At 68.7% G+C, this 111,462-nt stretch carries 113 protein-coding genes (1 of these 113 running past the window's edge); 42 read left to right on the plus strand and 71 right to left on the minus strand.

What is annotated here, in order from left to right; translation table 11 throughout:
- Positions 1 to 90: 90 nt before the first annotated feature.
- Complete coding sequence (glgA, locus tag ABIC25_RS15815; protein ID WP_354562179.1) at positions 91 to 1,257, plus strand: glycogen synthase; 1,167 nt, start codon at positions 91 to 93, stop codon at positions 1,255 to 1,257.
- Here glgA and ABIC25_RS15820 read toward each other — a convergent pair.
- From ABIC25_RS15820 to ABIC25_RS15865, 10 genes are all read right to left on the minus strand, one after another.
- Entirely contained in the window at positions 1,236 to 2,207 is a 972-nt protein-coding gene (locus ABIC25_RS15820) for a putative RNA methyltransferase (RefSeq protein ID WP_354562181.1), read from the minus strand. The genes glgA and ABIC25_RS15820 overlap by 22 nt on opposite strands.
- Before the next feature lie 2 nt (positions 2,208 to 2,209).
- Positions 2,210 to 2,377 (minus strand): DUF3117 domain-containing protein, encoded by a 168-nt coding sequence (locus ABIC25_RS15825; RefSeq protein ID WP_004019232.1) that lies wholly within the window; start codon positions 2,375 to 2,377, stop codon positions 2,210 to 2,212.
- A gap of 103 nt (positions 2,378 to 2,480) precedes the next feature.
- Entirely contained in the window at positions 2,481 to 2,876 is a 396-nt protein-coding gene (locus ABIC25_RS15830) for a DivIVA domain-containing protein (RefSeq protein WP_354562182.1), read from the minus strand.
- 115 nt (positions 2,877 to 2,991) lie between these two features.
- Positions 2,992 to 4,020 (minus strand): glucosyl-3-phosphoglycerate synthase, encoded by a 1,029-nt coding sequence (locus ABIC25_RS15835; protein ID WP_101822781.1) that lies wholly within the window; start codon positions 4,018 to 4,020, stop codon positions 2,992 to 2,994.
- On the minus strand, positions 4,017 to 4,841 hold the full coding sequence (folP, locus tag ABIC25_RS15840; protein ID WP_354562318.1) for a dihydropteroate synthase: 825 nt from the start codon (positions 4,839 to 4,841) through the stop codon (positions 4,017 to 4,019). The genes ABIC25_RS15835 and folP overlap by 4 nt, the downstream gene beginning before the upstream one ends.
- Positions 4,842 to 4,912: 71 nt before the next feature.
- A complete protein-coding gene (locus ABIC25_RS15845; protein ID WP_354562183.1) occupies positions 4,913 to 6,721 on the minus strand; it encodes a long-chain-acyl-CoA synthetase in 1,809 nt (602 codons plus the stop codon).
- Between the two features lie 76 nt (positions 6,722 to 6,797).
- Positions 6,798 to 7,334: an LOG family protein gene (locus tag ABIC25_RS15850; protein ID WP_004019224.1), complete on the minus strand. Its 537-nt coding sequence runs from the start codon at positions 7,332 to 7,334 to the stop codon at positions 6,798 to 6,800.
- Positions 7,335 to 7,377: 43 nt separating this feature from the next.
- Entirely contained in the window at positions 7,378 to 8,157 is a 780-nt protein-coding gene (locus tag ABIC25_RS15855) for an LOG family protein (RefSeq protein WP_354562184.1), read from the minus strand.
- Between the two features lie 44 nt (positions 8,158 to 8,201).
- Positions 8,202 to 9,302: a succinyl-diaminopimelate desuccinylase gene (dapE, locus tag ABIC25_RS15860; RefSeq protein ID WP_354562186.1), complete on the minus strand. Its 1,101-nt coding sequence runs from the start codon at positions 9,300 to 9,302 to the stop codon at positions 8,202 to 8,204.
- Positions 9,303 to 9,306: 4 nt separating this feature from the next.
- The gene (locus ABIC25_RS15865; RefSeq protein WP_354562319.1) at positions 9,307 to 9,822 is read right to left on the minus strand and encodes a DM13 domain-containing protein; all 516 of its coding nucleotides are present in this window, start codon (positions 9,820 to 9,822) and stop codon (positions 9,307 to 9,309) included.
- A 189-nt stretch (positions 9,823 to 10,011) separates the two neighbouring features.
- On the opposite strand from ABIC25_RS15865, the gene dapD reads away from it, so the two are divergent.
- Positions 10,012 to 10,977, plus strand: coding sequence for a 2,3,4,5-tetrahydropyridine-2,6-dicarboxylate N-succinyltransferase (gene dapD / locus ABIC25_RS15870; protein ID WP_081486967.1), 966 nt, complete (start codon positions 10,012 to 10,014; stop codon positions 10,975 to 10,977).
- Positions 10,978 to 11,038: 61 nt separating this feature from the next.
- Positions 11,039 to 11,281, plus strand: coding sequence for a DUF3072 domain-containing protein (locus ABIC25_RS15875; protein ID WP_004019219.1), 243 nt, complete (start codon positions 11,039 to 11,041; stop codon positions 11,279 to 11,281).
- A 42-nt stretch (positions 11,282 to 11,323) separates the two neighbouring features.
- On the opposite strand, the gene dapC is transcribed toward ABIC25_RS15875, so the two are convergent.
- Both dapC and fdxA read right to left on the minus strand, forming a co-directional pair.
- Positions 11,324 to 12,466, minus strand: coding sequence for a succinyldiaminopimelate transaminase (gene dapC / locus ABIC25_RS15880; RefSeq protein ID WP_354562188.1), 1,143 nt, complete (start codon positions 12,464 to 12,466; stop codon positions 11,324 to 11,326).
- A gap of 10 nt (positions 12,467 to 12,476) precedes the next feature.
- Positions 12,477 to 12,806 (minus strand): ferredoxin, encoded by a 330-nt coding sequence (gene fdxA, locus ABIC25_RS15885; protein ID WP_004019217.1) that lies wholly within the window; start codon positions 12,804 to 12,806, stop codon positions 12,477 to 12,479.
- Positions 12,807 to 13,247: 441 nt separating this feature from the next.
- Here fdxA and ABIC25_RS15890 point away from each other — a divergent pair, with 441 nt between their 5' ends.
- Complete coding sequence (locus tag ABIC25_RS15890) at positions 13,248 to 13,838, plus strand: cysteine dioxygenase (RefSeq protein ID WP_354562189.1); 591 nt, start codon at positions 13,248 to 13,250, stop codon at positions 13,836 to 13,838.
- Positions 13,835 to 14,209: a rhodanese-like domain-containing protein gene (locus ABIC25_RS15895; protein WP_354562191.1), complete on the plus strand. Its 375-nt coding sequence runs from the start codon at positions 13,835 to 13,837 to the stop codon at positions 14,207 to 14,209. The genes ABIC25_RS15890 and ABIC25_RS15895 overlap by 4 nt, the downstream gene beginning before the upstream one ends.
- A 3-nt stretch (positions 14,210 to 14,212) precedes the next feature.
- On the opposite strand, the gene cofG is transcribed toward ABIC25_RS15895, so the two are convergent.
- From cofG to typA, 7 genes are all read right to left on the minus strand, one after another.
- Positions 14,213 to 15,460, minus strand: coding sequence for a 7,8-didemethyl-8-hydroxy-5-deazariboflavin synthase CofG (cofG, locus tag ABIC25_RS15900; protein ID WP_354562193.1), 1,248 nt, complete (start codon positions 15,458 to 15,460; stop codon positions 14,213 to 14,215).
- Positions 15,457 to 16,956, minus strand: coding sequence for a flavin-containing monooxygenase (locus tag ABIC25_RS15905; protein ID WP_354562321.1), 1,500 nt, complete (start codon positions 16,954 to 16,956; stop codon positions 15,457 to 15,459). Before ABIC25_RS15905 ends, cofG begins: the two co-directional genes overlap by 4 nt.
- Before the next feature lie 53 nt (positions 16,957 to 17,009).
- Entirely contained in the window at positions 17,010 to 18,149 is a 1,140-nt protein-coding gene (locus ABIC25_RS15910; protein WP_354562194.1) for an FO synthase, read from the minus strand.
- A gap of 59 nt (positions 18,150 to 18,208) precedes the next feature.
- Positions 18,209 to 18,607 (minus strand): hypothetical protein, encoded by a 399-nt coding sequence (locus ABIC25_RS15915; RefSeq protein WP_004019211.1) that lies wholly within the window; start codon positions 18,605 to 18,607, stop codon positions 18,209 to 18,211.
- Positions 18,608 to 18,623: 16 nt separating this feature from the next.
- Positions 18,624 to 19,514: an N-acetyl-1-D-myo-inositol-2-amino-2-deoxy-alpha-D-glucopyranoside deacetylase gene (mshB, locus tag ABIC25_RS15920; RefSeq protein ID WP_354562196.1), complete on the minus strand. Its 891-nt coding sequence runs from the start codon at positions 19,512 to 19,514 to the stop codon at positions 18,624 to 18,626.
- A complete protein-coding gene (locus ABIC25_RS15925; protein ID WP_354562198.1) occupies positions 19,511 to 21,481 on the minus strand; it encodes an ABC transporter family substrate-binding protein in 1,971 nt (656 codons plus the stop codon). Before ABIC25_RS15925 ends, mshB begins: the two co-directional genes overlap by 4 nt.
- 70 nt (positions 21,482 to 21,551) lie before the next feature.
- A complete protein-coding gene (gene typA, locus ABIC25_RS15930; protein ID WP_004019208.1) occupies positions 21,552 to 23,462 on the minus strand; it encodes a translational GTPase TypA in 1,911 nt (636 codons plus the stop codon).
- 209 nt (positions 23,463 to 23,671) lie between these two features.
- Between typA and ABIC25_RS15935 the strand changes: the two genes are divergently transcribed.
- A complete protein-coding gene (locus tag ABIC25_RS15935; RefSeq protein WP_004019207.1) occupies positions 23,672 to 23,848 on the plus strand; it encodes a hypothetical protein in 177 nt (58 codons plus the stop codon).
- Positions 23,849 to 23,855: 7 nt separating this feature from the next.
- Here ABIC25_RS15935 and ABIC25_RS15940 read toward each other — a convergent pair whose 3' ends face one another.
- From ABIC25_RS15940 to ABIC25_RS15955, 4 genes are all read right to left on the minus strand, one after another.
- Entirely contained in the window at positions 23,856 to 24,683 is an 828-nt protein-coding gene (locus ABIC25_RS15940; protein WP_354562322.1) for an EamA family transporter, read from the minus strand.
- A 91-nt stretch (positions 24,684 to 24,774) separates the two neighbouring features.
- Positions 24,775 to 25,818 carry an ABC transporter ATP-binding protein gene (locus ABIC25_RS15945; protein ID WP_354562199.1) on the minus strand — a complete coding sequence of 348 codons (1,044 nt, stop codon included), beginning with the start codon at positions 25,816 to 25,818 and terminating at the stop codon, positions 24,775 to 24,777.
- Entirely contained in the window at positions 25,815 to 27,470 is a 1,656-nt protein-coding gene (locus ABIC25_RS15950) for an ABC transporter permease (RefSeq protein WP_354562200.1), read from the minus strand. The genes ABIC25_RS15945 and ABIC25_RS15950 overlap by 4 nt, the downstream gene beginning before the upstream one ends.
- Before the next feature lie 7 nt (positions 27,471 to 27,477).
- The gene (locus ABIC25_RS15955; RefSeq protein WP_354562202.1) at positions 27,478 to 28,548 is read right to left on the minus strand and encodes a thiamine ABC transporter substrate-binding protein; all 1,071 of its coding nucleotides are present in this window, start codon (positions 28,546 to 28,548) and stop codon (positions 27,478 to 27,480) included.
- A 302-nt stretch (positions 28,549 to 28,850) separates the two neighbouring features.
- Between ABIC25_RS15955 and ABIC25_RS15960 the strand changes: the two genes are divergently transcribed.
- The 4 genes from ABIC25_RS15960 (at position 28,851) to ABIC25_RS15975 (ending at position 32,833) form a co-directional block, all read left to right on the plus strand.
- Positions 28,851 to 29,681, plus strand: coding sequence for an Rv1157c family protein (locus ABIC25_RS15960; protein WP_354562204.1), 831 nt, complete (start codon positions 28,851 to 28,853; stop codon positions 29,679 to 29,681).
- Positions 29,682 to 29,951: 270 nt separating this feature from the next.
- Complete coding sequence (locus ABIC25_RS15965) at positions 29,952 to 30,854, plus strand: hypothetical protein (RefSeq protein ID WP_004022507.1); 903 nt, start codon at positions 29,952 to 29,954, stop codon at positions 30,852 to 30,854.
- A gap of 48 nt (positions 30,855 to 30,902) precedes the next feature.
- On the plus strand, positions 30,903 to 32,174 hold the full coding sequence (locus tag ABIC25_RS15970; RefSeq protein WP_354562205.1) for an alpha/beta hydrolase family protein: 1,272 nt from the start codon (positions 30,903 to 30,905) through the stop codon (positions 32,172 to 32,174).
- Positions 32,171 to 32,833, plus strand: coding sequence for a lysoplasmalogenase (locus tag ABIC25_RS15975; protein WP_101822750.1), 663 nt, complete (start codon positions 32,171 to 32,173; stop codon positions 32,831 to 32,833). The genes ABIC25_RS15970 and ABIC25_RS15975 overlap by 4 nt, the downstream gene beginning before the upstream one ends.
- Position 32,834: 1 nt before the next feature.
- Here the strand turns inward: ABIC25_RS15975 and ABIC25_RS15980 are convergent, their stop codons facing one another.
- The gene (locus ABIC25_RS15980) at positions 32,835 to 33,380 is read right to left on the minus strand and encodes a hypothetical protein (protein ID WP_354562207.1); all 546 of its coding nucleotides are present in this window, start codon (positions 33,378 to 33,380) and stop codon (positions 32,835 to 32,837) included.
- 48 nt (positions 33,381 to 33,428) lie between these two features.
- On the opposite strand from ABIC25_RS15980, the gene ABIC25_RS15985 reads away from it, so the two are divergent.
- Together ABIC25_RS15985 and ABIC25_RS15990 are read left to right on the plus strand one after the other, a co-directional pair.
- A complete protein-coding gene (locus ABIC25_RS15985) occupies positions 33,429 to 34,013 on the plus strand; it encodes an HhH-GPD-type base excision DNA repair protein (RefSeq protein ID WP_064571144.1) in 585 nt (194 codons plus the stop codon).
- 70 nt (positions 34,014 to 34,083) lie between these two features.
- Positions 34,084 to 35,049 carry a hypothetical protein gene (locus tag ABIC25_RS15990; protein ID WP_354562209.1) on the plus strand — a complete coding sequence of 322 codons (966 nt, stop codon included), beginning with the start codon at positions 34,084 to 34,086 and terminating at the stop codon, positions 35,047 to 35,049.
- Positions 35,050 to 35,076: 27 nt separating this feature from the next.
- On the opposite strand, the gene ABIC25_RS15995 is transcribed toward ABIC25_RS15990, so the two are convergent.
- The 3 genes from ABIC25_RS15995 to ABIC25_RS16005 all read right to left on the minus strand — a co-directional run bounded on the left by ABIC25_RS15995 (position 35,077) and on the right by ABIC25_RS16005 (position 39,513).
- Positions 35,077 to 36,747, minus strand: a complete 1,671-nt coding sequence (locus tag ABIC25_RS15995) for an HNH endonuclease signature motif containing protein (protein ID WP_354562210.1) — start codon at positions 36,745 to 36,747, stop codon at positions 35,077 to 35,079.
- A 191-nt stretch (positions 36,748 to 36,938) separates the two neighbouring features.
- A complete protein-coding gene (locus tag ABIC25_RS16000) occupies positions 36,939 to 38,234 on the minus strand; it encodes a WS/DGAT domain-containing protein (protein WP_354562212.1) in 1,296 nt (431 codons plus the stop codon).
- Between the two features lie 28 nt (positions 38,235 to 38,262).
- On the minus strand, positions 38,263 to 39,513 hold the full coding sequence (locus ABIC25_RS16005; protein WP_354562213.1) for an acyl-CoA dehydrogenase family protein: 1,251 nt from the start codon (positions 39,511 to 39,513) through the stop codon (positions 38,263 to 38,265).
- 175 nt (positions 39,514 to 39,688) lie between these two features.
- Between ABIC25_RS16005 and ABIC25_RS16010 the strand changes: the two genes are divergently transcribed.
- The 4 genes from ABIC25_RS16010 to ABIC25_RS16025 all read left to right on the plus strand — a co-directional run bounded on the left by ABIC25_RS16010 (position 39,689) and on the right by ABIC25_RS16025 (position 45,966).
- Positions 39,689 to 42,094 (plus strand): acetyl-CoA acetyltransferase, encoded by a 2,406-nt coding sequence (locus tag ABIC25_RS16010; RefSeq protein ID WP_435529088.1) that lies wholly within the window; start codon positions 39,689 to 39,691, stop codon positions 42,092 to 42,094.
- Between the two features lie 135 nt (positions 42,095 to 42,229).
- The gene (locus tag ABIC25_RS16015; RefSeq protein ID WP_354562215.1) at positions 42,230 to 43,471 is read left to right on the plus strand and encodes an AI-2E family transporter; all 1,242 of its coding nucleotides are present in this window, start codon (positions 42,230 to 42,232) and stop codon (positions 43,469 to 43,471) included.
- A gap of 90 nt (positions 43,472 to 43,561) precedes the next feature.
- On the plus strand, positions 43,562 to 44,794 hold the full coding sequence (locus ABIC25_RS16020) for an acyl-CoA dehydrogenase family protein (RefSeq protein ID WP_004022519.1): 1,233 nt from the start codon (positions 43,562 to 43,564) through the stop codon (positions 44,792 to 44,794).
- A gap of 20 nt (positions 44,795 to 44,814) precedes the next feature.
- Positions 44,815 to 45,966 (plus strand): acyl-CoA dehydrogenase family protein, encoded by a 1,152-nt coding sequence (locus ABIC25_RS16025; RefSeq protein ID WP_354562216.1) that lies wholly within the window; start codon positions 44,815 to 44,817, stop codon positions 45,964 to 45,966.
- Between the two features lie 58 nt (positions 45,967 to 46,024).
- On the opposite strand, the gene ABIC25_RS16030 is transcribed toward ABIC25_RS16025, so the two are convergent.
- Entirely contained in the window at positions 46,025 to 46,813 is a 789-nt protein-coding gene (locus ABIC25_RS16030; RefSeq protein ID WP_354562218.1) for an enoyl-CoA hydratase, read from the minus strand.
- Between the two features lie 43 nt (positions 46,814 to 46,856).
- The gene (locus ABIC25_RS16035; protein WP_354562219.1) at positions 46,857 to 47,222 is read right to left on the minus strand and encodes a DUF1648 domain-containing protein; all 366 of its coding nucleotides are present in this window, start codon (positions 47,220 to 47,222) and stop codon (positions 46,857 to 46,859) included.
- Positions 47,223 to 47,282: 60 nt separating this feature from the next.
- Here ABIC25_RS16035 and ABIC25_RS16040 point away from each other — a divergent pair, with 60 nt between their 5' ends.
- Entirely contained in the window at positions 47,283 to 48,368 is a 1,086-nt protein-coding gene (locus tag ABIC25_RS16040) for an NADH:flavin oxidoreductase/NADH oxidase (protein ID WP_354562221.1), read from the plus strand.
- 101 nt (positions 48,369 to 48,469) lie between these two features.
- Here the strand turns inward: ABIC25_RS16040 and ABIC25_RS16045 are convergent, their stop codons facing one another.
- Positions 48,470 to 49,129 (minus strand): TetR/AcrR family transcriptional regulator, encoded by a 660-nt coding sequence (locus ABIC25_RS16045; RefSeq protein WP_239402590.1) that lies wholly within the window; start codon positions 49,127 to 49,129, stop codon positions 48,470 to 48,472.
- Between the two features lie 98 nt (positions 49,130 to 49,227).
- On the opposite strand from ABIC25_RS16045, the gene ABIC25_RS16050 reads away from it, so the two are divergent.
- Both ABIC25_RS16050 and ABIC25_RS16055 read left to right on the plus strand, forming a co-directional pair.
- Positions 49,228 to 50,535 carry a cytochrome P450 gene (locus tag ABIC25_RS16050; protein ID WP_354562223.1) on the plus strand — a complete coding sequence of 436 codons (1,308 nt, stop codon included), beginning with the start codon at positions 49,228 to 49,230 and terminating at the stop codon, positions 50,533 to 50,535.
- 275 nt (positions 50,536 to 50,810) lie between these two features.
- Positions 50,811 to 51,146 carry a transglycosylase family protein gene (locus ABIC25_RS16055; RefSeq protein ID WP_004022526.1) on the plus strand — a complete coding sequence of 112 codons (336 nt, stop codon included), beginning with the start codon at positions 50,811 to 50,813 and terminating at the stop codon, positions 51,144 to 51,146.
- Positions 51,147 to 51,268: 122 nt separating this feature from the next.
- Here the strand turns inward: ABIC25_RS16055 and ABIC25_RS16060 are convergent, their stop codons facing one another.
- Both ABIC25_RS16060 and ABIC25_RS16065 read right to left on the minus strand, forming a co-directional pair.
- The gene (locus tag ABIC25_RS16060; RefSeq protein ID WP_101821064.1) at positions 51,269 to 51,688 is read right to left on the minus strand and encodes an Rv0313 family protein; all 420 of its coding nucleotides are present in this window, start codon (positions 51,686 to 51,688) and stop codon (positions 51,269 to 51,271) included.
- 56 nt (positions 51,689 to 51,744) lie between these two features.
- Positions 51,745 to 51,924 carry a hypothetical protein gene (locus ABIC25_RS16065; RefSeq protein ID WP_033205713.1) on the minus strand — a complete coding sequence of 60 codons (180 nt, stop codon included), beginning with the start codon at positions 51,922 to 51,924 and terminating at the stop codon, positions 51,745 to 51,747.
- A gap of 47 nt (positions 51,925 to 51,971) precedes the next feature.
- On the opposite strand from ABIC25_RS16065, the gene ABIC25_RS16070 reads away from it, so the two are divergent.
- The gene (locus ABIC25_RS16070) at positions 51,972 to 52,712 is read left to right on the plus strand and encodes a guanylate cyclase (RefSeq protein WP_248643125.1); all 741 of its coding nucleotides are present in this window, start codon (positions 51,972 to 51,974) and stop codon (positions 52,710 to 52,712) included.
- Positions 52,713 to 52,751: 39 nt separating this feature from the next.
- Here ABIC25_RS16070 and ABIC25_RS16075 read toward each other — a convergent pair whose 3' ends face one another.
- Positions 52,752 to 53,354 (minus strand): TetR/AcrR family transcriptional regulator, encoded by a 603-nt coding sequence (locus ABIC25_RS16075; RefSeq protein WP_248643126.1) that lies wholly within the window; start codon positions 53,352 to 53,354, stop codon positions 52,752 to 52,754.
- A gap of 106 nt (positions 53,355 to 53,460) precedes the next feature.
- Here ABIC25_RS16075 and ABIC25_RS16080 point away from each other — a divergent pair, with 106 nt between their 5' ends.
- A complete protein-coding gene (locus ABIC25_RS16080; RefSeq protein ID WP_354562225.1) occupies positions 53,461 to 54,282 on the plus strand; it encodes an SDR family NAD(P)-dependent oxidoreductase in 822 nt (273 codons plus the stop codon).
- 22 nt (positions 54,283 to 54,304) lie between these two features.
- On the opposite strand, the gene urtE is transcribed toward ABIC25_RS16080, so the two are convergent.
- The 6 genes from urtE to ABIC25_RS16110 all read right to left on the minus strand — a co-directional run bounded on the left by urtE (position 54,305) and on the right by ABIC25_RS16110 (position 60,609).
- Positions 54,305 to 54,997, minus strand: a complete 693-nt coding sequence (urtE, locus tag ABIC25_RS16085; protein WP_354562323.1) for an urea ABC transporter ATP-binding subunit UrtE — start codon at positions 54,995 to 54,997, stop codon at positions 54,305 to 54,307.
- 3 nt (positions 54,998 to 55,000) lie between these two features.
- Positions 55,001 to 55,876 carry an urea ABC transporter ATP-binding protein UrtD gene (gene urtD, locus ABIC25_RS16090; RefSeq protein WP_101821069.1) on the minus strand — a complete coding sequence of 292 codons (876 nt, stop codon included), beginning with the start codon at positions 55,874 to 55,876 and terminating at the stop codon, positions 55,001 to 55,003.
- Positions 55,873 to 56,985, minus strand: a complete 1,113-nt coding sequence (urtC, locus tag ABIC25_RS16095) for an urea ABC transporter permease subunit UrtC (RefSeq protein ID WP_101821070.1) — start codon at positions 56,983 to 56,985, stop codon at positions 55,873 to 55,875. The genes urtD and urtC overlap by 4 nt, the downstream gene beginning before the upstream one ends.
- On the minus strand, positions 56,982 to 57,869 hold the full coding sequence (gene urtB / locus ABIC25_RS16100; protein ID WP_004022535.1) for an urea ABC transporter permease subunit UrtB: 888 nt from the start codon (positions 57,867 to 57,869) through the stop codon (positions 56,982 to 56,984). Before urtB ends, urtC begins: the two co-directional genes overlap by 4 nt.
- Positions 57,870 to 57,969: 100 nt before the next feature.
- The gene (gene urtA / locus ABIC25_RS16105) at positions 57,970 to 59,283 is read right to left on the minus strand and encodes an urea ABC transporter substrate-binding protein (protein WP_101821071.1); all 1,314 of its coding nucleotides are present in this window, start codon (positions 59,281 to 59,283) and stop codon (positions 57,970 to 57,972) included.
- 279 nt (positions 59,284 to 59,562) lie between these two features.
- Positions 59,563 to 60,609 (minus strand): oxygenase MpaB family protein, encoded by a 1,047-nt coding sequence (locus ABIC25_RS16110; protein ID WP_354562227.1) that lies wholly within the window; start codon positions 60,607 to 60,609, stop codon positions 59,563 to 59,565.
- 115 nt (positions 60,610 to 60,724) lie between these two features.
- Here ABIC25_RS16110 and ABIC25_RS16115 point away from each other — a divergent pair, with 115 nt between their 5' ends.
- Positions 60,725 to 61,330, plus strand: coding sequence for a TetR/AcrR family transcriptional regulator (locus ABIC25_RS16115; RefSeq protein WP_354562229.1), 606 nt, complete (start codon positions 60,725 to 60,727; stop codon positions 61,328 to 61,330).
- Between the two features lie 29 nt (positions 61,331 to 61,359).
- Here the strand turns inward: ABIC25_RS16115 and ABIC25_RS16120 are convergent, their stop codons facing one another.
- Both ABIC25_RS16120 and ABIC25_RS16125 read right to left on the minus strand, forming a co-directional pair.
- Positions 61,360 to 62,610: an MFS transporter gene (locus ABIC25_RS16120; RefSeq protein ID WP_354562325.1), complete on the minus strand. Its 1,251-nt coding sequence runs from the start codon at positions 62,608 to 62,610 to the stop codon at positions 61,360 to 61,362.
- 81 nt (positions 62,611 to 62,691) lie between these two features.
- A complete protein-coding gene (locus ABIC25_RS16125) occupies positions 62,692 to 63,393 on the minus strand; it encodes a TetR/AcrR family transcriptional regulator (RefSeq protein ID WP_354562230.1) in 702 nt (233 codons plus the stop codon).
- A 105-nt stretch (positions 63,394 to 63,498) separates the two neighbouring features.
- Here ABIC25_RS16125 and ABIC25_RS16130 point away from each other — a divergent pair, with 105 nt between their 5' ends.
- Both ABIC25_RS16130 and ABIC25_RS16135 read left to right on the plus strand, forming a co-directional pair.
- Positions 63,499 to 64,485 (plus strand): ATP-binding cassette domain-containing protein, encoded by a 987-nt coding sequence (locus tag ABIC25_RS16130; RefSeq protein ID WP_354562232.1) that lies wholly within the window; start codon positions 63,499 to 63,501, stop codon positions 64,483 to 64,485.
- Positions 64,482 to 65,324, plus strand: a complete 843-nt coding sequence (locus ABIC25_RS16135) for an ABC transporter permease (protein ID WP_354562233.1) — start codon at positions 64,482 to 64,484, stop codon at positions 65,322 to 65,324. The genes ABIC25_RS16130 and ABIC25_RS16135 overlap by 4 nt, the downstream gene beginning before the upstream one ends.
- A 14-nt stretch (positions 65,325 to 65,338) precedes the next feature.
- Here ABIC25_RS16135 and ABIC25_RS16140 read toward each other — a convergent pair whose 3' ends face one another.
- Together ABIC25_RS16140 and ABIC25_RS16145 are read right to left on the minus strand one after the other, a co-directional pair.
- Positions 65,339 to 65,848, minus strand: a complete 510-nt coding sequence (locus tag ABIC25_RS16140; RefSeq protein ID WP_354562235.1) for a carboxymuconolactone decarboxylase family protein — start codon at positions 65,846 to 65,848, stop codon at positions 65,339 to 65,341.
- A 26-nt stretch (positions 65,849 to 65,874) separates the two neighbouring features.
- Positions 65,875 to 66,207 carry a hypothetical protein gene (locus ABIC25_RS16145; RefSeq protein WP_354562236.1) on the minus strand — a complete coding sequence of 111 codons (333 nt, stop codon included), beginning with the start codon at positions 66,205 to 66,207 and terminating at the stop codon, positions 65,875 to 65,877.
- A gap of 136 nt (positions 66,208 to 66,343) precedes the next feature.
- Here ABIC25_RS16145 and ABIC25_RS16150 point away from each other — a divergent pair, with 136 nt between their 5' ends.
- Entirely contained in the window at positions 66,344 to 68,422 is a 2,079-nt protein-coding gene (locus ABIC25_RS16150) for a DUF2339 domain-containing protein (protein WP_354562237.1), read from the plus strand.
- A gap of 66 nt (positions 68,423 to 68,488) precedes the next feature.
- Here ABIC25_RS16150 and ABIC25_RS16155 read toward each other — a convergent pair whose 3' ends face one another.
- Entirely contained in the window at positions 68,489 to 69,358 is an 870-nt protein-coding gene (locus ABIC25_RS16155; RefSeq protein WP_004022543.1) for a formate/nitrite transporter family protein, read from the minus strand.
- 253 nt (positions 69,359 to 69,611) lie between these two features.
- Here ABIC25_RS16155 and cynS point away from each other — a divergent pair, with 253 nt between their 5' ends.
- Positions 69,612 to 70,064 (plus strand): cyanase, encoded by a 453-nt coding sequence (gene cynS, locus ABIC25_RS16160; RefSeq protein WP_354562239.1) that lies wholly within the window; start codon positions 69,612 to 69,614, stop codon positions 70,062 to 70,064.
- Here cynS and ABIC25_RS16165 read toward each other — a convergent pair.
- Positions 70,052 to 71,632, minus strand: coding sequence for a PucR family transcriptional regulator (locus ABIC25_RS16165; RefSeq protein ID WP_354562240.1), 1,581 nt, complete (start codon positions 71,630 to 71,632; stop codon positions 70,052 to 70,054). The genes cynS and ABIC25_RS16165 overlap by 13 nt on opposite strands.
- 90 nt (positions 71,633 to 71,722) lie before the next feature.
- Between ABIC25_RS16165 and ABIC25_RS16170 the strand changes: the two genes are divergently transcribed.
- Positions 71,723 to 72,223 carry a nucleoside deaminase gene (locus tag ABIC25_RS16170; protein WP_354562241.1) on the plus strand — a complete coding sequence of 167 codons (501 nt, stop codon included), beginning with the start codon at positions 71,723 to 71,725 and terminating at the stop codon, positions 72,221 to 72,223.
- Entirely contained in the window at positions 72,220 to 73,191 is a 972-nt protein-coding gene (locus ABIC25_RS16175) for an isopenicillin N synthase family dioxygenase (RefSeq protein WP_354562242.1), read from the plus strand. Before ABIC25_RS16170 ends, ABIC25_RS16175 begins: the two co-directional genes overlap by 4 nt.
- Positions 73,192 to 73,264: 73 nt before the next feature.
- On the opposite strand, the gene ABIC25_RS16180 is transcribed toward ABIC25_RS16175, so the two are convergent.
- The 5 genes from ABIC25_RS16180 to ABIC25_RS16200 form a co-directional block, all read right to left on the minus strand.
- Positions 73,265 to 74,146: a sulfurtransferase gene (locus ABIC25_RS16180; protein ID WP_354562244.1), complete on the minus strand. Its 882-nt coding sequence runs from the start codon at positions 74,144 to 74,146 to the stop codon at positions 73,265 to 73,267.
- 154 nt (positions 74,147 to 74,300) lie between these two features.
- Entirely contained in the window at positions 74,301 to 75,341 is a 1,041-nt protein-coding gene (locus ABIC25_RS16185; protein WP_354562246.1) for a glycoside hydrolase family protein, read from the minus strand.
- A 94-nt stretch (positions 75,342 to 75,435) separates the two neighbouring features.
- Positions 75,436 to 75,570, minus strand: coding sequence for a hypothetical protein (locus tag ABIC25_RS16190; RefSeq protein WP_257881275.1), 135 nt, complete (start codon positions 75,568 to 75,570; stop codon positions 75,436 to 75,438).
- Positions 75,571 to 75,679: 109 nt separating this feature from the next.
- Positions 75,680 to 76,228 (minus strand): putative immunity protein, encoded by a 549-nt coding sequence (locus ABIC25_RS16195; RefSeq protein WP_354562248.1) that lies wholly within the window; start codon positions 76,226 to 76,228, stop codon positions 75,680 to 75,682.
- A 22-nt stretch (positions 76,229 to 76,250) separates the two neighbouring features.
- Entirely contained in the window at positions 76,251 to 76,703 is a 453-nt protein-coding gene (locus ABIC25_RS16200; RefSeq protein WP_101821083.1) for a GNAT family N-acetyltransferase, read from the minus strand.
- Positions 76,704 to 77,031: 328 nt separating this feature from the next.
- Here ABIC25_RS16200 and ABIC25_RS16205 point away from each other — a divergent pair, with 328 nt between their 5' ends.
- Complete coding sequence (locus tag ABIC25_RS16205; RefSeq protein WP_354562249.1) at positions 77,032 to 78,390, plus strand: S1C family serine protease; 1,359 nt, start codon at positions 77,032 to 77,034, stop codon at positions 78,388 to 78,390.
- Between the two features lies 1 nt (position 78,391).
- On the opposite strand, the gene ABIC25_RS16210 is transcribed toward ABIC25_RS16205, so the two are convergent.
- The 5 genes from ABIC25_RS16210 to ABIC25_RS16230 form a co-directional block, all read right to left on the minus strand.
- Positions 78,392 to 78,829, minus strand: a complete 438-nt coding sequence (locus tag ABIC25_RS16210; protein WP_033205734.1) for a VOC family protein — start codon at positions 78,827 to 78,829, stop codon at positions 78,392 to 78,394.
- Between the two features lie 118 nt (positions 78,830 to 78,947).
- A complete protein-coding gene (locus tag ABIC25_RS16215) occupies positions 78,948 to 79,439 on the minus strand; it encodes a peptide-methionine (S)-S-oxide reductase (RefSeq protein ID WP_354562250.1) in 492 nt (163 codons plus the stop codon).
- 7 nt (positions 79,440 to 79,446) lie between these two features.
- Complete coding sequence (ychF, locus tag ABIC25_RS16220) at positions 79,447 to 80,526, minus strand: redox-regulated ATPase YchF (protein ID WP_101821086.1); 1,080 nt, start codon at positions 80,524 to 80,526, stop codon at positions 79,447 to 79,449.
- Positions 80,527 to 80,583: 57 nt separating this feature from the next.
- Positions 80,584 to 81,882, minus strand: coding sequence for an AI-2E family transporter (locus tag ABIC25_RS16225; protein ID WP_239402617.1), 1,299 nt, complete (start codon positions 81,880 to 81,882; stop codon positions 80,584 to 80,586).
- 126 nt (positions 81,883 to 82,008) lie between these two features.
- Complete coding sequence (locus ABIC25_RS16230; protein WP_354562252.1) at positions 82,009 to 82,353, minus strand: hypothetical protein; 345 nt, start codon at positions 82,351 to 82,353, stop codon at positions 82,009 to 82,011.
- Between the two features lie 119 nt (positions 82,354 to 82,472).
- Here ABIC25_RS16230 and ABIC25_RS16235 point away from each other — a divergent pair, with 119 nt between their 5' ends.
- The 4 genes from ABIC25_RS16235 to ABIC25_RS16250 all read left to right on the plus strand — a co-directional run bounded on the left by ABIC25_RS16235 (position 82,473) and on the right by ABIC25_RS16250 (position 86,975).
- Positions 82,473 to 84,029, plus strand: a complete 1,557-nt coding sequence (locus ABIC25_RS16235) for an AlkA N-terminal domain-containing protein (RefSeq protein ID WP_354562253.1) — start codon at positions 82,473 to 82,475, stop codon at positions 84,027 to 84,029.
- A gap of 77 nt (positions 84,030 to 84,106) precedes the next feature.
- The gene (locus ABIC25_RS16240) at positions 84,107 to 84,748 is read left to right on the plus strand and encodes a methylated-DNA--[protein]-cysteine S-methyltransferase (RefSeq protein WP_435529087.1); all 642 of its coding nucleotides are present in this window, start codon (positions 84,107 to 84,109) and stop codon (positions 84,746 to 84,748) included.
- A gap of 57 nt (positions 84,749 to 84,805) precedes the next feature.
- Positions 84,806 to 86,056, plus strand: a complete 1,251-nt coding sequence (locus ABIC25_RS16245; RefSeq protein ID WP_354562255.1) for a DNA recombination protein RmuC — start codon at positions 84,806 to 84,808, stop codon at positions 86,054 to 86,056.
- 4 nt (positions 86,057 to 86,060) lie between these two features.
- A complete protein-coding gene (locus tag ABIC25_RS16250) occupies positions 86,061 to 86,975 on the plus strand; it encodes a DUF6542 domain-containing protein (RefSeq protein ID WP_354562256.1) in 915 nt (304 codons plus the stop codon).
- Between the two features lie 4 nt (positions 86,976 to 86,979).
- Here ABIC25_RS16250 and ABIC25_RS16255 read toward each other — a convergent pair whose 3' ends face one another.
- The 6 genes from ABIC25_RS16255 to trhO form a co-directional block, all read right to left on the minus strand.
- Positions 86,980 to 87,549: a nucleosidase gene (locus tag ABIC25_RS16255; protein ID WP_033205737.1), complete on the minus strand. Its 570-nt coding sequence runs from the start codon at positions 87,547 to 87,549 to the stop codon at positions 86,980 to 86,982.
- Positions 87,550 to 87,584: 35 nt separating this feature from the next.
- Entirely contained in the window at positions 87,585 to 88,382 is a 798-nt protein-coding gene (locus ABIC25_RS16260) for a fructosamine kinase family protein (RefSeq protein ID WP_354562257.1), read from the minus strand.
- On the minus strand, positions 88,379 to 89,302 hold the full coding sequence (locus tag ABIC25_RS16265) for an SDR family oxidoreductase (protein WP_004022565.1): 924 nt from the start codon (positions 89,300 to 89,302) through the stop codon (positions 88,379 to 88,381). The genes ABIC25_RS16260 and ABIC25_RS16265 overlap by 4 nt, the downstream gene beginning before the upstream one ends.
- 88 nt (positions 89,303 to 89,390) lie before the next feature.
- Positions 89,391 to 90,413, minus strand: coding sequence for an N-acetylmuramoyl-L-alanine amidase (locus ABIC25_RS16270; RefSeq protein WP_354562258.1), 1,023 nt, complete (start codon positions 90,411 to 90,413; stop codon positions 89,391 to 89,393).
- A 212-nt stretch (positions 90,414 to 90,625) separates the two neighbouring features.
- Positions 90,626 to 91,684 (minus strand): CobW family GTP-binding protein, encoded by a 1,059-nt coding sequence (locus tag ABIC25_RS16275; protein ID WP_354562259.1) that lies wholly within the window; start codon positions 91,682 to 91,684, stop codon positions 90,626 to 90,628.
- The gene (gene trhO / locus ABIC25_RS16280; protein WP_239402625.1) at positions 91,681 to 92,541 is read right to left on the minus strand and encodes an oxygen-dependent tRNA uridine(34) hydroxylase TrhO; all 861 of its coding nucleotides are present in this window, start codon (positions 92,539 to 92,541) and stop codon (positions 91,681 to 91,683) included. The genes ABIC25_RS16275 and trhO overlap by 4 nt, the downstream gene beginning before the upstream one ends.
- Before the next feature lie 280 nt (positions 92,542 to 92,821).
- Here trhO and ABIC25_RS16285 point away from each other — a divergent pair, with 280 nt between their 5' ends.
- The 3 genes from ABIC25_RS16285 to ABIC25_RS16295 all read left to right on the plus strand — a co-directional run bounded on the left by ABIC25_RS16285 (position 92,822) and on the right by ABIC25_RS16295 (position 95,111).
- Positions 92,822 to 93,439 carry a hypothetical protein gene (locus ABIC25_RS16285; protein ID WP_354562260.1) on the plus strand — a complete coding sequence of 206 codons (618 nt, stop codon included), beginning with the start codon at positions 92,822 to 92,824 and terminating at the stop codon, positions 93,437 to 93,439.
- A 190-nt stretch (positions 93,440 to 93,629) separates the two neighbouring features.
- Positions 93,630 to 93,974, plus strand: coding sequence for a histone-like nucleoid-structuring protein Lsr2 (locus ABIC25_RS16290; protein WP_004022570.1), 345 nt, complete (start codon positions 93,630 to 93,632; stop codon positions 93,972 to 93,974).
- Positions 93,975 to 94,064: 90 nt separating this feature from the next.
- Positions 94,065 to 95,111 carry a PHP domain-containing protein gene (locus ABIC25_RS16295; protein ID WP_004022571.1) on the plus strand — a complete coding sequence of 349 codons (1,047 nt, stop codon included), beginning with the start codon at positions 94,065 to 94,067 and terminating at the stop codon, positions 95,109 to 95,111.
- Here ABIC25_RS16295 and ABIC25_RS16300 read toward each other — a convergent pair.
- From ABIC25_RS16300 to ABIC25_RS16330, 7 genes are all read right to left on the minus strand, one after another.
- Positions 95,065 to 96,357: a cation:proton antiporter gene (locus tag ABIC25_RS16300; protein WP_354562262.1), complete on the minus strand. Its 1,293-nt coding sequence runs from the start codon at positions 96,355 to 96,357 to the stop codon at positions 95,065 to 95,067. The two genes, ABIC25_RS16295 and ABIC25_RS16300, sit on opposite strands and share 47 nt — an antisense overlap.
- 36 nt (positions 96,358 to 96,393) lie before the next feature.
- Entirely contained in the window at positions 96,394 to 97,488 is a 1,095-nt protein-coding gene (locus ABIC25_RS16305; protein ID WP_239402628.1) for an LLM class flavin-dependent oxidoreductase, read from the minus strand.
- A gap of 32 nt (positions 97,489 to 97,520) precedes the next feature.
- Positions 97,521 to 98,594: an ABC transporter substrate-binding protein gene (locus ABIC25_RS16310; protein WP_354562264.1), complete on the minus strand. Its 1,074-nt coding sequence runs from the start codon at positions 98,592 to 98,594 to the stop codon at positions 97,521 to 97,523.
- 32 nt (positions 98,595 to 98,626) lie between these two features.
- Positions 98,627 to 99,415, minus strand: a complete 789-nt coding sequence (locus tag ABIC25_RS16315) for an ABC transporter ATP-binding protein (RefSeq protein WP_354562265.1) — start codon at positions 99,413 to 99,415, stop codon at positions 98,627 to 98,629.
- Positions 99,416 to 99,455: 40 nt separating this feature from the next.
- Positions 99,456 to 100,307, minus strand: a complete 852-nt coding sequence (locus tag ABIC25_RS16320; protein WP_354562267.1) for an ABC transporter permease — start codon at positions 100,305 to 100,307, stop codon at positions 99,456 to 99,458.
- Positions 100,308 to 100,422: 115 nt separating this feature from the next.
- Entirely contained in the window at positions 100,423 to 101,022 is a 600-nt protein-coding gene (locus tag ABIC25_RS16325) for a DUF1707 SHOCT-like domain-containing protein (protein ID WP_239402630.1), read from the minus strand.
- A gap of 67 nt (positions 101,023 to 101,089) precedes the next feature.
- Positions 101,090 to 102,325 carry a serine hydrolase domain-containing protein gene (locus ABIC25_RS16330; protein WP_239402631.1) on the minus strand — a complete coding sequence of 412 codons (1,236 nt, stop codon included), beginning with the start codon at positions 102,323 to 102,325 and terminating at the stop codon, positions 101,090 to 101,092.
- A gap of 149 nt (positions 102,326 to 102,474) precedes the next feature.
- Between ABIC25_RS16330 and ygiD the strand changes: the two genes are divergently transcribed.
- Positions 102,475 to 103,317, plus strand: a complete 843-nt coding sequence (gene ygiD, locus ABIC25_RS16335; protein ID WP_494337979.1) for a 4,5-DOPA-extradiol-dioxygenase — start codon at positions 102,475 to 102,477, stop codon at positions 103,315 to 103,317.
- Positions 103,318 to 103,320: 3 nt separating this feature from the next.
- On the opposite strand, the gene ABIC25_RS16340 is transcribed toward ygiD, so the two are convergent.
- Both ABIC25_RS16340 and ABIC25_RS16345 read right to left on the minus strand, forming a co-directional pair.
- Positions 103,321 to 103,806 (minus strand): SRPBCC family protein, encoded by a 486-nt coding sequence (locus ABIC25_RS16340; protein WP_004022580.1) that lies wholly within the window; start codon positions 103,804 to 103,806, stop codon positions 103,321 to 103,323.
- 3 nt (positions 103,807 to 103,809) lie between these two features.
- A complete protein-coding gene (locus tag ABIC25_RS16345) occupies positions 103,810 to 104,181 on the minus strand; it encodes an ArsR/SmtB family transcription factor (RefSeq protein ID WP_354562269.1) in 372 nt (123 codons plus the stop codon).
- Positions 104,182 to 104,351: 170 nt separating this feature from the next.
- Between ABIC25_RS16345 and ABIC25_RS16350 the strand changes: the two genes are divergently transcribed.
- On the plus strand, positions 104,352 to 105,722 hold the full coding sequence (locus tag ABIC25_RS16350) for an LLM class flavin-dependent oxidoreductase (RefSeq protein ID WP_064571106.1): 1,371 nt from the start codon (positions 104,352 to 104,354) through the stop codon (positions 105,720 to 105,722).
- 13 nt (positions 105,723 to 105,735) lie between these two features.
- On the opposite strand, the gene abc-f is transcribed toward ABIC25_RS16350, so the two are convergent.
- Positions 105,736 to 107,397: a ribosomal protection-like ABC-F family protein gene (gene abc-f, locus ABIC25_RS16355; protein ID WP_354562270.1), complete on the minus strand. Its 1,662-nt coding sequence runs from the start codon at positions 107,395 to 107,397 to the stop codon at positions 105,736 to 105,738.
- Between the two features lie 100 nt (positions 107,398 to 107,497).
- Here abc-f and ABIC25_RS16360 point away from each other — a divergent pair, with 100 nt between their 5' ends.
- From ABIC25_RS16360 to ABIC25_RS16375, 4 genes are all read left to right on the plus strand, one after another.
- Positions 107,498 to 108,697 (plus strand): NAD(P)/FAD-dependent oxidoreductase, encoded by a 1,200-nt coding sequence (locus tag ABIC25_RS16360; protein ID WP_354562271.1) that lies wholly within the window; start codon positions 107,498 to 107,500, stop codon positions 108,695 to 108,697.
- A gap of 109 nt (positions 108,698 to 108,806) precedes the next feature.
- On the plus strand, positions 108,807 to 109,241 hold the full coding sequence (locus ABIC25_RS16365) for a DUF1801 domain-containing protein (RefSeq protein WP_354562272.1): 435 nt from the start codon (positions 108,807 to 108,809) through the stop codon (positions 109,239 to 109,241).
- Positions 109,242 to 109,373: 132 nt separating this feature from the next.
- Positions 109,374 to 110,759, plus strand: a complete 1,386-nt coding sequence (locus ABIC25_RS16370; protein WP_435529086.1) for a hypothetical protein — start codon at positions 109,374 to 109,376, stop codon at positions 110,757 to 110,759.
- 154 nt (positions 110,760 to 110,913) lie between these two features.
- Positions 110,914 to 111,462, plus strand: the 5' portion of a protein-coding gene (locus tag ABIC25_RS16375) for an AAA family ATPase (protein ID WP_354562326.1). 630 nt of this gene lie beyond the right edge of the window; only the first 549 of its 1,179 coding nucleotides appear in the window; it begins with the start codon at positions 110,914 to 110,916; the stop codon falls past the right edge of the window.

Raw genomic sequence — 111,462 nt, forward strand, 5'->3', positions numbered from 1 at the left:
CCGGGCCGGAAGAATGCCCGCGTCCCGGTCGCGGCGACCGTTTACCGGCACCGATGGCGAACTGCGCGCGATGGCACTAGCGTCGAGATCATGCGGGTGGCGATGATGACACGGGAATATCCACCTGAGGTCTACGGCGGTGCCGGTGTCCACGTCACCGAATTGGTCCGCCATCTCCGCGATCTCATCACCGTCGACGTGCACTGCATGGGCGCCGAACGGGAGACCGCCGCGGTGTACACCCCCGACCCCGGGCTGGCCGGGGCGAACGCGGCGATCACGACCCTCTCGGCCGACCTGCGGATGGCCGTGGGCGCGGCCGACGCCGACGTCGTGCACTCCCACACCTGGTACACCGGTCTCGCCGGGCACCTGGCCGGGCAGCTCTACGACGTGCCCCATGTCCTCACCGCGCATTCGCTCGAACCGTCGCGTCCGTGGAAGGCCGAGCAACTCGGCGGCGGGTATCGGGTGTCGAGCTGGGTCGAACGCAATGCGGTCGAGTACGCCGACGCCGTGATCGCGGTGAGTGCGGGCATGCGAACCGAGATCTGCGACACCTACCCGCGACTGGACCCCGAACGTGTCCACGTGGTGCGCAACGGGATCGACACCTCGCAGTGGTATCCGGTCGCCGACCCGTTCGGACCCGACTCGACACCCACGGCCCTCGGACTCGACCCCGACCGACCCATCGTGGCGTTCGTCGGCCGGATCACGCGGCAGAAGGGCGTCGCGCATCTCGTGGCCGCGGCCCACCGTTTCGACCCGGAGATCCAGCTCGTCCTCTGCGCAGGCGCACCGGACACCCCGGAGATCGGCGCCGAGATCGAGCGGGCGGTCGGCGAACTGTCGGCCTCGCGTCCCGACGTGCACTGGGTCCGCGAGATGCTCCCTCTCCCTCGCATCCGCGAGATACTGACAGCGGCAACGGTCTTCGTGTGCCCCTCGGTGTACGAGCCGCTGGGCATCGTGAACCTCGAGGCGATGGCCTGTGGCACCGCGGTGGTGGCCTCGGAGGTCGGCGGCATCCCCGAGGTGGTGCGCGACAACGTCACCGGCCGCCTCGTCCGCTACGACCCCGCCGATCCGGAGACGTTCGAACACGATCTGGCCGAGACGGTGAACGCGGTCGGTTCCGACACGGCCGCGGCATCGGCGATGGGCGCGGCCGGCCGCGAACGTGCCGACGCCGAGTTCTCCTGGGCATCGATCGCCGAACAGACCCTGGGCGTCTACGAGTCCGTCCGGCGCTGATCAGGGCGCCGTCCGCGGATGGGCCGGCACGTCGTGACCACGACCGACACCGTCACCGGTACGCGACCGTCCCCGGCGAAGTCGTCGGCACGAGAGCGGATGTCGGCCTCCTCGGAATGAAATGCCGAGGGTCCCATCGCGACCAGATCGCCGATGATCCCGGCGCCGACGTCCGCGGTGTACCGCAGTGGAGCCTCCTCGACCAGCTCGAAACCGTCGTCGAGCGCGGCACGAAGCCGTGCGGATTTCGCGGCGTCGACCCGGAGCATCTCCATCGGCTCGATGAGCTCGGAGAGGTGATCGGGCCCCGGGCTCACGATGATCAGTGCGCCATCAGGTGTCAGAACCCGGGCGAACTCGGACGCGTTCCGGGGCGCGAACACCGAGAGCACCACCGAGACAGCGTCATCGACGACCGGTAGCTCGCGCCAGACGTCGCCGACGACTGCGGCGAGCGCGTGCGGCTCCCGGGCGATGGCGCGCGCGCAGTATTTGGACAGGTCGATGCCGATTCCGGCGACCGGGGATTCGACGACACCGTCCGACGTTCCGCTCGCCGCGACCGCGGCGCGAAGATAGTGTCCGCCACCGGCGCCCGCGTCGAGGATCACGGGCCGCGGGACTCCGCTCGCGAACTCGGCGGCGAGTCGGGCGACGGAATCGACCACCGGGGCGAAGAAACCGGCGTCGTGCACACGCGCCCGGGCGGCCACCATGGCCGCGGTGTCGGCGCGCAACGAGCCCGACCGACCGTCGAGCAGTGAGACGTAGCCCTGCCGGGCGATGTCGAATGAATGAGCGTCGGGACAACGCAGAGCAGTGCCGTCGACCGAGAGCGGCCCGGTGCACACCGGGCATCGAAGGATCTCGACGATCGAAGTGAGGCCATGCGCCCGGTGCGGTGTCGGTGTGTCCGCCCGGGCCTCATGGGAACTGCCCTCGTGGGGCATGTTCAGCCGGTGACCCCGCGGAGTTCCTCGCCCAGCGCGGCTGCTTCGTCGGCGGTCAGCTCGACGACGAGTCGACCCCCACCCTCGATCGGAATCCGGACAACGATTCCACGCCCTTCTTTGGCCGCTTCGAGGGGGCCGTCCCCAGTACGTGGCTTCATTGCCGCCATTCTCAAGCTCCCTTCAAGGTCCCTGCTCCGAACATGATACGTGTAGGCGTCTCACACGATTGCCAGTGCGCGACACGCGCGCCGCGCGGAACCCGCTGCGCGCCTACCCCGGGGCCGTCGGCGGGCCCGGCCACCACGCGCCGGCACCACCGTTCTCGTGGTCGGCGGCCGCATCGTCGGGGTGCGTGTCGACCGGCGTCCCGGGCACCGGCTCCCGGTCGCGCAGGCGCGCGATCACCGAGCGCAGATCGTCGACCTCATGGGCGAGACGCGCCAGCGCCCAATCGACTTCGGCCTGCTTGTAGCCCCGCGGTGTCTGCGCGAACCGCAGCGCGCGGACGTCGTCGCCGGTGATCCCCACCGACGGCAGTCTCGTGAGGGTCGTGTCGGGCTCGACCGGCGGAAGATCTTCACCACGTCCGAACACGAACCAGACGATGGCGAACACGACCGCGATGACGAGCCCCATGATCAGCAGGTACAGCAGCAGCGTCTGCATGCGATCCATCCTGACAGAAGCACTCGGACCGGAGTCCGGCACAGCACGAACCCGACAACCGCTCCCGGTGTGGCGCGCGGTCGCCGGGTCCGTGTGGGTGCCGTGCCCGCTGCCCCTAGGAGGCCATCTCCTCGGCCTTGGTGTCCAGCACCCGCACGGTGTTCATCGGCGGACGATCCTCGAGGTAGACCTCGGTGGTGTGCGGTGTGAACGACCCATCGGGCTCGGCGGTGAACTGGGTCAGGCCGACACCCGAGTCCTCGATCCCGCACCGGCGCATGAGGGTTCCGACGATCTGCCGGCTCATGACCCCCAGTTCCACCAGCGGGCGGTTGCGATGGGTCCGGACCCCGAGGTTGACCTGACCGATACCGGCCAGACCGTGGCGGTCGTAGGTGTCGATGAGCAGCCCGATCTCCACCCCGTAGCCGGGCGCGAACGGGACCGACGACAGCAGCTCGCGCGTGCCGGCGTACTCGCCGCCGAGCGGCTGCAGCACTGCGGTGAGGTCGGGCTTCTGGGAGGCCAGGAGCGGCCGGGCGACGAGCTCGGTCACGCGACCGCCGCCGTTGGCGTCGTGGGTGCCGCCCGTGCGCAGCGGCCGCCGGTAGTAGCCCTTCACGAGCTGGATCTCGGGGTTGACGAGCAGCGGACCCAGCATCTTCGGCACGAACATCGGGTCCGGGTCGATGAGGTCGGAGTCGACGAAGGCGATGATGTCGCCGGTGGCCACGGCGATCGAACGCCAGAGCACCTCGCCCTTGCCCTTGACCGGGTCCAGCTCGGGGACCGCCTCCTCGCGGGTGACCACCTGCGCGCCGGCGGCGAGCGCTCGCTCGGCGGTCGCGTCGGTGGAACCGGAGTCCAGGACGATGACCTCGTCGACCAGGCTCCCGTAGAGCGGCATGATCGTCGCGATCACGTCGGCGACTGTCTCCTCCTCGTTCAGCGCGGGGAGCACGACCGAGATCGTCCGGCCGTCCTTCGCCTCGACGAGTTCGTCGATCGTCCAGTCGGGCTGTTCCCAGGTGTGGGTCGACGACCAGCGCTGCTCGGTTCCCGGGGCCTGCGCGACCGTCGGCCACATCGCGGCCTTGTCCCGGCTGATGACGGTGCTGGGCGTACGTCGCTTCTGCTTGGTCATGCGAGTCCCCTGACTGTTCGGGCGGGTGGTCTCGTTCCCGCGATGGCAGCGACCATGTCGACCACACGGCGAGTGGCGGCGACCTCGTGAACGCGGAAGATCCGGGCGCCCTGTGCGGCGGCCAGACTCGTCGCGGCCAGTGTCCCTTCCAATCGTTGCGCTAGGTCTGTACCCAGAGTCTCCCCTACGAAATCCTTGTTGCTCAGCGCCATGAGCACCGGCCAGCCCGTGTTAACAAGATCTTTCACGCCACGTAACAGAGCCAGCCCGTGGTGGGTGTTCTTGCCGAAATCGTGCGTCGGATCGATGACGATCGAGTCCCTCCGGACCCCCGCCGCGAGCGCCCGTTCGGCCGCGGAGGTCACCTCGCGGAGGACATCGGCCACCACTGCGTCCACCGAATCCCCGTATGCGACGCGGTGCGGGCGGGTCCGCACCACCGCTCCACCCGTGTGGGAACAGACGATTCCCGCACCCCGTTCGGCGGCAACGGCCACCACGTCGGGATCGACCCCCGCCCAGGTGTCGTTGATGAGGTCGGCCCCGGCGGCGCAGGCCTGGTCGGCGACCTCGCTGCGCCACGTGTCGACGCTGATCAGCACGTCCGGGTGGCGGTCGCGTATCCACGAGATCATGCCGACGACCCGGGCCGCCTCCGTGGCGGCATCGACCTCGCGACCCGGACCGGCCTTCACCCCGCCGACGTCGATGATGTCGGCGCCCTCGGCCACCACCCGATCGACGTGCGCCTGTGCGGCGGCGTCGTCGAAGCTCGCTCCCCGGTCGTAGAACGAGTCGGGGGTGCGATTGACGATCGCCATGACCAGCGCGCGATCGGTCGGCACCCGACGCCCGCACAGCGTCGGCGACACCGACGCCTCCGGGTTCGAACTCACCCCTTGGGCACCTTGGCCGCGGCGACGTCGTCGGGATAGCCGTCGTAGTACTCGGTGTAGCCCTTCTCCTTGCCGAGCAGTACGTGGAGTCGGTCGGCCTCGGCGTCGGCGTATCCCTCCTTGCGGAGCTCGACCTTGCGGTTCTTGAAGGTCGAGGTCTGCTCGAAGTCGTCGACGATCCGCACGAACAGCGGCACCGCGTACGACGGCAACGCGTCGTAGAGGTGACGGGCGAACTTGCTCGGATCGAGGTCGGCGCCCTCACGCAGCTTGATCGCGATCATCCCGGCGCGACCGTCGGTTCCCGGGACCTCGACGCCGTACGCGACGGACTGGGCGACGGCCTCGTAGGAGTCGACCGCCCCCTCGACCTGGGTCGTGGCGACGTTCTCACCCTTCCAGCGGAAGGTGTCACCGAGCCGGTCGACGAAGGCGATGTGGGCGAAGCCCTGATCGCGGACGAGGTCACCGGAGTTGAAGTAGGAGTCGCCGTCCTTGAAGGCGTCCCGGATGATCTTCTTCTCGGTCTCCTCGGAGTCGGTGTAACCGTCGACGGGCACCCGGTCGCTGATCTGCGCGAGCAGCAGGCCGGTGCCGCCCCGGCCGACCTTCACGAGCCGACCGTCGTCGCCGCGCTTGGGATTCCCCTCCTCGTCGTACTCCACGATCTTGTACGGGAGCGGGCAGAAGCCGGCGGTCTTGTCGACGCTGAACGCGTTGACGAACGCGAGGTTGAGTTCGCTGGCCCCGTAGAACTCGACGACGCGGTCGACGCCGAACCGCTCGCGGAACTCGTCCCAGATGTCCGGGCGCATACCGTTGCCGACCACGGTGTGTACGGAATGCTGGCGATCGGTGGGCTTCTCGGGCTGCGCGAGAAGGTAGCGACACAATTCGCCGATGTAGCAGAAGGCCGTCGCACGGTTGAGGATCACGTCGTCCCAGAACTTCGACGCCGAGAACGACCGCCCGATGGCGATACACGCGCCGGAGGCGAGGACCGACGACAGTGAGACCGACAGCGCGTTGTTGTGGTAGAGCGGCAGCGGCACGTACATAGTGTCGCTGTGGCGCAACCGCACCGCGAGACCACCGATGCCGGACAGGCTCGCCAGCCACCGGTTGTGGCTCATCACGCTCGCCTTCGGCATTCCGGTTGTACCGGAGGTGAAGATGTAGAAGGCCTTGGTCGACGCGGGCAGCTGCTCGGTGACCTCCGGATCGGCCTCGGAGAGCCCCTCGGCGGCGGCGGCGTCGAACTCGGCGAAGTCGTAGACATGTTGCGGCAGAACCGATTCCGGAATCGAGTCGAACGCCTCGGCACACTCGGGATCGTGGATGAGGACCGTGGCCTCCAGCAGTCCGACACTGTGCTCGAGCACCTCACCGCGCTGGTTGTAGTTCAGCATCCCGGCGATGGCACCGAGTTTGACGGTGGCGAGCATCAGCAGCAGGTCGGTCGTGCAGTTCTTGGACAGCAGCGCCACCACGTCGCCCGTGCCGACGCCGTCGGCCGAAAGCGCTGCGGCGTAACGGTTCACCCGGCGGTTGGCCTCACCGTAGGTGGTCGTGCGGCCCTCGAACCGGACGAAGGGGCGGTCGGGGTGCTCGGCCGCGAGCTTCTGGAAGACCGAACCGATGGTCCGCTTGGCCTCGGGTGGGCGACGGATGAGCCCCGGTGCGTGCTTGATCATCCCGGTCGCATGTGGCGCCATCTTCACCACACCACGAAGAAGGTCGGGGATACCGACCGTCTTCTTCACGCTCTGCTGCCGATTGTCCTGCTGCTCGACCTCTGGGGACATCTGCCCTCCGCTCTCCCGCTGGCATATCAGGTGCCCCGCGCACCCACGCGCTACCCTACCGGCCGGTAGCAAGGCCTCACCGTGCCGTCGCCAACTCCACCGCGTCGGACACCGACCGCGAGATGAGCAGTCGGTCCAGCGATCGCCGGGCGACGAACCCGGTTGTCGACAACTCTCGCAGCCAGTCGAGCAACGGCGCGTAGAAATCGGAAGGATCGAGCAGGACGACCGGCTTGTCGTGCATCCCGAGATAGCCACCGGTCCAGGTCTCGAAGAGCTCCTCGAGCGTCCCGATCCCGCCCGGCAGGGTGATGAACCCATCGGCGCGCTCGTCCATGAGCCGCTTGCGTTCGCGCATGGTCTCGGTGACGACGAGTTCCCCCGACCCGAGGTCGGCGACCTCGTGCTTCATCAGCGCGCGGGGGATGATGCCGATCGTGTGACCGCCCGCCTCGCGGGCGGCGTTGACCAGCGCGCCCATCATGGAGATGTTCCCGCCACCGGAGACGACGACATGCCCCTGCTCGGCCAGGGTCCGCCCGACCTCGGCGGCGAGGTCGAGATAGGGCTGGTCGACGGGACCGGACGCGCAATAGACACAGACAGCACTCACCGGGCAATCGTGCCATCGCCGCCCGACCCGGTCATCTCGACCCTCAGGGCGTGGCGGCCTCGATCGCGGCGACCACGTCATCGGGGTCGTCGACGACGGTGAGCAGGTCCAGATCCTCGGGCGAGATCATCCCGCGCGCGGCGAGGACGTCGCGCATCCAGGCCAGGAGCCCGCCCCAGAAGTCGCTGCCCACCAGCACGATCGGGAATCGCACCACCTTCTTGGTCTGCACGAGGGTCAGCGCCTCGAAGAGCTCGTCCAGCGTGCCCATCCCGCCGGGGAGACAGACGAACGCCTGCGCGTATTTGACGAACATCGTCTTGCGGACGAAGAAGTACCGGAAGTTCATCCCGAGATCGACCCACGGGTTGAGGCCCTGCTCGAAGGGCAGCTCGATGTTGAGGCCGATGGACTGGGCACCCGCCTGGCGGGCGCCCTGATTGGCGGCCTCCATCGCTCCGGGCCCACCGCCGGTGATGACCGCATACCCGGCCTCGCCGAGCGCACGTCCGACCCGCACCCCGAGCGCGTATTCGGGCGATTCCGGGGCGAGGCGGGCGGAGCCGAACACGGTGACGGCCTCGGCCACCTCGCTCATGGCGTCGAACCCGGCCACGAACTCCGACTGGATGCGCAGCACGCGCCACGAGTCGCGCATGGTCCGCTCCGAGCGCCGCTCGGCGTCGCGCGGGTCGACCCACTCGAGCAGCCGTCGATCGGTGGTCTTGCCCTGCTGATCCCGGCGGATGCGGATGGGCCCGACGTAGCAGGTGTCGGGATCGGTTCCGTCGGTGTCGGCGGCGGGATCGGGCGTGGTCGACATGGCGGTCACGCTAGCAGCGTGGCCGGGCAACCCGATCCGGCCACTCAGGACAGGTAGTCGCGCAGCAGCTCGGTCACCGCGCGGATCTGCTCCACCGGGACCCGCTCGTCGACGCGGTGCGCGAGGTTGGGGTCGCCGGGACCCAGGTTCACAGCCGGGATGCCCAGCGCCGAGAACCGCGACACATCGGTCCACCCGTATTTCGCGCGGAAGCGGCCACCCGCGGCCTCGACGAGCGCCGCAGCGGCCGGGTGTGTCAGACCCGGCAGGGCGCCGGCGGCCGAATCGGTGACCGCCAGCTCGATGACACCGTCGGCCAGGTCGGCGGCGAACACCTCGCGCACGTGGTCGAGGGCCTGATCGATCGAGCGGTCGGGCGCGAAGCGGAAGTTCACGTCGACGTGTGCGGCGTCGGGGATCACGTTGCCCGCGACCCCGCCCCCGACGGCGACCGCGGACAGACCTTCGCGGTACTCACAGCCGTCGATGTCGACCCGACGGGCCTCGTAGCCCGCCAGCGTGGTCAGGACATTGCCGAGCTTGTGGATGGCGTTGTCGCCCATCCACGACCGGGCCGAGTGCGCCCGGGTCCCCGACGTCGACAGCCGGACCCGGAGTGTTCCTTGGCATCCCGCCTCGATGAGCCCCGCGGTCGGCTCGCCCAGGATCGCCACGTCGCCGGCCAGCCATTCTGGGAGTTCCCGTTCGATGTCGTTGAGGCCGTTGAACTCCGCCGCGATCTCCTCGCAGTCGTAGAAGATCAGCGTCAGGTCGGAGGCCGGCTCGGGCAGCGTTGCCGCCAGGTGGAGGAACACCGCGTCACCGGACTTCATGTCGACGGTGCCGCAGCCGTGCAGGACGTCACCGTCCTCCGGATGGGTCTCACGGCGGTGCGGGAGGTTACCGGCCACCGGCACGGTGTCGAGGTGACCGGCGAGGATGACTCGCCGGGCATGCCCCCGATCGGTACGGGCGAGAACGCGATTGCCGTGGCGGAGGATCTCGAAACCGGTTGTCTGCGCCCGCAGTGCGGCCTCGACCGCGTCGGCGATGGCCGATTCGTTGCGCGACTCGCTCTCGATGTCGACGAGCGCGGCGGTCAGGTCGACGGGATCGGCGGTCAGGTCGAGATCGGGAGTGCTCACCCCTTCACCGTAGTGAGCCCATCTCGGCGGCGCCGAAGGAGACGCTGAACGTCACGCACCAGAGGAACACCGACGGATAGTCGCCCGGGTCGACGCCGGCGGGGATCTCGTAGAGCTGGTCGCCCTTGTTGCCCTTGATCATGCCGAGGTCGACGTGCGGGGCCCCGGCGGCCGTGCGCCAGCCGGCGAATCCCTCGACCACCTCCCCCTGTGACAACCACACGTGGACGTCCGGGCCGGTGGTGGTGTCCAGGTTCTCGATCGCCAACACGCGTGAACCGTCGGGTTGTTCGATGACCGAGACCGTTCCGGAGGTCGAATGCTCATGGCTGATCAGGCTTCCGCGCGAGACCACCACCGGTCCGGCGGGGGGCGCCTGGCCCGCCGCCGAGGTCGTCGGGGTGACCGCCACGGGGATCGCGTCGTCGATCTCGGTGTCGACGAAGATCAGCCACGGCTGGAAGACGACGGCCCCGACCGCCAGCACCGCGACGAGCACGACGCCGAGGCCGCCGAGCACCCACGGCCAGCGACGACGTCGCCGCCGGGGCGGTGCAGGTGGCTGCGGATGACCGGTCATGGTGGCGACCCTACGAGCGCCGCACGGCACGTGACCAGGACTTTGGGCCGAATGGATGACGGCAGAGCGGCGTCGGGGCACCGGTGGCGGCGCGGGACGACGGGCAGCGATCACCTAGACTCACCTGTCGTGACATCTACTGGCGCACACGCAACTGGCATCGCGACCGTGACCGACGGGGGTTCGACTCCCGGCGTCGTCCTCGACGTCTGGTTCCCCGAACCCGAGCTCGACGGTGTCGAGACCGCCGAGACCGTCACCCTCGACGACGAGTCGACGCCGGCCCATCTCCGCGATCTGGTGGGCGTCGACGAGGCCCGCGGGGTGAAGACGATCGCGGTCCGCACCGGCATCGCCGACATCGCGGCCGCACCCATCGACGCCTACGACGTCTACCTCCGGCTCCACCTGCTGTCACATCGCCTCATCACCCCGCACGGCGCCAACCTCGAGGGCATCTTCGGGATGCTCACCAATGTCGTCTGGACCAACCACGGCCCATGCGCGGTCGAGAACTTCGAGTCGGTGCGGGCGAAGCTGCGTGCGCGCGGACCGGTCACCGTCTACTCGATCGACAAGTTCCCGCGCATGGTCGACTACGTCGTGCCCGGCGGCGTGCGGATCGGCGACGCCGACCGCATCCGCCTCGGCGCGCACCTGGCGGCCGGCACCACCGTGATGCACGAGGGCTTCGTGAACTTCAACGCCGGCACCCTCGGGTCGTCGATGGTCGAGGGCCGCATCTCCGCGGGCGTCGTCGTCGGCGACGGCTCCGACATCGGCGGCGGCGCCTCGACGATGGGCACCCTGTCGGGCGGCGGCAAAGAGATCATCGCGCTGGGCAAGCGCTGTCTCCTGGGCGCGAACTCCGGCTGCGGCATCCCGCTGGGTGACGACTGCGTCATCGAGGCCGGCCTCTACGTGACCGCCGGCACCAAGGTCACCGGACCCGACGGCACGCAGATCAAGGCACGCGATCTGTCCGGCCAGTCCAACCTGCTCTTCCGTCGCAACAGCCTGACCGGCGCGGTCGAGGTCGTGCCGTGGAAGGGCGACGGCATCGCCCTCAACGAGGCGCTGCACAAGAACGACTGAGTCCGGCCGACGACACTGTCGCGCACTGGCCGGATCGGTGATCGCGACGTATGGTGGGCTCATGAGCACATCGAACAATCGTTCGACGAACGATTCCGACGACGTCCTCGGCGCAGGCGCCGGAAACACCACCGAGAAGGACCCGGACGACTGGGTGACCGGTGACGAGCCGATGACCGGCGCCCAGCGCAGCTACCTCGACACCCTCGCACGAGAAGCCGGCGAGACGCTCTCGGCCGACCTCACCAAGGCCGAGGCCTCCGAGGAGATCGACCGGTTACAGCAGAAGAGCGGCCGCGGCTGATCCGGTCGGGGCTGATCGGGTCGGGGCTGATCGGGTCGGGGCTCAGGCGGCCAGGCGGGCGACGGCCGCGCTGATCCGTTCATCGGTGGCGGTGAGCGCCATCCGAACGTGGCGTTCACCCGCCGGGCCGTAGAAATCGCCGGGGGCGCAGAGGATTCCACGCGTGGCGAGCCAGTCGACGGTCTCCCGGCACGGTTCGTCCCGGGTTGCCCAGAGGTACAGGCCCGCCTCGGAATGGTCGACCCGGAAGCCCGCACCCTCGACCGCGGCCTTCAACAGTCGACGACGGGCTGCATAGCGTGCACGCTGCTCGTCGACATGCGCGTCGTCGCGCAGCGCGGCGGTCATCGCCCCCTGTATCGGGAACGGCACGATCAGTCCGGCATGCTTGCGGACCGCGAGCAGTTCGCCGATGAGATCGGGGTCGCCGGCGAAGAAGCCGGCACGGTACGACGCGAGGTTCGAGATCTTCGACAGCGAGTGGACGGCGAGCAGCCCGGTGTGGTCGCCGTCGCAGACCCGGGGGTCGAGGATCGACAGCGGCTCGCCCTCCCAGCTCAACCCGAGGTAGCACTCGTCGGACACGACGACGGTCCCCCGCTCGCGTGCCCATCCGACGACCTTGCGCAGATGGTCGAGACCCAGCACCTTGCCGGTCGGATTCGACGGCGAATTGATGAACATCAGCGCCGGGTTCATCGGCCCCAGGGCGACGGTCGAGTCGGCGCGCACCGGCCGGGCACCCGCGAGCAGCGCGCTCACCTCGTAGGTCGGGTACGCGACCTCGGGGATGACCACGTCGTCACCGGGCCCCAGTCCGAAAGTCGAGGCGAGACCCGCGATCGCCTCCTTGGTCCCGATCACCGGGAGGATGCCCGCCTCGTCGAGACCGGAGACCCCGTGCCGCCGGACCAGCGACTCCGCGGCCGCCACGCGCAGCTCGCGCGTCCCGATCGTCGTCGGGTACCCCGGGAACGTCGAGTTGTCGGCGAGCGCGTCACGGATGAGGGCGGGCACCGGGTCGACGGGCGTGCCGACCGAGAGATCGACGATGCCGTCGGCGTGGGCCCCCGCCGTCGCCTTCGCGTCGGCGATCGTGTCCCAGGGAAAGTCGGGCAGGCGCCCGCTCACCCGGGTCGAGGTGACGCGTAGCGGAGCGGCCGCACGGGATACAGGACTGCTCATGCCGAGCCGGTCAGTCCTCTTCGTTCATCGGCGGGAGCCCCTTGATGAACGCCGGATCGGCGTCGGTCTTGCCGACCTTGCTGGCGCCGCCGGGCGAGCCCAGGTCGTCGAAGAAGTCGGCGTTCGCGCTGACGTAGGGCTCCCACTCGTCCGGCACATCATCTTCGTAGAAGATCGCCTCGACCGGGCACACCGGTTCGCACGCACCGCAGTCGACGCACTCATCCGGCTGGATGTAGAGCATGCGTCCACCCTCGTAGATGCAGTCGACGGGGCATTCCTCCACGCAAGCCTTGTCCAACACGTCGACGCAAGGCTCCGCGATGATGTAGGTCACCACTCACTCCTTCGCTAGGGAAGATCCGGGTCGGCGCGACGAGAAGTGCGGGTTCGGCGTCGAACAGCACTCCGGCGTCGGCGCCGGTGCGGCTCGAGGGCTGGTCGAACCGCACCCCACAGTATCCGCCCCGGTGGACGCTGCGACGAAATCGGCCCCCGCCCAGAACCGCCTGGATCGGCCTTCGAGTAACGAGGATCACACTCGGACCGCACGCGAGCGCCTCGGGTTTCGCTCAGCCTGCCGACAAACCTCGACGCCGCGACCATCCGCGGGCAGTGTCGGGCGCATGATCGTCGTCGACGAATCCGTCCTGAGGGGACACCGACCCGCGGGTGCGTGCGCCCGGGTGCCGCACCGACCCACCGCGCGGTCGATGTCGATGTGCTGTCGCTGAACCGATCGGCCTCATCACATCCTCATCGACCCACGCAAGGATTCGCCATGACCTCCACCCTCGCCCGCACCGAATGGGCGTCTCGGTCCTCCGCTGCCCCGCGCACCATCAGCCACCTGCCGACGCGGCTCCGGCCCGCCGACCTCCTCCGTATCACCGATCAGGGCGTCGCCGACGTTCTCGACGGCCGGCACGACGCCGTGCTCCCGAACGTCTGGGACGAGCGGCACCGCTGGTCGACGCGACTGCACGCCGACGACGACGTCGATGTGTGGCTGATCAGCTGGACGCCGGGAGAGGCCACCGAACTCCACGACCACGCCGGCTCACTCGGCGCGCTCACCGTGCTGTCGGGCAGCTTGCGCGAGTACCACTGGACGGGAGACGATCTCGCGGTGCGCATCCTCGACGCCGGCGACCAGGCCGCCTTCCCCCTCGGCTGGGTGCACGACGTCGTGCGGAACCCGGTCGTGTCCGCGCCGGAGCCGTCGACGAGTGAGCAGCCTGTCGCACTGGTGACCCCGACACTGAGCGTGCACGCCTATTCCCCGCCGTTGACCGCCATGTCCTACTACGACATCTCCGAGGGCGGGTACCTGCGCCGCAACCGGACCGTCCTCACCGACGAACCCGAATGAGCGCTCACCGGACCATCGACGACGTGCTCGCCGACGCGCGGTCGCGGATCGCGCGGGTCGAGCCCGTCGACGTCCCCGCGGAGCTGGCCGACGGCGCGGTGCTGGTCGACATCCGGCCCGCGGCCCAGCGCGCCGAGGAAGGCGACGCGCCGGGGGCTCTCGTGATCGAACGCAATGTCCTCGAATGGCGCTGCGATCCGGCGAGCGACGCACGTATCGACCAGGCAGTCGACCACGACGTCCGCTGGATCATCCTGTGTTCGCAGGGTTATACGTCGAGTCTCGCCGCGGCGGCGCTGCAAGAGCTCGGACTCCACCGCGCGACCGACGTCATCGGCGGATACGAGGCTCTGGCACCAGTTCTCGGCTGACTCTCAGGCCACCGCGGGCCAGGGCCGTGGCGCGGGGCGGGTGTCGACGGCGAGGCCGGTGACCGGGTCCGCGAGTGCGGACACATGGTGCGCGAGGGCCGGATCGATCCAGTCGGTACCGTTCAGCACATAAGGCGGCTGCGCGGTGATGCGTTCGGTGAGAACGAAATCGGACTCCGCGGTCCGCGCGGCCAGAGCGTCGAGGTGGGGCCAGGGGCGCTCCGGGTTGACGTGGTCGGGCGTCAGGGGTGACACCCCACCCCAGTCGTCGACGCCGGAGGCGATCAGGGCCGCGCACTCGGCGGGCGACACGAGGTTCGGCGGCGCCTGGATCCGCATGTGCGGGCCGAGGACGATCCGGGCGACCGCGACGGCGGCGAGGAACTCGGTCATCTCCGCATCGGGCGTCGAGCGCATGGCGGTGTCCGGCTTCGCGCGGAAGTTCTGCACGATCACCTCCTGGATGTGCCCGCCCGCGGCGTGCACATCGGCGAGCGCCAGCAGCGATTCGGCTCGCTCGGTGAGGGATTCACCGATCCCGACGAGGATTCCGGTGGTGAACGGAACGCGAGCGGTGCCCGCGTCGCGCAGCACCTGCATGCGGACCAGAGGGTCCTTGTCGGGACTCCCGTAGTGCGCCTGCCCCTTCTCGGTGAACAGGCGTCGCGACGTCGTCTCCAGCATCATCCCCATCGACGGCGCGACCGGCCGCAGGTGGCGGAGCTCGTCGAGGCTCATCACACCGGGATTGAGGTGCGGCAGCAGACCCGTCTCCGACAGCACCGCGACCGCGGCCGCACGCACGTAGTCCAGCGTCGAGGAGTATCCCCGTTCGGCGAGCCACTCGCCGGCCTGGGGCCACCTGTCCTCCGGTCGGTCGCCGAGGGTGAAAAGGGCTTCCTTGCAGCCCAGTTCGGCGCCGCGCCGCGCGAGATCGACGACCTGGTCGAGTTCGAGATACAGGCCCTCCCCCGCTCGGGCGAGCTTCCCGGGGACAGTCACGAAGGTGCAGTAGTGACACCGGTCGCGGCACAGGCGGGTCAGCGGGATGAACACCTTGCGCGAGTAGGTGATCTGACGCGACCTGCCGACCGCCGCGAGGCCTTCGTCGCGGATCGCCCCCGCGATCGACTGGAGTTCGGTGAGGTCCTCGCCCGAACAGGACAGGAGCGCCACGGCGTCGTCGAGACCGATCGGCGCGCGTTCGTGAGCGGCGGCCAGCGCCCCGCGGATGATGGACTTGTCGGTCATTCCTGCCCCTCCTCGGGTGTTCCGGTGCCGGGATGTGGTTCATAGGGTGCGGGGTCGAACGTGCCGTTGCGTTCGCGGAACGACGCCGCGGTGCCCGGCCAGAGCAGGGTCAGGCGACCACTGTCCGGATCGACATACCAACTGTCACAACCGGTCATCCACACGGTCGACTCGGCGCGCGCGTCGATCTCCCGGGTGTAGGCCTCCTCGGCGGCAGGCGACACCGCCAGGGTCCCGATCCCGTTGTCGGCCATGTACTCCAACGCGCCCAGGACGTAGTCGAGCTGCGTCTCGATCATGTAGATCGCCGAGTTGTGTCCGAGTGCGGCGTTCGGTCCGTCCAGGACGAACATGTTGGGGAAACCGCTGACGACGGTCGAGGCGTGGGAAGTCATGCCTGCGGACCAGTGCTCGGACAGCCGACGTCCGGCGCGGCCGGTGATACGCGACGCCGCGGGCGGGCGCGCGGCCTCGAAACCGGTCGCCATCACCAGGACGTCGAGGTCGTAGGTGCGGCCGCTGTGCGCGGTGGCCTTGGACTCCGCGACCGACGTCAGCGCGCTCGGCTCGAACACCACGTTCGACCGCTGCAACGCCGGGTAGAAGTCGTCACTGAGAAGGATGCGCTTGCAACCGATCTCGTAGTCGGGGGTCAGCTGCTCACGGAGGCCGGCGTCTGCCACCTGCCCGTGCAGGTGGTCTCGGGCGCGCGCCCGGATCTGGTCGATGTCCGGATGCAACCCGAGTCGCTGCCGGAACGCCGAGTCGGCCTCGATCAGCAGGTGCTCGCGCACCTCGGCGGCGACGACCGGATCGAGCATCGCGACGCGCTCGTCGGCGGTGTAGCTCCGATCCGCCCGCGGCACGACATACGGCGCGGTACGAGAGAAGACGACGAGGTCCTCGGCGACCTCGGCGAGGTGCGGGACGAGTTGCACGGCCGACGCACCGGTCCCGACGACCCCGACCCGCGCACCGGCCACCGCGACGGCGTTGTGCCAGCCGGCCGTGTGGACGACCTGTCCCGGAAAGGTGTCGAGCCCTTCGATGTCGGGGATGCGCGCCTCCGACAACCGCCCCACGGCCAGGACCAGCGTACGGGCGCGGAACGTCGCGGACCGCCCGTCCGGCGCGGCGGCGGTGATCATCCAGTGTGCACCGCGCTCATCCCAGACGGCTTCGCGCAGTTCCCGATTGAGATGAATCCGATCGGCCAGCCGTTCGTCGACGACGATCTGCTCGAGATAGCTGCGGATCTCGGCGCCGCGCGGGAACCGCGCGGACCAGTCCGCGGGCGGCCGGAACGAGAACGAGTACAGGTGCGCGGGGATGTCACAGGCGATTCCGGGATAGGTGTTGTCGCGCCACGTGCCTCCCACGCCGTCGGCGCGTTCGAGAACGACGAACGACTCCCGGCCTCGGCGCGCGAGTTGCGTCGCCATGCCGAGTCCGGCGAAGCCCGCGCCGATGATGACCACATCGACGTCATCCATCATCAGCGACGACGGTCGCATCTCGTTCGACGGCCCGGCCTCGGACGGTGTCCGGCTCACGCGGACACCGTGGGCAGTGGGAGCAGCCGGCCCGGTCCCGGCACCCCATAGCGGGTGGTGCGCTGACGCGGCGCCCGTCCGGCTCGCGCCGCGATGTCGACGACGGCGGCCGCGTCGAGCACACGACCGGCTTCCGGCCCGGCCGTCGGCATCAGCGTGCCGTCGAGCAGCAGACCGCCCAGATCGTCGGCACCGCCCCGCAACACCCGATCGACGGTGGCGGCGGGAAGCTTCGTCCACGCCACCTGGAGATGGTCGAGAAGGCCCGCGGACATGAGTCGGGCCACGGCGTACACCGCTCGGGTCTCCCGTTCCGACGCCGTCCGGGTCGCGGTCCCGGCGAGGTGCGGCGGCACGTTCTCGGGCAGCAGCGGCATCAGGATGAGTTCGCTGAAACCGCCCGTGCGACGCTGGATCTCGAGCAGGAGCCGCAGGTGGGCGACCTGGTGCGCAGGCGTCTCGACGTGCCCGTAGAGCATCGTCGCGGTGGAGAAGAGGCCCACCCGGTGAGCGGTCTCGATGACATCGACCCAGCTGCCGACCGGCGGTACCGAGCCGGTGGGCGACAGCGTCGCACGCACGGTGTCGTCGAGGATCTGGGCAGCGGTCCCCGGCACCGATCCCAGGCCTGCCGACCGCAACCGCTCGAGATGGTCGGCAACCGACACCCCGGCGCGCTCGGCGCCGTCGACGATCTCCGGTGCCCGGTATGCGTGGAGGTGCAGTCCGTCGGCGGCCCCGGTGATGACTTCCACGAGCCGGACGTACTCGTCGGCCGGGAGCTCCGCGGGCAGTGGTCCCTGCATGCAGATCTCGGTCGCCCCGAGACCGACCGCCTCGGCGACCAGGTCGTCCAACCCGGGATCGTCGGGGCCGAGACAGCTGACGACCCCCGTGTCGAAGTTGCGGTTGACGACGAACGTCAGCACATCCGGATCGGTGACGCGGCGACGCACGGAGTCGGCGAGGTCGCACAACTCGTCGAGCTGCGCACCCGAGGCACCCAGCAGCGCAACCCAGCCGTCATCATCCAGGGCGTCGGCCCCGAGAGTCGGGTCGTCACGAACACGGCTCAGTGCGGCCGTGACGCGCTCGATCGGGGCCAGGATGTCTTCGGCCCACGCGCGCAGAAGCATGTCTCTCACTCTAACTCCGCACCGCGAAGTGCAGCGCAGAGCGCCCCGTCGCCGGGCGGTCACTCGGGTTCGGGCAGCCGACCCGTCCAGGCCAGCGCGACGCACGGCCCGACGCCGAGCACCAGGAGCAGAAGGGTCTGCACCAGGTAACCGCCGCTGATCGACAGCACGACATCACCGCCCGGCCCGGGGAATCCGCCGGCGATGACGACGACGAGCCCCCAGGCCGCGAGCGGGCCGTACCGCCACGGGGTGGCGGTGAAGGCGGACGCGAGCCAGAGCAGGGCCGCGTTGACCGCCCCGGCGACGAGCGCCGCCACGGGTAGCGCGACACCACCGAAGCGCTGGTAGGTGAACGCGACACCGAGGAGTCCGACCGCGAACCCGTCGACGATCAGGAAGCCCAGGAGGAGCCGGTCGAGGACGGAACCCGGTGCGGGGCGAGCCGAACGTGTCATCGTCGCAATCCCGGTCTCAGTCGATCCCGGCGAACAGGTCCGACTCGCGCGTGTCCGCGGCACCGAGGGACTCGTGGCGTTCCGGCTCGGTGAGGATGTAGTGCTCCGCACGGGCGATCGGCTGCAGGATGTTGTTCGACAGGGCGTACTCGGTACCCGACGCGGCGACGGTCACCTGGGTGGCGTGGGCGGCCAGTGCGGCGACCTTGTGGGCGAGGTACGCGCTGATGTCGATCTCGGTGGTGATGTCGGCATCGGGATAGCTGGGGAGCTCACCGTCGTGCGGCATCCGCCAGCCGTCGGGCACGGTGACGGCTCGGGCCAGCCCGGACTCGAGGGCACTGCGTTCGGTCACCGATTCGTAGACCTTGACCGGACCCGACCCGACTTCGCGGGCCCGCGCGACCGCGGCGGCCGTGACCTCGTGGACGAGTTTGTGATCGGGATGCCCGTACGTGCCGGATGCGTCGTAGCTGACGACCACCTGCGGTGCGAACTCGGTGAGCACGTCGACCAGCGCACCGACCGGCTCGTCGAACGCCGCCCGCACGAGCGCGCGCGGGTGGTTCGCGGACGGCGCGCCGGCCATGCCGGAGTCCCGCCAGCGCCCGGCGCCGCCGAGGAACCGCGGCCGCAGCGGCGCGCGGCCGTCGGGAGTGAGCGCGGCCAGTGCCCGCGAGAGCTCGAGAATCCGGAAGCCCCCCAGCTGATCGGCACCGCCGTCGGCGACCAGCTGCGCCCACTCGTCCCCGATCACCTCGCCCTCTTCGCCGAGGGTGAAGGTCAGCACCCGCACGTCGACGCCCTCCGCGAGATACCGGGCGATGGTGCCGCCGGTCATGATCGTCTCGTCGTCGGGATGCGCGTGCACGAGCAGCAACCGACGACCGGCGGGGGTACCGGTCACGACAGCTCCCAGTTCACCGCGGTCCCGAAGATCGAGACCTGGATGGGCCCGGTGAGCGGGACGTCGCGCACGGCCGGCGTGGTTCCCACGACCATCGAGTCCTGGTACAGCGGCAGATAGATCGCCTGGGCGGCCAGGAGCGGTTCGGCCTCGTTCAGGGTCGGGATCGGGTCGTCCTCGGAGAGCGCGGTGCGGGCGAGCTCGATCAGTCGCGGATCACACAGCCCGGAGATGTTGCTGGCGTAGCTGTCCCCGGGATCGCCTCCGCTCGGCGCGATGCTGGTGGGGGTCGGGGGCGTCGCGGGCGACGGTTCGGTACCGGGTTTGGGCTGGTTGCAGTCGACCTGCGAGGCGAGTGAGGCTGCCGGGGGCACCCCGAGGCCGGACCATCCGACGACCAGGTCGACACGTTTGTTCGTGAGTGCCGACCCGTACAACTCGCTGTTGGGGAGCGTGACCACCTGCGCCCGCACACCCGACCCACGGAGCTGGTCGACGATGCTCGACGCCGCCGACGTGGTCCGCGGATCGCCGGCCACCGCACCGACACGGACGATGAGGTCCTGTCCGTCGCGCTGGAAAGGCAGGATGCCCTCGGGCAGCTCCGGCACCTCGACCAGACCCTCGATCGGGGCGTCCGTCGCACCGGGCGTCGTGGACCCACCGGCGGACGGTGACCCGGATGCGGGGGGTGAGGACGGCGGGACCGAGGGTGCCGCCGAGGAGGATTCGGACGACGCCGACGGGACCGGGGATGCGGAACCGACGGGTTCCGGCGCGGCCCGACGGTAGCCCGCAGACCCCAGCAATGCGTCGATCTCGGCCGGCCCGACACGGGGTCGGTCCACCGGTGAATAACCGGGGTCCGACGGCGCGAAGACCGTGTTGGCGAACGGCTCGACGACCCAGTCCCCGGCGCCGGCGAAGGTCGTCAGCCGCGGATCGACCAGTCCGAGGATCGCGCGGCGGACCTCGACCGAGCTCATCGCGTCGGTGCGGGCGTTCACGCTCACCCCGAGTGACCGCGACGTGAGGCTGCGCGCGGTCTCCAGACCGGGCAGAGCGGTCAGTTCGGCGTCGGTGGCCGGCGAGGCGCCCAGGGCCACGACGGCCGAGTCGCCGGAGCGCACGGAGTCGAGCATCTGGGCCGAGGTGCCCGCGCGGCGCAAGACGACCTGATCCAGCCGTGGCGGGGTGACCCAGTACCGGTCGTTGCGGGCGAGCCGCACCTCGTCACGGGTCTTGTCGATGCCGACGATCGCGTACGGACCGGCCGACACCGGCTTGCCGGTGTCCATCCCGGTCTGGAAACCTGCCGGCGCTCCCTTCAGCACGTGACTCGGCAGAAGTCCGGTGAACAGTTCCCGCCAGGCCGGGAACGGCCGCTCGAACCGGACCTCGACGACCTTGCCGCCCTCCCGGGATTGCACCGAGTCGATGAGGCGGTAGCCGGCCGGCGCCACCACGTTGGGTTGCCGGGACATCTGCTGCCACAGGAAGTTGAAGTCGTCGCCGGTCACCGGCAGCCCGTCGGACCACTGGGCGTCGGTGTGGATGCGGTAGGTCACGGTGAACGGCGCCCGCGAGGTGACCTCCGCGGAGGTCACGAACGAACGCTGGAGTTCCCACACCGTCCCGCCCGGTGTCTGGACCGGGGCGAAGGCACTCGGCAGCGTCATCGCCGCGACCGCCGTGGTCACCGGGTTCTGATCCGCCGCGATGTGCGGATTGAACCCGGAGCCGACCGAGTCGGTGGCGATGTAGATCGTCTTCTCCACCGGGTACTCGGTCGGGGTGGGCGGCGGCCCGGTGTCGCGGACCGGTGGCGGCGGATCGGACATGCACGCCGTCAGCACGACGAGCAGGGCGATCCCGCACGAGACCACGCCGAACAGCCGGCCCCGGACGCGATTCGTGGTCTCGCGGCCTGGTCGTGGTCTCGCGCGATTCACCTCGGATACCCCCATGACAAAGAAGCTGCTCGGTCCGTCAGACGTGTCTACCACCGTGCACGGGCGCCGCCGTACCGCCGAACCGTCAGCTGACAGCGGCATCCCGGGACTTGGCACGCGAACGCTCGCGGGCACGGGTGTTCGAGTCCAGGTGGACCTTACGGACGCGGACCACCTCCGGGGTCACCTCGACACACTCGTCGGCGGCGCAGAACTCCATCGCACCCTCGAGATCGAGCTGCATCGGCTTGGCGAGGGTCTCCATCACGTCGGCCGACGACTGACGCATGTTGGTCAGCTTCTTCTCGCGAGTGACGTTGATGTCGAGATCTTCTTGACGCGGGTTGATGCCCACGACGTGTCCCTCGTAGGAGTCCTCGCCCGGGTTGACGAAGAACGTGCCACGGTCGGCGAGTTGGATCATGGCGAACGGGGTGACGGTGCCGGCGCGATCGCTGACGAGCGAGCCGGTGTGGCGGGCGCGGATCTCGCCGGCCCAGGCGTCGTAGCCGTCGAAGACGGCGTTGGCGATGCCGGTGCCGCGGGTCTCGGTGAGGAAGTCGGTGCGGAAACCGATCAGGCCGCGGGACGGCACGATGAACTCCATCCGGACCCAGCCGGTGCCGTGGTTGTTCATCTGCTCCATGCGGCCCTTGCGCGCGGCGAGCAGCTGGGTCACCGCGCCGAGGTACTCCTCCGGCACGTCGACCGTCAGGTGCTCGAAGGGCTCCTGGATCTTGCCGTCGACCTTGCGGGTGACCACCTGCGGCTTGCCGACCGTCAGCTCGAAGCCCTCACGACGCATCTGCTCGACGAGGATGGCGAGCGCGAGCTCACCACGGCCCTGCACCTCCCAGGCGTCGGGGCGGCCGATGTCGAGCACGCGCAGCGACACGTTGCCGATCAGCTCGGTGTCGAGGCGCTGCTTGACCATCCGGGCGGTCAGCTTGTGACCGGACACCCGGCCGGCCAGGGGCGATGAGTTGGTGCCGATGGTCACCGAGATCGCCGGCTCGTCGACCGTGATGCGCGGCAGCGGCTGCGGGTTCTCCAGATCGGCGAGGGTGTCGCCGATCATGATCTCCGGCATTCCGGCGACGGCGACGATGTCACCGGCCGACGCGGACTCGGCGGGGGCGCGATCGACGCCGACCGTGGCGAGGAGCTCGGTGATCTTGGCGCGCTCGACGACGGGTTCACCGTCGACCTCGCGGCACCAGGACACCTGCTGACCCTTGCGGAGGGTGCCGTTGTGGATGCGGACGAGCGCGAGGCGACCCAGGAAGGCCGAGGCGTCCAGGTTCGTGACGTGTGCCTGCAGGGGCGCGTCCGGGTCTCCCTTGGGAGCCGGGACGTGCTCGAGCAGGACGTCGAAGAACGAGTCGAGGTTCTCCCCGGCCGGGATCTCGCCGTCGGCCGGCTGCTCGGTACTGCACACGCCGGCGCGGCCCGAGGCGTAGAGCACCGGCAGCTCCAGGACGAGCTCGGCGGCTTTCGCGGCCTCCTCGTCGAGGTCGGATGCGAGGTCGAGAAGGAGGTCCTGCGTCTCGTCGACGACCTCCTGGATGCGGGCGTCGGGTCGGTCGGTCTTGTTGACGACGACGATCACCGGCAGTTCGGCGGCCAGCGCCTTGCGGAGCACGAAGCGCGTCTGCGGCAGCGGGCCCTCTGAGGCGTCGACGAGGAGGACGACACCGTCGACCATCGACAGACCGCGCTCGACCTCGCCACCGAAGTCGGCGTGGCCGGGGGTGTCGATGACGTTGATGACGACCTCGGTGCCGTCCGGCTGGCGCCGGTGGACCGCGGTGTTCTTGGCGAGGATGGTGATGCCCTTTTCACGTTCGAGGTCACCGGAGTCCATCACCCGGTCGACGACCTCGGCGCGCTCGCCGAAGACGCCGGACTGGCGCAGCATGGCGTCGACGAGTGTGGTCTTTCCGTGGTCGACGTGCGCGACGATCGCGACGTTGCGGAAGGTGGGGGCAGCGCTCACTGGCTCTCTTTCGTGTGGGTGGGGACCTGCGGCGACGGACGGCGCTCGGCTCACTGCGGAACGTCGGCGACGCTCGCATCCGAACGGCTCTGACCGGCGCGGGGAGCAGATCACCTAGGGATTCAATGTGACAGAGTATCGGCTCGGACGGTGAGACCGCGATCACAGCACCCACAAAGGCGATAGTTAGGGTCTGCTAACCTCGCCGTATGGGCAAGGTCGACCCGACCAGAGTGGGCTCGTTGAAGCCCAAGAAGAAGTGTTGCAAGAGTTCCACGCGCTGCGTTCGCTGCCCGGTGGTCATCCATCGGATGCGCAAGCTCGACACCTCCGACATGTCGAAGAAGGAACTCCACAAGGCGTTGAAGAAGGCGCGCGCCGCCTGACCACGGGTCAGCCCGGCGGTGTCTCGCCCTCGCGGTCGACGAGCCGATCGTCCTCGTCGGCCGGTCGGACCGCGACGGCCACCGCGACGAGGGCGATGCCGGCCGCTTCGAGTGGCCGCGGAACCTGTCCGAGTGCGAGCAAGCCGATCACCGACGCCGTCACCGGCAGCAGTGCGAGCAGGATCGCGAACCTCGCCTGTCCGACTCTCCGCAGCACGATCTGGTCCAGGGCATACGGCACCGCGGTCGACGCGATGCCCAGCAGCAGGCCTTGCGCCAGCACGGCCGGCAGGGCGGCACCCGCGCGCACCGCGTCGGCCACCCACCACGCGAGCGGCGCGGTGAGCAGTGCGGCCACCGCGAAGCCGGTGGCCAGATCCTCCACGCCCGCACCCCGCGCCGCGACGCGTTTGCCCAGCACGATGTACCCCGCCCAGCAGGCGGCCGCGGTCAGCGCCAGGACGACGCCGATCGCCGTCCCCGACCACCGGACATCGGCGATCAGGACGACGCCGACCGCCGCCAGCACGAGCGCGGCGACGTCGCGACGCGTTGCAGAACCCAACGCGGCCACCGCGATCGGACCCAGAAACTCCAAGGCGACGGTCGTACCCAGCGGCAGATGTGCGAGGGCCTCGTAGAAGGCGATGTTCATCCCGGCGGTGATCAGCCCGAAGCACGCCGCGAGGCGTAGCCGTTCCCACCGCCAGGCGGTCCGCGGTGGCCGCACCCACAGCAGCAGCACCAACGCGGCCCCGGTGATCCGCAACCAGGCGACCGCGGCCGGGGAGATGACGTCGAACAGGCCGACGGCAACGGCCGCGCCGAGGTACATCGACGTCGCGCCGACGACCACCAGGCCCGGCGGGACGAGCAGGTCGCGTCGCGTCACCGGCACGGCGAGGCCCCCACCACCGCGCGCATCGTCACGGCCCGATGACCGCGACGCGTTCGGGCACCAGACGCATCCGGACCCGGTCGCCGACGGCGACCGATGCGTCTGTCACGGCGTCGATCTCGCCGACCGGGGTGTCGATGCGCACGCGCGGGCCGCCCGGGAGTTCGGCGACGAGCATGATGATCGCTGTCGCTGCCGTTTCCTCGTCCGCCCCCGGCGACGCCGGGCCGATCGAGACCGACTCGGGCCGCAGACCGAGCCTGCGACTGCCGTCGGGGAGGTCGAGTGGCATCTCGCCGAGCACGGTGTCGGCAACACCCGACCGGACCTGCGCGTCGACGACGGTCGTGGCGCCGAGGAATCGTGCGGTCCACTCGTCGACCGGGCGTCGCCACAGCCCCGCCGGGGCGTCGGTCTGGATCATCACGCCGTCACGCATCACCGCGATCTCGTCGGCCATGGTCGCGGCTTCGGCGTGATCGTGGGTGACCACCATCGTCGGGACACCGGCCGCGCGGACGATCTCCGAGATCTCCACCGCCAGTTCGTCTCTCAGACGTCGGTCAAGGGCCGCGAGCGGTTCGTCGAGCAAGAGCAGCCGCGGGCGCGGGGCCAGCGCACGCGCGAGTGCGACGCGCTGCGCCTGGCCGCCCGACAGGGTGTCGACGAGACGTCTGTCGTAGCCGGTGAGGCCGACCACGTCGAGCATCTCGGCGACGCGTTCGGCGATGGCGCGGCGCGACCAGCGCCGCACCCGGAGTCCGTATCCGATGTTCGACGCGACGCTGCGCCCGCCGAAGAGCTGCCCGTCCTGGAAGACCACGCCGAAGTCCCGGCGATGGACCTCTACCCCGGCGAGGTCGACACCGCCGAACCGCACGGTTCCCCGGACCGGCGACTCGAGCCCGGCGATCGCCCGGATGAGGGTCGACTTGCCGCACCCCGACGGGCCGAGGATCGCGGTCACCAGGGAGCCCTCTCCCCCGAGCCGCCAGGACAGGCCGTCGATGACGGTCTCGTCGCCGTACGCAACGGTGAGATCACGGACTTCCAATGAATTCCCGGGGGTCACAGCAGCGGGACCTCCGAGCGGGGACGGAACGCCTCGACCGCGACGACGGCGAGAACCGTCGCGACGACCAGGACCACGGAGGCGGCCATGGCGGTCGCCAGATTGTCGGCACCCGGCCGGTTGAGGGCCGACCCGATCAGCACCGGGAGGGTGGTCGTGTCCGCGCGGGCGAGAAAGCTCGTCGCGCCGAACTCGCCCAGGGCCATGACGAAGGCGAAACCCCCGGCCGCTCCCATCGACCTGCCGATGATCGGCAGGTCGACCGTCGCGAACACCCGAATCGGCCTGGCTCCCAGCGTCGCCGCGGCGTGCCGCAGCCGGGCCGGCACCGATTCGAGCGCGGGCATCATGATCCGGATGACCACCGGTATCGCGATGAGCGCCTGGACGAGCGGGATGACCGCGGGCGACGCGGCGATCTCGTAGGGCAGCGACGCCAACACGATGAGATATCCGAATCCCAGTGTGACGGCGCTGATCCCGAGTGGCACGAGCGACACCGCCGAACCGATCGCCCCGACCACCCCGTGTGCGCGGTGGAGCGCGACCGCGGCGAGTGTCCCCACCACCAACGCGATGGCGGTCGCCGCGGTCGCGGTCACCAGTGAATACCGCAGACTCTCCAGCGGCGTCACCCCGTTGACCGGTTCGGCCAGTGCGCGGTAGCCGGCGAACGTCCAGTCGCCGTGCGCGACCGGCCGGACCGACCGCACCATCAGCACCAGGACCGGCCCGACGAGGAGTACCGCCGTCCATGCCCCGACCGCCCAGACGGCCGGCCGCGTCCACCGGCCGCCGGCGACCCTGCGGTCGCGTTCGGCCCGCCGCGCACCGCCGCCCGATCCGCGGCCGGCCGGATCGGCGAACACCCGTGTCAGCAGCAACGCGGCGAGCACCACCACGATCTGCAGCATCGACAGGGCGACCGCCTCGGGGATGCGGAAGTATCCGATGGCCTGGGTGTAGATCTCGGTCTCCAGGGTGCGCAGCTCGCCCGCGCCGAGGATGATCACGACGCCGAAACTGGTGGAACAGAACAGGAAGATGAGCGCTGCGGCCGACGCGATCGCGGGCACGAGTCGCGGCACGACCACGGTCAGCGTCGCCCGTATCCGGCTGGCGCCCAGCGACCGTGCCGCCTCGAGCAGCCGTGGATCGAGGTTGCGCCAGGCCGCGCCGACGACGCGGACGACGACGGCGATGTTGATGAAGACGTGGGCGGCGAGCACGGCCGGCAGCCCGGACTCGATGTGCAGGAACGCGAGTGGGCCCGACAGCAACGAGCGGAACGCGACGCCCACGACGACGGTGGGCAGCACGAACGGCACGGTCACCACGACGGCGAGGACGACAGCGGTGGCCCCGCGCACCCGGGCGAACAACCACGCGATGGGAGCGGCGGCGGCGAGCGCCAGGACGGTCGAGGCCGCCGCCTGACCGAGGGTGACGCCGAGAAGTCCCAGCGCGTCGGTACGTTCGAGCAGTTCACCCAGGCCCGCCCCCGAGTCGCGGGCGATCGACACGGCCCGCCGGACGAGGGCGACGACCGGCCACGCGAACAGCACCACGATGAACAGTGCCGGGAGGAGCCACAGCGCCACCGGTCCGGCAGCCCGGGACGCCCGGGTCACCGCCGTCGCGGCGCGGGTCACCGAGGCATCACCGGCCGACCGCGGCGCGCCACTGGTCGAGCCACATCTCGCGGTTCTCCGCGATCGTGGCGGGCGGCAGCGACGACATCCAGGCGGGCACCTCCGCGCGCGCCGGCCAGCCCGGGGGCAGCGGCGTGTCGCGCTGCACGGGATAGACGTACATCGACGACGGGAGTTCTTTCTGCACGGTGGGACTGAGCATGAAGTCGACGAGCTTGCGTGCCCCGGTGGAGTTCCGGGTGCCCTTCAGGACGCCGATGTACTCGACTTGCGGGAAGCAGCTGTCCAGCAGCGCGCTCGTCCCGGGCGTGGCCGCCGGCGACGAGGCGTAGGACAGCACGATGGGCTTGTCGCCGCGACCCTCGCCGGCCGTGAAGAGCTGGTTGTAGGCGACCTCCCAGCCCGAGACGACCGTTGCGCCGCCGCCGACGACCTGCTTCCAGTAGTCCTGCCAGCCGTCTCCGAGCGCGCCGACCGTGGTGAGCAGGAACGCCGTGCCCGGTGAGGAGGTGGCGGGGTCGGTCACCGCGGTGAGCGACGCGAACTCCGGGCGGGTCAGATCACGGAAACTCACCGGCGGGGTCAGTCCTCTGGACTCGAACCAGCCGTCGTCGACGTTGAGGCACACATCGCCCCGGTCGACGGCCGTCAGCTGCCCCTCGGCGCCGGGTACCGCATAGTCCGCGGCCCCGTCGACCGCGGCCGGTGACTCGTAGGATTCCAGGGCGCCGGCGTCGATCGGGCGCGACGCAAAGGTGTTGTCGATACCGAAGACCGCGTCACCCTTGGGTGCGCCCGGTGTCAGCGACACCGTCGATGCCAATTGCCCGGCGTCGCCGGACTTCACGATCTTCAGGGTCAGGCCGGTCTCCTGACGGAATGCGTCGAGGACGGACTCGGGCAGTTCGAACGAGTCGTGGGTGAGCAGGGTGACCTCCGCACCCGACGACGAATCGTCTGCGCATGCGACTGCGGTCGACGCAGCCAGTGCAAGGGCGGCCACGGCGACGACGACACGCGTCAGCCGCGATCTCCCGCGTCGACGACCCGGCAAGCCGTCGGTGCGCAGCTCGTTCACATCAGACTCCTGTTCGACATCGGCGAGAGTTCCCCGATTCTCCTCATCCAACCAGGTGGCCGACTGGCCGCACGCCCCGACCGCGTTGACCTCACTTGAGTAACAATTGCATCAATAACCACACAAACCTCACCCGTAACAGGACCTCGGCCTGGACATTGGAACCCGCGAGGGGCTTAGAATGACCCGCGACGACTCGGGTGAGAGGATGGGCTGTCCGCGAGCCGACACCCGGGCGGATGCCACGACCACGAGGCGCAGCACGGCGCACCCGCCTGCGCCACGACCGTTAGGACACACCAGTGCGTTTCTCCCGGCCACCGAGGTTGCGATCCGGCAATGCCCCGCATCGAATCCGGACCCGTCGCCTCCTCGTCGCCGCGTCGGCGCTCGCGGCGGCCACGTCGCTCGCTCTGCCGGTCGCCGCCCAGGCCGCACCGGCGCCGAAGGTCGACCAGCGCGTGCTGGACTCGCTCGGCGCGTTCGCACCCGCGATCATCGGCTCGGTGGCGACCCCCGGACCCGACGGCAAGGTCTCGGTCGATCTGCTCCGTCAGGCCCAGTCGTTCGCCGACACCCCCGGAATGCCCGGTGAGGTCAGCAAGATCTGGCGCTCGATCGCCGACTTCCTGGGCGAACCCGGCCGCAAGCAGGCCGCGCGCGAACTCGCCGCCGAGCGCAAGCCCGGCGATCCGGAGATCCCGCAGGGACCGGACGCTCCGAAGATCCAGGAATTCCTCTACCCGACCTTCGGCCTCGGCTGCATCCCCGGCGGTGGTTCGCTCGGACGCGCCCTGGCCACGGCCGGACCGCAGGAAGCCCCGGCTCCCGGCCCCAAGCGCGGCGAGGCGGGCTACGTCTACACCTCGCTCGGTACCGGCCCGGCCATCGACAACAAGACCGCACCCCTCACGGTGAGCTGGTTCAACGTCGACACCGGCCGCACCGGCACCACGACGCTGAAGCGGAACCCGAAGATCAACGTCCAAGAGGGACCCGGCACCTTCACCGGTATCTCGCGGACCGGCAAGGGCCGTGTCATCTCGGCGATCCACGGCAACGTGACCACGAAGACGAAGGGCAAGATCGTCTCCTGCACGATCGTCCCGGTCATCGGACTCGCGATCATCTGACCGCTTTTCCTCTCACAGACGAAGGCACCTCGGCTCATCGCCGGGGTGCCTTCGTCGTGCCGGGGGGTGGGGCGCTCACTTCGAACACGCAGCTCGACGCGGGTTCGGTCTCTCGCCGATCGCGCCCGTGTCACAGGTCGGACTCGCAACTTGCCGGGGCCGACACCGACATGGTCTCTTTAACTTGAGTCCCACCTGTCACACCCGCCACACGTGGCGGGTGCTCGATCGCCCATCCGGTCGTCAAGGCCGGTTGCCACAAGGAGAGCCATGTCCCTCACGTCTCGGTTCACGCGTTCCGACGCTCCGCGTCGCGTCACTCGCAGCCGCGCGATCCAGCGCTGCGGCGCCGGTCTCATGGGTGTGGCGATGGCGGCGGCCACCCTCACCGCAACGTCGGCACCCGCAGCCGCGGAACCGCTCGTTCCCGCCAACATGCTCGGTGCGCTGTCGATCCCGTTCGACGCGGAGCTGGCCGGAGCGGTCCGCCTGCTGAAGGCCGCGGGCGTCGACCAGATCGCGGTGCAGGCCGCACAGACGATCATGGGCAGCGCCGGCCAGTTGTCGGTCGAGGACATCGCCGGTCGTGCGGGAGCCCTTCCGCTCCCGGCAGCCGCCGAGGGCGCCCCCGCCCCGGGCGCCACGCCCGCCGCCGCGCCGACCGATCCCATCGCCCTGCTCCGCACGCTGGGCATCCAGACGCTCACCCCGTCGGTGTCGCCGTTCTGCACCGCGCCGACCGCCGACAACCCGCTCGGTCTCGTGACCGCCGGGGCGGGAGCCGTGGCAGGTCCGTGGCCGATGAAGACCGATCCGCTGACCCAGCTCAAGCCGCTGCTCGACATGATCCCCGGCGTCAAGCTGCCCGAGAAGTTGAACCTCGTCGACAAGGGCGAGACCGCCTACGCCTTCGTGCCCGCCTCACCGACGGCCGGCAGCGGCGGCAAGATGCAGGTCGCCTGGTTCAACACGAGCACCCTGCAGGGCGGCTTCGCCGATCTCGACCCGATCACCGACCGGACCGCGCTCACCGCGCTGCCCCTGCTGTCCGGGGTCCGGCTCGCACCGGTCAAGACCGGCAGCGGCACCATCCTGTCGGCGGTCTTCGGCAACGCGAGCAACGGCACCCAGAACTGCTGGTTCCTGCCGGCCGTCGGCGTCGTCAACGCCTGAGCGACAACGCCTTCGGTAACCGACCCACCTCACAGAACGAACTGACACATGAACCCCCACGGCAACACTTCGAAACCCCGGAGTGCCCACCTCACCCGCGCCCTCGCGGCCGCAGCGGCTCTCACGATCGTCGTGGCTCCGGCCGTCGCCGGTCTGACGGCCACGGCCGCGGCCGAACCGGCCCCGAGCACCTCGTCACCAGGCACGGCGGAACCGTCGTCGACAGACAACAGTGCCCCCGCCGACGACAACGCGGGCACCGTCGACACGCGTGGTCCCGGACAGGCCCCGGGCGCCGTCTACGCCAATCGTGAACTCCCCCGGGCTCGTACGGTCGCCGGAGCGGCCTCGGGCAACGACTTCACCTACTGGAGCACCGGCGCCGACGGCAAGGCCCACCTGTCCTCCGGCGTGCTCATGGTGCCCGGCGGGCGCGCGCCCGCCGGCGGCTGGCCGATCGTCGCCTGGGCGCACGGTTCGCGCGGTATCGCCGACAAGTGCGCGCCGTCGACGCGGCCCACCGCCGAGGACACCGAGGAACTCAAGCGTTGGCTCGGACGCGGATATGCCGTCGTCAGCACCGATTACGCGGGTGTCGGTACGCCCGGCACCCCGCAGTACTACGACCTGGAGGCCACCGCACGCAACATCGTCGACGCGGTGCGCGCCTCGCGGGACATCGCCGACAACCTGTCGCGCTCGTGGGCGGTCGTCGGCGAGGGACAGGGGGCGGCGGCCGCGATCACGCTCGCCCGGTTGGCGCCGACCATCCAGGGCGGCAAGCTCGACTTCAAGGGTGCCGCGGCGAGCTCGATCCCGGCCCAATTCGGTTCGCTGGTGGCCAATCTCGGCCCGTCCTCGGCGGCGATGCCGTCCGGACTGGCCGCCGACGCGCTGTACACGCTGAGTGCGATCCGCAACGCGCACCCGGACATCGACGTGAACGCCTACCTCACCGACGCCGGCAAGAAGTGGATGACCAGGGCCGCCGCATCATGTGTGACCGAGTTCGTCCGTGAAGTGGATGGTCTCGCAATCGGTTCGCTGTTCACCAAGCCGCTGTCGGGGAACACCGAACTCACCTCCCTGCTCACGAAGGCGACCGACCTGCCGACCCGTGGTTTCGAACGTCCGGTTCTGATGACGCAGACCCTGCAGGACACCTCCGTCGTCGTACCGCTCACGCTCAAGTACCTCAACGACGCACGGGGCGGTGACGCCAAGGTGTCGGCACGCACGTATCTGACCCTCGACGGGGCGCAGTCGAAACGATTCTCCGACACCGACATCCGTGGGTTCGTCGCCCGAATCCTGCAGTGAACCGGGCATTCCGGATCGCCTATGCGGCCACCGCCGCCGCAGCGACGATCAGCGGGTCGGTCGGTGACCGACGCAGCGCCGAGATCACCAAGCCGCTGCCGATCGCGCTGCTCGCGGCACGGGTGGCCGCCGGTTCGCGGCGTCGTCCGGTCGCCGACACCGTCGCACTGGCAGCCGTTCTCGGTTTCTCGGCGGTCGGCGACCGATTCATGCTGCGGGAGGAGTTCGAACACGACGACCCGGTGGCGAAGGATCGTTGTCTGCGCAGAGGTGCAACGTCTTTCGCGGGTGCGCAGCTGAGCTACGCGACTGCGATGTGGCGCGCAGGCGCCCGGCCGTCGGTCCGCACGCTCGCGCCGCGAGTGAGCATCCTGGCCGAGTCGGCGACGGTCCTGGCGCGCCACCGTCCGGCACTGCTGCCGGTGCTCGGTACGTACGGCAACACGCTTGCGACCATGTCGGCGCTGGCGTCGGACGTGCCTGCGCCGCAGCCGCGCCTGCGCGCCGGCGGGTGGTTCTTCCTGCTCTCGGACCTCGCGATCATCAATCGACGGCACCTGGTCACCGATCCACGACTCCGGGTCGCCGGTGAGGCCTGGGTGCTCGCGAGTTACTTCACCGCGCAGTACCTCCTGGTCGGCGGACTCGCCGACCGGTAGGTCATGCGACGGCGCGACCCGAGCACGACGAGTACTTCGGATTGGTCATCGGGAAGAACGCGAGCGCGCCGATCTTCTGACGGATCGTGAAGGCCACGGGACCGCTCCCCGGATGGATGTCGACTTGCCACTTGACGGTGTAACCCCGGCCGGGAACCGTCGTCACACCGGTCCGCCCGGTGCGCAGATTCCGCCACGACACCGACACCTCGTAGGTGTATTCGAGTGCGACGCGCTTGGCGCGGTCGGTGCCGATGAGCGCGATGACCGGACCGGGCAGTCCGTCGGCCGGGTGGCGGATCTGGTTGAACACGTCGACGCGGACCTTGACCGTGCCCGCGGGCCACGGGTTGACGCTGTCGCACCGCAGCGTGGTGACGTAGTTCGCCCCGTCGTCGGCCGGCGCGGCCGTGGCGACACCAACACCGAAGAGCGACACCGCCAGTCCCATCACGGTTCCGACCACCACGGCGATCGTCCCCGCCCCGAAGCCCCCTCGCCGTGGCCTGCTGTTCTCGACGCCGCCCGTGTTCTCCCCGCTGATCATGGAGGCAGTCTAGAGCCGCGCACGGGTGCCGTCTGCCAGAATCGACCCATGCCGAAGATCCAGATCGCCCAGGAGCCCGCGGCCGACGAACTCCTCTCCAGCGATTCGTTCGCCCTCCTGACCGGAATGCTCCTCGACCAGCAGTTCCCGATGGAGCGGGCGTTCGCCGGGCCGGCCAAGATCCGCGACCGGTTCGGCACGATGGACCCGGTCGAGATCGCCGACGCCGATCCCGAGGCGTTTGCCGACCTGTGCGCCACTCCCCCGGCCATCCACCGCTACGGACGCTCGATGGCCGGGCGGGTCCAGGCACTCGCGAAGGTCGTCGCCGACGAATACGGCGGCGACGCCGCGCGCATCTGGACCGAGGCCGCCGACGGTGCCGACCTCATGAAGCGGCTGCGCGCACTGCCCGGTTTCGGCGACCAGAAGGCCAAGATCTTCGTCGCCCTCGTCGCCAAGCAGCTCGACGTCAAGCCGTCGGGCTGGACCAAGGTCGCCGGGGACTACAGCAAGAAGGGGTTCCGTTCGGTCGCCGACGTGACCGGCCCGGATTCGCTGCAGAAGGTCCGCGACTTCAAGAAGGCCGCCAAGGCGGCCAAGGCTGCGCAGGCCTCGGGCGCCGACTCCTAGGGCGACACCGCCCGCCGGATCGCGCAACCCTCGCCCCGAACGCACACCCCTTGGCCTAGGGTCGGACACCATGGAGTCCCTTCCGGATCGGTCGCTGTCCGACCGTCCCGTCCCCGGTCGGCGCGACGTCGAGCGTCGGCAGGCTGCACTCGATCCCGGCCGTGCTCTCGTCGAGATGCCGTTCCGGGTCGGATTCGCCGTCACCGGCGTGGTGCTGAGCGCCGCGGAATCCGCCGTCACCATCGCTCGGATCACCGCCGGCAGCGTCCAGCATGAGCTCGCGCTGGCCGTCGGGGTCGACGCCGACGAGTTGGGCAGCGCCCGCACGCCGCTCGCCCTGCTCAACCAGCTGTCCGAGCTGCTCGGACCCGACCGGCCGTTCGGACGCATCCTCGCCAGCGGGGGTCCGCTGGAACGGTTGCTGAACCCGGGCGGCGTCATCGACCGGCTCACCGCGTCCGACGGCCCGCTCGAGAAGCTCACCGCGAAAGGCGGGCTCCTCGACCAGATGGCTGACGAGCGAGGCATCCTGATCCGCCTCACCGCCAAGGACGGCCCCCTCGACCGGTTGACCCGCCCGGGCGGCGTCGTCGACCAGTTCACCGAGAACGAGGGCATCCTCGAACGTCTCACCTCCGAGGGCGGGATCGTCGACAAGCTCACGGCACCCGACGGTGTGCTGGAGAAAGTGACCGCGGCCGGGGGCATCCTCGACCGACTCGCGGAGGACGACGGCCTGCTCGATCAGCTCCTGGGCGAGAACGGTGCGGTCGAGCGTGCGATCGCACCCGGCGGGCCGCTGGACCGGATCACCGAGCTGACCGAGGTCATCGGGCAACTCGGCCCGACCCTGATCACCATGCAGGAGACGGTCCACGAACTCGCCGAGACCGTGGACCTGCTCAACCAATCGGTCGCACCGCTCGGCGGTCTCGCCGAACGACTTCCCAAACGCCTCACCCGTCCGCCGAAGGGGTCGGGCGGCAATGGACACGGAGACGCCCCGGCCGACACGAACGGGTACCCGCGGGGTTAGCCACCACAGGCCACGCCGAGCGCCGGGTCAGAATGGCGGGGGCTCGTCGTCGTGGGTTGTCGGCTGGTGGTGGGCTGCCTCGGTCCGGGCGCGTCGATTTGCGTCGCGCTGTGTCGTGTTGCGGGCGCGTTCCTCTCGCCGCTTCGCGTGTTTGGCGGCGGTGCGTTCGGTGATCGTGCGGGGTGGTCGGCCGTGGTGGTCGGGCACGATGATGCGCGGTGTCGGGGGGGCTTTCGCGGCTTGCTCGAATCGGATACGACGTAGGTTCGGGAAGAGATCCTCGAGGGTTTCGGCCTCGCCGGGGATCACGAAACCTTCCGGCGTCACGAATTCGGTGACCAGACGGCCCTCGTCGTCGCGGTACTGCACGTCGGTCCAATCCCCGTGCGTCTTGTGTAGATGACCGGCGCGGCATTTGGCGTTGAGGTTCTCACTCGAGGTCGCGCCGCCGCGGGCGGGGCGGGCGTGGTCGTATTCGGCGACGTGATCGACGTCGGCGGTGAACGCCGAACGCGTGCACCCCGGCTCGGTGCAGTAACCGTCGCGCACCCGCACGAACTCCGCACACGCACTCGTCGGCCGATACGGGTCACCGGGCAATGCCCCCGGGAACACGATGACACTCTCGACGTCCTGCCGTGATGCGGCGGCATTCGCGGTCCGCGCGCTCGCACCATCGGCGGCGACGCGGGTGGGTGGTGTCCGCACCGGGGTGACCGGCCGGATCGTCGCGTCAGGCCGGGCGGCGAGATCGCGCACATGCTCATCGCAGATCACCCCGTGCCCGTCGACCCAACCGGGTCCGGACCCGCCGGCGAGGGTGTCGGCGTCGGTGACGACATGGATCACGATCTCGGTACCCGCGGTGGCGCCGGCAGGATCGGGCAGTGTTGCGGTGCAGTCGGAGTGACCGCACGCGCACGTGAACGCCGTTCGGGTGAGCAACGCGCACATGGCGTCGGACTTCCGTTCCCCGAGGGTGCGGCCATCGCGGTCGCAGACGGATGCGGCCAACTCACGTACCGAGGCGTTGGAAGCCCGGATGTTCTCGGCGGCCATCACCGCGGTGATCTCACCGGTCCCGTCACCGTGGTTCTCGGTCCACACGCCACGGTTGTCCAGCGCCTCGCGGCGCCGTTCGCGGACCGCGTCGGCGTCATGGCCGAAGACCAGACGGTCGATCATGTCGCGCAAACCTGACGTCGACCACGACCCGGACCGAGAGCGCAGCAGGTCGGCGATCGATTCGTCGAGCACCTCGATGATCCGGCGGCTGGCGGGGTCGCCGGGATCGAGGAGGTGGTCATCGGCCACCAGGTGGGTGCGGCCGATGATCTCGCGGATCTGGTGCGGCCCGATGATGCCGTCGCGCAACGTCTCCAACACCCGCGGCAACCGGTCACGCAGACACAACGCCTCGTCGACCAGCACCCCGGCGCGGTAGCGGGTGATCCCGGCCTCCCGCGAGACCCGGGCGACGATGTCACCGAAACCATCAGAGATGTAGCTGTTGCCAACCGAATTCAACAACCGGTCGCACAGCACCAAGATCGTCTGATAGCGGCACCACGCCAGATACGACTCCCCGGCACGGATCGATCCCAGGCGTTGCATATGGGCGGCGGTGTCGGCATCGGCCGGGTGGGCAGGATCGACCCCGGCGAGGAACTCGCCCGGCAGATCCGTCCATGCCCCCACAGTGACTACCCCCGAAGTCGTTGCCGCCCGGCCTGGTTGACCGGTCCACCTGATACATCCAAGATAGACCCGACCACCGACAAGAAATCGCGCCCGACGAGCAGTCCTCGACATCTGGCTATGGTCGGCTGCGCAGATCATGTCGAATTCGAAGGGCGCGGGGGCGCCGGTTTGCGGCGGCGGTGAGGACCTTAGCTACCCACCGCCCGGGCGAGCAGCTCCACGTACCGGTCCACGTCATCCATCACGTCGGGGCTCGTGGTCACCGAGATCGCGATCCGATCGCCGATCCCGTGCACGCCGTGGGTCAGGCCCTGAGCGGGCGACAGCGCGGGAAAGCCTGTGGTGAACAGGATCTCGCCGCCATCGAGGTCGAGGTCGGCGGCGCCACGGTTCACCGACGACACCACCGAGACTCCGGTGACCGTCTCGGGCGGGGTGTCGAGGTCGAAAGCGTCGATCCCCCATCGGGCCAGAAGCGCGGGTGTCGATTCGGACGCCCGACGCCGCGCATCCCGCAACGGGTCCTTCTCGGCCGCTCGAGCTGTGGCGATGTCGGCGCCGATGAGTCGCGCGCGCTCGTCGAGATCGTCGACGTCGATGTGCAGGTCCACTCCGGCATTGCGGAAGTGGTTGCGGGACCGCGGTTCACCCGACCGGCCGATCGTCAGCTCGACGCCCATCCGCCGCCCGGTCTCACCCAGGTATTCCGGCAACGCCACCGAGATCGCGGTGAGTACCGCGACCGTGACCGGCTGTCCGCGGGCGGTCAGGCGATCGCGCTCGACGACCAGCACCCGAAGGGTCCGACGCGGGCCGGGCGAGGTGTTCAACGCAGTCGGTGTGTACCCCGGCGTTTCCGGCACGGACGCCGAGGCGAGCCGCGCCGCGCGGAATCCCCGCCGGGCCGTCATGACGAACTCGCCGGGGAATCGGAGGACACCACCGAGTACAGTCCCGGCGTCGACCAGCAGCTCGCGACCCGGCCGGTGTCGCGCGGGCCCGGGATCTCGTTGCGTGGCGGGCGCAGTGAACAATTCACGAGCGATCCGAGAAGCGCGACGTCCGTCACCCAGCGCGTGACAGATCTGCAGTACGACGACGCAGGCCGCGCCCGCGGCGCCCGGGGCGTCGACGACGGGACCGAACAGGTGTACCCGCCACGCCACCGACGTGGGGTCGAGTGGACTGGCGATGAGTGCGGCGATCTGGGCCAGGCACGACGACCACGTCCGGCTCGACCGGTCCACACGGACCTGGTCGTCGGTGGGCCGTACGGATTCCCAATACGGGCGGTCGACCGTGCCGGGAACCTCTCGTATCCGGAGGCACAGATCGTCGACGAACGCGGCACGGAGCCGGAGTCCCGCCGCGCAGTCCTCGATCGGACTACGCGGCGCGGCAAAGCAATACACCACGAACTCGTCGTTCGGGATGTGTTGCGACATCCAGTACGACGCCGCGTCCGCCGCGGCCATCCGGTGCATGGCCGCCAGAGTAGCGGCGCGGCGCGCGCTACTTCTGTCCGGCGCTCCAGGCGTAGGGCAGGTCGGTGCCGTTGAGCACGTGGTCGCCGACCGCCTGCAGCTTGAAGATCAACGGGTTGTGCACCGAGATCACCCGGGCGTTGCGCCAGTGACGGTCGAGGCGCAGACGTTCGGAGGTGATCGACGCACCACCGACCTCGAACAGCTGGGTGGTGGCGTCGAGGACGGCGGGGATGACCGCGGCCTGGGCACGGGCGACGTCGAACTCGACGCGGTCGAGGAGATCGGCGTCCTCCCAGCCGGCGAGTGCGAGCTCGTCGAGTTCGTCGGCGATGTCGAGGACCAGCGTGCGCGCGGTGTAGGCCGCCGCCGACAGCCGGCCGATCACCTGCTGCACGAGCGGATCGTGGCGTGGCAGGTCGGCCGTCGAGTGGGTGAAGGTGCGTGTGCGGTTGCGCACCCACTCCACGACGTCGTCGGTGGCGCGCGCCGCGATGCCCGCCAGCACCGCGAGCTGGACCAGCTGCAAGTACGACGTCGCGTACGTGCGGCCCTCACCGCCGTAGCCAGGACCGAGGACACGCTCGGCCGGGACCTCGACGCCGGCGAACTCGGTGGTGCCACTTGCGGTCAGGCGCTGGCCGAAGCCATCCCAGTCGTCGTGCTGGGTGACACCGTCGGCGTCGGCGTCGACGAGCACCGAGACGCGCTCCCCGTCCTGGTCGGCGGCGACGAGGATGTGATCGGAGTAGAGACTGCCGGTGCTGTAGTACTTGGTGCCGTCGAGCCGGAACCCGCTGCCGTCCGCGCTCGCCGGGTCGGGGGTGAGGCGCGTCTGATAGCGGTCGATGGCACCGACGCCGGGCTCGGTGATGGCGTTGCCGACCAACGTCCCCTCACCGACCTTGCGCAACCACTGCTGCGCGGCCTCATCCGGGAGTGCGGACAGCTGGTCCTCGACGAACGACCAGTGCACGCGCAGGGCCTGCGGCAGATTGGACTCCGCGGCGGCCAGATCGATGAGCAGCCGGAACAACTGCCGGATCGACGCACCGTATCCGCCGAGTTCCACCGGCACGCGCAGCGCGCCGAACTTCGCCTCCCGCAGCCAGGAGACCTCGTCGTGTGCGAGCCTGCGGTCGTCCTCGCGCTGTACCGCGCCCTCGGCGATCCGGGCGAAGATCGGCGCGAACACCTCGTCGAGCCGCTCGTCGGTCGTTCCGGCGGACTCGCCGGTCGCGGGCCCGCCGGCAGGCTTGGTGGACACGGTGGACGTCATCGGTGGTCCTTTCGATCGCAATCTGGTCGGCGACAGTCTGGCCCGATCCGCGGCGCCCGACCACGGTTGGAACCGCGCTGACCGCAACACTGACGTTCCCGGCGAGCCGACCGCACACTGACGCCCCGACGTTCGTGCACCACCTCCGATGAGACCCCGGTCACGCCGTGTGTCAATGTTTGGTATGCCAACAACGCTCGTTGATATCGATCCGAACACCCCCGTCGTCGTCGGCGTGGGCCAGGCCTCGGAACGCCTGACCGATCCCGGCTACGAGGCCCTCGGCGAGGCCGACCTCGCCGCCCGGGCGGTGACCGCCGCGTTCGCCGACTCCGGGGGCGATGTCGCCGCGTCGATCGACACCATCGCCGCGATCCGGTCGTTCGAGATCTCGAGCCCGTTGTCGTCGTCACCGCTGGGCCGTCCGGACAACATGCCGCGGGCGGTCGGCAACCGGATCGGTGTGGACCCCCGCCGCGCGGTGCAGGCGGTGACCGGTGGTCAGACCCCGCAGACGATCCTCACCGAGCTCGCCGGGACGATCGCGGCCGGCAGATCCGAGGGCGCAGTCGTCTTCGGCGCCGAGGTGATGTCGACCGTCCGCCATCTGATGTCCCAGCCGGAGGACCAGCGGCCGAGCTTCGCCGAAGAGGTCGGGGGCCAGCTCGACGACCGCGGCTTCGGGCTGAAGGGGATCATCACCGTTGCCGAGATGCGGCACGGCCTCGCATCGGTGCTGCCGCAGTACGCCCTACTGGAGAACGCGCGCCGGCACTCCTCGGGGCTGGGCCGGGACGCCTACATCGCCACCATGGGTGAGTTGTTCGCCCCCTTCACCGAGGTGGCCGCCGCCAACCCGCACTCGGCGGCACCGACGGCGCGCACCGCCGCCGAACTCGTCGCGGTCACTCCCGAGAACCGGGTCGTGGCGGATCCGTTCACCCGGTACATCGTGGCGCGCGATCAGGTGAACCAGGCAGCCGCGGTGGTCGTGATGTCGGTCCGGGCGGCGCAGGCCGCCGGGATCGATCCAGCGAAATGGGTGTTCCTGCATGGTCACTCGTCGACCGTCGAACGCCCCGTCCTGGCTCGTCCCGACCTCGGCTCCGCCCCCGCAGCCCCGGCTGCGGTGCAGCACGCGCTGCAGGTCGCCGGACTCGGACTCGACGACATCTCGGTCGTCGACATCTACAGCTGCTTCCCGATCGCGGTGTTCAACGTCCTCGACGGAATCGGGATGGCGCCCGACGATCCACGCGGGCTGACCCTCACCGGCGGGTTGCCGTTCTTCGGCGGCCCGGGCAACAACTACTCCCTGCACGCGATCGCCGAGGTGGTCACGCGGGTCCGACGATCACCGGGCGATTTCGGTCTGGTCGTCGCCAACGGCGGGGTGCTGAGCAAGCATGCCGCCGGGGTGTACTCGACGACGCCGGCACCGTGGCGCCCGGACACCAGCGGACCGGTCCAGGCCGAGCTCGACGCGGCGGCAACCGTTCCCACCATCGCCGACGCCGACGGCGCCGCGGTCATCGAGACCTACACGGTCATCCCGCAGAAGAGCGGCCGCCGCACCGGTGTGGTCATCGGCCGGCTGGTCGACGGGACCTCGCCGGACGGGCTCGGCGCCCGGTTCGTCGCCAATCTCGACTCCGACGACGACGAGTTCTTCGACCTTCTCCTGACCTCCGACGACCCCGTCGGCACGCCGATCGTCGTGCGGTCGTTCGACAAGGGCAACCGGGCGGCCCTGACCGCCGCGGCCATGAACTCCCGGCATCCGGTTGTCGCACCGGCATTCCGCGAGTCCTACGAACATGTCGAGGTCCGTCGCGACGGTCGGTTGCTCGAGGTGACCATCAACCGCCCCGACGCACGCAACGCGTTGAACCCCGCGGCCAACGCCGAACTCGACTCGATCTTCGAGGCCTACTTCGCCGATCCCGACCTGTGGGTGGCGATCCTGACCGGTAAAGGCGACAAGGCCTTCTCGGCGGGCAACGACCTCGCCGCGACCGCAGGCCCGGCCGCCCTGTCGGTCCCGAAGAACGGGTTCGCGGGACTGACCTCACGGCGCAGCCTCCCCAAACCGGTCATCGCCGCGGTCAACGGGTTCGCACTCGGCGGTGGCTGTGAGATCGCGATGGCCTGCCACATCGTCGTGGCCGACGAGGACGCCTCCTTCGGCCTGCCCGAGGTGAAGGTCGGACTCGCGGCGGCCGCCGGCGGATTGGTCCGGCTGCCGCGGATGATCCCACCTGCGCTCGCGCGCGACATGATCCTGACCGGCCGCCGGATCTCGGCCGCCGAGGCCGCCGCCGCCGGTCTGGTGAGCCGGATCGCCCCGGCCGGAAAGGTTCTCGAGACCGCGCGCGGAGTGGCCGAGGAGATCCTCGCCGCCTCACCCACGTCGGTGCGGGCGTCGATCGCCACCATGGAGCAGTCCGATGCCATCACCGACACCGTCGATGCCGTCCACGCCAGCACCTCGGTGCTCGACTCGCTGGTCATCAGTGGCGACACCCTCGAGGGGATCATGGCCTTCGTGATGAAGCGTTCACCGAACTGGAAGGGTCACTGAGAACCAACCGGAGACGTAAGCACGCCGAAAGCGCGCGGATGGTCGTCGAATGGTCAACACTTGACGGCGGCCACCCCGCGCGTCGGGGTGGCCGCTGTTCCGACACATCAGTCGTGTCCAGAAAGGCGGCACACCATGTCCGGTCGCAGTGAGGCAAGCGGAACGAAGTCGTCCAAACGCACTCCGCCACAACCCTCGTACCGCGTCGATCCGCCCGATTGGACGCTGCCGCGGGGAACCATCGTGCTCCTCACCATCGCCGGGCTCGTCGTCGCCATCGCCGGGATCAAGTCGGTGGCGTCGCTGGTCGGGCCGATCTTCCTCGCGCTGATGCTCACCGTCGCCGTTCAGCCGATCCCGACCTGGTTGCGCAAGAGAGGATTTCCCCGCTGGGCCGCCTTCGTGACGACGGTGCTCCTCGTCTACGGGATCCTCATCGGATTGTTCGCGGCGCTGGTGTTCTCGGTCGCGCGCCTGGCGTCGATACTCCCCCAGTACGACGACAAGTTCGACGACCTCGTCACCAGCTTCCAGAACTTCCTCACCAGTCACGGCGTGAGCCACGACAAGGTGCAGGACATGATCTCCCACGTCGACACCAGCAAGGTCGTGAGCGCGGTGACCGACGTTCTGGCCAGCACGTTCAGTGTCGCCTCGGCACTGATCCTGGTGCTTGCCCTGCTGCTGTTCATGGCGGCGGACTCGGTCGGCTTCGACGACCGGATGAACATCCTGGACCGGATGCGTCCCGACATCGCATCGGCCTTCCGTTCCTTTTCCCAGGGCACGCGCAGCTACCTCTGGGTGTCGACGGTCTTCGGGCTCATCGTCGCCGTCCTCGACAGCGTGGCCCTCGCCCTGCTCTCCATCCCGCTCCCCATCCTCTGGGGCCTGTTGTCGTTCATCACCAACTACATCCCGAACGTCGGCTTCATCATCGGTCTCGTCCCACCCGCACTGCTGGGTCTGCTCGACGGCGGGGTCAGCAAGATGCTGATCGTCATCGTCGTCTACAGCGCCATCAACGTCGTCATCCAGTCGGTGATCCAGCCGAAGTTCGTCGGCGACGCGGTGGGACTCTCCACCACCCTGACGTTTCTGTCCCTGCTCTTCTGGGCCTGGGCGATCGGACCGTTGGGCGCGATCCTCGCGGTACCGCTGACACTGCTCGGCAAGGCCCTGCTCATCGACATCGATCCCGCGACCCGCTGGGCGGACGTGCTGCTGTCGTCGGGCGGAAAGCCGAACGACACGGACTCGCCCGATGACGAGGCACCCGACGGCGACGGCGCCGAGCCCACGAAGACCCCGGACGCGGAGCGCGAGGATCCACCTCGCGGTTCCACTCCGGACGTCACACTGAAGCCGGAAACGTGAGGCGGGCTACGCACCGCGCCGATCATTGGGTAGATTGCCTTTCGACCCCAATCTGACCACAACCGTTTACAGATAGGTTCCGCACCGCTCATGGACATGAACTGGTCTCCGGACGACGCTGCGTTTCGCGACGAGGTCCGCGCGTTCCTCGACGAGAAACTGACCCCCGACCTACGCGCGGCGGGCACGCTGCGCACCAGCGTCTACTCCGACCACGAGGCCTCGATGGAGTGGCAGGCGATCCTGCACGAGCGTGGCTGGGCCGCTCCCGCGTGGCCGGTGCAGTACGGCGGGTGCGACTGGTCGCAGTCCCAGCACTACATCTTCAGCCGTGAGTCGATCCTCGCCGGCGCACCCTCGCTGTCGCCGATGGGCATCCGCATGGTGTCGCACGCGATCATGGCGTTCGGCACCGACGAACAGAAGAACTTCTTCCTGCCCGGCATCCTCGACGGCAGCGTGTTCTTCTGCCAGGGCTACTCCGAACCCGAGTCCGGCTCCGACCTCGCGTCGCTGTCGATGGCCGCGGTCGACGACGGCGACGACCTCGTCGTCACCGGTTCGAAGATCTGGACCACGCACGCCTCGGAGGCGAACTGGATCTTCTGCCTGGTGCGCACGTCGCGCCAGGAGCGCAAGCAGCAGGGCATCACGTTCGTCCTCATCGACATGAACTCGCCGGGTATCGAGGTACAGAACCTGGTGTTCGCGTCCGGCGAGCAGGTCCAGGCGCAGGTCTTCTTCGACGGTGTGCGCGTCCCCAAGAAGAACGTCCTCGGCAAGATCGACGACGGTTGGACCGTCGCCAAGTACCTGCTCGTCTTCGAGCGCGGAGGCGGCGCGGCCGCACCGGCGCTGCAGGTCATGGCCGAGCAACTGGGGCGGGACGCGGCATCGGTGACCGCACCGAACGGCGGCCCGTTGTCGGAGGATCCGGCGTTCGCGGCCAAGCTCACCGATCTCCAGGTCCGCGCGAAGATCCTCGAGGTCCTCGAATACCGCGCGCTCGCCGCGATGAGTTCGGGCAAGGACCCCGGTTCCATCGCATCGATGCTGAAGATCCTCGGCACCGAGCTGAGCCAGGAGATCACCACCCTGAGCCTGGAGGCCGCCGGCCCCCACGGACGCGTCTTCCAGCCGCACGCCACCAAGCCGGGCGGACCCATCTTCCAGTACACCCCGCCGACCGACGGCTACGTCAGCGGCGAACCGTGGCAGGCCGTCGCGCCGCTGCACTACTTCAACGACCGCGCGGGCTCGATCTACGCCGGCAGCAACGAAATTCAACGCAACATCCTCGCCAAAGCGGCTCTGGGTCTCTGACGGGTCACAGGAGAAAACTGATGGACTTCACACTCACACCCGAACAGCAACTGCTGTCCGACGGTCTCGGCAAGTTCCTCGACGCACGGTACGACCTGCAGGTCAGCCGCGACGCGGCCAAGGTCGGCGAGGGCTGGCAGCCGAAGATCTGGAAGGCCTTCGTCGAGGACCTCGGCGTCGTCGGCGCCTGCCTGCCCGAGGACATCGGCGGATTCGGCGGCGGCCCGGAGGAACTGATGGTCGTCACCGAGGCGCTCGGGCACGCTCTCGTGGTCGAGCCGTTCGTCGACACGGTGGTGCTCGGCGCGGGTCTCCTCCATGCGACCGGCAACCCGACCGCTCTCGAAGCCGCCGGTCGCATCGCCGAGGGCGAGGCCCTGAGCGCGCTGGCCGCACTCGAAGACGGCTCGGGCGGGGTTCTCTCACGGATCGAGACCAGTGCCGACCGCGACGGTGACGCCTGGGTGCTCAACGGCACCAAGGCTGTCGTCACCACTGCGCCGCTCGCCGACTACCTCATCGTCAGCGCCCGCACCGCAGGCGAACCCCACGACCCCGCCGGGGTCTCGCTGTTCCTCGTCGACCTCGCCGATGGTGGCCCGAAGGGTCTCGAGCTGCACAGGCTGCGCACCATCGACGACCGCCAGGCGGCCGACATCACGTTCACCGACGTGCGCCTGCCCGCCGACGCGCTCATCGCCGACGAGAATGCGATCGAGATCCTCGAGAAGGCCTGGGACACCGCGACCGCCGCGGTGGTCTCCGAGGCCGTGGGCCTGATGCGCAAGGTGTTCACCGACACCGTCGAATACTCCAAGCAGCGCGAGCAGTTCGGCGTGCCCATCGGCAGTTTCCAGGTGTTGCAGCACCGCATGGTCGACATGCACCTCGAACTCGAGCAGTCGGTCGCCGCACAGTATTTCGCGATCCTGTCCCTCGACGGCTCCCCGGCCGAGCGTGCGGCGGCGGTCTCGGCCGCCAAAGCCACGATCAGTCGCGCCGCCCGGTTCATCGGCCAGAACGCGGTGCAGTTGCACGGCGGCATGGGCATGACCGAGGAACTGGCGATCGGTCACTACTTCAAGCGACTGACCGCGATCGAGTACGAATTCGGCACCGCCGACGCCCATCTCGCGCGCTTCGCGACCGCCACCGCGCAGATCGACGCCTGACTCCATCGCAGAATCGCCACCTCCCGCTTCCGGTGGGTGGCGATTCTGCGACCGGGCCCTAGCTGTCGGTCCACACCGGCTTCCGCTTCTGCAGGAACGCCGACATCCCCTCCTGCGCATCGCACGTCATCGCATTGGTCGCCATCGTCTCGCCCATCTCGTCATAGGCGGCGGACTCGTCGAGCTCGATCTGCCGGTAGAACGCCTGCTTGCCGATGGACACGGTCCGGGCACTCGATCCGGCGATCTGCAGAGCCAGTTCACGCACCGAGTCCGCCAGCGCCTCGTCGTCGACGACACCGCTCAGGAGTCCCCACTCGGCGGCGGTCTCGGCATCGATCGCCTCGCCGGTGAGCAACATGTGCATCGCGCGCTTGCGTCCGATCGCGCGGGACAGCGCGACCATCGGCGTCGAGCAGAACAACCCGATGCGGACGCCCGGCGTGCTGAATCGCGCGCTGCGACCGGCCACCGCCAGATCACAGGTCGCGACCAGTTGGCACCCCGCCGCGAACGCCATGCCGGCGACCTCGGCGATGACGGGCGGGCGCACGTCGTGGACCGTCTGCATCAGCTCGGTGCACGTCGCGAAGACAGCGCGCTCGTCGTCGAGCGTTCGGTCGACGAGTTCACCGAGGTCATGCCCGGCGGAGAAGGCGGGCCCGAGCGCGCGGATCACGATCACTCGCACGCGCGGGTCGTCGTCGAAGATCCGCAGCGCGGCGGTGATGGCGCGCATGGTGCTCGTGGACAACGGGTTACGACGCCGCGCATCCCCCAACGTGATCACCCCGAGGGGTTCGGCGATCTCCGTCGACACCGCATCGAGCGCGGTCTGATCTGTCATGTTCGGCTGCCTCTCATCCGTTCTCTGCACTGACGCACGTTCGTCACTCGCGCACCCGGTATCGGTCGCCGACCGCGATGTAGACGGTGTAGCCGATCAGCGCCAGGACGTGCGCGGGGCGCATCCAGTACTCCTTGCGGTGCCGGCCGGGGAGGTTGATCGCTCGCGCCGGCAACCGGGCGAGCAACGGACCCGAAGCGCCGAACACCACCACGATCAGAAGGCCGACCGCACCCAGGCCAGTCAGCACGACCCACTTCGAATCCCACCTGGTGACCTCGCCTGCGGCGTCGATGTGCCCCGCGATCCGGGCCGGACCGGCGACGGCGACCGCCACCCACACCGACGCGAACACGGCTGTGGCGAGTACGAACGCCCATCGCTGCGCGCTCCACGGCGAATCGGTCATGCCATGACGATATGGCAGCCGGCAGGGAATACGGCGCCCCGTCGATCGTTGTGTCTCCTCGTGACCAGTACCGCGCTCTTCGAACCGATCACCCTCCGCGACGTCGCCGTCCCGAACCGGATCTGGCTCGCCCCGATGTGCCAGTACAGCTGCTTCGCCGGCGACGGGGTGCCCACCGACTGGCACCTGACGCACCTCGGCGCCCGAGCGGCCGGCGGCTTCGGACTCATCCTCACCGAAGCGGCGGCCGTGGTACCCGAAGGTCGGATCAGCGCCCATGACGCCGGACTGTGGAACGACGACCAGGCGGCGGCGTGGCGGCGCATCGTCGACTTCGTACATTCCCAGGGTTCGGTCATCGGCACCCAGCTCGCCCACGCGGGCCGCAAGGCATCCACCTATGCGCCGTTCGACGACCGCTCCGGGGCGATCCCGCTCGACGACGGCGGCTGGACGACATTCGGCCCGTCCGACGTCGCCTTCGAGGGACTACCCGCCCCCACCGCGATGACCACGGACCAGATCGCCGAGGTGGTGAACGCATTCGCGCAGGCCGCCCGCCGCGCCGACGACGCCGGCTTCGACGTGGTCGAGATCCACGCGGCACACGGCTACCTGCTCCACCAGTTCCTCTCCCCGCTCTCGAACCAGCGCACCGACGCCTACGGCGGCGACTTCGACGGACGCACCCGGCTGACCCTCGAGGTCGCCGACGCGGTCCGCGCGGTGTGGCCGTCGTCGAAGCCGCTCTTCATCCGCGTCTCCGGCACCGAATGGACCGAGGGTGGGTGGGACGTCGAGGAATCGGCGCGTCTCGCCGCTCTCCTCGCCGGCCGCGGCGTCGACCTCGTGGACGTCTCCTCGGGTGGCAACGTCCTCGCCGACATCCCGGTCGGTCCCGGCTATCAGGTCGATCTCGCCCGCTCGATCCACCGGGAGTCGGGCGTTCCGACCGCGGCCGTCGGCCTCATCACCGAACCCGATCAGGCCGAGAAGATCGCCGGCGACGACGACATCACCGCCGTCTTCTTCGGTCGTGTCGCGCTACGCGAACCGTCGTGGCCGCTGCGCGCCGCGCACGAGCTGGGCATCGAGCGTCGCGAGGCGCCGTATCCCCCGCAGTATCAGCGCGGTTCGTGGCACTGAGCCCGGTCCCCGCTCCCTGAGGAGGCCCGTAGCTTTCGGAGCACGGTCCCCGGTCCCTGAGGAGGCCCGGAGCTTGCGGAGGGCCGTCACGAAGGGTCTCGTCACTCCGACCGCGGCATCACCAGCGCGAGGGACGCCGCGGTCGCCGACTCGATGATCGACGCCAGCGGAGTCCCGGATTCGACGGCTCCGGCGGTCAGCTCCCGGAAGCCACCCCACAGGAAGATCGCGCGCTGACGGTCCATCGGCACCACCCCCGCCGCGGCCATCGCCGGGGTCGAGGTGAGGCCGACGAAGAGTTCGATCCACGCTTCCATCGCCTCGTCCTTGACCGACTGGGCGGCGCTGCCGAGCGCGGGCAATTCGCGAATCCAGCTCAACGTGAGACCCGGATACCGGTCACTCGCTGCGACGTATGACGACACCGCTTGTCGCACTTGCTCGTCGATGGGTGCCTCCGCATCGACGCGTCGGGCGATCTCGGCGATCATGAACGTGTTGGTCACCGTCAGCAGCGCGAAGAAGCATGCCTGCTTGTCGGCGAACTCCTGGTAGAACGACCGCCTCGAAGTCCTCGCGACCCGCACGATGTCGGCGACCGTGGTGTCGCGGTACCCCGCATCGGCGATGCACTCGAGCATCGCGGCGAGCAATCGGTCCCGGGTCGACGCGCCGGCCGGCGAGCTCAGCCAGGGCGCCGGGAGCGGAGCGAGCGGGCCCGGCGTCGCGGGCGGGGCGAGCGGGCCCGATCCAGCAGTCACGTCCTCGAGCATAGGCCCTTGCCCCGGCCGGTACGTGAGCGTACCGTCGGCTGGTACGTGGACGTACCAGCTGACTGCGGCGAGAGGACCCGACGCCCGTGAACACACCGACCCGAAGCGGCGAGGCGGTACTCCCGCCCACCACGTCGATCCCGTCCGCCGTCCAGGGCCTCGGTGCGGTCGTCTCGCGGCGACACTTCTTCCGGTATCTCCACGACCGGCACGGATCGGCCTTCACCGTGAACCTGCCCGTCTTCGGTCCGACAGTCGTCATCTCCGACGCCGCGATGGCGCGCGAGTTGTTCACGTCGGGCGACAAGGTCGAGAACGTCCAGCCCAACCTCGGCCGCATCCTGGGCACCGGATCGATGTTCGCACTGGAGGGCGCCCGACACCGCGCCCGACGCAAGCTGCTCACCCCGCCGTTGCACGGCAAGCCGATTCGGTCCTACGAGCAGATCGTGGTCGACGAGGTCCGCGCCGAAACCGCTGACTGGCGCCACGGGGTCGAGTTCGCCTGCATCGAACCGATGATGCGCATCACCCTGAACGTGATCCTTCGCGCCGTCTTCGGCGCTGAGGGGAACGATCTCGACCGGCTCCGCGACATGATCCCCCCGATGGTGACCGTCGGGTCGCGCGCCGCGACGGTACCCCCGCTCCCCCGTCTCCTCCGGCCGGTCGACCCCAATCACCGGTACGCGCGCCGCAATGTCGAATACCGCCACTACGTGGGCGGCCTGATCACCAAGGCGCGCAACGATTCCCGCCTGGACGAACGCACCGACATCCTCGCGATCATGCTCCGCAGCACCTACGACGACGGCAGCCCGATGAGCGACGACGAGATCGCCGAGGAACTGCTCACCATGCTCGCCGCCGGACACGAGACCACGGCCACGACCCTCGCGTGGGCGCTCGAGCGACTGCGGCGCCACCCCGAGGTGTTGCGCCGGCTCGTGGCCGAAGTGGACGCCGGCGGACACGACTACCGCCACGCCACGATCCTGGAGGTCCAGCGAAGCCGACCCGTCATCGACTTCGCCGGCCGGCATGTGGTCGCCGATCATCTCGATCTCGGCGAGTGGCGGATCCCGAAGGGATACAACGTGCTCGTCTCGATCGCCCTCCTCCACGACGACAGCCGCGAATTCGCCCGGCCCGAGCGCTTCGACCCGACCCGCTTCCTGGGCACCAAGCCCTCGTCGGCGTGGCTGCCGTTCGGCGGCGGGACCCGGCGGTGCATCGGGGCGGCGTTCGCCACCATGGAGATGGACGTGACGCTGCGGACGCTGCTGGAGGACCACGAGCTGCTGCCGACCGCCGAACGGTCCGAACGCTGGTTCTCGCGCGGAGTGGCCTATGCCCCGTCTCGCGGCGGGCGGATCGCGGTCTTACCACGCTGAGCCCCGCCTGACGCCGTCTCGAACGTGACGGGTCCCACTTTCTCCCTGTGACCTTCGTCATCGAACGCGGCCGAACACGCGTGCTCGAGAACCCCCACGGAATTGCGGGATGCGCTGGGAATTCGCCGCAAAGCTAACAGCGTTATCCGGACGTTATCCGAACCCCGCAGGTCACGGCGTCGACGTGACCCAGCCGTTACCGAACCCGTATGGTCGCCCACGGTCCGAGATCAACTGTCCTGCCAACCCCGGGGCAGTGAGGAGGAACGAAGACCATGCGTATGACCAAGACCCACATGACCAAGCTCGTCGCCCGCGCCGCGATCGTCGGTGCACTGACCGCCGCCCCCTTCGGGATGCTGGCGTCCACCGCACATGCGGCAGGCGGCAACTGGGACGCGGTCGCTCAGTGCGAGAGCGGCGGCAACTGGGCCACCAACACCGGCAACGGATACTACGGCGGCCTCCAGTTCTCGATGAGCACCTGGCAGGCCAACGGCGGAACCGGCAACCCGGCAGACGCCTCCCGTGAGGAGCAGATCCGCGTCGCGGAGAACGTGCTCGCTTCGCAGGGCGCCGGAGCCTGGCCGACGTGCGGCGCCAACCTCTGACGCACGCACCGGCGCAGCATGCGCCGTGAGGCCGTGCAGTCGTTGACACGACGAGGCCGGCGGGTCCATCCAGGACTCGCCGGCCTCGTTGCGTCTGACGCCGCCTACGGTTCTGACGCTGCCTACGGCGTGGGTGCGGCGTCGTCCCCGCTGTCCCCGACAGTCGTGTCCAGCGCGCTCACCGCGATGCCATACGGCAGGAATCGCACGTTGCGGCGTGGATCGGTGTTGCTCTTGTTGGCGCGCAACGCGTCGAGTTCGGTGGCGTAGACCTGCTCGACCCGGGCACCGCCGTCGTCCTCGACGACGAAGACCGCCCAGACACCGGAGCCGGCCTCGCCGGTGGTCTCTTCGCGCGGCTTGGTGCGCGTGCGCCCGCGGGCGGCCTCGTCGAAGAACATCGAGAAGGCCGCCGGCCCGGCCTGCCCCTCGAAGAGCTTGCCGAACACGTCACGCAATCCGTCCCCGGCCTCCCGTGCGAACCGGTCGAAGTCCTCGGGGCCGAAGTTGAATGAGCCGCCGAAGCCGCTGTTGTCGCTCATGATGTTCCCTTCCTCCGGCGCCCTGACGGGCCGCCGGCCAACTCAGCCCAGTCTCCTCACAAATCCGCGGCTTCGCCACCCGCGTTCTCGGTCTCGTCGAGCCGCTGATGCAGTCGGGCACGAACGTCATCGGCCGAATAGGACTTCCGTTGCCGTTGATCCCGCGCGACCATCACCCCGCCGGTGGCCACCCCGACCGCGCCCGCCAATCCCAGCCATTTCCAGAGGTTCCTCATGCGGGCAGGATAGGTCGCTCGGCCCGGGGACGCATTAGCCTTCATTCGTGCCCACCAGCAGAATTCTCTTCGGCCGAGACCGCGCCGACGCCGGCATCTCGTTGACCGACGCACTCGACGCCACCCGCACCGGCGACATCTGGCTCTTCCGTGGTCATTCCGGGCCCGACCGGGCCATCCGCACGCTGACCAATGCGCCGGTGAACCACGTGGCGATGGCGGTGTGCATCGACGATCTGCCCCCACTGCTCTGGCACGCCGAGCTCGGCGATCGCCTGACCGATGTGTGGACCGGATCGAACCATCGCGGCGTTCAGTTGCACGACGCGCGAGAAGCCGTCGAGCAATGGATGATCCGCTACAAGCAGGCGTGCTGGTTCCGTCAGCTCACTCCGGAGGTCACCCTCGATCAGGAGAACGCTCTGCTCAAGGTGATCGCCGAACTCGACGGGACACCGTTCCCGACGACCGCACGCCTGGCCGGACGGTGGTTTCGTGGCCGGGTGCCCAACTCGATCGATCTCGTCCGGGGCATCCCCTACCTCGACCGCAAGGTCCGTCAACGACGCGATGAACGGCAGCAGCGCCGCAACCGCACCACCGACGGCGCCGGACTCGAAGCCGCCTACTGCGCCGAGGTGGTGGCGATCACCTACCGCGAGATGGGCATCCTCGATACGTCGAAGGATTCCAACTGGTTCGACCCCGGGCGATTCTGGAGCGGCGACGATCTCCCCCTCCACGCGCCGCATGACCTCACCCCGGAAGTCGGGGTCCGGCTCGACTGACCTCTGCGCGCGGGCGCCGGTCATCCGCCCCCGAACGCCTCATCCGGCACCGAACGCCCGGAGCGCCGCCTCGACCAATGCGTCGGCATACGCCGGGGTCAGCGGTCCGCTGCGGTGTAACCACCGTTGGAACAGTGGGGCGTAGAGCATCTCGAGGAACAGGTCGAGGTCGGTTCCGGGCGGCAGCTGACCGTCGCGCTCGGCAACACGGAGTCGAGCCTTCTTGGCATCGTCCAACGGTCGCGACAGCTTCTCCCGGTACTCCGTCGCGAGGTCGGCGTCGTTCGCGATCTCGGTGTTGACCGCCCGGATCAGCCGGTCGAAGGACGGATCGCCGAACTCCGCGACCGTCGCTCGCACGACCTGCTTCAGGTCGGCCTCGAGATCCCCGGTGTCCGGCAGGACGACCGACTGTCCGTCGGCATCTTCGCTCAGGGCCAGCACGGCCGCGAAGACGACCGCACTCTTCGACGGCCACCGCCGATAGATCGTCTGCTTGCCGACGCCGGCACGGGCAGCGATCGCCTCGACGGTGACCTTGTCGTACGGCTCTTCGACGACGAGGGCCCGGGTCGCCTCGAGAATCGCCTGGCGAGACCGCTCCTTTCGACGTGAGTGGTCCGGTCCGGCGTCGTTCCTCATGTCGCCAGGCTAGTACACGAAACGAGACGGTCCGTCTTGACACCCGACGCCGGGACGTCTAACTTACTTTCGAGACGGAACGTTCCGTTTACTTGAGGAGGCGACCATGTCAACCCCACGGGTCTGGTTCATCACCGGTGCGTCCCGCGGACTCGGGCGAGCGTTCGCCGAGGCGGCCCTCGCCGCCGGCGATCGTGTCGTTGCCGTCGCCCGCGACGTGGATCCGCTGGCGCCGCTGGTCGAGCGATACCCCCAGCACCTGCGCCCGCTGTCGCTGGACGTCACGGACCGGCAGGCCGTGTTCGACGGTGTCGAGAAGGCGGTTGGCGCTTTCGGCCATCTGGACATCGTCGTCAACAATGCAGGCGGAATGCTCTACGGGATGGTCGAGGAAGCCTCCGAAGCGCAGATCCGGGCGCATCTCGACCTGAACTTCTTCGGAGCCGTCTGGGTCGCGCAGGCGGTGCTGCCCCACCTGCGCGCCCGCGGCGGCGGACGCCTGCTGCAGGTCACGTCGATGGGCTCCGGCGGTGGGATGGCCACCGTCGGCTATTACGGAGCCGGCAAGGCGGCGCTCGACTCGGTCAGCGAGGCGCTGGCGATGGAGGTCGAGCAGTTCGGCGTCAAGGTCACCATCGTGCAGATGGGCGGCTACGACACCGGGTTGTTCACCACCGGGACGACCACCACCGAGCCGATGTCGCAGTATCAGGATCTGCGCACCGGGATGGAGGAGTCCTGGGGTGACGACGCCGGGCCGTCACCGGCCACCGCCGCGCCGGTCATCCTGCAACTCGTGGCGCTCCCCGACCCGCCTCGACGGCTGATCCTCGGGAGCCAGTCGTACGATCACGTGCTGGAGATGGACCGGGCGCGTGCGGAGAACTATCGGGCATGGGAGCACCTCAGCCGACAAGCGCCCGGCTGAGGCACCCCGCAACTTCCTCCAACTAGATTGTCATCGCTTCGCGCACAGCGGTTTCCGCAGTCGAACCGCCGTCACCCGACGACGTCACACGCCCGCTCTCCAGCACGTAGTACCGCTGCGCCGCCTCGAGGGCGAAACCGATGTGCTGCTCGACGAGGAGCACTCCCAGTCCGCCGCGCTCGGTGAGCGTGGTGATGGTCTGCTCGATCTCGGCGACGACCGAGGGCTGAATGCCCTCGGTCGGCTCGTCGAGGATCAGCATCCGCGGTTCGGTGATGAGAGCGCGAGCGATCGCCAGCTGTTGACGCTGGCCCCCGGACAGCAGGCCGGCGCGTCGTCCCAGCAATTCCTTGAGTGCCGGGAACATGTCCAGCATCTCGGCAACCAGCTCCTTGCCACGTTTACGACCGTCCGCCACGACCTGCAGATTCTCGGCAGTCGTGAGGTGACCGAAACTCTGCTGCCCCTGCGGCACATACGCGATGCCGTGCCCCACGCGGGCGCTGGGTCGCGCCCGGGTGATGTCGATGCCGTCGAACGTGATCGTGCCCTTGGTGGTCTTGACGAGCCCGACAGCTGCGCGCAACAGAGTGGTCTTCCCCGCTCCGTTGTGTCCCATCACCGCGACGACGCCGTCGGTGGGTACCTCGATGTCGACCCCGTGGATCACCTCGGTGCGCCCGTAGCCCGCATGGATCCCGGAGAGTTTCAGCATCATTCAGCCCCTGTCCTGAGTCGATGGCGTGGAGAGTCCGGCGGTGTCGGTCTCGGCGGCGATCTCCTCGAGTTCCTCACCGCCCGCGGCGGTTCCGAGGTACACCTCCTGGACCTTCGGATTGGCCTGGACCTCGGCGACCGTGCCCTCGGCGAGCACCCGCCCGCGGGCGAGCACCGTGACCGAGGTCGCGAAGGACCGCATGAAGTCCATGTCGTGTTCGACGACCACCACCGTGCGCTCACCCCCGATGCGACGCAACAGGTTCCCGGTCTCCTCCCGCTCCTCGTGACTCATGCCCGCCACCGGCTCGTCCAGCAGCAGCACGGAGGCGTTCTGTACCAGCAGCATCCCGATCTCGAGCCACTGTTTCTGCCCGTGGGCGAGCACCCCGGCCGGCGTCTCGGCCAGATGCTGCAGGCCGATGGTCTCGAGCGCCTCCGCGATCGAGTCCGGGATCTGAGCCGGCCGTCGCCGGAGCATCGTCCACACCGACCGCCCCGCGCCCGCGGCGATGTCGAGGTTCTGCAGCACGCTGAGTTCCTCGAAGACGCTGGCGGTCTGGAACGTTCGGCCCACACCGAGACGCGCGATCTGGTGCACTTTCTTGCCGACGAGTTCGACCCCGGACTTCTGGATCGACCCGGTCGGCTTCACCAGTCCGGTGATCGCGTCGATGATCGTGGTCTTGCCGGCCCCGTTCGGCCCGATCAGGAACCGCAGATCACCCTGCAGCAGAGTCAGATCGACGTCGGAGACCGCCTTGAAGCCGTCGAACTCCACACTGAGACCGCGCACCTGGAGGTAGTCGCTGTCCATCCCGGCGTTGCCACCGGCGACGGGCAGGTGCTCGACGACCGTCGATTCCGCTTCGGTCATGACGACGCTCCTACCTTGCTGACGGTGTGTTCATCGATGTCACCGGTCGGCGACGAGTCCGGGGCTCTCCGCCGCCGCCACTTGATCAATGCCCCGAGTCCGGCCAGACCGGCCGGGAAGAAGCCCACGACCACGATGAACAGGATGCCCTGGGCGTAGGTCCACCCGGACGGGAAGTTCTCCGACAGACTGGTCTGCGCCCAGGCCACCGCGATGGCGCCGAGCACCGGGCCGAGAAGCGTTGTGCGCCCGCCGATCGCGACGCCGATCAGGAAGGCGATCGAGGGCACGATCCCGACGTCCGCGGGTGAGATGATGCCGACGATGGGAACGAACATGGCGCCCGCGATGCTCGCGAACAGCGCCGCGATCGCGTAGGCGACGACCTTGGTGTTGGCCGGGTCGTAACCGAGGAATCGGACCCGCTCCTCCTGGTCGCGGACGGCGACCAGCAGTTCGCCGTACCGGCTGTACATCAGCTGTCGCGTGATGGCCACGACGGCGAGCAGGATGGCCGCGGTGATGAAGAACAGCAGCTGCCGGTTCACCGGGTCGTTCAGGGCCAGGCCGAAGAAGCTGCGAAATCGGTTGAGCCCGTTGCTGCCACCGGTGGTCTGCTGACCGATGAGCAGGATCGCGAAGGCCGCGGCGAGCGCCTGCGACAGAATAGCGAAGTAGGCGCCCTTGACCCGCCGTTTGAAGACACCCAGACCCAGCAGGATCGCGAGGAACGTGGGCACCAGCAGGATGCCCAGGATCGTCACCACCGGTGAGGCGAACGGCTTCCAGTACCCGGGCAGGTCGCTGATCCCGGCGATCTGCATGAAATCGGGCACGTCGTCGCCGCGCAGTTCGGCGTCGGAGATCTTCAGGTGCATCGCCATGATGTACGCACCGAGACCGAAGTACACGCCCTGCCCGAGGGTGAGCATGCCGCCACGCCCCCAGGCCAGGCCGATACCGACCGCGACGATGCCGAAGCACAGGAACTTGCCGAGCAGATTGAGGCGGAAGTCCGACAGGACGGCGGGCGCGACCGCGAAGAGCAGGATCGCCGCGAATCCGAACCCCGCCCAGACCTTCCACGAAGCGCTGAAATAGTCCTTCACACAAGACTCCTCGACTGGACCGTGAACAACCCCTGCGGCCGGATCTGCAGGAAGATCACGATGATGACGAACACGGCGACCTTCGCCACCGACGCCGTCGTGTTGTATTCGATGAACGAGTTCAGGACGCCGAGGGCGATGGCCGCGATGACCGCGCCCTTGATCTGGCCCAGGCCGCCGATGACGACCACCAGGAACGCGTCGATCAGATAGGTCATCCCGGTGTTCGAACTGGTGGAGCCGATCAGGGTCAGTGCCACACCGGCGACGCCGGCGAGCCCCGAGCCGATGAAGAACGTCGTGATGTCGGTACGGCGGCTGGAGATCCCGCTCGTCTCGGCCAGATCGCGATGCTGGACGACCGCGCGGATCCGCCGTCCCATCGGCGTGTACTTCATGGTGACCGCGATCGCGGTCACGGCCACGATGGCCAGCAACATGATGAACAGGCGCGTCTTGGGGACGACCGCACCGAGGATGTCGACGCCACCGGACAACCACGACGGCGCCACCACGTCGACCGCCGGTGCGCCGAAGATGTCCCGGGCCAGCTGCTGGAGGATGAGTCCCACGCCGAACGTCACGAGAAGTGTGTCCAGCGGCCGGTCGTACATCCGCTTGATCAGCGTGACCTCGAGCAGGACCCCCATCAGACCACCGACGAGAAACCCGATGACGAGCGAGACGAGCAGGGACACCCCGGCATCGGAGATCAAGTACTCCTGCACCGTGTACGCGGTGTAGGACCCGGCCATGATGAACGACCCGTGGGCCATGTTGATGACGCCCATCTGCCCGAAGGTCAGGGACAGGCCGAGAGCTGCGAGGAGCAGAATCGAACCGAGGCTGAGCCCGGTGAAGAGCTGCCCGATAACGGTTTCCACGTGTCTATCCGTTCGTCGGCGGCGGGTGCCGCGTTCGCCAGGAGGGACCGTGCGCGACCCGTCCCGCGTCAGGTGGACGCGGGACGGGTCGTCGACGGTGTCAGTTGCTCAGGCCCTCGGCCCACGGGTACGACTTCAGGTAGGGGTCCGGTTCGATCGGCTGACCCGAGTCCCACACCGTGTAGATCAGTCCGTCGCCGCGGATCTCACCGATCCGAGCGGTCTTGGTGATGTGGTTGTTCTCGCCGTCGATCGTGACAAGACCCTCGGGAGCGTCGAAAGTGACGCCGCCGGCGGCTTTCTGGACATCCGCGACGGCAAAGGACTGGGCCTTCTCGACGGAGTTCTTCCACAGATACACCGAGACGTAGGCGGCTTCCATCGGGTCGGAGGTCGGCTTGTTCGCGCCGTAGGCGGCCTTGTAGTCACGGACGAACGACACGTTCGCCGGGTTGTCGACGGTCTGGTAGTAGTCCCACGCGACCAGCTGGCCCTCGATGTTGTCCACACCGATGCCGCCCACCTCCTCCTCGGCGATCGACACCGAGACGACGGGCATGGCCTGCGGGGTGAGCCCGACGTTCTTGTACTCACGGAAGAACGCCACGTTGGAATCGCCGTTGAGAGTGTTGAACACGGCGTCGGCGTCGGCGGTGCGGACCTTGTTGACGATGGTCGAGAAGTCCGTCGAACCGAGCGGGGTGTAGTCCTCGCCCTTGATCTCGATACCGTTGGCCTCGGCGTACGCCTTGATGACCCGGTTGGCGGTCTGCGGGAACACGTAGTCGCTACCGACCAGGTAGAGCGACTTCACGCCCTCCTCTTTCAGGTACTCGAGCGCCGGCACGATCTGCTGATTCGTCGTCGCGCCGGTGTAGAAGATGTTCGGCGACGACTCGAGCCCCTCGTACTGCACCGGGTAGTAGAGCAGGGAGTTGTTGTCCTCGAAGACGGGCAGCATGGCCTTGCGGCTCGACGAGGTCCAGCCGCCGAACACCGCTGCGACGCAGTCGCTGGAGATCAGCTTCTCGGCCTTCTCGGCGAAGATCGTCGGTTCGGAGGCGCCGTCCTCGCCGATGAGCTGCACCTGCTTGCCCAGGACACCGCCGTTGTCGTTGATCTGATCGACGGCGAGCTTGATCGAGTCACGAACGGTGACCTCGGAGATCGCCATCGTTCCCGACAGCGAGTTCAGCGACCCGACCTTGATGGTGTCGCCGGAGGTGTCGACGCACGATTGCGCATTCGACGCCGATTCCTCGCTGGCCGAGCTGCCGCAGGCACTGAGGACCAGTGCCACCGCGGAGAGGGCCGCGGGGACGAGAATGCCGTACCGCCGCCGGCGTGACCGGGTGGTGGTGGGCGGCGGGGTGTCGGCCGGCAGGGAGCCGGACGGCAACGGAACAGACGGCATCGGCGGAGCCTTTCTCACTACGTCACTGGTCCACTCAGGTGGGGGCACGACGAACACGCGGCTGTCACCGCTTGACCCCCGATGAGATACGCGCCGCAACAAAGCTTGCGATCTGGCGTATGGGGGGTAAACGTATTTTGACTTTGTTACACCGGCGTGACGTGAGATGAATTCGATGTTTCTGCTTCCGGACGCGTCACCGCAGCCGAGTTCCGCTGAATCCCGTTGGCCTCATTGACGATTCAGAGAGGCCCAGTTTGACACAAGGACCCACAGGCGCTAGTGGGCGAATGAGGCCTCGACGTCGGCGCGGGTACGCTCGGGGTCGGATCCGAGCTCATATCGCGGAAGAGTGTGCGGCACAGTGGTCCCCCGCGCCACGCGGCGGCGCGCGGCCGCGAACTCCGGCGCCTCCCCCATCGTGAGATGCGCCGAGTTGATGATGCTCCACACCGCACTCCGGCGCGCACGCCGCTCGATCGGATTGGGCGCCCGATACATGATCAGCTGTTTCGCCCAGCGCGGCATCGTGTCACGGATCGCCCAGTCCACGGCACCCTGGGCCGGGTTGCGCACATTCAGCCCGGTCGCCATCGCATTGCCGTGCGTCAGAGCCAGTTTCGGCAGATACTCCTCGAGACAGGTGAGAGTGTCGGCCTTGGTCGTCGGCAGATCGGTACCACCGAGCGCATGGCCGACCCGGACGAATTCCCGGTAGTAGGCGTCGAGCTCGCCTCCGCGCAGCGGCTGCGGGTGGTAGATCTCGTGTGCGGTCGCGATGCCCCAGACCACCGTCGCGTAGTTCCACCGCAACCAGGACGGGTCGTCGGCGTCGTAGGCCGCACCGTCGGGGCGGACGCCCTTGATGGTGTGGTGCATCGCGCGAACCGTTCGTGCCAAACGTTCGGCGGACTCGGTGGACCCGTATGCGGTTCCCATGAAAAATGCCAGCGAGTGCCCGAGCCTGGTCATGGCACCGTCGGGATCGATGGACAGGGTCGGGGTACCGTCCTCGCGTCGCCGGACCAGCCGCGAATGGTGTACGCCCATCCAGAAGATGCTCGGGTCCAGACGTTCGAGGTACGACGCGCACTGGAGACCGAAGATGAGTGCCGGGGTGTGCGAGTGGACGTACCAGGTCGCGCTGTCCGGCCCGAACCAACCGGGGTCCCCGGCGGGATTCTCGAAGTCCATTCCGCGGAAGAACTTCGCACGGACGCGGGCGTCGAACTTGCCGTTGAGCCAGGACCCGACGAACTCGTGCGGGAGCCGGACGGGGACCCGGTCGGTGGACGGCAGCCGGAGGGGAGCCAGGGACACAGTCATCTACAGACCTTCCGCTCGGGCCGACCATCGGTCACCGTCGTGTCCAGACTAGTCCTTTGGCTACGGGTGTGACCAGATCCGGTACGGCCGGGTCACCGCCGACTATGGTGAGACGATGTCATCACCGACCCGCTGGGCGGGCGTACCGCTCGCGGACCGCCGCGCAGAGCGCAGATCCGACCTGATCGCGGCCGCCTTCGACATCTTCGGGGGCGTCGGCGTCGAGTCCGAGCTGTCGGTCCGCTCCGTGTGCCGGCACTGCGGCTTCAACACCCGATACTTCTACGAGAGCTTCGCCGACACCGATGAGCTGCTCGGAGCCGTCTACGACGCCACCGCCGCAGAGCTCGGCGCGGTGGTCATGGCGGCGATGGCCGACGCAGAGCCCGCGGTCCGGTCACGCACTCGGGCGGGTATCCGCGCGGTCCTCGGGCACGCATCCTCCGACCCCCGCCGCGGTCGCGTGTTGTTCACCGCGGGGGTGACCAATCCTGTTCTCGCCCAACGGCGCGCCGAGGCCCAGGCGATGCTGCGCGACATGGCGTTCGCCGAGGCCGACGCCCTGGACACCGATCGGCTCACCAGCCGGGTACGAGCCGCCGTCTTCACCGGCGCCATGGCCGAGCTGGTGCAGCAGTTCTTGGCCGGCAGCCTGGGCGACGACCTCGACCGCGTCGTCGACGAGGCGATGGCCACCCTGCTACCCACCCGGACCTCGTAGCGGCAATCCGCGCCGTGGACGCACTGTCGCTATGGGATCGAGGTTCCGAGGCGTGTCATGAGACCACGATCGAGGGCACGGATCATGATGAGGCACCCGAGTCCGGACAGGACCAGCCCGGTCGCGAAGATCGCTGGGAACCCGAAGAGATCGCCCACGATGCCCGCGGCGAATCCGGCCGCGCCCTGCACTCCGACCACCGCGCAGGCGAACAACGTGTAATCGCTGCCCTCATACCCCTTTTGGCAGGCGTCCATCATCAGCGTGAACACCGCGACCGTCGCCGCCCCGCCCAGGATGTGTTCGGCGAGACTGGCCGTGACCACGAGCCAGAAGCCGCCGACCCCCATCGACGCCACCAGATACAGGCCGAGACTGAGCGTCTGGGTGACTCCGCCGACGAGCAGCGCGTGCCGCCGACCGTAGGTGTAGGCGAGCCACCCGCCCAGCGCCGCCCCGCCGAGTGCCCCGGCCGACGACAGCGCACCTTCGACAAGCGCGATTTGCCCCAGGGTGAGCCCGATGTCGGACATGAACGGGCCGACCAGAGCCGATGCCATCGAGTTGCCGAACTTGAAGGCGCCGACGACGAGGATGAAGCCGATCACGCCGGGGCGTCGGAGCCGCGACGCCCACCCCGTCAGCAGCAAGGCAGGTGACACCGACCTCGGCTGCCCGGGCGTCGCATCACCCCGGCGCGGCCCGGGGTCACGGGCGAGGAACCACACCCCGACGGTGACCGCGAACAGCAGCACCGACATCACGACGAAGAGAGCACGCCACCCGGCGAGGGAGAACAACCAGAGAAGTCCGCCGCCGCCGGCGATCATGCCGATCCGATAGGCGCCCACCTGGATTCCGTTGCCCAGACCACGCTGCCGCGGCTCGAGCATCGACACGGCGAGACCGTCGGTCGCGATGTCCTGCGTCGCCGAGAGCAGGTTGATGACGGCGATTCCCACCAGCAGCCAGACCAGGGTCCCGGACAGGTCGAGGCACGCGAGGACGAGCGCGACGACCGCCGACGACAACTGCAGCGTGAGCAGCCATCTGCGTCGGGTGCCGTAGGCGTCGACGTAGGGCGCCCAGAGAAACTTCAGACCCCACGGCGCGAACAGCAATCCGTAGAGGCTGATCTGGGTCAGCGAGTAACCTTCCTCACGAAGGATGACGGGTATCGCCTGACTGAAGAACCCGTAGGGCAGACCCTGCGCGAAGTACAGCACCGTGAGCAGTACCAGGGTGCCGACCGCGAGCCGGCCGGCGCGCGGAGTCGACATGGACCGCGGAGTCGACATGAGTGACATCATGCCTCACCGGAGCGTGACGGTGACTGTCACACGATGCGCCTCGCACGCGCGTCAGCGCGAGCCCGTGGCGCGCGAGGCGATGCCGTCGAGGATCAGCTGCAACCCGAAGTCCTCCTCGTCGGCCTCGCCGCCCGCGCTCTGCATCGCCGCGAACAGGTACGGGAACTGGGCGGGATCGGCGAGACCGGCCAGCACCTGCTCGAAATCCGACTCCACGTCGGTACCCGTCGCCCGAAGCATCTCGATCTCCAGCCGAGTCGCCGACAGCACGTACTGTGCGAGCAGGCCGAGGATCTCGAGTTTGTCCTCACCGGGCAGGTCGAAGTCCTTCAGGATCTCGAAACCCGCTTCCATCCAACGCATTCGACGTGGCCCCGGCACCGCGACCGTCAGCGGCAGTTCGAGGAACCAGGGTCGCTGCACCATGCCGTCGATCTGCGCCCGCGTCCACGCCGCCAGATCCTCGCGCCACGCCCCCCGGCGCGGCGGTAACGAGAGTTGGCCTGCCACCGCATCCACCATGAGACTCAGCAGTTGAGCCTTGCCGGACACATGGCGATACAGGGCCATGGCCGAACAGCCCAGCGCCTCGCCGACGCGTGCCATCGAGACCGCGTCGAGCCCTTCCCTGTCCGCGATACCGATCGCCGCGTCGACGATCTGATCGAGATCGAGAGCCGGTTTGGGACCACGGGTGCCCGCCTTACCTCCTGTCCACAGCCGTCGCAGCGTCTCGTCCCCACCGACTGCCATTCGCGATCCTCCTTGCCGCGACCCTTGCCGTCGCACATAACTGCGTCTAGTGTACGCAGTTACTGTCATAAACAGTTTTGGACATAAACAGATTGGAGTCCGGCCATGCCCGGTCGAGATCGTTCGTCACCCATCGCCGTCGAGGCAGTCGGCCTCACCAAATCCCTGGGCCGCGGGGACAACCGTGTGCCCGTTCTCCGTGGACTCGACCTCGAAGTCGCGGCGGGCGAGGTCGTCGCCCTCCTCGGCCCGAACGGGGCAGGCAAGACCACCACGGTGCGCATCCTGTCCACGCTCACCCGCCCGGACGGCGGGACCGCCCGCGTGGGTGGCTTCGACGTGGCCACCCAGCGTCGCCGGGTTCGCGAGATCATCAGTCTCACCGGCCAATACGCTGCCGTCGACGACAAACTCACCGGCCGCGAGAACCTCACCATGATGGGCCGGCTGGCCCATCATCGGCGGCCGACCGTCGATTCCCGGGTCGACGAACTGCTGATCGCGTTCGATCTCACCGATGCCGCCGACCGGCTGGTCTCGACCTACTCCGGCGGCATGCGCCGCCGTCTCGACCTCGCCGCAGGTCTGCTGGACCGGCCAGTGGTGCTCTTCCTCGACGAACCGACCACCGGCCTGGACCCCCGCAGCCGCCAGATGCTGTGGCAGGTCATCGACGACGTGGTCGCCCAGGGAACGGCGGTCCTGCTGACCACGCAGTATCTCGAGGAAGCCGACCGCCTGGCCGACCGCGTCGCTCTCATCAGCGGCGGCCGGATCGGGACCGCCGGCACGCCGGACGAGTTGAAACGCCGCGTCGGCGAGGCAGCACTCGAGTTCGTCGTGCCGACCCCGGCCGAGGCAGCGGCGCTCGCCCACGATCTCGCGGGATTCCGGCCGTCGGTGCAGGCGAACACCGTTCGCGTTCCCACCGACCGCTCGGTCCCCCACACGCGCGCGATACTCGAGACCGCGGAACGCACCGCGGTCACCGTCGCGTCCTGGGAATTGCGCTCCCCCACACTGGATGACGTGTTCCTGGCCGCAACCGGTCAGACGGCTGCCCCGGCGAACGACGTGGAGGTCGCGGCATGAGCGTCCAGACGTCCGCACCGCAGCAGCGGCTCGCACCGCACCGGGGGGCAGTGCCACTGCTCCGCAACCTCCGCATCGACGCGACCACGATGTTCTGGCGTTCGTTGCGCACGGTGAGCCGCGATCCTGACGAGCTGATCCTCGCGCTCGTTCTGCCGATCGCCATCATGCTGATGTTCGTCTACGTTTTCGGCGGCGCGATGTCCGTGGGGACCGACTACATCACCTATGCGACCCCGGGAGTCATCCTGTTGTGCGCGGGATATGGCGCATCCAACACCGCCCTGGCAGTGGCGAACGACATGAACGGTGGAATCATCGACCGCTTCCGTTCGATGCCCATGGTCGGGGCAACCGTGTTGTTCGGCCACGTCGCGGCCAGCCTGGTGAAGAACTCGGTGTCCACCGCGGTCGTCCTGCTCGTCGCGATCGCCATCGGTTTCCGGCCCTCGGCATCGCCGGCCGAGTGGCTCGGTGCGGCCGGAATCGTCCTCGCCTATGTCCTGGCGATCACCAGCCTTGCCGCGCTCATCGGGGTGTCGGTCCGAACTCCCGCAGCGGCAGGTGGTTTCGGCTTCGTCATGCTCTTCCTTCCGTATGTGTCGAGTGCATTCGTGCCACCCGAGACGATGCCGACCTGGCTGCGCGGATTCGCCGAGGCACAGCCGGTCACCCCGGTCATCGAGTCGATTCGGGCGCTGCTCGTCGGCGTGGGTACCGGCGGCTCACCGGTGCACGATCTGGCGTCGCAGGCCGCGACCGGAATCGCCTGGTGCGCGGCGATCACCCTGGTGTCCCTCGCCGCGGCGGGGTGGGTGTTCATGCGGAAAGGGCGGTGACCGCAGGGTTACGGCTAGCCGTTCGCGTCTTTCGTGAACGGCGCCGCCGCCTTTCGCGGCGAGGTCCCGGGCCGGGGCCGGTACCCGCTGACGATGGACATCCGGTTGAACGCGTTGATGGTCACCGCCGCCCAGATCAGGACCGCGGTCTGCTCGGTGTCGAGGATGTCCGTCGCCCGGTCGTAGGCCAGGTCGGCGGCGTCGTGGGCGGGTAGCTCGGTGACCAGTTCGGCGATCTCGAGAGCGGCCTGTTCGACGTCGTCGTAGAGGTCCGGTGCATCGCGCCACCCGGCGATGACGTCGATCTGCTGCGTCGACAGGCCCGCGGAACGGCCCAGTTGCGCATGGAGATCCATACAGTAGGCGCAGCCGTTGATCTGCGAGCACCGCAGATTGACCAGCTCGACGAGTGACCGGCTCAACCCGATCGATTCGGCGGCCGCCGCGACCTCGGCCGACACCGCGATCAGCTTCCGGTAGACCTGCGGTGTGGTCTTGTCGATTCGCACCCGTTGCGCAGGCATGGGCCAACAGTAGCTGTCGGGTCGGGTCAGCCCGCCATCGCGGGAAACGACAAGCTGACGAGCATCAGGGCGAACAGGAACCACGCGGCCCCCTGCCACATCGGCCACGTACCGCCTCGGCGGTAGGTGCGGTACGCGGTGATCAGCGCACCGATGCCACCGAGGAGGAACGCGCCGGGAACGAGCGATGCGAGGATCATGTTGCCGCGGTCGACGGACAGGAAGATCGCACAGGCGATCGCACCCAGCACGACGACGGCCACGACATAGAGCGCCGCCGACCGGTAGCTCCCGGAGTCCTGCGAGCGCTTCTCGACGTCGGCGCGTCCACGGTCGGAGGTGTCCTGCGAATCGGTCATGGGTCGGCGATACCCGTCCGGGCGGCCCGGTAATCACCCGCTCGCAGCCGGACCGCCACCCGGACACACGAAGCCCCCACGTCGTCTGGGTAGGACTACTCATCCATGCCGGAACGCGGTGGGTCATCGTCGGTTCATGACCACTCCCAGCAGCATGTTCGGCGACGATCCGGGTACTGCCACGCTTGCCCGGATCTCGACCGAGTTCGACGCCATCGCACGTCAGATGTCGACCGTGTCAGCCGAGTTCGCGGAGCTTCGACGCATCGTCGCCCACCCGGATGAGCCCGCGCGCGATATCGAGACCGCACCGCAGACTGCCACGGCCACTCCGTCTCCCGGGTTGAACCCGCCGACGGTGGCACCCACTCCGCCACAGGCCGTGCGGCCGCCACTCGTACCTCCGTCCCGCCCCTGGCCGCCGTCGGCACCGCCCTTCGCGTACCACCACCGGCCGCCGGCCGCTCCCCCGATGTCCCCACCGTCCCCGGGCGCCACCGTGGCGCCGCCACCGCCCCGGCCGACCGGCGCGCCGTCGCATCGTCCGCCCGCGTCGCCGGTCGGTCCGCCCGTCCTCCCGCCTCGGCCGGCCGGACCGTCGATGTCCGAACGGATCGGCGCCGCCGCCGAACGCGGACTGATCGGCAAGATCCTCGCGACCGCAGGCGTCGGTGTGACCCTCATCGGCGTCGCACTCCTCCTCGTCCTGGCCGCACAAGCCGGAATCCTCCGCCCGGAGTTCCGCGTCGCCGGCGGGGCGGTCCTCGCGGCGGCACTCATCGCCGGTGGGATGTGGCTGCGCGGCCGGAGCGATGGTCGGATCGGCGCCATCGCCCTGACGGCCACCGGCATCGCGGCCGGGTACCTCGACGTCCTGGCCGCGACCAAGATCTACGAGTGGCTGCCGATCGTGCCGGGACTCGGCGTCGCCGGACTCGTCGCGGCGGGTGGTCTCGTCTTGGCCCACCGTTGGCGCAGCGAACATCTCGGCCTGCTCGTCGTGGTGCCGCTGATCGTCCTGGCCCCGGTTCTCACCGGTGGACTCGACACCACCTTGATCGCATTCATGGTGGTGCTCTGCGCCGCGTCGGCGTGGGTCCAGTTCGGCCATGACTGGATCTGGCTGCATGCTGTCCGCCTGGCGGCACCCACGATCCCACTCACCCTCGTCGGGCTCTTCGGCCTCGCCGGGTGGAGTGCGCCCGGAAGCTCCGACCCGGTCTTCGCCGCCGCGGTCACCGTGGTCGTCGTCCTCGGCGTCGGCGGCGCGCTCATCGCGATGCCCACCACCAGTTTCCGGGAGGTCCTGGCGGGCCTCGCGAGTGCGACGACCATCCCGGCACTCTTCGCCGGCACGGCGATGCACCTACCCGGCGCGGTCATCCTGCAGACCTCCCTCGCCCTGGCCCTCATCGGCACCGTGTTGGTCGGCTCGGGACTCACGGGTTCGGGCGCCGTCACTCGTGTCATGCCCGACTCCGTCGCCCAGATCTGGTCCGGCACCGCGCTTCTCCTGCTGTTCGTCGCAGTGCTCGTGACCTTCGACGGGACCGTGGCGGTCGCCGTGCTGCTGGGGCTGGCCACGGTGACCGGCCTCGTCGCCCGGACGTGGTCGACGACCTCGCGTGTCCTCCTCGCCGGCAGTTCGGTCATCTGGGCGATCGGTTTCGCCGCCCTCCTCGACGCAGCGCCGCCGTACGTGCTCGCCGACGCCGACCTCATCGGACGCGACGCGAACCTGGAGATCGTTGTCGCGAGCCTGTTCGCTGCTGTGGGCGCACTCATCCTGGCCGCGGGTTGGGCGCGCCTGACCGACGAGAGAGTCTCTCGCGCAGCCCACATCGCGGCGGGGGTGGTCGTCGTCTACGCGCTCACCGCGATCAGCGTGACCGCCGGTGTGCTCGTCGGTGTGCCCGACGGATTCCTGGCCGGACACGTGCTGGCGACCACCTGCTGGATGGCCCTCGCCGGCGCCGCACTCGCGTATGCCCGACGACGTGGCGGCGCGGCGCGCACTGCCGCGGTCACCGGCGGTCTGGTCCTCGTCGCCGCGGCGATGGCCAAGCTGTTCCTGTTCGACCTGGCCACCCTCGACGGCATCTTCCGAGTGATCGTGTTCATCGTGACCGGACTCATCCTGCTCGGACTGGGCGCCTGGTACGCACGCGCCCTGCAGGGCGACCCGGTCGAACCGGATTCGGCGACAGCCGTGTGACTCTGCCGAACAGTATGACGTCGTGCCCGGAATGCGGGCACGACGTCACACGGCCGGGCGTCGGAACTACGCGGTCGTCGTGCGGACCGGCGCGGCCACGTCGACCTCGGTCGTCGCGTCGTGGGCGGGCGGCCGACGATCCGGCGCGGTCCGGACATGCGTCAGGTAGAGCGTCAGCCCGACGAAGGTGAGCCCGCCGACGAGATTGCCGATCACCGTGGGGATCTCGTTCCAGACGAGGTAATCGGCGATCGAGAAGTCGCCACCGAGCATGAGGCCCGACGGGAAGAGGAACATGTTGACGATCGAGTGCTCGAAGCCCATGTAGAAGAACAGCATGATGGGCATCCACATACCGATCACCTTGCCGGGCAGCGACGTCGACATCAGGGCGGCGACCACGCCGGTGGACACCATCCAGTTGCACAGCACACCGCGGATGAACAGGGTCAGCATGCCGGCCGCCCCGTGCTCGGCGTATCCGACGGTCCGGCTGTGACCGATCTCGCCGAGCTGCCGGCCCACTTCATCGGGTGCGACGCTGAACCCGTAGGTCAAGATGACCGCCATCATGACCGCCACCAGGAAGGCGCCGAGGAAGTTCCCGAGGAACACCAGACCCCAGTTGCGCAACATCGACCGCACGGTCACGCCTCGGCGCTTGTCCAGTAGTGCCAGCGGCACCAGCGTGAACACGCCGGTGAGCAGATCGAATCCCATCAGATAGAGCAGGATGAAGCCGACCGGGAACAACACCGCCCCGAGCAGTGGCTCACCGGTGCGCACGGTCACCGTCACCGCGAAGGCCGCGGCCAGAGCCAGGATCGCGCCGGCCATGAACGCTCTGATCAGCGTGTCGCGGGTGGACATGAACGCCTTCGACTCGCCGGCGTCGACCATCTTCACCGCGAATTCGGACGGTTTCACATAGGACATGTGGTTCTCCTCGAACTCTCCAGTTGTCGGGCCCCATCGAACCGAGGTCACATGTCCGTCCGGTGTCATCGGCGATTCGTCCTGTTACACCGCGCTCACTCGCGTCACCTCGCCGTGTGAAGTGCCGGTGACGCCTTGCCGCCGGGCCAGATGTCGTTCGTGTGAACACTGCCGGATGTCGCTGCCTCGACTTGGCATCGCGCGTGCCGATGGGCAATGTGGGTGCGGTCCAACACTATCGACGGAGATGATGATGACCACCCCGATCATGCCGAAAACCGATGCCGCAGAGCTCATCAACGCCGCACGAATACGCCAGGGACTCACGTGGGCGACGATTGCCGACAAGATCGACGCCCCGTTGGTGTGGACCGTTGCGGCACTGCTGGGCAAGCATCCGGTCCCGCCCGCGAAGGCGACCGCCGTGGTCGAGTTGCTCGGACTCGGCGAAGGTGTGGCGGAGAGCCTGCGGCAGCAACCCACGCGGACGCCCGACGAGGCGGCGGCGAGCGATCCCACCATCTACCGCTTTCACGAGGCGATCGACGTCTACGGACCCGCGCTCAAAGAGCTCATCCACGAGGAGTTCGGCGACGGCATCATGAGCGCCATCAACTTCAAGATCGGCTTCGAGCGACGGTCCGACCCCAACGGCGACCGGGTGGTCGTGACCTTCGACGGCAAGTTCCTCGACTACAACTGGTGACCCTCGCTCGTCAGCGAACGCAGGGCGAGCATCATCGACGCATAGACGGCCGGGTCGGTGGGATCGAACCCGAGAAGGGTCCGAATCCGCTCGATTCGCTGGTAGAGGCTCTGTCTGCCGATGTGGAGCGCCGCGGCCGACCGCGTCGCACTGCAACCGTTCGACAAGTGGACCGTGAGGGTCCGCACGAGGTCCGACGACGAGCGTCCGTCGTATGTCACCAGCGGCTCCACCATCGACCGGAGTTCCGCGCGCACGGCGGGGTCGAGCGCCCGGACGGCCTCGTCGGCGAGCAACTCGCGGGAGGTGAACACCCGGCGGGAAACCCCGAGACGCGCTGCGGTCGACGCTGCGAGTCCCAGTTGTCGCCCGCATCGCCGCAGCGACTCGGACAGGGCGGCCGCAGTGTCGGCAACGGGCCCGAGATCGTCCACGCGGCAGGGATTTCCGACAACGATCGTGGTACGTCCGAGCCCGCCGCCCCGCGCGGTCAGCGTGGACGCCACCCGGTCGACCGGGTCGATGGTGCCCTCACCTCGCCCGGCCGGCACCGCGGCCAGCGCATAGACCGTCGCATCGACGATGCTGCGCGCCACCGCATCGAGCTGCGCACCGGCGACCGCGTCGTCGGCCATGCGCGGATCAGGGGCCTCGGCGGCCAGCGGCACCACCAGGGTGGGCCCCGCCGCGGACAACCCCGCACCGGCCAGGCGGATCCGGAGGTCGGCGGGGCGCATCGGTCTGCCGTCGACCAGATCTTCGACGAGCCGCGCCGCCAGTGCCGAGCCCCGCACCCCGGTCCGGGTCAGGCCGACTGCCACCGGACCGGCAGCCGCGCGCAGCAGGCTGTCGGCGAACGGGATCTCACCGGCGTCGGCGCACTCCCCCACGATCAGGCGGGCCATCGGGCGCCCCTTGCTGTGAACCGCGGCCTCGGCCACCGCTCGGTCGACGACCCGCCACGCCGCCGAGTCGTCGTCGACCCCGTGCGCGGACAGCAGCGCACCGGATGTGGATACGAGAACGACCGGGGCATCGAGGCGCTCGGCGATGTGGCCGAGCATGGGGGCGACACCGGCTCCGGCCGCCAACTCGTCGTGCAGGGCGTCGACGAGAGCGGACCGGACGCGCAGCTCGTCGACCTCCCGCGCGGCGATCGAGGTGTTGACCGCGCGACACACATCGATGAAAGGGACCACGGCCCGCAATTCGATGATCGGAAGCCGGGCCGCCGAGCCCGCCCGCACCATCTCCTCGGGCACCTCCTCGAACGTGCGGCCCACCTCGATCGCCACCGCGGCGACACCTCGCTGTGCGAGGTCTCGGACGTAGTGCTTGCGGGTGCCCGCGTCGAGTCCGCGCAGACCGAGTCCCGTGGTCAGCAAGAGCTCGCCACCGGTGAGCAGCGGGCCGATCTCGTAGATCTCACTCGAGTGCACCCAGCACACCGGCGCGTCGAGGTGCTCGTGACCACTCAGAATCCGCGGTTCGGCGGCCGCGAGGTGGCTGTCGAGGACCTCGCGGAGCGTCGGCGTCGTGCTGCTTGTCGAGAGTCGACCACTTGTCATGGACCGAGACACTATGCACAGTCCACATCGGGCCGCAGGGCGACGATCTGTCAGTTGCGGCAGCTGACGCCGCGCGGCACCCTCGATGGCATGACGCTCTCCCTCCCCGATCGCGCCGACCTCGACCTCTCCGGGATGCTCGATGTCGCCTACCAGCAGGCTCGAATCGGCCTCGAGGAGGGCGGAATACCGATCGGCGCGGCACTCTTCGCCGCGAACGGCACGGTGCTCGGTGCGGGCCACAATCGGCGCGTACAGGCCGACGACCCGTCGGCGCACGGTGAGACGGACGCGTTCCGCGCCGCCGGACGGCAACAGGACTACGCCTCGACGATCATGGTGACGACGCTGTCACCGTGCTGGTACTGCTCGGGTCTCATCCGTCAGTTCGGCATCGGCACGGTGGTCATCGGCGAGCACACCTCCTTCTACGGCGGCGAGGACTGGTTGCGCGACCACGGGGTCGAGGTCATCGTGCTCGACGACGAGCGGTGTACGGAGATGATGTCGTCGTACATCGCGGCGAATCCCGCGGTCTGGAACGAGGACATCGGCATCGCACCCGCGGACGCGTCGGAGCAGCGGGCATGACCGACAGTCCGGTCCTCACCGTCGATCTCCGCGAATGGCAATCCGGCGGGGCCGGCGCACAACGCGTCTGCGCCGCCGTCGACGAGTCACTGCAGCAGGCCGGGTTCCTGCTCGTCACCGGGCACGAGGTCGATCCCGAACTGCCGCGGACGTTGCGCGCCGCGGCCCGCGAGTTCTTCGCCCTCTCCGCCGACGTGAAGAGCGAGTACTCGGCGGGCGTCGGCGGCCGCGGCTGGATCGGGCCGGGCAAGGAGGCGAACGGCTTCTCCGAGGGCACCGAAACCCCGCCGGATCTCAAGGAATCGTTCACCGCCGGTGCGCAGACACCGGTGGGCACACCCGAGATCGACGACTACTGGTTCGCTCCGGACGTATGGCCGACGGAGACACCCGAACTCCGGGAGTTGTTCACCGCGTGGACGTCTCAGATGAGGAAGCTGTCCGACGACCTGCTCGGCTTGATGGCCGCCGCACTCGGCCTCGTCGGTCCGGACAACCCGTTCCGGGATCTCGCGTCGAACCCGACGTGGTCCGCCAACATCAACCACTACCCGCCACTGCACGACGTCGGGCATCCCGAGCCCGGCCAGTTCCGCATCGGGCCGCACACCGATTTCGGCACCGTCACCATCCTCGACCGCGAACCGGGCGCCGGTGGATTGCAGGTCTACAGTGAGCATTCCGGCTGGGCCGACGCGCCGTGGAACCCCGATGCCCTGACCGTCAACATCGGGGACATTCTCGAATACTGGTCGGCGGGACGCTGGCCCGCCGGTCGGCACCGCGTCCTACCACCACAACCCGACGCCCCAGCCGAAGACCTCGTCTCGCTGATCTTCTTCTACGAACTCGACCACGACGCCCTCGTCACCCCTGTTGCCCCGCCCATCGGGCGCCGCGCCGGACTCGAACCGGTGGTGTCCGGGGACTTCATCAGACAGCGCCTGGACGCGATCACCGTCGGCTGAACCCTGCCCCTGCCCCTGCTCCCGAGGCGCGTGCGGCGCCCCTCCGCGTCCGCGCCTCGGGGAGCAGATGTCGTCAGCGGGGTTCGGAGCCGGTGACCAGCGGGAGTGACGGGTCGTTCGCCCACGCGGTCATCGAGCCGTCGTAGACCGCCACGTCGTCGCGACCGACGAGCGCGAGCGCGTGCGCGATTCCGGTGGCTGCGATGCCGCCGCCGCAGTACGTCACCACCGCGGTGTCGTCGGCCAGCAATCCGGCCGCCTCGAACTCACGACGCAACTCGTCGATGGGCCGGAGGGCGCCGGTCTCGGCGTCGCGGATCGAGAACACGGGCAGGTTCACCGACCCGGGGATGTGCCCCTGCCGAGCGTAGGTGGTGGTTTCGCCGCGATAGGTCGGCTCGTCGAGGACATTGACCAGGAGGGTCGACGGATCATCGAGCACCGCAGCGACATCGGCGGTCGATCGCAGGAGTTCGGGGCGACGCGTTCCACTGAAGGCACGCGGGGTGATGGTCGACTCGGCATCGGTGACCGGGGCACCGGCAGCCTTCCAGGCAGGCAGTCCGCCGTCGAGCACGGTCACGGCGTCGAACCCTTCGAGGCGCAGGTGCCACCAGAACCGCGTGGCCCAGAATCCCTCGAGTTGGTCGTAGACCACGACGGTGGCGCCGTCGCCGATGCCCAATGCCGAAGCAGCCGAGGCGAATTGCTCGGACGACGGGACCGTCCACGGCTCGGCGCTGTCGGCGTCGGCGAAGTCGGTCAGCAGGTCGGCGAAGACTGCACCCGGGATATGTTCTGCACGAAAGGATTCCGCACCCGACTCCGGGACATAGGGCCCCTCCTTCGGAATCGGGAGATGGGTGGTCGCGTCGACGATGACCACGGACGGGTCATCCAGACGATCCCGCAACCAGGCGACATCGACCAGAGCAGGCAGGACAGGTGTACTCATCAGAACCTCTCGAGAAACGGGCAAAACACCCCCGACTCCTCCGAGCGTAGGTGGCCGCCGACCTCAGGGCACCGTGCCGAATCTCACCGAGCGCGACGGTTGACGCACCTCCCCGCACAGGGCAGCGTGTGCCCGGCCGCGGGACCGCCGGCGATCAGGCCCGCTCCCGCATGACCCCGACGTGACGGACGGTCCCGGAGATGCCCGGGATCTGCTTCACCGGCGTCCAGGTGCGCATCCCATCGGTGCTGTCGGAGTACAGATATCGGCCGTTTCGATAGGCGTCGAGGTACATGCGCCAGGCACCGTTCGGCAGTTGGACGACGGCCGGCCCCTCGACGAGAAGGCCCCAGTTGCCCGGCGGCACGAATCGGTAGGGCCCCAGCAACGACGTCGCGACCGCGTGCTGGATGAACTTCTTCGTCTCGTTCTTGGTGAATGCATGGTAGGTCGAGCCGACCTTGACGACCGTCGTGTCGATGTGGTCCGCGCCGATGCTCAGCATCGGGACGGGCGGGCTCCAGATCCGCAACCCGGGGTCGAGGGCCGTCATCACGTACGGGATGAAGCCACCGCCGGTCGACATCGACAAGATCACGCTGACCCGGCCGCCCTCGACGAACCATTCGGGGGCCCAGGCCTTGGTGGTGAAGGGCGACAACGACGGGCCATCGCTCGAACCCGCCGATCCGGACGAGCCGGCCGAACCGGACCCGCTCGACGAGCCGAGCCCCCGGCCGTCGCCCGTACCCGGCAGGAACGCGCAGCACAGCGGGACGGGCCAGTTGTACAGGAAATCCCAGTTCATGCGGTCCCGGCTGCGCGCGAAGCCGATGTTCGCCCCGTCGGCGGTCGTGTACGTCACGTAGTACCAGCCGTCGGTGTGCCGGAAGATGCTCGCGTCCCGCACGTACCCCGTCGGCGGCCGGTACGCGGATCTGCGAACCATGCGGTACTCGAGACCATCGGTGGACTCGTACACGTCCATGTCGCGTGCACTCGAATTGCTGAACGCCACCATCGTGTACCGCCAGCCCGAGGGGGCGGCGTCGCCGATCGCCGGCGTCGGGACGAGGAGTCCGGCCACGGCGAGCAGCACCACGGTCACCGCCGACAGGACGGTACTTCTGGAAAGAGTCACCGATGCAGTATCGACGACGACCGGCACGCGATGTGCAACTTTCACCGGGAACATCAGCGCGTGTCCGCCGAAACCACCGGGCCGCACGGATCGACGAGCAATCCGTGCGGCACGGCGAGGATCACGGGGTCCGTCGGACCCCCACGCGCTAGCTGCCGTTGGCGTACAGCGCCAGGAGCGGACCGATGAAGGCGAGCAGAGCGGTGAGACCGAGTTCAGACGAGGACACTGAGTTACCTTTCGAGATGCCGACTGGATGGCCGGTGAACACGACTGCGCTCATCGGCCAGGCAACACCATCTCATGCAACGTTTTGTTTGTCAGGCGAATGAGCGACAGAACCCGTTCCGGCACAGACTATTTGAACATCACCGATCGGCCGGTCGTCTCAGTCAGGCGTCCCAGTCGGTGCGTGGGTGCGACTCACGCAACCGCCTGTCGAGATCGGCCACCAGAACGCCGACGCGCGACGCGCCACGACCGGGTTTCGGATATCTGCGCAGGACGTCCACGAGTTCGGGTGGCGTGCGGCTGCACACGGTCTCGATCATCTCGCTCCCGACAACGGGGTCGGCCCCGCTCTCGAGTTCGGCGACAAGCGCCCGATTCGCCGCAGCCCGCAAGATGTGCCCGACCTGGTGCGCTTTGGCGATCGGGTGCAGATAGGCGGCCGCCGCGGCGTCGCCGGCGGCCTGTGCGGCCAGTCGCGCGACCTCCGACGGCGCATCCTTCGCCGCCCGATGCGCCGCAAACGCCGAACTCCGCTGCCGCACGGATCTCCGTGCGCCGCAGGCAAATTCCTGCGCCGCCTCGATGGCTGCGCGCGGTCGCTCGTCATCGGGCTGCGCCCGCTCGAAGACCGGCAGGACTTCCGCGGCCCACTGTGCGGCATAGCGTACGACGGCGCGCAGGTCGTCGTCGGTCAACTCGAAGTCTGCCATCGGCCGAACGCTAGCAGCGTTCTCACCCGGTCGTGGACGACCCGTCGGCACCCGGATCGCGGAGCATCGAATGGACTACGAGACCCGTGTCGACCGGAGTCGTCGCGGTGACGACGAACCCGGCACGCTCGTAGAGCATCACATTGCGGTCGTCGGAGGTCTCGAGTGCGACTCGCGCACCAGCAAGGGTCTTGCCGTCGACCACGGCAAGCCCGGCGCGGACCAGAGAGCTCCCCAGACCCTTGCCCTGGCTGTCCGGGTGGACACCGAGGGTCGCCAGGTTCCATGCACCAGCCGGGAACGCGGGGGTCTGCGCCCGCGCGACCGCGGCCAACCGGTCGCCGTGCAGGCCGGCCACTTCTGTCTGGAACCGGCCGTCCGGCTCCGGCACGTCCGGGGGCAGCAAGGCGATCACACCCCGCCGATCCGTGGTGACCAGCACGACGCCGTGGTCGAAGGCATACCCCAGATACATCCGTTGAAGTCGGTGCAACCGTTCCGGATAACCGTCCTCGGGAATGGACCATCGGGTCCAGGGATAGGCGTCGAAAGCGGCGGCGAGAGTGCCGGCGGCATCGTCGAGATCAGCGATGATCGCGTGGTCGATGGAAATGTCACTGCCCTCGATGGTCTGCGTCGGGTGTCGGCGGGTCGACGGGTCACATTACCGCGCACCCGCATTCGGACGACAACGACTTTCCCGCGCGGCCCCGCCGGAGACACGCTGTGCGCAGGTCAGAAACTGCTGAGAGTCCGCGTCCACCTTGTCAGGAAATCCGCAGGATATCTGTAGCTCTGTTCACATGAGGTCCGGGCATCGTGGTGCCGTGAACACGCCCCAGACCCCCACGCCCCAGACCCCCGACGGCCATGATCCGATCACCGAACCATTTGTGCCACCGCACGGATCGGCGCATCCGCCCGGGCCGTGGATGATGAACCAGCAGGCAACCTCGCCGCTGCCGCCTCCGCCGATGCCGCCGGTGTCGCGACCCCGTGCCGGGGTGACCAAACCGATCATCGTCACCGCGCTGCTGGCCGGGCTGCTCGGTGGCGCCGTCGGCATGGGCGGCAGTGCGCTGCTCGGGCACGACGCCGCGTCCGTTCCGGTCCTCAGCTCGCAACCGGCCGCGGCGGCCAATGCTGCTGACGCACAACCCGGTTCGGTGACCTACGCCGCGAGCGTGGCATCGAAGTCGACCGCGGACATCAAGGTGCAGACCGCGAACGGCACGGCCGTGGGCAGCGGGATCGTCCTCTCCCCCGACGGCTACGTCCTGACCAACCATCACGTCGTCGCCGGCGCCGGCTCCGGGAGCACCATCGTCGTCACCACCGGAGACGGACATCAGCACAACGCCACGGTGACCGGAACGTCCCCGTCGTACGACCTGGCCGTGATCAAGCTGCAGGGCGCGTCGCGACTGACCCCGGCGGCACTCGGCGACTCCGACGCGCTGAAGGTGGGCCAGCAGGTGGTGGCCGTCGGCAGCCCCGACAGCCTGTCCAACACGGTGACGTCCGGCATCGTCAGTGCACTGTCGCGCACGGTGACCGCCGGAGACCAGAGCGGTTCGTCGCTCACCGTGTACAACGGTCTGCAGACCGACACCCCGATCAACCCGGGCAATTCCGGTGGGCCACTGGTGAATCTGCAGGGGCAGGTGATCGCGGTGAACTCGGCCGTGGACACCGGTCAGGCCGCGAGCGGCGGACCGCAGTCCTTCGGGCTGGGCTTCGCCATCCCGATCAACACCGCCAAGCGCATCGCCAATCAGCTGTTGCAGGACGGCAAGGCGACCAAACCGGTACTGGGCGTGTCGGGTTCGCTGTCGGCCGGCGATCGGACCGAGGGCGCGTCGGTCTCGTCGGTGCAGCGTGGCGGCCCGGCCGCGGCGGCAGGCATCCGGCAGGGCGACGTCATCACGAAGATCGGGGACACCGCCGTCGCCGACTACGCCGACCTGATGGCGCAGATCCTCACCCACAAGCCCGGTGAGACGGTGCCGGTGACCATCGGTTCGGGCTCCGATGCCCGCACGGTCGAGGTGAAGCTGGGCAGCGCCGTCGACGAGCAGGAGACGACAGTCCCGGAGTCCGGAAGCGGATCGGGCGGCTCCCCACTGCCGTTCGGCGGCAACCCCTTCGGCCAGAACCCGTGAGTCAGCTCGGCGAGAGTTGCTGGGCGAGCATGACGATGATGTCGCTCGGGCCGCGCACATAGGTGAGTTTGTACAGGTCCTCGTAGGTTGCGACGCCGCGTAACGGATGACACCCGTGCCGCGCCGCCACTTCGAGAGCCGCGTCGATGTCGTCGACCGAGAACGCGACGCGATGCATCCCGATGTCGTTGGGCTGGGTGGGCCGGGTCTCGACGGCCTCCGGATGTATGTACTCGAAGAGCTCGAGGCGCCCGTGCCCGTCCGGGGTCTGCAGCATGGCGATCTTCGCGTGATTGCCGTCGAGCCCGACAGCGGTGTCGGTCCACTCCCCGCTGACGGTGTCCCGGCCGATGACCTCGAGACCGAGGTCGGTGAAGAAGGCGATCGCGGCGTCGAGGTCGCGCACCGCGATGGCAACGTTCTCGAGTGAGATGGGCATGACCGTCACGCTACGCCGGACCTCGACGCTGAGCGTGGCCGCGACCGCCAGACGTCAACTCGACTGCCAGACTTCGATCGAGGTCTGGCAGTCGGGTTGAGGTCTGGCGGTCGTTTCGTCAGGCCCGGTACTTGGTCAACAGCTCCGGCGGAAGGTGGCACGCGCTGTCCGGAAACCGCGCGAGCCGATCCTGGTGCTCGTCGGCACTGCGCACATAGTTCGTCAGCGGGAGCACCTCGACGGCGATGCGATCAGCGTCGTCCCGCGCCCCGATGAACTGTCGCGCCCGCTCGAGATGAACCGGGTCGTAGGAGTACACGCCGGTGCGGTATTTCTCGCCGACATCCGGCCCCTGCCTGTTCACGCTGTAGGGGTCGATGATCTCGAAGAGGTACGCGAGGAGTTGCTCGGTACTCACGACGGCCGGATCGAATCGGGTCCGCACACACTCGGCGTACCCGTCGTACTCGCCGTCGAGGGACGCGCTGCTGCCGTTGGCCCGACCGGCCTCGGTGAACGTCACCCCCGGCAGCGTCGCGAGAAACGCCTGCACGCCCCACAAACAGCCGCCGGCGAGGTAGATCTCCTCGTTCGGCGCGACAGACGTCATCGCCCGATCAGACGTTGAACCGGAACTCGACGACGTCGCCATCCTTCATGACGTAGTCCTTGCCCTCCATGCGCACCTTGCCCGCGGACTTGGCCGCGGCCATCGAGCCGGCGGCGTCGAGGTCGTCGAACGACACGATCTCGGCCTTGATGAAGCCCTTTTCGAAGTCGGTGTGGATGACGCCCGCCGCCTTGGGCGCGGTGTCGCCCTGGTGGATGGTCCAGGCGCGGGACTCCTTGGGTCCGGCCGTGAGGTAGGTCTGCAGGCCCAGGGTGTGGAAACCGGCGCGCGCCAACGACGTCAGGCCCGGCTCGTCCTGCCCGATGGAGTCGAGCAGTTCCTGGGCGTCCTCCTCGTCGAGCTCCAGGAGCTCACTCTCCACCTTCGCGTCGAGGAACACCGCATCGGCGGGCGCGACGGCGGCACGCAGCTCGGCCTTCTTCGCGTCGTCGGTCAGCACTCCCTCGTCGGAGTTGAAGACGTAGAGGAACGGCTTCGCGGTCATCAGATGCAGCTCGCGCACCGATGACAGATCAAACGAATCGCTTTGTGAGAACAGCGTTTTGCCGCTGTCGAGCAATTCCTGCGCCTTCTTGGCGGCCTCCAGGGTCGCGGCGAGCTCCTTGTTCTTGCGTGCGTCCTTCTCCAGGCGCGGGATGGCCTTCTCCAGGGTCTGCATGTCGGCCAGGATCAGCTCGGTCTCGATGACCTCGATGTCGGCGAAGGGGTCGACACGACCGTCGACGTGGACGACGTCGCCGTCGTCGAACACCCGGACCACCTGGCAGATGGCGTCGGCCTCACGGATGTTGGCCAGGAACTGGTTGCCCATGCCCTCGCCCTCCGATGCGCCCTTCACGATGCCGGCGATGTCGACGAAGGACACCGTGGCAGGCAGGATCCGCTCGCTGCCGAAGATCTCCGAGAGCCGATCGAGCCGGCGATCGGGCAGTTCGACCACGCCGACGTTGGGCTCGATGGTCGCGAACGGATAGTTCGCGGCGAGGACGTCGTTACGGGTCAGGGCATTGAACAGGGTCGACTTACCGACGTTGGGCAGACCGACGATTCCCAGGGTGAGACTCACGGGCGCCCAGTCTATCGGCAGCCGGCGCAGAGTCCGGCGGGGCGTCGGTCAAGCAGGTCAGTCGCGGTCGAGCAACCCCTTCACCGGGTTCGGTTTGTCCTCCGGCGGGTCCTTGTCGGGAACCCCGACCTGGGTCGTCACCGGGGTGTTCGGCGGGGGCAGCGACTCACCGGCGCGCTCGGCGATCTGCTCGTTCAGATAACGCAGCACGACGGCCAGAGAGGCCACCGCGGGCACCGCGAGGAAGGCCCCGGTGATGCCGAAGAGCGTGCCGCCGAGGGTGACCGACAAGAGCACGATCACCGCGTGCAGGTCCATGGACTTGGCCTGCAGCCACGGCTGCAGCACGTTCCCCTCGAGTTGCTGCACCGCGAGGATGATGCCGAGCACGATGAGCGCGGTGGTCAGACCGTTGGACACCAAGGCGATCAGCACGGCCAGGGCACCGGCGACGAACGCGCCGACGATGGGGATGAAACCACCGAGGAAGGTGATGACCACCAGCACGCCGGCGAGCGGCACGCCCAGGATGAACAGGCCCAGGCCGATGAGTGCGGCATCGACGAAGCTGACGATCGCCTGCGTCCGGATGAAGCCGCCCAGGCTGTTCCACATGCGGGTCAGGACCTCGCCGAGGTGGTTGCCCGACGGGCGGCCGACGGTGCGGTCGAGCCACGGCACGAACTTCGGGCCGTCCTTGAGGAAGAAGAACACCAGCACGAGCGAGGTGAACATCGTGATGAGAACCGAGGTGGCCGTCCCGACGCCGCTGAACACGCCTGCCGCGATGACCGATGCGCTGGACTGGAGCCGCCCGGTGATCGTGTTGACCATGTTGTCGAGTTGCTTGTCGTCGACGTTGAGCGGCGGACCCTGCACCCAGTCCTGCAGGTGCCGGACGCCGTCGGTCGCACGACTCGCGAGTTCGGGGGCCTGATCGACGACCGACGGGACGATCAGCCCGATCACGCCGCCGAGCACACCGAGCCCGATCAGCATCATCAGGAGCGACGCGGCGGCGGCCGGTATCCCGTGGTTGCGCATCCACCGCACCGGCGGCCACAGGATGGTGCACGCGATGATCGCCAACAGAATGGGCAGCAGGATCACCCAGAACTTCGCCAGCAACCAGAACAGCACCCACAACGCCGCGGCGACGAGCACGATCTGGAGCCCCACGGTCGCGCACGAGCGCAGGCCGGTCATCATCACCTGCAGTCGCGTCGGATACGACTTCTTGCCGCCGCCGAGCACCGCATCGCCGCCGAGGACGGCATCGGCACCGAGCTTGCTGGTCTCCTGTGTCGCGTCGGCGGACGTGCCGTCCGCGCGCTGATCGTCCGAGCTGTCGGTCACCTGAGGATCCTCACACATCGCGGTGACAAAGCGACATCGACGCGGCGACGATCGGCCGAACATGTGATCGGACCGACGGCAGGATCAGCGACGACGGATCGGTGACGACAGATCAGCCACCACCGATCAGCGGCGACGGAGCTTTCGCCCGAGATAGCGGATCAGCGAGTTGATCGCCTCGAGTTCCGCGTCGACCTGATTGAAGACGACCGGCTCGTCCCCGCGTCCGTCGGAACCGGCTCCCGATCGCGCCCGGTCGGTGTCGGCCGGGGAAAGTGTGGGCGCGGTGACCCGGGAAGACGGCCCGTCCGGCGGGGCCACGACCCCGAGTTCGGCCTCTTCGGCGCAGACACGCCTGATCGTCTCGGGGCCGTACAGGCCCATCATCATCTCCAGGCCCCACGCGGGGAGTCCGGCGAGCGGGAGGTCGTCGTGCCGGCTTCGTCGGCGGCCATCGAACCGGGTGGTCATGGCGCCATGGTGCCACACCCGTGTAACCCAGATCACACTTTTGGCCCGCTTGGTGAGACGACTGCTGTCATGTCCGATTCCCGCCAGACCGAGCCGCTGTCGGATGACACAGTGGACCGGTGAGCACAAGCACCACAGCCGAACCCGACCCTTCGGGTACTGCGCCGGACTTCGACCGGTGCTACCGCGCGGTGCAGGCCCGCGACGCCCGCTTCGACGGACAGTTCTTCGTCACGGTCCGCACCACCGGCATCTACTGTCGGCCGTCGTGCCCGGCCCAGACGCCCCGGCCCGCCAATGTCGCATTCGTACTGACCGCCGCAGCGGCCCAGCAGCAGGGCTTCCGCGCCTGCCGGCGGTGCGCGCCCGATGCCGTACCCGGATCCCCGCTGTGGAACATCAACGCCGACCTCTCGGCTCGCGCGATGCGGCTCATCGCCGACGGAGTGATCGAACGCGAAGGAGTCGACGGACTCGCCACGCGTCTGCGGTATTCGCCCCGACACCTCACCAGAGTGCTGACCCAGCACCTGGGTGCCGGGCCGCTCGCGCTCGCCAGGGCGCATCGCGCCACCAACGCACGGGTGCTCATCCAGTGCACGACGATGCCGATGACCGACATCGCCTTCGCCGCCGGGTTCGCCAGCGTTCGCCAGTTCAACGACACCGTCCGCGCGGTCTTCGGGCTCACCCCCACCGAACTCCGCCGGCTCCCTCGCCGGAAGAACGCGCCGAACGGCACCGACTCGGCTCCGGGGAGCGTCACCCTGCGACTGCCGTTCCGCGCGCCGTACCGCTGGCCGTGGATGCGGTGGTTTCTCGACGCGCACGCCGCCGCGGGCGTCGAGTCCGTCGTCGACGACCCGGACAGCCACCATGGCTGGCGCTACCGTCGGATCCTCACGCTGCCGCACGGCACCGCCTCGGCAGAAGTGGAGCCACGGGACGATCACGCCGTGGTGGCGCTCCGCGGACTCGACATGCGCGATCTGGGTGTCGCGGTCAACCGGATTCGTCGCCTGCTCGACCTCGACGCCGACATCACCGCCGCGCAGGACGCGCTGGCCGCAGACGACACGATGCGACCACTGCTCCAACGCGCTCCCGGGCTCCGGGCGCCCGGCAGTCTCGACCCGGCCGAGACGGTCATCCGCACCATGCTCGGTCAGCAGGTCAGCCTCGCGGCCGCCCGCAACCAGATCGACCGGCTCGTCGATGTCCTCGGTGAACCCGTCGGCGACTGGTTCGGCCCTGCGCCCGGCGACGCTTCGACGGCAGCTGGCGAGCCGCCGTCCAAATCCTTCCCGACGCCGAGCGTGATCGCTGCCCGCGGACACGAGGTCCTGCGCGGACCGAGGCGGCGGGTCGACGCCGTGATCGGTGTCGCCGGGGCACTCGCCGACAAGCGAGTGGAACCGCATGTGGGGGTCGATGCGTCTGATCTTCGTGCCCAGCTTCTCGAACTGCCCGGCATCGGCCCCTGGACCGCCGACATCGTCACGATGCGAGTCACCGGCGATCCCGACGTCTTGCTCACGAACGATCTCGTCGTCGTCCGAGCAGCCGCCGACCTCGGGATCGATCTGCGCAAGACCGATCACTGGGCACCCTGGCGCTCGTACGCGACCATGCATCTGTGGCGGCACCGACTCGACGCCGCCGGGCAGATCGTGTGACGAGCAGACATCAGACGACCGACTCCCCCTCGCCGTCTCTGTACCGATCTCCGCCCCACCGAACCCTCAGGAGCGACATGTCCACACCGACCACCACCTCCGACACCCCCCGCGGCACCGCCGGCCCCGAAATCATCGACACCGAATCCGTCGACACCGAGTCCACTGTTGCCGAAACACCGTTTCCCACCACCACAATCGCCGGCCATGCCACCGTCGCCACGCCGAACGGTCCGTTCACCGTCGTCGCCGACCGCGACCACAACGTGCTGGCCTCGGGCTGGACCGACGACCCCGCCTACCTGACGGCACTCGTCCACCGGGCTCTACGACCGGAATCGATCCAGCCGTCGGCCGCGCTGGGCGCGATCACCGACGCGGTGTCGGCCTACTACGCCGGAGATCTCACCGCGCCGGCCGGCATTCCCGTCGTGCAACGCTCCGGCGGCGTCTTCCTGGGCCCGGCCTGGGACGCCTTGCGCACGGTCGAGGCCGGGCATCCCGTCACCTACACCCGCTTCGCCGAACTGGCCGGCCAACCGGCGGCGGTGCGGGCCGCGGCGGCGGCCTGCGCGCGCAATGCGGCCGCGCTCTTCGTGCCGTGCCACCGGGTGAAGCGCAGCGACGGCTCCCTCGGCGGTTTCCGATATGGCCTGCCGATCAAGCAATGGCTGCTCGATTTCGAGGCCGGCACCCAGGACGCCGCTCCCGGGCGGTGACGCCCGCGGCCGTCAGGGCAGCCGAACTTGTCGGGGGTGTCCGACACCATCGGCGTCATGACTGCTGCTGCGCTCGCCCTCGTCGTCGGACTCGCCCTGGGGATCGCGCTGGGCTGGTGGGCGCACGCCGCCCGCAGCGCCGCCACCGTGGCGGCCGCCCGCGCCGAGGTCGAGATGCTGCGCGCCGGCCGCGAGGATGTCGCGTCCTCGCTGTCGTGGGCCACCGAGGACGCGGCCCGGCGGCAGTCGTCGGCGATCAGCAGTTCGGTCGCCCACATCGTCGAGCCGCTGCGCGCCAACCTGGCGCAGCTCGCCGACGAACTGCGCCGGGTCGAGAACAACCGGATCGGCGCCTACGCGGGCCTGACCGAGCAGGTCCGCGGAATCCACTCGGCATCGATCGCGCTGAACGACCAGACCCGGCAGCTCGCCAACGCGTTGCACAGTCCGCACGCCCGCGGCCGGTGGGGCGAGGTCCAGCTCGAGCGCGTGGTCGAGCTCGCCGGGATGACCAAGCACTGCGACTTCAGCACACAGGTGTCGGTTCCGGACACCTCCGCCTCCAACGGCTCGGGAGGCCGCACCGGCAACACACTGCGGCCGGACCTCGTCGTCCACCTCGCCGGCGGCCGCGACATCATCGTCGACGCCAAGGTGCCCCTCGACGCATACCTGCGAGCGGCCGAGGCCGGCGACTCGTCCGCACGCGACAAGCTCATCGGCGAGCACGCCCGCGCACTGCGCGCGCACATCGCACGCCTGTCGGCGAAGTCCTATTGGTCCGCTTTCGACAACACGCCCGAGATGGTGGTGCTGTTCCTACCCGGTGACGTCGTTCTCGAAGCCGCGGCGCGCACCGATCCGGATCTGCTCGAATTCGGGTTCGCCCGGAACGTGGTCATCGCCACCCCGACCACACTCATCGCCCTGCTGCGGACGGTCGCGCTCGGCTGGCGACACGATGCGATGGCGCGCGACGCCGCGGTCATCCATGACCTCGGCCTGCAACTGCACCAGCGGCTCGCCGGTGTCCTCGGTCATCTCGGCTCGCTCGGGACGTCACTCCAGCGCACGGTCGACGCCTACAACGCGACGATCGGTTCGGTGGACAGCCGACTGGGCGTGACCGCGAGGCGGCTGGCCGAACTCGATGCTCTCGGTGACGTCCCCGAGGCGCCGCGGCCGCCCGTGATCCACGACACCTGCCGGGCAGCAGGATCGAGGGTCACACCTGGGACGACGCCGGAGCCGGCACCGACGCCACGGCCCGGGGGTGGAACGAAATCCATCGACGAACCGGTACCGTGACCATGTGTCTTCCCCGCAACGTCTCCAAACCGCGGTACCTCTGGACCAGCAGTCGGTACTGCCCGCGGTCCGCGGTGTGCCGTGGTGGGGCGCCGTTCTCCTGGGTACCGGGATCACGGCCCTCGGTGCGGCGATCGACGCCGGCAGCAACGATTCGCTCGGGTCGATCTACAAGTTCTGTTACCTCGTCGGCTGCGTGATCGCCGCTCTGGCCGTCCGCCGCCGAGCACTGTTCACCGCCGCCGCGCAGCCGCCGCTCATCGCGTTCTTCGTCAGTATCCTCACCCTCTACGGCATCAATTCCGAGCAGGCGTCGTCAGGTTTGAAGAGCCTGATCTTCAACGTCCTGCTCCCCATCGCCGCAGACTTCCCGTGGATGTTGACGACCTTCCTCACGACGCTGGCCCTTGTGCTCGCCCGGTGGTTCCTCACCCGCGACCCGGGCAAGTCCGGGAAGGGCGGGACCCCGAACCGCGACAAGTCGGGCCGCAACCCGGCGAGCAGGGCCACAGCCGACAGCAGCACCGACCGTCAGCGAGGCCGCGCGACGTCGCATCGCCGGGCCAAGGGCGGTGGAACCTCCGAATCGGCCTCGGATGCCCCGTCGGCGTCGACCCCCTCGGCGAAATCCCCCACTTCGAGGCCTGCACCGAAGACGCAGGCAGCGAAGACGCAGTCACCTGGAAGCCGACCGAGGCCACGGACCAACGTCGCTTCGGACCGGCCGTCGCCGACCTCGCGCTCGGCGGGTGGGTCCCGTTCCACGCCGGGCGGCCAACGGCCGACGGTGGCCGATCTCGGGGCCCCCGACCTCACCCCGTCGGACGCCGCGCCGGCCACCCCGCGCCGCTCCGACATCCCGACCTACGAATCGGCGACCGACATCCCACCGGCCGGAGTCGCCGACACCCGGTCCTGAACCCTCAGCTCACCAAGTTCAGTTCCAGCCACCGACCCAGACGCCGTGCCGCGGCGTCGACGAGTGCGGGCCACTCCATCGCACCCTCGTCGGCATTGTCGGTGACCGCCTTGACCAGTCGGCAGGGCACCCCGAATTCGGCGCTCACATGCGCGACCGCGCAGCCCTCCATGTCGACGAGATGCGCGTGCTCCGCGAGTTCCCGGCGACGAACCGGATCGGCCACGAAGGTGTCGCCGGAGGCGAGCACGGTGCCGTCGCCGTCGGGGAGGTCCCAGCGGTCGGTCATCTCGTAGCCCATCGCCCGCAGCTCGGTGCTGCTGATGTCGTGCTCGAGCACCGTCGACGGCAGGAAGAGGCCCAGTTCGGCGTCGCCGGTGACACCGTCCCGCAGCGCACCGGCCGTGCCGATGTTGACGACCTCCGTGACCGGGGCCCCGCCGGCGAGTTCCCGGCTCAGCGACAGCGTCGCCCGCACCTTGCCGATACCGGTCACGAGCACCCGCGTACCGGGCGGCACATGTCTGGCCTCGGCCCGCGTCGCGGAGACGACGAGGACACCTTGTCGGGGCATTCCGTTGGGAGTCACGCGGACGATTATCGCGCGCGTCAACCACGCGCGAGCGCCGAGGCCGCCCGCGCCGCCCGCCCCAGCGACGACCCGTATCCAGGGCCGTGCCCGGCAGCGTGCACGGCGAGCGGATGCAGTTGATGGACGGCGACGCGGTCCGTCCTACCGGCGACGAGCGGGTGAACGTCCTGGTACCCGTCGACGATCGCATCGAGGTGCGGACAGCCGAAGAGCGCGAGCATCGCGAGGTCGGTCTCCCGATGACCGCCGTGCGCGGCCGGATCGATCATCACGACACCCGCGGGAGTCCACATCACGTTGCCGTTCCAGAGGTCGCCGTGGATCCGCGCCGGCCCCTCGTCGTCGTCGAACACGCCGTCGGCGATCAGTGCGCATGCGTCACGGACCGCGTCCTCGTCGGCGGCGGTGAGGTTGCCGGCCTCGCGGGCGGGCACGAGATACGGTTCCACCCGTTCATGCGCGTAGAACTCGCCCCAGGACCGGTACTCGACCGAACTCAGCGGCCGCCTCCCGATGAACAACTGACCGGAGAACGGCGTACCGTCCGGACCAGCAGGCGGAGAACCGAAATGCGCGGCCCCGGCGTCGTGCATCCGAGCGAGCGCGGCCCCGAAGTCGCGTGCAGCCGCGGGGGTCGGCCGGCCGAACTCGAGACGCTCCAGCTCGATGGCGTGTTCCTCGAGCGAGATCACCTGTACGACAGGAGCACCCGCGTCACGAAGCCAGCGCAGGCCTGCGGCCTCGGCCGCGAAGAAGTCGGGATGGCCGCCCGGCGGGCCGCTGTCGCGCAGCGTCTTGACGAAGGTGGGACTCACCGGGGCGAGTGCTCGTCGGCTGCCCTCGCCTCGAGGCTCCGCGCGCTCACCCGGGCGAGCCGGTCGAAGCGGTCGTTGGCCACCCGCATCGCGATCTCGTAGGGCAGTGCGAACTTTCGCGCCCACCAATAACCGAAGCGGATGTCGAACGAGGTGTAGACCAGGAAGCGGTTCTTGCGGACGCCCTTCAGGATCGCGGCTGCCGCGACATCCGGCGACACCGCGACCTTGTGAAAGCCGTTGATGGCGGCCTTGATCCGCGGATTCTCGCGGTCGACACCGACGATCTCGACGGAGTCCACGAGGGGCGTGTCGACGCCACCCGGGCACACCAGCGACACCCCGATACCGTGGCGCCGCAGATCGAATCGCAGCACCTCCGACACCCCGCGCAGACCGAATTTGCTGGCGCTGTAGGCGGCGTGCCACGGCAGCGCCAACAGACCGGCTGCCGACGACACGTTGACGATGTGGCCGCCGCGGCCGCGTCGGATCATCTGCGGCACAAAGCTTTCGATGATGTGAATCGGCCCCATCAGGTTGACGTCGACCAATGTGCGCCAGTGGCGGTGTTCCAGGTTCTCCACCGTCCCCCAGGCCGAGATGCCGGCGATGTTCATCACCACGTCCATCACCCCGACCTCGGCGTCGACCTGCCGAGCGAATCCGGCCACCCAGTCGAAGTCCGAGACATCGCCCGCGACGTGATAGAGGACAGTTCCATCGGCCGCGGTGATGCCCGCGACGACCTCGTCGAGCTGGTCGGCGTGGAGGTCGGTCAGCACCAGTTCGGCACCCCGGGCCGCGGCGGCCTGGGCGGTGGCCCTGCCGATTCCGCTCGCGGCACCGGTGATGAGTACCTTGCGGCCGCGCAGCGACGGCACCGGGGTGTCCATGAACAGCAGCTCTTTGATACCCATGACGCGAGGTTAGCCGTCCGCCGCGGCCCAGCTGCGCCGATCGGCGGATCAGCAGGTCAGGCCCCATCTGTCAGCCGACCACACGCACTCAGCCGATCGGCAGCTTCCCGTCGAACAGTCCGTAGACGATCGTCAGCATCGCCTTGAGCACCTGAGCGGACACGTCTTGGCCCTGCGTCATCAGGAGGCGCGCCACGGCTTCGGGATCTTCGGTAGCGAGGAGTTGCTCGACGAACGGGATGATCGAGGACAGGCCACTCGCGTCGTCGGTGGGTGTCGACGGCGCCGGCCCGGCTCCGGTCGCGGCGTTCCCGTTGACGTAGTTCAGGATGCCGTCGGTGATGGCCATGGCGTACTTGACCTGACCGTCACGCCCGGCGAGGGCCTTCGCCTCCCCCGGATTGGCGAGATTGCCCATCTCGATGAACACCGCAGGCACCTTGGTCAGGTTCACCGCCGCGATGTCGGAACGGGTCTGGATGCCGTCGCGCACGCCGGCGTAGTTGGCCGACGGGAACCCGGCCTTGACGAAGGCGTCCCGCATCGTCGTGGAGGCCTTGCGTCCTTCGCCGGACTGCACACGATCGACGGTGGCGTCCGGGACCGGCAGCGAGGGCACGATCATGTGAAAGCCCTTCTTGGACTCGTCGGCTCCACGCGCCGTCGAATCGGCGTGCAGGCTGACCGCGACCGCGGCACCGGACCGACTGGCTGCGGCCGCGCGTTCGTCCACGCAACCGCCCCACCCGGTGTCATCCGGGCGGCTGAGGACCACGCGTGCCCCCTGGCTCTCGAGACCGGCTTTGACGAGCTGGCTGATCTGCCAGTTGACGGTGTGCTCCCTGGCGCCGTTCACCCCGGTGGCGCCGCTGGTCTGACAGTCCTTCTTGCCGCCACGCCCATCGGGAACCTGCGCCTTCAGGTCGTGGCCGGCCGCCGAGGCCTGATGACCCGGGTCGAGGAAGACCGTCTTGCCCGCGAGGGCCGTGCCCCGGGCGGGGGCCGCGTCGGCCGTGGGCGCGAACAGGTTCGACGCCACCACCGTCGAGGTGGCCGCGACCACCGCGAACGCGATCGAGGTCAGGCGTCGTGTTGTCGTCTTTCGGAACATGTTCTGTCGAGGCCGCGACGCACGCTGGGTGCGCTGGTCACTTGCCTCACTCCCTCCCGTTGAGTACCACTGGTCACACTGGTCACAGACTCAACAGTGAAACAAATGAACCCGGGAATCCGAAATGGTCGTCCTGGCACAACGGGATTTCGTTAGGGAGATGTGACTTCCGCGATCGGCGTGTCCGGCGTGGCGCGGTCGGTCGGCGACGTTCAGTCCGCCAGATGCCGTAAGACCCCGAGGATGCCGTTCTCATCTGCAGCATCCGTCGGGCGGGCGAGGGCGGCGTCGAGTTCGGCACGCACGGCCGCCACGTCGAGCCCACGCCCGATCGTGACCAGCTCGGTGACCGGGCGATGGTCTCCCCACGGCTCGCGCAGCACCCGGACGAATCCGCCCACACCGTGTACGACGAACCGCTGTCGGTGCCGCGGCACATCGAAATAGACGATTCCCTTGATCCGGAAACAACCATCCGGCGGTCGTTCGAGGAATCGGGCGAGGCGACGTGGGTCCATCGGCCGGTCGCTGGAGAACGACACCGACTCGTACGCCGCGTGCAGGTGCTCGTGATGGTCGTGACCACCCTCCTCCAGCAACAGCTCGTCGAGGGTCAACTGGCCGGGGCCGGCCTGTTCGACCTCCCGTCGGGCGAGGTCGAACAGCAGCTCCGGATCGATCGCCGCATTGCGGGTCGCCACCCGCGGGGCGGTCGCATTGAGCTGTGCGACAAGCTCTTCGACGGCGCGTCGGGTGTCATCCGAGATCAGGTCGACCTTGTTGACGAGGACGAGATCGGCGATCGAGACGTGCGCGTCCAGCTCCGGGTGCGTGCGGCGCACCGCTTCGATGTGTGCCGCGTCGACGACGTACACCAGTCCGCCGTAGCGGAGTCGCGCGTCGGCGACCGACGTCACCATCCGGATGAGCGCTTTGGGCTCGGCGATCCCGCTCGCCTCGATGACGATGGCATCGATCCCCACGCTCGGCCGGACCAGCGAGGTCAATGCGTCGGCGAGGCCATCGGCGTCGACGGTGCAGCACATGCACCCGTTGCCGAGACTCACCGTGCCGTCGGCCTGCGCCGAGACCAGCAAGGCGTCGATGTTGACCTTGCCGAAGTCGTTGACCAGTACGCCGAGGCGCGTGCCGGTGGCCCCGGCGGACCGCAGCAGATGGTTGAGCAGCGTCGTCTTGCCCGAGCCTAGATATCCGGCCACCACCACGACCGGGACCGGACCGCGACGATCGGAAGTCCTCACGGTGCTCATCCGTGGGCTTCGGGTCCCAGGCAGTCCGGGCAGATGACGGCGAGGTCGCGTCCGTCCCGATCCGGATGGTTCGCGACGTTGCTCGTCGGACGGCCACAGTCGACGCACCGGCCGAGCACCTGAGCACGGTCGGAGAACTGCACGCCCATCCGGTCGTCGAAGACGTACAGCGACCCCTGCCACAGCCCGTCGTCACCGTAGCGCTCGCCATATCGCACGATTCCGCCGTCGAGTTGATAGACCTCGGAGAAGCCACGGTGCCGCATGACCGTGGAGAGGACCTCGCAGCGGACCCCGCCCGTGCAGTAGGTGACGATCGGGCGGTCCTTGAGGTGATCGAAGGCACCGCTCTCGATCAGCGGCACGAAGTCCCGGGTGGTGCGCGCCTTGGTGGTGACCGCGCCGGCAAACCGACCGACCTGCGCCTCGATCTCGTTGCGACCGTCGAAGAAGACCACGTCGTCACCGCGGGCGTCCACGAGCTCGTGCACCTGCTCCGGAGTCAATCGGGTCCCGGTGTCGACCACGCCGTTCTCATCGACCTCGATCTCGTCGGGGACCCCGAAGGTCACGATCTCCGGGCGGACGCGCACGCTCAGCTTCGGGAAGTCCCGACCGGTGCCGTCGGACCACTTGATGTCCGCTCCGGCGAACCCGGGGTACGCGCGGGTCGTCCTGACGTAGCGTTTGACCGCGGCGATGTCGCCACCGACGGTGCTGTTGATCCCGTGGCGTGACACGATGATCCTGCCCCGGACCCCGAGCGACTCGCACACCGCCAGCTGCCACAACCGGATGGCCTCGGGATCGGGCAGCGGGACGAAGACGTAGAACAGAACGATCTTGGGGGTCGGCACAGTGCAAGGGTACGGAAATCGGCGACCCCGCCCCGAATCCACATCGGGGTCTCGCGATCACCGATTCCTGCGCGTGATCTGCGCAACCGCGGCAATCGGGACGCTGTCCGTTTCGGCCGCCCTCGCCGGGTGCTCATTGCCGTCCGAGTCGGGCCCCTCTCGAATCGTCATTCCGCCCACCGACGAGTTGTCGACGGTGACCGAGACAGAGTCCTCGTCGACGACGTCGACAACCGGAGAGGACTCGGCGCCGAATCTGCCCGAGTGGACAATCGGGCGAGTGATCGCCATGGCCCCACGCGTCGACAATTCGCGTTTCCATCAGGGCTCGGTGACCGAGGATTCACCACTACAGGATTCGTCCGGCTTCCATTTCTCCACACCGGACCGCGCGGTGAATTGCTCCACCGGCACCAACGGCACGTCGACGCTCGCCTGCCGGATCGACGACGAGCAGGGCGACGACTCCCCCGCACGACCTCCCTCGTCCGTCCCCGCGGCCTGCGACTGGGAGCGGGATCTCGCCATCCTCGGACCGGACGGCCCGCGGCGCGGAGCATGTGCCAATCGATATCCCGTTCTCTATCGGAGTTCGATTGTCGACTTCGGCCGGACCATTTCTATATCCCGCTTTTCTTGCCTCGTTGAGACCGCGGGGATGTTTTGTCTCGAATCCAGATCTAAATCGGGATTCGCAATCACACCGAACGGTTACCAAACGATCTATGCAGCAGATCGGGCACCTGAATCGCTGGTGAGCGTATCCCCCGAGGAATCGGACGAATCGTCCCGCCGGACCGCTGCGGCGGACTCCACGACCGTGACCACACCGACATCGAACCGGACCGCCACTCCGCGTAACCCGGGTCCGACCACCAGCACCGAGCCGACCCGTTAACAATCGGCCGTGTCTCGACTTCCCTAATGCTATTCAATGATTTATGGTCTAGGCGGGGGTTCTCAGCAAGTGCTCATGGTTTGAGTCTAAGCTGTGCACAGTTGGAATAGATCAAAACGGGGGGACGCAGGTTTCAGGCCTCGCGCGTCCGTCTTGGTCGGATGACACAATTCGAGGGGACAAGCGTTTCATGGCGAAAAAGGAAATCGTTCAGGTCATCGACGATCTCGACGGCAAGGTACTGGATCAGTACGAAACCGTCCGGTGGTCGCTCGACGGAAAGAACTATGAGTTCGACACATCGTCGAAGCATGCGCAGCAATTCCGCGATTCGCTGTCGAAGTACCTCGACATCTCCCGTCAGACCGGTCGTGTGACCAAGCGCGCGACGACGGCCTCGGCGGCGACCGGGGGCGGCCGCAACAAGGAGACCACCAAAGCGATCCGCGAATGGGCCATCAAAGAAGGTTACGAACTCAGCGATCGCGGTCGTATCCCGCAGAGCATCATCGAGGCCTTCGAAGCCGCACACTGACCGGTCAGACCTGACCGTCACCGAACACGAGACCCACTGCCCGGCCGCACTTCGCGAGCCGGGCAGTCGGCGTCGGGAGGACTGTTCACGATGAGGTCCTTCACCCCGCTGTCGGCCCCGGTCGACCCGGTTGGTGCACTCGAACGCATCTCGTGGCTGCTCGAGCGTCGTCGCGAGAGCACCTACCGCGTCGAGGCCTTCCGCCGCGCCGGACAGGCAGCGGCCGGACTCGATCCGTCCGAGATGCAGGCGCGAGCCGCCGCCGGCACCCTGACCGCGATCAAGGGCATCGGCAAGACCACTGCGGCCGTCATCAGCGAGGCCGCCGCCGGCGAGCTGCCTGGGTACCTCGCGCGGCTGCAGAGCGAGGACCCGCCCACCGCCCCCGACGACGCCGCCGGTCTCGTCGAGGCCGTGGTCGGTGACCTGCACGCCCATACCGACTGGAGCGACGGCGGGGCGCCGATCGACGAGATGGCCGCCGCCGCAGAGGCCTCGGGTCACGACTGGCTCGCCATCACCGACCATTCGCCCCGCCTCACGATCGCGAACGGGCTGAGCGCAGAACGCCTCGCCTCCCAGATCGAGGCGATCGATGCCTGGAATTCCGCTCACGCCACCAGTTTTCGCCTCTTCCGTGGGATCGAGATCGACATCCTCGACGACGGCGCGCTCGACCAGACCGACGAGATGATCTCGCGGCTCGACGTCGTGACCGCATCGGTGCATTCCAACCTGCGGATGGCGCACGCCGCGATGACCTCCCGGTTGGTCGCCGCGGTCTCCGATCCACGCGTGCACGTCCTCGGTCACTGCACGGGACGCCGGGTGCTGAGCGGTCGAGGCCATCGACCGCCCTCGACCTTCGATGCCGAGGCCGTGTTCGCCGCGTGTGCCGCCAACGACACCGTCGTCGAGATCAATTCCCGTCCCGAACGGGTCGACCCGCCCGACGAGTTGATCGAGATCGCGCGGGACGCCGGCTGCCTGTTCGCGATCGACTCGGACGCACACGCGCCCGGACAGCTCGACTTCAAGATCCTGGGCGCACGCCGCGCCGCGGCGCACGGTATCGACCCGGATCGGATCGTCACGACGTGGTCGTCGGAGCGGTTGTCGGAGTGGCTCGCCCGATGAGCCGGGCGATCAGCGGGAACAGCAGCACTGTCGTCGCTCCGGCAGCCACGAGAATCGACGCGAGTTCATCGGACATCAGCTCCGACGCCACGGCGACCTGGGTCACCGCGACGATGATCGGCAGGCCGGTCGCCGCGAAGAACGCCAACTGGGTCCGCTCGCGGGGCCTACGGAGGAAGTAGCCGTCGTCGAGCCGCCCGGCGCCGGCCCACACGGGTCCGCCCCGCGCGATCGCGATGGCGAGGATGAGCACCACCCACAGGCCCGGTTCCGACGCCACCGCCGAGACATCGATGTTCATCCCCGAGGTGACGAAGAAGATCGGGATCAGAATCCCGAAGCCGATGACCTCCAGCGACGTGCCCACCTGCGGGTGTTCGGGACCGATGAGGCGACGCAGGATGAGTCCCGCGGCGAAGGCACCCAACACGACGTCGAGGTCGAAGACGGAGGCCACCGTCATCAGCGAGACCAGCAACAGCACGACCACTCGGACGGGCAACTGCACTGTGCCCCCGGCGGCCTCGCGAATGGCGGCGCCGATGCCCGGCACGCGCGCCAGAATCCGCTGTGGCGCAGCCGATATCAGTAGCGCCGCGATCGCGAACAGCAGGAGTACGACCACCGCCGCGCCGATGCTGCGGCTCGTCAGCAACAGCGACATGGCCACCACCGGCCCCAACTCCCCGACAGCCCCGTGCGCCATCACCGCCCGCCCCAACCGGGTCCGTTCGAGTCCGGCTTGTTTGAGGATCGGCAGCAGCGTTCCCAGAGCGGTGGACGACAGGGCGATGGCCACCGCGACGTGGGCGGTGAAGCCGGTCTCGCCGAGGCCCAGCGCCAGGGTCACCGCGACCAGCGTCACGGCGGCCAGCGCAATCAAGAGACTGACCAGCCAGGAGATCTGCGCGATCCGGCCGGTCCGGCCGCCCAGCAGCTTCGGGTCGAGCTCGTATCCGGCGAGCAGGAAGAGCATGCCAAGCCCCAGCTGGCTCAACACGTCGATGCCGTCCTGCGAGGCCACGTCGAGCGCATGCGGGCCGATGAGGATGCCGAACCCGAGCAGCAGCACGGCGTCGGGCACATATCCGCGCGACATCCGGGACAGGAGCGGCGAGATCACCGCCACGAGCGCGATCCAGAACAGCGACACGGTCACCGAGGTCGCGGAGTCCCCGGACTCCGCGAGAACGAGCACAGGACCACTCGAGGCCGTGTCGACGAGCAGGGTCTCCGCCGGTGTCATGGATGACATGGTGGCACGACGGGCGCCGGGGCGACGTCAGCTCAGGGCACCGACGCGATCCCGGATCACCGGCAGCACACCTTCGGCGAACCAGTGCGCCTCTTCGATGTGCGGATAGCCCGACAGGATGAAGTGTGCGAACCCTTCGGATTCGTACTCGCCGATGAGCGCCGCGACCTCGTCGTAGCTGCCCACGAGTGCAGTGCCGGCTCCTCCGCGGATGAGGCCGACACCCGCCCACAGACCGGGATGGATCTCGAGGGCGTCGCGCCGTCCGCCGTGCAGTTCGGCCATTCGTCGCTGACCGGTCGAGTCCGAGCCCGAGTGCAGGGCGAAGGCCGTCGCGATCTCCTCGTCGGAGATCCCCTGCAGCAGGGTGTCGGCTACGCGCCACGCCTCCGCGGAGGTCTCGCGTGCGATGACGTGAAGTCGCACACCGTATTCCAGCGACCGGCCGACGGCCGACGCGCGGCGCGCCACTTCCGCGATCTTCTCCCCCGCCACCGCAGGCGGTTCGCCCCACGTGAGATAGACCTCGGCCCGTGACGCGGCGACCGTCAGCGCCGGATCCGACGAGCCGCCGAAGAAGATCTGCGGCTTGACCACCGGCGGATCGGGCAGGAACGCCCCGGCGATCTGATAGAACTCACCGTCGAAATCGACTGTCTCCCCGGTCCAGAGCCGCTCGACGATCTGCAGGAACTCGTCGGTGCGCGCATAGCGGCGATCGTGGTCGACCCAGTCACCGAATCGTCGTTGCTCCACCTCGTCGCCGCCGGTCACGATGTTGACCGCAACCCGTCCGCCCGAGAACCGTTGGAGCGTCGCGGTCTGCTGCGCCGCGAGGGTCGGCGAGATCAGCCCGGGCCGGAACGCCACGAGGAACTTCAGTTGCTCGGTGTGCGTGATCGCGGCGGCGGTGGTGAGCCACGCGTCCTCGCACCAGGTTCCGGTCGGGGTCAGGACACTCTCGTAGCCGAGCCGGTCGGCGGTGCGTGCGACGTCGATCAGATAAGGCAGTTCCGGCGCCCGGTAACCCGGGGGATGCCGTTTCGTCGCTGATGCGTGTGAGGCGCCGACGATTCCGCGGCTGTCGCCTGCGGTCGGCAGAAACCAGTGGAAATGACTCACGAAGATCCCTTCCTGCGGATGGATGGGCGGGTCTAGGACTGAGGCGTACCGAACAGCGGTGCCAGCGATTCGTCGTAGCGGTTGTCGACGAACGACGCGAAATCGACCTGTCCCTGCAGCTGACCGGAGTCGGCGAAGGCGTCGGCGAGTTTCTGCTGCGACGCCACAACGCTGTCGTCGAGTGCGATGGCAGGCCGCAGGCTGCGGCCCTGCGCGACCTTGCCCGCCCGCGGATCGATCCCGACCTCGGCGGAGTACTGCTCGGCCCAGGCATCCGGGTTCGCCTTCGTCCAGTTCGCGGCGCGCGCGATGCCGGTCGCGAGTTCTCGGATCGCGGTGTTGCGACGCGGGTCGGCGAGCGCCTCGTCACCGGCGATACCGAAGCCGAAGCCGTTGGAGACGCCCTCGGCGGTGACGAGCGTCTTCGGAGTGTTCTCGAGCTGCACGATCGCGGTGTACGGATCCCAGATCGCCCACGCGTCGACGTTGCCGGAAGTGAACGCCGACAACGCATCCGCAGGCTGCAGGAACACCGGTTCGACGTCGTTGCCGGGCCCGAGGGTCAGGTTGACCTTGTTCAGTTGCAGCAACAGATGTCCATGCGCCGAGCTGCCCTTGGCCACGGCGACCTTCTTGCCCTTGAGGTCGGCGACCGAGGCCAGGGGTGAGTCGCCCGGAATCAGGATCGCGTCGCCGCTGGCGTTGTTCGCGTACCCGGTGACGATCTTGACCTTCGCGTTCGCCGCTGCGCCGAAGATGGGCGGCGTGTTCCCGGTGACGGCGAAGTCGATCTTGCCCGCCGTCGCGGCCTCGATCTGCGGTGGGCCGGAGGTGAACGTGGAGAATTCGACGGTGAACGGGAGCTTCTCGAGTTCGCCCGAGGCACGCAGCAGGGCTTCGGTGCCGCCCTTCTGGTCTCCGACACGAAGAGTGAGGTCCTGCAGCGAGGCGACGTCGACCGTCTCGTTCGCGATCGATTCGGCGTTGTCCTCGCGTTGGACGCATCCTGCGAGGCCCATGGTCAGGGCGGCGGTGGCCAGCACGGCGGCGAGCACACGGCGTCGTCGGGGACGAGCGGCGCGCACGGGGGCAAGGTCGTTGGTCATCGAGGGTGCCTTCGGGTTCAGGGGTGGACTGGTCAGCGCGTCGTGTCGGCAACGCCGAGAGCGGTCAGCAATTCGGCTCGCAGGCGCGGGATCTCGGAGTCGGGATCGTCGGGTTCACCGGTATACCGCGGGCGCGGCACGGCGAGGTCTTCGACGATCGTGCCGCCGGCGAGGACGACGACGCGGTCGGCGAGCCGCAGCGCCTCGTCGACGTCGTGGGTGACGAGCAGCGCGCCGAAACCGTTGTCGCGCCAGAGACGAATGAGCAACTCGTGCATCGTGCGTCGGGTGAGTGCATCGAGGGCACCGAACGGCTCGTCGAGCAGCAGGAGCTGCGGACGTGCGACGAGGGCACGGGCGAGTGAGACCCGTTGCGCCTGGCCGCCCGAGAGCTGCGCGGGCCAGGCACCTGTCTTGTCGCTGAGACCCACCTCGTCGAGAGTGTGGCGCGCCCGCTCCCTGGCCTGCGACTTGCCGACCTTCTCGCGCACGAGGCCGAAGGCGACGTTCTGCAACACGGTGCGCCAGGGAAAGAGTCGCGGTTCCTGGAACGACACCGCCGGGTGGCCTGCGGTGCGCACGGTGCCCGCCTCGGTGGTCGACAGGCCGGCGAGAAGTCGCAGCAGCGTCGACTTCCCGCTGCCGCTGCGTCCGATGAGCGCGACGATCTCGTGCGCGCCGACTCGCAGCGTGACGTCGCGCAGCACGGGGTTGTCCCCGTAGCTCAGGCTGGCGTGTTCGACTTCGGCGGCGTAGGCGACCGGGCCGGCGGGCTTCTCGGCGAGCGGAACCTCGAGATCTCGGGTGGCGATGGCGGTCATGATCGGGCCTCCTTGACTCGGGATGTTCAGGATGGGACCGTCACCGGTTCTGGTACCGCGTCGTGTAGCGCTCCAACGCCCGCACGATGGCGTCGGTGATCAATCCCAGTGCGGCGTAGACGATCAGGCCGAAGAAGATGATGTCGGTGCGTAAGAAGTCACGAGCGTTGTTGATCAGGTACCCCAGTCCGGAGGTCGCCGCGATCTGCTCGGCGACGATCAGGCTCAACCAGGCGATGGCCAGGGCCTGTCGGAGGCCGACGAGGATCTGCGGCATCGCGCCGGGGATGATGAGGTCCCGGACGGTGGTCAGCCGCGAGAAGCCCAGGACCCGTGCGGTTTCCACCAACCGTCCGTCGATCTGGCGAATCGCGGCCGACGTGTTGAGATAGAGCGGGAACAGTGCGCCCAGTGACACCAGCAGGACTTTCGGCATCTCGCCGATGCCGAACCACAGGATGAACAACGGGATCAGACCGAACAGCGGAAGTGCGCGGATCGCTTGCATGTTCGGGTCGATGGCCGAGTCGGCGAACTTGCTCAGTCCGACCAGCAAGCCGAGCCCGATCCCGACCGCGACGCCGATCGTCAGTCCGATCGCGACCCGCTGCGCCGACGCCGCGATGGCGTCGAGGAGCTGCCCATTGCCGAGGACTTCCCAGCCGGCTTCGGCGATCAGCGACGGTGCGGGCAGCTTGTCCTGCGGGATGATCCCCAGTGCGCTGCCCACCTGCCAGAGCACGAGGACCGCGACGGGCGACAGGGCGCGCAGGATCGTGTGCAGCCGGGAGGATCTGGCTGCCTTGACCGACGCCGATGAGTCATCCGGCGAACCCGGCCTCGCTGCTCTCGGGACGCCGGGCGCGCTGATACTGAGTGTTCGGTCGGCCACGTGCGGCAACGTTACGAATCGGGAAACACTCGCGACACCGTTGAGGTCAGCGTGAGCACAAGTAGGTCGCGGGCCCCGGCATTCGCGTACTGCGAGCGTTCGGCCCCGTGTGACTTCAGCTCCGCTTGATCGTGATCCCGGTCATCCCCGACGCCGAACCGGTCAGTTCGATCACCGGTCCGCCCGGACGCGTCGGCGCACCGGCCTTGTCCTTCACCTTCGACCATCCGGACAGTTGCAGGTCGCCGTATCGGATCTCGTGATCGGGACCGATCCGCAGCTTCACCGTGGTGATGGACACCTGAAACTGCAGCGTCGTCGACGGCCCGGGGAACGACGCGTGGGTGAAATCCAGATCGACGGTGCCCATGCTGCCGGTGACGAGGGTCGACGGCGGGACGTGCCAGGTCCCCTTGCGTCGAACCGTGTCCCACTCGGCCGCCAGGTGCACGGGTGCGGCCGGCGGCACGGCGACGGCCGGAGTCGCGGCAGCGGCTGGACTCGGGTCGTTGAACAGGCGACCGGCGTTCGGCAGGTTCGCCAAGACGGCTCGCAGGTCGGCGCGGGTCTTTGCCGCATACACCAGGCCCGATCGGTCCTCGAACTCCGCGATCTCCAGGTAACCGGCGGAGAAGGCGTCGTTCAGCAGGGTGACGGCACGTTCGCGTTCCGGGTTTCCGACCCGAAGATCGTCGTCGGGGAGGCGGTCGACCATGCCTGCCACCCTATTGCACCGCGCCGCGGCGTTGTTCGCGGCACGAGCGCCGGTGGTCGCGGCCCGATCAGTTCCGCGGGATCGGCGGCGCGGCGTCGGGTGCCATCAACGCGCCGATCTGCGCGAAGATCGGGTTGCCGCCGTTGTCGTAGGAGCCGTCGGGACCGAACGCCTCGGGGTCATAGGTCACCGACACCGCGATGGCGATCTTCTCCGACGGCAGATATCCCGCGACCGCGGAGTACCCGTTGAACAGCGGGTTCTGCACGACCCAGTCGCCGGTGCGGACGACACCCATGCCGTAGGTGTATCGGTCGGTCATCGTCATGCAGGTCGAGCAGCCGGCCAGTGGGCGCGCCACCCCGCGCAAGCTCGTGGAGACCATCGTGTCGTATGACTCCGACGACAACGTCTCACCCGCGAACAGTTTCCGTGCCGTCGCCTCGACGTCGTAGATGTTCGACGTCTGGATGGCGCCGTGGGTGATGCTCCACGAGGGGTTCCAGCCGGTGGTCTCCTCGTAGAAGGGTGTCGTCGGTGGAAGGTTCAGAATCCCGCGTCGCTCCGACGAATAGGCGTGCAGGGCGGGTTCGGGGATCACCGCTGTCAGATCCGAGACGGTGTTGTCGAGGTCGAGCGGTTCGGAGATCCGCTGCCGGAGCAGATCGGCGACCGACTCGCCGGTGATCTTCTCGAGAGCCAGCCCGAGGATCACGTAGTTGGTGTGTGCGTAGTTCCAGTTGGTTCCCGGTTGGTAGAGCAACGGCTTGTCCACGGCGTAGGACAGCATCTCCTCGGTCGTCCACGCCTTGAACGGGTTCGTCAGCTCCTCGGTCTCGAATGCGTCGTTGCCGAGCACGTAGTCCTGGTATCCGGACGTCATCGTCGCCAGTTGCCGCAGAGTCACCCGGTCGCTGTTGGGGATCTGGGGAACCCATTTCGCGATGATGTCGTCGAGACCGACGGTCTTCTCGTCGGCGAGTTGCAAGAGCACGGCCGCGACGTAGGCGATGGCGACGGAACCGTTGCGGAAGTGCATGTCCGTGGTCGCGGGGACACCGGTCTGCGATTCGCCGAACGCCTTGGTGATCACGTCCTGCCCGTCGTCGGTGACACGCACGATCGCCGACTTCAGGTGTTTGGTCTCCATCAATTCTTGGACGATCCGCTCGATCTGCGCCGCCTGCTGTGGGTTCGACGACGCGGCCGAGGAGGTCGCGGGTTCGGAGCCGCCGTCGGTACCGCATGCGGCGAGCGCGACCGCAAGGATCACGACAACCAGCGTCGACCAGCGCTTTCGCATCCTGGGATTGTTCCACGAGCGCAGAACTCCTGTCGGCGACTTCGGCGATCCCGGAGTAGCGTCGATCCCGTCCGCGCGGCGGACGGAGGAGGGCGTCGATGACAGCAGGACACGCGACCGGCCCGGCGGCGGTTTCGATGCCGAGGCCGATGCCGACCGCGTTCATCGGGCATGGCAACCCGATGAACGCACTCGAACGCAACAGGTACACCGAGGCCTGGGCCGCCCTGGGCGCATCGGTGCCCAGACCCCGCGCGATCCTGGTGATCTCGGCGCACTGGTACACCAACGCCACCGCGGTCACCGCGATGCCGCGGCCGCGCACCATCCACGACTTCTACGGCTTCCCGCAGGACCTCTTCGATGTCGAGTACCCCGCCCCGGGAGATCCGGATGTCGCCGACATGGTTGCCGATGTCGTCAAACCCACATGGTGCGGTCACGACGTCGACAGTTGGGGCATCGACCACGGGACCTGGTCGGTCCTCGTCCACACGTTCCCGGACGCGACGATACCCGTACTTCAGTTGTCGCTCAACGCCTTCAAGGACTTCGAGCACCACTACGACCTGGGCCGCAGGCTCGCGCCGCTTCGAGAACAGGGTGTGCTGATCATCGGCAGCGGCAACATCGTGCACAACCTGCGGGCGGTCGACTTCGCCAAGTCCGACAGCGGATTCGACTGGGCCAACCGATTCGACGATGCCGCCCGAGAGGTGTTGCAGGACAACCCGTCCGACATCCTCAGCCTGGACGGACATCCCGACTTCGACAAGTCCGTGCCGACTCCCGACCACTACCTGCCGTTGCTCTACATCGCCGGACTGGCCGGCGACTCGCCCCTGGACCTGTTGGTGAACGGCCATGCCGCCGGGTCGATCTCGATGGCCGCCTACACGCACGGGCTCGACGTCGAGCCCTCGGGGTCCGGCGCCGACGCTCCGGCCGCCGAACTACCCGAGGGGTTTCCGACACTCAACTCGAACCTGTGAGCCTCAGGCCGCGAGGAACTCGTCGATCTGGTTGATCGCCGAGGACGCACCTTCGACGACGCCCATGTCGAGCACCTTCTGCAATGCCTCGGCCGAGTCATAGGTGCTGATGTAGGTGGCGACCGTCGTGCCGTCTTTCTCGGTGAACGCGTAGGAGTTCCGAGACTCCGGCATGTCGGTGATCGGGTTGAGGTCCCCATCGGCGAAGCCGTCGAGGAAGGTGAAGCCGGTGGGCTCGTCGACGGACTCGACCTTCCAGTAGCCACCGAACTTCTCCCCCTCGGGACTCGTCATGTAGTACGTGACCCGACCGCCGGGGCGGAGGTCGTGGTCGACGACGGTGGCCGGGTAGGTCGGCGGGCCCCAGATCTTCTCGAGCTGGCGCGGGTCGGCGTAGATCTGCCACACGCGGTCGATCGGCGCCGCGAATTCGGCATTGATGGTGATGGTGCGGGCGTCGAGGTCCGGCGTCACGTCGATGACAGGCATTGTTCATTCCTCCGATGAGGTTGTGGGTGAGGGTGATTCAAGTGAGAGCAGATCGTCGATGCGGGCGATACGACCGCGCCACACCTGTTCGAGCTCGGTGAGCATCGATGCCACCGAACGCACTGCCGCGACGTCGCCACTGGCCAGCTGCTCACGCCCGGAACGACGCTTGGTGAGCAGGCCGGCCTTCTCCAGGACGGCGACGTGCTTCTGCACTGCCGCGAAGCTCATGTCGTATTTCGCAGCCAGCACCGAGACCGAGTGTTCTCCGGCGAGCACACGTCGCAGGATGTCGCGACGGGTGCGATCCGACAGCGCGTGGAACAGGGCGTCCGCCCGGTCCTCGTCGGTCGGTTCGCCCGCGTTCTCGATCACCTCTCAAACATACAACCAATCGGTTGTATGTCAAGAGCCTGTTGCGATCACCCCGGGCGCAACCCTCGCCCTCGGCGTTCGGCGCGCCTTGACTTGTCCCGATCGCCTCCCCGCCCGTGGCGGCACCTCCCCAACTCGCTCCGGCGACCCAGACCGAAGGACATCAACCCGTGACCCGTCAGCTCCATCTCGGTGGATTCTTGATCGCCTCCCCCGTCACCCACTCGCACGCCGCGTGGCGTCATCCCGGTTCGGTGACGGACTATTTCGGGCCGGACCACTATCACCGGGTCGGGCGGATCCTCGAGCGCGGCAAGTTCGATTTCGCCTTCTTCGCCGACCTGCTCGCCGCCCCGGTCCGATTCGGCGGCGATCAGTCCGAACCGTTCCGACGCGGCACGCAGGCCGCCGCGACGATCGACCCGAGCCTGGTGGCGGCGAGCATCGCCGCGGTCACCACCCGGCTCGGAATAGCGGTGACCAAGTCCACCACCTACTTCCACCCCTACGAACTCGCACGCGTCTTCGGGTCCCTCGACCACCTCACCCGGGGACGCATCGCGTGGAACATCGTGACGTCACTGTCGCAGGCCGAGGCGCAGAACTTCGGCTTCGACGACCACGTCGGACACGACGAGCGGTATGTGCGCGCCGAGGAGTTCGTCCGCACGGCGATCAAACTGTGGTCGAGCTGGGACGCCGATGCCGTGACCGCCGACAAGGAGTCCGGCGTCTGGGCGGACCCGGCGAAGATCCACACCGTCGACCACGACGGCGCGCATTACCGCACCCGAGGCCCGCTCAACCAGCCCCGGTCACCGCAACACCGACCGGTCCTCATCCAGGCGGGGTCGTCGAACACCGGTAAGGATTTCGCCGCGCGGTGGGCGGAGGCGATCTTCGAGATCGACCCGACCCCGGAGGGGCGCCGCGCCTACTACGACGACGTGAAGTCGCGCGCGGTGAACTTCGGCCGTAACCCCGACCACGTCAAGATCTTTCCGTCCTTCATCCCGTTCATCGGCGAGACCGAGTCGATCGCCCGGGAGAAGCAGGCCTTCCACAACGAACTCGCCGACCCGATCTCGGGCCTGATCACGCTCTCGGTCCACACCGACCACGACTTCTCCGCCTACGATCTCGACGCCCCCGTCGAAGACGTTCAGGTGAGCGGCACACAGGGGCTGTTCGATGTCGCCCGACGCCTCTCCGAGCGGGACAGTCTCACCCTCCGCGACATCGGCAAGCTCTACGCGCAGGGAGTCCTGTTGCCGCAGTTCGTCGGCACGGCCGCCGAGGTCGCGGACCAGATCGAGGAGTCGTTCTCCGGTGGCGAGGCCGACGGGTTCATCGTGTCGAGTGCCCAGACCCCCGGCACCTTCAACGACTTCGTGGACTACGTGGTGCCGGAGTTGCAGCGCCGCGGCCTGTTCCGGACAGAGTACGAGGGCACGACCCTGCGCGAGCACCTCGGACTCGGGACCGCGGAGGAGGATCTGCCCGCGGACGTGCGCGGGGTCGACACCCGGCTCGCGGGCTGAGGCGGGGAGGACCTCAGCGCTCGCTGACCCGGCCGCCGTCGACGTCCCAGTGCCGGTCGACGTGGACGTTCTCCAGCATGCGCCGATCGTGGGTCACGAGAAGCACTGCGCCGTCGTAGGAATCGAGCGCGGACTCGAGTTGTTCGATGGCCGGCAGGTCGAGGTGGTTGGTCGGCTCGTCGAGGACGAGGACATTGGTGCCGCGCGCCTGGAGCAGTGCCAGTCCGGCCCGGGTGCGCTCGCCCGGTGACAGCTCGCCGACCGGCCGGTCGACGTGATCGGCCCGCAGACCGAACTTGGCGAGCAGGGTGCGCACGTCGGCGGTGGAGTACTCGGGGACGAGGGCCTCGAATCGTTCGGCGAGCGGCCGGGTGCCGGTGAACTGGCCACGCGCCTGGTCGATCTCACCGATCGCGACGTTGGCTCCGAGTTGCGCCGTTCCCTCATCGGGTTCGACCCGCCCGAGAAGCAGCCGCAGCAGCGTTGTCTTGCCGGCACCGTTGTGGCCGGTGATGCCGATGCGTTCGCCGGCATTCACCTGTAACGACACCGGCCCCAGCACGAAATCACCCTGCCGCACAACCGCTTCGTTGAGTGTGGCGACCACCGAACTGGAGCGTGGGGCAGAGCCGATGGTGAACTCGAGCACCCATTCCTTGCGCGGCTCGGCGACCTCGTCCAGCCGCGCGATCCGACTCTCCATCTGCCGGACCTTCTGCGCCTGCTTCTCGCTGGATTCCGTTGCGGCGCGGCGTCGGATCTTGTCGTTGTCCGGCGCCTTGCGCATGGCGTTGCGGACGCCCTGACTCGACCATTCGCGTTGCGTCCGCGCCCGGGCGACGAGATCGGCCTTCTTGGCCGCGAACTCCTCGTATTCCTCGCGGCGGTGGCGCCGGGCGACGGCACGTTCCTCGAGGTAGCTCTCGTAACCACCGCCGTACACGGTGTTGGTGTGCTGCGCGAGGTCGAGTTCGAGCACGCGGGTGACGCTGCGCGCGAGGAACTCTCGATCGTGACTGACGAGGACGACGCCGCCACGCATCCCGGCCACGACCTCCTCCAGCCGCGCGAGACCGTCGAGGTCGAGGTCATTGGTCGGTTCGTCGAGGAGCACGATGTCGAATCGAGAACACAGCAGCGCGGCGAGCCCGACCCGCGCGGCCTGGCCACCGGACAGATCCGTCATCAGCGTGGCGTCCGGGTCGATGACGCCGTCGCCGAGACCGAGATCGGCGAGAACGGCGGGCAGTCGCTCGTCGAGATCGGCCGCCCCGGTGGCCAGCCAGTGGTCCAGCGCGGCCGCGTAGACCTCGGCCGGGTCTGCCGACGCCGCCGTGCCAGGATCGGCCAGCGCGTCGGCCGCGGCGTCCATCGCCGCGGTGGCCGCCGCGCACCCGGTACGGCGTGCCACATAAGCGCGCACGACTTCCCCGGGAAGTCGCTCGTGCTCCTGTGGCAGCCAACCGACGAAGGCGTCGGACGGCGCCCGGGTGATCGTGCCCTCCAGAGGAGCGAGGTCACCGGCGAGGACCCGCAGGAGCGTGGTCTTCCCGGCTCCGTTCGCACCGACCACGCCGATCACGTCCCCGGGGGCCACGGTGAGATCGAGGTGATCGAACAGGACGCGGTGGGCATATCCCCCGGCGACGTCCTTGGCGACGAGCGTGGCGGTCATCGGTCCATGGTCGCACCCTGGCCGCGGCCGACGAGGACCCGCCGGGCGGCAGGCCCGTGTCCCCCGGTTTTCCCGACAGCCCGGCCGGGTATCCCCACGCATGACCTCAACTCGTGAGACCCGACACTTCGACGTCGTCGTCATCGGCGGCGGGAATGCCGGCCTCAGCGCAGCGGCGCGCCTGCTGCGCCTGGGCTTTCCCGACGTCGCGGTGATCGAACCGCAGGCCGTGCACACCTACCGCCCGCTCCTGTCCTATGTCGGCGGCGGCCAGGCGTCGCTTCATGACGCCGAGCGCACACAGCGATCGGTCACGCCGGACGGGGTGACCTGGCTGCGGGACACGGCTGTCGTCGTCGACGCGGGCAAGCGAACGATCCGCTGTGCCTCGGGCGTCGACATCGGCTATCGAGACCTCATCCTGGCCGTCGGACTCGTGCCGGATCACGACGCGATGCCGGGGATCGACCTCGCGATCGCCGACCCGGCGGTCGCCAGCAACTATCTCGACCGAGCCGAACAGACGTGGGATCTGGTGACCTCGATGCCGCGGGGCGGACGCGCCGTGTTCACCGTCCCGCGTCCGCCGGTCAGCTGCACCGGCACCACCCTCAAACCGTTGTTCCTCGCCGCCGCCCAGTGGCGGCGGGCCGGAATACTCGAATCCCTCGACATCACCCTGACCGTCGACCGGCCGCATCTGCTCGGCGTCGACGGCCTCGATGCCCGTCTGTCGGAGTGCCTCGACGAACTCGGCGTCCGCGTCCTGCTCGACAGCTCCGTCCGGCTCCACCCGGTCGATCGCCGGGTCACCGTGGTGACGGGCTCGGACACGCAGGACGTGCACTACGACATGCTGCATCTCGTGCCGCCGTTCCGCGGACCCGACCTGGTCACCGACTCGGGCCTGTCCGGCACCCGCGACCGGGGACTCGTCGACATCGACCCGCACACCCTCCGACACCGGACCCACCCGTCGGTCTGGGGCGCCGGCGACGGTGCCGCGATCGCCACCGACCCGTCCGGCGGCGGGCTGCGACGACAGATCGCGGTGCTCGTCGACAATCTCGCCGCGGCGCGGGCCGGCGAGGAACTGACGGCCTACGACGGGTACACGGTCGCTCCGATCGCGACCGACGCCCACCATCTGATCGCCGCCGAGTTCGACCGCGACGGAACACTGACGTCGTCGTTGCCGTCGGTGATCGACCCGCTCAAACCGCGTCGGAGCGCGTGGGCCTTCGACCGTTACGTCCTGCCGCGCCTCTACTGGAACGCAATCCTGCGCGGCCGGGTGTGAAACGCGCCCACCTGCCCCATCGGTTCGGAATCGAGAAGCTCTGCGGCCCGACCCGCACTACCGTGGGAAACGCCTCGGCACCGGGGCGTTGACCACGAAAGGAATGCGAATGGGCGACTCGGGAGGATTCTCCGACCAGGAACGTGCCGCGATGAAGGAGCGTGCGGCGGAACTCGAGAAGGAGAAGGCCCGCGGACGCGGCAACAAGCGCGCGGCCGAGGAACTCGATCTGCTCGCCAAACTGGAGAACATGGAGCCGGCCGATCGCGCGCTGGCCGAACGCATCCACGCGATCGTGACCGCGACCGCGCCGGACCTGGCGCCGAAACTCTGGTACGGGCAACCGGCCTACGCGCTGAAGGGCAAAGTGGTGTGCTTCTTCCGGAGCGGCCAGGACGACAAGGAACGCTACTCCACCTTCGGCTTCACCCAGAACGCGAACCTCGACGACGGCGGCTTCTGGCCCACGTCATTCGCGGTCAGTGCATTGGACACCGACGCCGAGAAGACCATCGCAACGCTGGTCGCCAAGGCCGTGAATTGACCGTCCGGGTATCCGGGACAGGCCGCGGAAGCCACCCCTCTGGCCAAGAGGACTGCGACACGGTATGTTTCGTCAGGTGTTGACTTCCTCTGAACAAAGATTGGGGGTCCACGTCGTGCGCGGTGAGTGCTGATGCGCCTCCCGCCCACGACTGGAATTCCTCCCCGCCTCTCCCCCTGGCTCCGCGCCCGTCAATTCGCGGTACCACCCTCCATGATCGACGCCGCCACCGCTGCGCGTCGTGCCGCCGACTGGATCGGCGCTTGCGCCGCAGCAGGTTTCGACGCCGACATCGATCTGGACGCCGTACGCCGAAGGTGCGGCGCCGACCTGGCCGAACACCTTCAGGACGACCTCCTCCATCTCGCGCCCGACCTGCTGCGTTGGCATCTGCCGCGAATGGGCCCCGCCGGACACCTGCGCCCCGGCCTCACCATCGCGCTTGCCCGATATGGACACGATCCCGGAAACCGTTTCGGCACAGCAGGTTCGGTACATCTCGTGGCACGGACCGCACCGCGGTGGGCCGACGCCGGACAGCGAGTGACGCTGACCCTGTGGGACGGGTCGACGCCCGTCCCCCATCCACACCCCCGGCCGGACCGCAGATACCGGCTGGACCTGCATCGTCACCTGTGGGACGTCCGCCGCACAGGAGAACTCCGAATGCGTTGCGGTGCCTCCTCATCACCGTCACCGCCGACCCCGCCCCCGCCGTGTGACCCGCCCGACGGATGCGCCGTCGATCGATGGGCAGCCGAAGCCGCCTTGGTCCTCCGCGCCGACAGCCGTCGGTCAGGGTGCGTGCGGATACGGCTCGGATCCGGTCGAGAACTGTTCCTGCACACCGACATCGACGATCTCGACGCCACCCGGTGGGTCGTCGACCCCCCTGCGGGAGGGATCACGGCTCTGCCGGTTCTTCCCGACGCCGCGACCAGGACGCTTCCGGATCTCGAACTGATCCGACACGGCGCGATCACACCCGATCGGTTGCACCCGCTGGTGGCGGCCGCGCTCACGCCCGGGTGCACCTCGGCACCTCGTGATCGAGAAGAACTGGACGGAAACGGCTTTCAGAAGGTGCGATGTCGGGGCGAGCTACATCGCATCGGGATCGCCGACGGAGTTCTCTCGGCCCTCGATCACGACCGCGACGAGATTCGCCGCGAGGAGATGCTGGCCTCACTCACGGGCACACCCCTGCCCTGCCTGCAGGCCATCGACCGCGCCCACCGGCGGCCCGATTGCCTCGCCGGAGTACGTGAACGACTCGACTTCGGCGACATCGACGGCGCACTGGCGATCGTGGAACGACTACTCGGCCCGGAGGCGACCCTGCGGAACGGGCCGCTGCGTGATGCGGTCGAACGCACCCGCGCGCAACAGGAGATCTACGACGCGTATCGAGCCGGGGCGACAGATCCTGTTCCGCAGCCGGTTCCGGGCGGGCCCCGCCGTCGTCACCACCGCGGTCGGCGTCGGCGCGCCCGTCCGCGACACGCAACTCAACTCTGACGCCGACAACACCCCCACTTCTCCCACCCCTAGGTGAATCATGTCCACACACACCATGCCCACTGTCACCACAGCCACTGACATCACGGCCACCGAGGCCCATTCGACATACCTCGGCAGGGCCGAACTCGACAGGGCCGCCTCGCTCCTCGCGATGCTCGAGGAGACGACCACCGAACAGCGGACCCATGACCAGCTCGAAGCGCTCACGCTCGCGGTGGCCGCCGACCTCCCGGTCCTGCTGTGGGGTGAACCGGGGATCGGCAAGACCGCGGCACTGACACAACTCGCCGAGTCCCTGGACCTGCCACTCACGACGGTGATCGCGAGCGTTCACGAGCCCTCGGACTTCTCCGGGCTACCCATCATCGGGGATGACCCGGCCACCCGGGGCGTTCCCATGGCACCACCGGACTGGGCCGTTCGTCTCGCCGACGCCGGCCGCGGATTGCTCTTCCTCGACGAGCTCTCCACGGCACCTCCGGCAGTACAGGCGGCGCTCCTGCGACTGGTGCTCGAGAGACGCGTGGGCGCTCTACAGTTGCCTCCCGATGTGCGGATCGTCGCCGCCGCCAACCCGCCGTCGTCGGCGGCGGACGGCTGGGAGCTGAGTGCACCGCTCGCCAACCGTTTCGTCCATCTGCACTGGACCCACGATCACGACGTTGTGGTCCGCGGCCTCGGCGGCACCTGGCCCACGACG

The sequence above is a fragment of the Gordonia sp. PvP123 genome (assembly GCF_040547295.1).
Classification (GTDB): domain Bacteria; phylum Actinomycetota; class Actinomycetes; order Mycobacteriales; family Mycobacteriaceae; genus Gordonia; species Gordonia terrae.

Excerpts from the sequence above, each read along its gene's own strand:
- ABIC25_RS15855 (WP_354562184.1), bottom strand. The coding sequence starts at position 8,157 with ATGTCGACCACGCCCGATCCCGCCGCCGACACCGACGGAACCGATCCC.
- ABIC25_RS16005 (WP_354562213.1), bottom strand. The coding sequence starts at position 39,513 with ATGACGTCCACCGTGTCCACCAAGCCTGCCGGCGGGCCCGCGACCGGC.
- ABIC25_RS15925 (WP_354562198.1), bottom strand. The coding sequence starts at position 21,481 with ATGGGGGTATCCGAGGTGAATCGCGCGAGACCACGACCAGGCCGCGAG.
- ABIC25_RS16315 (WP_354562265.1), bottom strand. The coding sequence starts at position 99,415 with ATGACCGCCATCGCCACCCGAGATCTCGAGGTTCCGCTCGCCGAGAAG.
- ABIC25_RS16180 (WP_354562244.1), bottom strand. The coding sequence starts at position 74,146 with ATGAGTACACCTGTCCTGCCTGCTCTGGTCGATGTCGCCTGGTTGCGG.
- ABIC25_RS16060 (WP_101821064.1), bottom strand. The coding sequence starts at position 51,688 with ATGAGCGACAACAGCGGCTTCGGCGGCTCATTCAACTTCGGCCCCGAG.
- ABIC25_RS16120 (WP_354562325.1), bottom strand. The coding sequence starts at position 62,610 with ATGTCGACTCCGCGCGCCGGCCGGCTCGCGGTCGGCACCCTGGTACTG.
- ABIC25_RS15965 (WP_004022507.1), top strand. The coding sequence starts at position 29,952 with ATGTCCCTCACGTCTCGGTTCACGCGTTCCGACGCTCCGCGTCGCGTC.
- ABIC25_RS15825 (WP_004019232.1), bottom strand. The coding sequence starts at position 2,377 with ATGGCGGCAATGAAGCCACGTACTGGGGACGGCCCCCTCGAAGCGGCC.
- cofG (WP_354562193.1), bottom strand. The coding sequence starts at position 15,460 with ATGACCGACAAGTCCATCATCCGCGGGGCGCTGGCCGCCGCTCACGAA.
- ABIC25_RS16275 (WP_354562259.1), bottom strand. The coding sequence starts at position 91,684 with ATGAGCACCGTGAGGACTTCCGATCGTCGCGGTCCGGTCCCGGTCGTG.
- ABIC25_RS16245 (WP_354562255.1), top strand. The coding sequence starts at position 84,806 with ATGACTGCTGCTGCGCTCGCCCTCGTCGTCGGACTCGCCCTGGGGATC.
- ygiD (WP_494337979.1), top strand. The coding sequence starts at position 102,475 with ATGCCGACCGCGTTCATCGGGCATGGCAACCCGATGAACGCACTCGAA.
- ABIC25_RS15845 (WP_354562183.1), bottom strand. The coding sequence starts at position 6,721 with ATGTCCCCAGAGGTCGAGCAGCAGGACAATCGGCAGCAGAGCGTGAAG.
- ABIC25_RS16255 (WP_033205737.1), bottom strand. The coding sequence starts at position 87,549 with ATGCCCCGACAAGGTGTCCTCGTCGTCTCCGCGACGCGGGCCGAGGCC.
- ABIC25_RS15910 (WP_354562194.1), bottom strand. The coding sequence starts at position 18,149 with ATGCTTCTGCGCGCGTGGGCCGAAGACATCCTGGCCCCGATCGAGCGC.
- ABIC25_RS16010 (WP_435529088.1), top strand. The coding sequence starts at position 39,689 with ATGTTTGGTATGCCAACAACGCTCGTTGATATCGATCCGAACACCCCC.
- ABIC25_RS15980 (WP_354562207.1), bottom strand. The coding sequence starts at position 33,380 with ATGATCAGCGGGGAGAACACGGGCGGCGTCGAGAACAGCAGGCCACGG.
- ABIC25_RS16125 (WP_354562230.1), bottom strand. The coding sequence starts at position 63,393 with ATGGCAGTCGGTGGGGACGAGACGCTGCGACGGCTGTGGACAGGAGGT.
- ABIC25_RS16185 (WP_354562246.1), bottom strand. The coding sequence starts at position 75,341 with ATGTTCCCGGTGAAAGTTGCACATCGCGTGCCGGTCGTCGTCGATACT.
- ABIC25_RS16115 (WP_354562229.1), top strand. The coding sequence starts at position 60,725 with ATGTCATCACCGACCCGCTGGGCGGGCGTACCGCTCGCGGACCGCCGC.
- ABIC25_RS15820 (WP_354562181.1), bottom strand. The coding sequence starts at position 2,207 with ATGCCCCACGAGGGCAGTTCCCATGAGGCCCGGGCGGACACACCGACA.
- ABIC25_RS16035 (WP_354562219.1), bottom strand. The coding sequence starts at position 47,222 with ATGACCGATTCGCCGTGGAGCGCGCAGCGATGGGCGTTCGTACTCGCC.
- ABIC25_RS15940 (WP_354562322.1), bottom strand. The coding sequence starts at position 24,683 with ATGTACCTCGGCGCGGCCGTTGCCGTCGGCCTGTTCGACGTCATCTCC.
- abc-f (WP_354562270.1), bottom strand. The coding sequence starts at position 107,397 with ATGACCGCCACGCTCGTCGCCAAGGACGTCGCCGGGGGATATGCCCAC.
- folP (WP_354562318.1), bottom strand. The coding sequence starts at position 4,841 with ATGGCGATCGTCAATCGCACCCCCGACTCGTTCTACGACCGGGGAGCG.
- ABIC25_RS16080 (WP_354562225.1), top strand. The coding sequence starts at position 53,461 with ATGTCAACCCCACGGGTCTGGTTCATCACCGGTGCGTCCCGCGGACTC.
- urtA (WP_101821071.1), bottom strand. The coding sequence starts at position 59,283 with ATGCCGTCTGTTCCGTTGCCGTCCGGCTCCCTGCCGGCCGACACCCCG.
- ABIC25_RS16075 (WP_248643126.1), bottom strand. The coding sequence starts at position 53,354 with ATGAGGAACGACGCCGGACCGGACCACTCACGTCGAAAGGAGCGGTCT.
- ABIC25_RS16270 (WP_354562258.1), bottom strand. The coding sequence starts at position 90,413 with ATGTTCCGAAAGACGACAACACGACGCCTGACCTCGATCGCGTTCGCG.
- ABIC25_RS16330 (WP_239402631.1), bottom strand. The coding sequence starts at position 102,325 with ATGCGAAAGCGCTGGTCGACGCTGGTTGTCGTGATCCTTGCGGTCGCG.
- dapC (WP_354562188.1), bottom strand. The coding sequence starts at position 12,466 with ATGAGCAGTCCTGTATCCCGTGCGGCCGCTCCGCTACGCGTCACCTCG.
- ABIC25_RS16325 (WP_239402630.1), bottom strand. The coding sequence starts at position 101,022 with ATGGTCGACCGCCTCCCCGACGACGATCTTCGGGTCGGAAACCCGGAA.
- ABIC25_RS16015 (WP_354562215.1), top strand. The coding sequence starts at position 42,230 with ATGTCCGGTCGCAGTGAGGCAAGCGGAACGAAGTCGTCCAAACGCACT.
- ABIC25_RS15835 (WP_101822781.1), bottom strand. The coding sequence starts at position 4,020 with ATGACCAAGCAGAAGCGACGTACGCCCAGCACCGTCATCAGCCGGGAC.
- ABIC25_RS15935 (WP_004019207.1), top strand. The coding sequence starts at position 23,672 with ATGGGCAAGGTCGACCCGACCAGAGTGGGCTCGTTGAAGCCCAAGAAG.
- ABIC25_RS16170 (WP_354562241.1), top strand. The coding sequence starts at position 71,723 with ATGACGCTCTCCCTCCCCGATCGCGCCGACCTCGACCTCTCCGGGATG.
- ABIC25_RS16175 (WP_354562242.1), top strand. The coding sequence starts at position 72,220 with ATGACCGACAGTCCGGTCCTCACCGTCGATCTCCGCGAATGGCAATCC.
- ABIC25_RS16290 (WP_004022570.1), top strand. The coding sequence starts at position 93,630 with ATGGCGAAAAAGGAAATCGTTCAGGTCATCGACGATCTCGACGGCAAG.
- ABIC25_RS16360 (WP_354562271.1), top strand. The coding sequence starts at position 107,498 with ATGACCTCAACTCGTGAGACCCGACACTTCGACGTCGTCGTCATCGGC.
- ABIC25_RS16130 (WP_354562232.1), top strand. The coding sequence starts at position 63,499 with ATGCCCGGTCGAGATCGTTCGTCACCCATCGCCGTCGAGGCAGTCGGC.
- glgA (WP_354562179.1), top strand. The coding sequence starts at position 91 with ATGCGGGTGGCGATGATGACACGGGAATATCCACCTGAGGTCTACGGC.
- ABIC25_RS16155 (WP_004022543.1), bottom strand. The coding sequence starts at position 69,358 with ATGTCCTATGTGAAACCGTCCGAATTCGCGGTGAAGATGGTCGACGCC.
- ABIC25_RS16030 (WP_354562218.1), bottom strand. The coding sequence starts at position 46,813 with ATGACAGATCAGACCGCGCTCGATGCGGTGTCGACGGAGATCGCCGAA.
- ABIC25_RS15990 (WP_354562209.1), top strand. The coding sequence starts at position 34,084 with ATGGAGTCCCTTCCGGATCGGTCGCTGTCCGACCGTCCCGTCCCCGGT.
- ABIC25_RS16200 (WP_101821083.1), bottom strand. The coding sequence starts at position 76,703 with ATGTATCTGGGGTATGCCTTCGACCACGGCGTCGTGCTGGTCACCACG.
- ABIC25_RS16150 (WP_354562237.1), top strand. The coding sequence starts at position 66,344 with ATGACCACTCCCAGCAGCATGTTCGGCGACGATCCGGGTACTGCCACG.
- ABIC25_RS16055 (WP_004022526.1), top strand. The coding sequence starts at position 50,811 with ATGCGTATGACCAAGACCCACATGACCAAGCTCGTCGCCCGCGCCGCG.
- ABIC25_RS16340 (WP_004022580.1), bottom strand. The coding sequence starts at position 103,806 with ATGCCTGTCATCGACGTGACGCCGGACCTCGACGCCCGCACCATCACC.
- ABIC25_RS16230 (WP_354562252.1), bottom strand. The coding sequence starts at position 82,353 with ATGACCACCCGGTTCGATGGCCGCCGACGAAGCCGGCACGACGACCTC.
- ABIC25_RS16000 (WP_354562212.1), bottom strand. The coding sequence starts at position 38,234 with ATGCACCGGATGGCCGCGGCGGACGCGGCGTCGTACTGGATGTCGCAA.
- ABIC25_RS15895 (WP_354562191.1), top strand. The coding sequence starts at position 13,835 with ATGAGCGCTCACCGGACCATCGACGACGTGCTCGCCGACGCGCGGTCG.
- ABIC25_RS16205 (WP_354562249.1), top strand. The coding sequence starts at position 77,032 with ATGAGGTCCGGGCATCGTGGTGCCGTGAACACGCCCCAGACCCCCACG.
- ABIC25_RS15985 (WP_064571144.1), top strand. The coding sequence starts at position 33,429 with ATGCCGAAGATCCAGATCGCCCAGGAGCCCGCGGCCGACGAACTCCTC.
- ABIC25_RS16240 (WP_435529087.1), top strand. The coding sequence starts at position 84,107 with ATGTCCACACCGACCACCACCTCCGACACCCCCCGCGGCACCGCCGGC.
- ABIC25_RS16295 (WP_004022571.1), top strand. The coding sequence starts at position 94,065 with ATGAGGTCCTTCACCCCGCTGTCGGCCCCGGTCGACCCGGTTGGTGCA.
- ABIC25_RS16025 (WP_354562216.1), top strand. The coding sequence starts at position 44,815 with ATGGACTTCACACTCACACCCGAACAGCAACTGCTGTCCGACGGTCTC.
- ABIC25_RS16145 (WP_354562236.1), bottom strand. The coding sequence starts at position 66,207 with ATGACCGATTCGCAGGACACCTCCGACCGTGGACGCGCCGACGTCGAG.
- ABIC25_RS16215 (WP_354562250.1), bottom strand. The coding sequence starts at position 79,439 with ATGACGTCTGTCGCGCCGAACGAGGAGATCTACCTCGCCGGCGGCTGT.
- ABIC25_RS16265 (WP_004022565.1), bottom strand. The coding sequence starts at position 89,302 with ATGGGTATCAAAGAGCTGCTGTTCATGGACACCCCGGTGCCGTCGCTG.
- ABIC25_RS15905 (WP_354562321.1), bottom strand. The coding sequence starts at position 16,956 with ATGATGGATGACGTCGATGTGGTCATCATCGGCGCGGGCTTCGCCGGA.
- ABIC25_RS16365 (WP_354562272.1), top strand. The coding sequence starts at position 108,807 with ATGGGCGACTCGGGAGGATTCTCCGACCAGGAACGTGCCGCGATGAAG.
- ABIC25_RS16195 (WP_354562248.1), bottom strand. The coding sequence starts at position 76,228 with ATGGCAGACTTCGAGTTGACCGACGACGACCTGCGCGCCGTCGTACGC.
- ABIC25_RS16210 (WP_033205734.1), bottom strand. The coding sequence starts at position 78,829 with ATGCCCATCTCACTCGAGAACGTTGCCATCGCGGTGCGCGACCTCGAC.
- cynS (WP_354562239.1), top strand. The coding sequence starts at position 69,612 with ATGACCACCCCGATCATGCCGAAAACCGATGCCGCAGAGCTCATCAAC.
- ABIC25_RS16135 (WP_354562233.1), top strand. The coding sequence starts at position 64,482 with ATGAGCGTCCAGACGTCCGCACCGCAGCAGCGGCTCGCACCGCACCGG.
- urtE (WP_354562323.1), bottom strand. The coding sequence starts at position 54,997 with ATGCTGAAACTCTCCGGGATCCATGCGGGCTACGGGCGCACCGAGGTG.
- ABIC25_RS16110 (WP_354562227.1), bottom strand. The coding sequence starts at position 60,609 with ATGACTGTGTCCCTGGCTCCCCTCCGGCTGCCGTCCACCGACCGGGTC.
- ABIC25_RS15875 (WP_004019219.1), top strand. The coding sequence starts at position 11,039 with ATGAGCACATCGAACAATCGTTCGACGAACGATTCCGACGACGTCCTC.
- ABIC25_RS15830 (WP_354562182.1), bottom strand. The coding sequence starts at position 2,876 with ATGCAGACGCTGCTGCTGTACCTGCTGATCATGGGGCTCGTCATCGCG.
- ABIC25_RS16065 (WP_033205713.1), bottom strand. The coding sequence starts at position 51,924 with ATGAGGAACCTCTGGAAATGGCTGGGATTGGCGGGCGCGGTCGGGGTG.
- ABIC25_RS16300 (WP_354562262.1), bottom strand. The coding sequence starts at position 96,357 with ATGACACCGGCGGAGACCCTGCTCGTCGACACGGCCTCGAGTGGTCCT.
- ABIC25_RS15915 (WP_004019211.1), bottom strand. The coding sequence starts at position 18,607 with ATGACACGTTCGGCTCGCCCCGCACCGGGTTCCGTCCTCGACCGGCTC.
- ABIC25_RS16310 (WP_354562264.1), bottom strand. The coding sequence starts at position 98,594 with ATGACCAACGACCTTGCCCCCGTGCGCGCCGCTCGTCCCCGACGACGC.
- ABIC25_RS15890 (WP_354562189.1), top strand. The coding sequence starts at position 13,248 with ATGACCTCCACCCTCGCCCGCACCGAATGGGCGTCTCGGTCCTCCGCT.
- ABIC25_RS16165 (WP_354562240.1), bottom strand. The coding sequence starts at position 71,632 with ATGACAAGTGGTCGACTCTCGACAAGCAGCACGACGCCGACGCTCCGC.
- urtD (WP_101821069.1), bottom strand. The coding sequence starts at position 55,876 with ATGACCGAAGCGGAATCGACGGTCGTCGAGCACCTGCCCGTCGCCGGT.
- ABIC25_RS16190 (WP_257881275.1), bottom strand. The coding sequence starts at position 75,570 with ATGAGCGCAGTCGTGTTCACCGGCCATCCAGTCGGCATCTCGAAAGGT.
- ABIC25_RS16020 (WP_004022519.1), top strand. The coding sequence starts at position 43,562 with ATGGACATGAACTGGTCTCCGGACGACGCTGCGTTTCGCGACGAGGTC.
- ABIC25_RS15970 (WP_354562205.1), top strand. The coding sequence starts at position 30,903 with ATGAACCCCCACGGCAACACTTCGAAACCCCGGAGTGCCCACCTCACC.
- ABIC25_RS16370 (WP_435529086.1), top strand. The coding sequence starts at position 109,374 with ATGCGCCTCCCGCCCACGACTGGAATTCCTCCCCGCCTCTCCCCCTGG.
- ABIC25_RS16140 (WP_354562235.1), bottom strand. The coding sequence starts at position 65,848 with ATGCCTGCGCAACGGGTGCGAATCGACAAGACCACACCGCAGGTCTAC.